Annotated in this window: 106 protein-coding genes and 2 tRNA genes (1 of these 108 running past the window's edge); 27 read left to right on the forward strand and 81 right to left on the reverse strand. The window is 46.4% G+C overall.

Annotation, left to right across the window (positions count from 1 at the left end; all coding sequences use genetic code 11):
* Window positions 1–156: 156 nt before the first annotated feature.
* The 15 genes from AC2CG4_RS15930 to flhA all read right to left on the reverse strand — a co-directional run bounded on the left by AC2CG4_RS15930 (window position 157) and on the right by flhA (window position 16,672).
* Window positions 157–543, reverse strand: coding sequence for a DUF2802 domain-containing protein (locus tag AC2CG4_RS15930; protein WP_484487212.1), 387 nt, complete (start codon window positions 541–543; stop codon window positions 157–159).
* 60 nt (window positions 544–603) lie between these two features.
* The gene (locus tag AC2CG4_RS15935) at window positions 604–1,089 is read right to left on the reverse strand and encodes a chemotaxis protein CheW (RefSeq protein ID WP_484487213.1); all 486 of its coding nucleotides are present in this window, start codon (window positions 1,087–1,089) and stop codon (window positions 604–606) included.
* Window positions 1,090–1,181: 92 nt separating this feature from the next.
* Window positions 1,182–2,210 carry a chemotaxis protein CheW gene (locus tag AC2CG4_RS15940; RefSeq protein ID WP_484487214.1) on the reverse strand — a complete coding sequence of 343 codons (1,029 nt, stop codon included), beginning with the start codon at window positions 2,208–2,210 and terminating at the stop codon, window positions 1,182–1,184.
* A complete protein-coding gene (locus AC2CG4_RS15945; protein ID WP_484487357.1) occupies window positions 2,207–3,043 on the reverse strand; it encodes a ParA family protein in 837 nt (278 codons plus the stop codon). The genes AC2CG4_RS15940 and AC2CG4_RS15945 overlap by 4 nt, the downstream gene beginning before the upstream one ends.
* A 309-nt stretch (window positions 3,044–3,352) precedes the next feature.
* Window positions 3,353–4,267 carry a hypothetical protein gene (locus tag AC2CG4_RS15950; protein WP_484487215.1) on the reverse strand — a complete coding sequence of 305 codons (915 nt, stop codon included), beginning with the start codon at window positions 4,265–4,267 and terminating at the stop codon, window positions 3,353–3,355.
* A 42-nt stretch (window positions 4,268–4,309) separates the two neighbouring features.
* Entirely contained in the window at window positions 4,310–5,179 is an 870-nt protein-coding gene (gene motD / locus AC2CG4_RS15955; protein WP_484487216.1) for a flagellar motor protein MotD, read from the reverse strand.
* 49 nt (window positions 5,180–5,228) lie between these two features.
* Window positions 5,229–5,975, reverse strand: coding sequence for a flagellar motor protein (locus AC2CG4_RS15960; protein ID WP_484487217.1), 747 nt, complete (start codon window positions 5,973–5,975; stop codon window positions 5,229–5,231).
* Entirely contained in the window at window positions 5,975–7,099 is a 1,125-nt protein-coding gene (locus AC2CG4_RS15965; RefSeq protein ID WP_484487218.1) for a protein-glutamate methylesterase/protein-glutamine glutaminase, read from the reverse strand. The genes AC2CG4_RS15960 and AC2CG4_RS15965 overlap by 1 nt, the downstream gene beginning before the upstream one ends.
* Window positions 7,100–7,185: 86 nt before the next feature.
* Window positions 7,186–9,507 carry a chemotaxis protein CheA gene (locus AC2CG4_RS15970; RefSeq protein WP_484487219.1) on the reverse strand — a complete coding sequence of 774 codons (2,322 nt, stop codon included), beginning with the start codon at window positions 9,505–9,507 and terminating at the stop codon, window positions 7,186–7,188.
* A 45-nt stretch (window positions 9,508–9,552) separates the two neighbouring features.
* Window positions 9,553–10,356, reverse strand: a complete 804-nt coding sequence (locus AC2CG4_RS15975) for a protein phosphatase CheZ (protein WP_484487220.1) — start codon at window positions 10,354–10,356, stop codon at window positions 9,553–9,555.
* A 35-nt stretch (window positions 10,357–10,391) separates the two neighbouring features.
* On the reverse strand, window positions 10,392–10,775 hold the full coding sequence (cheY, locus tag AC2CG4_RS15980; RefSeq protein WP_039914554.1) for a chemotaxis response regulator CheY: 384 nt from the start codon (window positions 10,773–10,775) through the stop codon (window positions 10,392–10,394).
* 200 nt (window positions 10,776–10,975) lie between these two features.
* Window positions 10,976–11,719: an RNA polymerase sigma factor FliA gene (locus AC2CG4_RS15985; RefSeq protein ID WP_484487221.1), complete on the reverse strand. Its 744-nt coding sequence runs from the start codon at window positions 11,717–11,719 to the stop codon at window positions 10,976–10,978.
* 95 nt (window positions 11,720–11,814) lie between these two features.
* Window positions 11,815–12,639 carry a MinD/ParA family protein gene (locus tag AC2CG4_RS15990; protein ID WP_484487222.1) on the reverse strand — a complete coding sequence of 275 codons (825 nt, stop codon included), beginning with the start codon at window positions 12,637–12,639 and terminating at the stop codon, window positions 11,815–11,817.
* 198 nt (window positions 12,640–12,837) lie between these two features.
* On the reverse strand, window positions 12,838–14,433 hold the full coding sequence (gene flhF / locus AC2CG4_RS15995) for a flagellar biosynthesis GTPase FlhF (protein WP_484487223.1): 1,596 nt from the start codon (window positions 14,431–14,433) through the stop codon (window positions 12,838–12,840).
* A 22-nt stretch (window positions 14,434–14,455) separates the two neighbouring features.
* A complete protein-coding gene (flhA, locus tag AC2CG4_RS16000; protein WP_484487224.1) occupies window positions 14,456–16,672 on the reverse strand; it encodes a flagellar biosynthesis protein FlhA in 2,217 nt (738 codons plus the stop codon).
* 154 nt (window positions 16,673–16,826) lie between these two features.
* Between flhA and AC2CG4_RS16005 the strand changes: the two genes are divergently transcribed.
* Both AC2CG4_RS16005 and AC2CG4_RS16010 read left to right on the forward strand, forming a co-directional pair.
* Window positions 16,827–17,075: a type II toxin-antitoxin system CcdA family antitoxin gene (locus AC2CG4_RS16005; protein ID WP_484487225.1), complete on the forward strand. Its 249-nt coding sequence runs from the start codon at window positions 16,827–16,829 to the stop codon at window positions 17,073–17,075.
* Window positions 17,072–17,386, forward strand: coding sequence for a CcdB family protein (locus AC2CG4_RS16010; RefSeq protein WP_484487226.1), 315 nt, complete (start codon window positions 17,072–17,074; stop codon window positions 17,384–17,386). Before AC2CG4_RS16005 ends, AC2CG4_RS16010 begins: the two co-directional genes overlap by 4 nt.
* Window positions 17,387–17,399: 13 nt before the next feature.
* Here AC2CG4_RS16010 and flhB read toward each other — a convergent pair whose 3' ends face one another.
* The 18 genes from flhB to fliE form a co-directional block, all read right to left on the reverse strand.
* A complete protein-coding gene (gene flhB, locus AC2CG4_RS16015; protein ID WP_484487227.1) occupies window positions 17,400–18,554 on the reverse strand; it encodes a flagellar biosynthesis protein FlhB in 1,155 nt (384 codons plus the stop codon).
* A gap of 9 nt (window positions 18,555–18,563) precedes the next feature.
* Complete coding sequence (gene fliR / locus AC2CG4_RS16020; protein ID WP_484487228.1) at window positions 18,564–19,349, reverse strand: flagellar biosynthetic protein FliR; 786 nt, start codon at window positions 19,347–19,349, stop codon at window positions 18,564–18,566.
* Between the two features lie 28 nt (window positions 19,350–19,377).
* The gene (gene fliQ, locus AC2CG4_RS16025; RefSeq protein WP_484487358.1) at window positions 19,378–19,647 is read right to left on the reverse strand and encodes a flagellar biosynthesis protein FliQ; all 270 of its coding nucleotides are present in this window, start codon (window positions 19,645–19,647) and stop codon (window positions 19,378–19,380) included.
* A 13-nt stretch (window positions 19,648–19,660) separates the two neighbouring features.
* Complete coding sequence (fliP, locus tag AC2CG4_RS16030; protein ID WP_484487229.1) at window positions 19,661–20,521, reverse strand: flagellar type III secretion system pore protein FliP; 861 nt, start codon at window positions 20,519–20,521, stop codon at window positions 19,661–19,663.
* 8 nt (window positions 20,522–20,529) lie between these two features.
* Window positions 20,530–21,195 (reverse strand): flagellar biosynthetic protein FliO, encoded by a 666-nt coding sequence (fliO, locus tag AC2CG4_RS16035; protein ID WP_484487230.1) that lies wholly within the window; start codon window positions 21,193–21,195, stop codon window positions 20,530–20,532.
* Between the two features lie 9 nt (window positions 21,196–21,204).
* Window positions 21,205–21,609: a flagellar motor switch protein FliN gene (fliN, locus tag AC2CG4_RS16040; RefSeq protein ID WP_484487231.1), complete on the reverse strand. Its 405-nt coding sequence runs from the start codon at window positions 21,607–21,609 to the stop codon at window positions 21,205–21,207.
* 28 nt (window positions 21,610–21,637) lie between these two features.
* Entirely contained in the window at window positions 21,638–22,675 is a 1,038-nt protein-coding gene (gene fliM / locus AC2CG4_RS16045; RefSeq protein ID WP_484487232.1) for a flagellar motor switch protein FliM, read from the reverse strand.
* A 9-nt stretch (window positions 22,676–22,684) separates the two neighbouring features.
* Window positions 22,685–23,242, reverse strand: a complete 558-nt coding sequence (locus AC2CG4_RS16050; protein WP_484487233.1) for a flagellar basal body-associated FliL family protein — start codon at window positions 23,240–23,242, stop codon at window positions 22,685–22,687.
* A gap of 226 nt (window positions 23,243–23,468) precedes the next feature.
* The gene (locus AC2CG4_RS16055; protein WP_484487234.1) at window positions 23,469–24,989 is read right to left on the reverse strand and encodes a flagellar hook-length control protein FliK; all 1,521 of its coding nucleotides are present in this window, start codon (window positions 24,987–24,989) and stop codon (window positions 23,469–23,471) included.
* 135 nt (window positions 24,990–25,124) lie between these two features.
* Window positions 25,125–25,457, reverse strand: a complete 333-nt coding sequence (locus AC2CG4_RS16060) for an Hpt domain-containing protein (RefSeq protein ID WP_484487235.1) — start codon at window positions 25,455–25,457, stop codon at window positions 25,125–25,127.
* A gap of 52 nt (window positions 25,458–25,509) precedes the next feature.
* Complete coding sequence (locus AC2CG4_RS16065; RefSeq protein WP_484487236.1) at window positions 25,510–27,219, reverse strand: ATP-binding SpoIIE family protein phosphatase; 1,710 nt, start codon at window positions 27,217–27,219, stop codon at window positions 25,510–25,512.
* A gap of 50 nt (window positions 27,220–27,269) precedes the next feature.
* The gene (locus AC2CG4_RS16070; protein WP_484487237.1) at window positions 27,270–27,575 is read right to left on the reverse strand and encodes an STAS domain-containing protein; all 306 of its coding nucleotides are present in this window, start codon (window positions 27,573–27,575) and stop codon (window positions 27,270–27,272) included.
* Between the two features lie 187 nt (window positions 27,576–27,762).
* Window positions 27,763–28,218 (reverse strand): flagellar export protein FliJ, encoded by a 456-nt coding sequence (gene fliJ / locus AC2CG4_RS16075; RefSeq protein ID WP_484487238.1) that lies wholly within the window; start codon window positions 28,216–28,218, stop codon window positions 27,763–27,765.
* Window positions 28,219–28,243: 25 nt separating this feature from the next.
* Complete coding sequence (gene fliI, locus AC2CG4_RS16080; protein ID WP_484487239.1) at window positions 28,244–29,629, reverse strand: flagellar protein export ATPase FliI; 1,386 nt, start codon at window positions 29,627–29,629, stop codon at window positions 28,244–28,246.
* A gap of 2 nt (window positions 29,630–29,631) precedes the next feature.
* Window positions 29,632–30,561 carry a flagellar assembly protein FliH gene (locus tag AC2CG4_RS16085; RefSeq protein WP_484487240.1) on the reverse strand — a complete coding sequence of 310 codons (930 nt, stop codon included), beginning with the start codon at window positions 30,559–30,561 and terminating at the stop codon, window positions 29,632–29,634.
* A gap of 57 nt (window positions 30,562–30,618) precedes the next feature.
* Entirely contained in the window at window positions 30,619–31,650 is a 1,032-nt protein-coding gene (gene fliG, locus AC2CG4_RS16090) for a flagellar motor switch protein FliG (RefSeq protein WP_484487241.1), read from the reverse strand.
* Window positions 31,643–33,343 (reverse strand): flagellar basal-body MS-ring/collar protein FliF, encoded by a 1,701-nt coding sequence (gene fliF / locus AC2CG4_RS16095; protein ID WP_484487242.1) that lies wholly within the window; start codon window positions 33,341–33,343, stop codon window positions 31,643–31,645. Before fliF ends, fliG begins: the two co-directional genes overlap by 8 nt.
* 66 nt (window positions 33,344–33,409) lie before the next feature.
* Window positions 33,410–33,784: a flagellar hook-basal body complex protein FliE gene (gene fliE, locus AC2CG4_RS16100; RefSeq protein ID WP_484487243.1), complete on the reverse strand. Its 375-nt coding sequence runs from the start codon at window positions 33,782–33,784 to the stop codon at window positions 33,410–33,412.
* A 226-nt stretch (window positions 33,785–34,010) separates the two neighbouring features.
* On the opposite strand from fliE, the gene AC2CG4_RS16105 reads away from it, so the two are divergent.
* The 9 genes from AC2CG4_RS16105 to AC2CG4_RS16145 all read left to right on the forward strand — a co-directional run bounded on the left by AC2CG4_RS16105 (window position 34,011) and on the right by AC2CG4_RS16145 (window position 39,207).
* Window positions 34,011–34,211: a PA3496 family putative envelope integrity protein gene (locus tag AC2CG4_RS16105; protein ID WP_484487244.1), complete on the forward strand. Its 201-nt coding sequence runs from the start codon at window positions 34,011–34,013 to the stop codon at window positions 34,209–34,211.
* Between the two features lie 224 nt (window positions 34,212–34,435).
* A complete protein-coding gene (gene folD, locus AC2CG4_RS16110; protein WP_484487245.1) occupies window positions 34,436–35,281 on the forward strand; it encodes a bifunctional methylenetetrahydrofolate dehydrogenase/methenyltetrahydrofolate cyclohydrolase FolD in 846 nt (281 codons plus the stop codon).
* An 88-nt stretch (window positions 35,282–35,369) separates the two neighbouring features.
* Window positions 35,370–35,690, forward strand: coding sequence for a hypothetical protein (locus tag AC2CG4_RS16115; protein ID WP_484487246.1), 321 nt, complete (start codon window positions 35,370–35,372; stop codon window positions 35,688–35,690).
* 102 nt (window positions 35,691–35,792) lie between these two features.
* Complete coding sequence (gene truC, locus AC2CG4_RS16120) at window positions 35,793–36,554, forward strand: tRNA pseudouridine(65) synthase TruC (protein WP_484487247.1); 762 nt, start codon at window positions 35,793–35,795, stop codon at window positions 36,552–36,554.
* Window positions 36,554–37,249, forward strand: coding sequence for a 16S rRNA pseudouridine(516) synthase RsuA (rsuA, locus tag AC2CG4_RS16125; RefSeq protein ID WP_484487248.1), 696 nt, complete (start codon window positions 36,554–36,556; stop codon window positions 37,247–37,249). The genes truC and rsuA overlap by 1 nt, the downstream gene beginning before the upstream one ends.
* Window positions 37,246–38,313, forward strand: a complete 1,068-nt coding sequence (locus AC2CG4_RS16130) for a class I SAM-dependent methyltransferase (protein WP_484487249.1) — start codon at window positions 37,246–37,248, stop codon at window positions 38,311–38,313. Before rsuA ends, AC2CG4_RS16130 begins: the two co-directional genes overlap by 4 nt.
* 203 nt (window positions 38,314–38,516) lie before the next feature.
* Window positions 38,517–38,592 (forward strand) — tRNA-Asn (locus AC2CG4_RS16135).
* A gap of 93 nt (window positions 38,593–38,685) precedes the next feature.
* Window positions 38,686–38,967, forward strand: coding sequence for a pyrimidine/purine nucleoside phosphorylase (gene ppnP / locus AC2CG4_RS16140; RefSeq protein WP_062067075.1), 282 nt, complete (start codon window positions 38,686–38,688; stop codon window positions 38,965–38,967).
* Between the two features lie 164 nt (window positions 38,968–39,131).
* Window positions 39,132–39,207: transfer RNA gene (locus AC2CG4_RS16145), tRNA-Asn, on the forward strand.
* A 69-nt stretch (window positions 39,208–39,276) separates the two neighbouring features.
* On the opposite strand, the gene AC2CG4_RS16150 is transcribed toward AC2CG4_RS16145, so the two are convergent.
* Window positions 39,277–40,791: an alpha/beta fold hydrolase gene (locus tag AC2CG4_RS16150; RefSeq protein WP_484487250.1), complete on the reverse strand. Its 1,515-nt coding sequence runs from the start codon at window positions 40,789–40,791 to the stop codon at window positions 39,277–39,279.
* Entirely contained in the window at window positions 40,791–41,507 is a 717-nt protein-coding gene (locus tag AC2CG4_RS16155; protein WP_484487251.1) for a TIGR01621 family pseudouridine synthase, read from the reverse strand. Before AC2CG4_RS16155 ends, AC2CG4_RS16150 begins: the two co-directional genes overlap by 1 nt.
* A 377-nt stretch (window positions 41,508–41,884) precedes the next feature.
* On the opposite strand from AC2CG4_RS16155, the gene AC2CG4_RS16160 reads away from it, so the two are divergent.
* The 7 genes from AC2CG4_RS16160 (at window position 41,885) to rhlE (ending at window position 50,576) form a co-directional block, all read left to right on the forward strand.
* Window positions 41,885–42,505: an acyltransferase gene (locus AC2CG4_RS16160; protein WP_484487252.1), complete on the forward strand. Its 621-nt coding sequence runs from the start codon at window positions 41,885–41,887 to the stop codon at window positions 42,503–42,505.
* A gap of 71 nt (window positions 42,506–42,576) precedes the next feature.
* Window positions 42,577–43,599, forward strand: coding sequence for an extracellular solute-binding protein (locus tag AC2CG4_RS16165; protein WP_484487253.1), 1,023 nt, complete (start codon window positions 42,577–42,579; stop codon window positions 43,597–43,599).
* The gene (locus tag AC2CG4_RS16170) at window positions 43,599–45,350 is read left to right on the forward strand and encodes a diguanylate cyclase domain-containing protein (protein ID WP_484487254.1); all 1,752 of its coding nucleotides are present in this window, start codon (window positions 43,599–43,601) and stop codon (window positions 45,348–45,350) included. The genes AC2CG4_RS16165 and AC2CG4_RS16170 overlap by 1 nt, the downstream gene beginning before the upstream one ends.
* A 14-nt stretch (window positions 45,351–45,364) precedes the next feature.
* Window positions 45,365–46,906, forward strand: a complete 1,542-nt coding sequence (locus AC2CG4_RS16175; protein WP_484487255.1) for an FMN-binding glutamate synthase family protein — start codon at window positions 45,365–45,367, stop codon at window positions 46,904–46,906.
* A gap of 35 nt (window positions 46,907–46,941) precedes the next feature.
* A complete protein-coding gene (locus AC2CG4_RS16180; protein ID WP_484487256.1) occupies window positions 46,942–47,514 on the forward strand; it encodes a DUF3806 domain-containing protein in 573 nt (190 codons plus the stop codon).
* A gap of 207 nt (window positions 47,515–47,721) precedes the next feature.
* A complete protein-coding gene (locus AC2CG4_RS16185; protein WP_484487257.1) occupies window positions 47,722–48,957 on the forward strand; it encodes a multidrug effflux MFS transporter in 1,236 nt (411 codons plus the stop codon).
* A gap of 224 nt (window positions 48,958–49,181) precedes the next feature.
* Entirely contained in the window at window positions 49,182–50,576 is a 1,395-nt protein-coding gene (rhlE, locus tag AC2CG4_RS16190; RefSeq protein WP_484487258.1) for an ATP-dependent RNA helicase RhlE, read from the forward strand.
* A gap of 123 nt (window positions 50,577–50,699) precedes the next feature.
* Here rhlE and AC2CG4_RS16195 read toward each other — a convergent pair whose 3' ends face one another.
* From AC2CG4_RS16195 to AC2CG4_RS16215, 5 genes are all read right to left on the reverse strand, one after another.
* Window positions 50,700–54,230: a ThuA domain-containing protein gene (locus AC2CG4_RS16195; protein ID WP_484487259.1), complete on the reverse strand. Its 3,531-nt coding sequence runs from the start codon at window positions 54,228–54,230 to the stop codon at window positions 50,700–50,702.
* 110 nt (window positions 54,231–54,340) lie between these two features.
* On the reverse strand, window positions 54,341–56,536 hold the full coding sequence (locus AC2CG4_RS16200; RefSeq protein ID WP_484487260.1) for a response regulator: 2,196 nt from the start codon (window positions 56,534–56,536) through the stop codon (window positions 54,341–54,343).
* A 48-nt stretch (window positions 56,537–56,584) separates the two neighbouring features.
* Complete coding sequence (locus tag AC2CG4_RS16205; RefSeq protein ID WP_484487261.1) at window positions 56,585–56,782, reverse strand: DUF2788 domain-containing protein; 198 nt, start codon at window positions 56,780–56,782, stop codon at window positions 56,585–56,587.
* A gap of 124 nt (window positions 56,783–56,906) precedes the next feature.
* The gene (locus tag AC2CG4_RS16210; RefSeq protein WP_484487359.1) at window positions 56,907–57,848 is read right to left on the reverse strand and encodes an electron transfer flavoprotein subunit alpha/FixB family protein; all 942 of its coding nucleotides are present in this window, start codon (window positions 57,846–57,848) and stop codon (window positions 56,907–56,909) included.
* 14 nt (window positions 57,849–57,862) lie between these two features.
* Window positions 57,863–58,612, reverse strand: a complete 750-nt coding sequence (locus AC2CG4_RS16215; RefSeq protein WP_484487262.1) for an electron transfer flavoprotein subunit beta/FixA family protein — start codon at window positions 58,610–58,612, stop codon at window positions 57,863–57,865.
* Between the two features lie 249 nt (window positions 58,613–58,861).
* Between AC2CG4_RS16215 and AC2CG4_RS16220 the strand changes: the two genes are divergently transcribed.
* The 4 genes from AC2CG4_RS16220 to AC2CG4_RS16235 all read left to right on the forward strand — a co-directional run bounded on the left by AC2CG4_RS16220 (window position 58,862) and on the right by AC2CG4_RS16235 (window position 61,292).
* Entirely contained in the window at window positions 58,862–59,602 is a 741-nt protein-coding gene (locus tag AC2CG4_RS16220; protein ID WP_484487263.1) for a hypothetical protein, read from the forward strand.
* Window positions 59,603–59,705: 103 nt separating this feature from the next.
* The gene (locus AC2CG4_RS16225) at window positions 59,706–60,329 is read left to right on the forward strand and encodes an HvfX family Cu-binding RiPP maturation protein (RefSeq protein ID WP_484487264.1); all 624 of its coding nucleotides are present in this window, start codon (window positions 59,706–59,708) and stop codon (window positions 60,327–60,329) included.
* A gap of 91 nt (window positions 60,330–60,420) precedes the next feature.
* Complete coding sequence (locus AC2CG4_RS16230) at window positions 60,421–61,038, forward strand: RNA polymerase sigma factor (protein ID WP_484487265.1); 618 nt, start codon at window positions 60,421–60,423, stop codon at window positions 61,036–61,038.
* Window positions 61,032–61,292: a zf-HC2 domain-containing protein gene (locus AC2CG4_RS16235; RefSeq protein ID WP_484487266.1), complete on the forward strand. Its 261-nt coding sequence runs from the start codon at window positions 61,032–61,034 to the stop codon at window positions 61,290–61,292. Before AC2CG4_RS16230 ends, AC2CG4_RS16235 begins: the two co-directional genes overlap by 7 nt.
* 20 nt (window positions 61,293–61,312) lie before the next feature.
* On the opposite strand, the gene AC2CG4_RS16240 is transcribed toward AC2CG4_RS16235, so the two are convergent.
* The 20 genes from AC2CG4_RS16240 to AC2CG4_RS16335 all read right to left on the reverse strand — a co-directional run bounded on the left by AC2CG4_RS16240 (window position 61,313) and on the right by AC2CG4_RS16335 (window position 89,094).
* On the reverse strand, window positions 61,313–62,005 hold the full coding sequence (locus tag AC2CG4_RS16240) for an acylneuraminate cytidylyltransferase family protein (protein ID WP_484487267.1): 693 nt from the start codon (window positions 62,003–62,005) through the stop codon (window positions 61,313–61,315).
* Between the two features lie 154 nt (window positions 62,006–62,159).
* A complete protein-coding gene (fliD, locus tag AC2CG4_RS16245) occupies window positions 62,160–64,226 on the reverse strand; it encodes a flagellar filament capping protein FliD (protein WP_484487268.1) in 2,067 nt (688 codons plus the stop codon).
* A 170-nt stretch (window positions 64,227–64,396) separates the two neighbouring features.
* A complete protein-coding gene (locus tag AC2CG4_RS16250) occupies window positions 64,397–67,048 on the reverse strand; it encodes a CHASE domain-containing protein (protein WP_484487360.1) in 2,652 nt (883 codons plus the stop codon).
* A 121-nt stretch (window positions 67,049–67,169) separates the two neighbouring features.
* Entirely contained in the window at window positions 67,170–69,239 is a 2,070-nt protein-coding gene (locus AC2CG4_RS16255; RefSeq protein ID WP_484487269.1) for a flagellin N-terminal helical domain-containing protein, read from the reverse strand.
* Window positions 69,240–69,664: 425 nt separating this feature from the next.
* Complete coding sequence (locus tag AC2CG4_RS16260; RefSeq protein ID WP_484487270.1) at window positions 69,665–70,054, reverse strand: flagellar protein FlaG; 390 nt, start codon at window positions 70,052–70,054, stop codon at window positions 69,665–69,667.
* A gap of 68 nt (window positions 70,055–70,122) precedes the next feature.
* On the reverse strand, window positions 70,123–72,192 hold the full coding sequence (locus AC2CG4_RS16265) for a flagellin N-terminal helical domain-containing protein (RefSeq protein WP_484487271.1): 2,070 nt from the start codon (window positions 72,190–72,192) through the stop codon (window positions 70,123–70,125).
* Window positions 72,193–72,407: 215 nt separating this feature from the next.
* Window positions 72,408–72,734, reverse strand: coding sequence for a flagellar protein FliT (locus AC2CG4_RS16270; RefSeq protein WP_484487272.1), 327 nt, complete (start codon window positions 72,732–72,734; stop codon window positions 72,408–72,410).
* A 148-nt stretch (window positions 72,735–72,882) separates the two neighbouring features.
* Complete coding sequence (gene flgL / locus AC2CG4_RS16275) at window positions 72,883–74,790, reverse strand: flagellar hook-associated protein FlgL (protein WP_484487273.1); 1,908 nt, start codon at window positions 74,788–74,790, stop codon at window positions 72,883–72,885.
* A 204-nt stretch (window positions 74,791–74,994) separates the two neighbouring features.
* Window positions 74,995–77,793: a flagellar hook-associated protein FlgK gene (flgK, locus tag AC2CG4_RS16280; RefSeq protein ID WP_484487274.1), complete on the reverse strand. Its 2,799-nt coding sequence runs from the start codon at window positions 77,791–77,793 to the stop codon at window positions 74,995–74,997.
* A gap of 4 nt (window positions 77,794–77,797) precedes the next feature.
* Window positions 77,798–78,988, reverse strand: coding sequence for a flagellar assembly peptidoglycan hydrolase FlgJ (gene flgJ, locus AC2CG4_RS16285; protein WP_484487275.1), 1,191 nt, complete (start codon window positions 78,986–78,988; stop codon window positions 77,798–77,800).
* A complete protein-coding gene (locus tag AC2CG4_RS16290) occupies window positions 78,989–80,092 on the reverse strand; it encodes a flagellar basal body P-ring protein FlgI (RefSeq protein WP_484487276.1) in 1,104 nt (367 codons plus the stop codon).
* Between the two features lie 23 nt (window positions 80,093–80,115).
* On the reverse strand, window positions 80,116–80,808 hold the full coding sequence (gene flgH / locus AC2CG4_RS16295) for a flagellar basal body L-ring protein FlgH (protein WP_484487361.1): 693 nt from the start codon (window positions 80,806–80,808) through the stop codon (window positions 80,116–80,118).
* 26 nt (window positions 80,809–80,834) lie between these two features.
* Complete coding sequence (flgG, locus tag AC2CG4_RS16300) at window positions 80,835–81,620, reverse strand: flagellar basal-body rod protein FlgG (RefSeq protein ID WP_484487277.1); 786 nt, start codon at window positions 81,618–81,620, stop codon at window positions 80,835–80,837.
* A gap of 61 nt (window positions 81,621–81,681) precedes the next feature.
* Window positions 81,682–82,425, reverse strand: coding sequence for a flagellar basal-body rod protein FlgF (flgF, locus tag AC2CG4_RS16305; RefSeq protein ID WP_484487278.1), 744 nt, complete (start codon window positions 82,423–82,425; stop codon window positions 81,682–81,684).
* A 270-nt stretch (window positions 82,426–82,695) separates the two neighbouring features.
* Entirely contained in the window at window positions 82,696–85,164 is a 2,469-nt protein-coding gene (locus tag AC2CG4_RS16310) for a flagellar hook-basal body complex protein (RefSeq protein ID WP_484487279.1), read from the reverse strand.
* A 57-nt stretch (window positions 85,165–85,221) separates the two neighbouring features.
* Window positions 85,222–85,926, reverse strand: a complete 705-nt coding sequence (locus tag AC2CG4_RS16315) for a flagellar hook assembly protein FlgD (protein ID WP_484487280.1) — start codon at window positions 85,924–85,926, stop codon at window positions 85,222–85,224.
* A 19-nt stretch (window positions 85,927–85,945) separates the two neighbouring features.
* Window positions 85,946–86,395 (reverse strand): flagellar basal body rod protein FlgC, encoded by a 450-nt coding sequence (gene flgC, locus AC2CG4_RS16320; RefSeq protein ID WP_484487281.1) that lies wholly within the window; start codon window positions 86,393–86,395, stop codon window positions 85,946–85,948.
* A gap of 57 nt (window positions 86,396–86,452) precedes the next feature.
* The gene (gene flgB / locus AC2CG4_RS16325) at window positions 86,453–86,854 is read right to left on the reverse strand and encodes a flagellar basal body rod protein FlgB (protein ID WP_484487282.1); all 402 of its coding nucleotides are present in this window, start codon (window positions 86,852–86,854) and stop codon (window positions 86,453–86,455) included.
* A 353-nt stretch (window positions 86,855–87,207) separates the two neighbouring features.
* Complete coding sequence (locus AC2CG4_RS16330) at window positions 87,208–88,083, reverse strand: CheR family methyltransferase (RefSeq protein ID WP_484487283.1); 876 nt, start codon at window positions 88,081–88,083, stop codon at window positions 87,208–87,210.
* A gap of 54 nt (window positions 88,084–88,137) precedes the next feature.
* Entirely contained in the window at window positions 88,138–89,094 is a 957-nt protein-coding gene (locus AC2CG4_RS16335) for a chemotaxis protein CheV (protein ID WP_484487284.1), read from the reverse strand.
* 163 nt (window positions 89,095–89,257) lie between these two features.
* Between AC2CG4_RS16335 and flgA the strand changes: the two genes are divergently transcribed.
* The 4 genes from flgA to AC2CG4_RS16355 all read left to right on the forward strand — a co-directional run bounded on the left by flgA (window position 89,258) and on the right by AC2CG4_RS16355 (window position 92,357).
* A complete protein-coding gene (gene flgA / locus AC2CG4_RS16340) occupies window positions 89,258–90,073 on the forward strand; it encodes a flagellar basal body P-ring formation chaperone FlgA (protein WP_484487285.1) in 816 nt (271 codons plus the stop codon).
* Between the two features lie 203 nt (window positions 90,074–90,276).
* Entirely contained in the window at window positions 90,277–90,594 is a 318-nt protein-coding gene (gene flgM / locus AC2CG4_RS16345) for a flagellar biosynthesis anti-sigma factor FlgM (RefSeq protein WP_484487286.1), read from the forward strand.
* 86 nt (window positions 90,595–90,680) lie between these two features.
* Window positions 90,681–91,157, forward strand: coding sequence for a flagella synthesis protein FlgN (locus tag AC2CG4_RS16350; RefSeq protein ID WP_484487287.1), 477 nt, complete (start codon window positions 90,681–90,683; stop codon window positions 91,155–91,157).
* Between the two features lie 186 nt (window positions 91,158–91,343).
* Window positions 91,344–92,357, forward strand: coding sequence for an MraY family glycosyltransferase (locus AC2CG4_RS16355; protein ID WP_484487288.1), 1,014 nt, complete (start codon window positions 91,344–91,346; stop codon window positions 92,355–92,357).
* On the opposite strand, the gene AC2CG4_RS16360 is transcribed toward AC2CG4_RS16355, so the two are convergent.
* The 11 genes from AC2CG4_RS16360 to ffh form a co-directional block, all read right to left on the reverse strand.
* Entirely contained in the window at window positions 92,343–94,232 is a 1,890-nt protein-coding gene (locus AC2CG4_RS16360) for a polysaccharide biosynthesis protein (protein WP_484487289.1), read from the reverse strand. The genes AC2CG4_RS16355 and AC2CG4_RS16360 overlap by 15 nt on opposite strands.
* Before the next feature lie 127 nt (window positions 94,233–94,359).
* Window positions 94,360–94,653 (reverse strand): integration host factor subunit beta, encoded by a 294-nt coding sequence (gene ihfB, locus AC2CG4_RS16365; protein ID WP_394986637.1) that lies wholly within the window; start codon window positions 94,651–94,653, stop codon window positions 94,360–94,362.
* Between the two features lie 126 nt (window positions 94,654–94,779).
* Window positions 94,780–96,459 (reverse strand): 30S ribosomal protein S1, encoded by a 1,680-nt coding sequence (gene rpsA, locus AC2CG4_RS16370; protein WP_062060538.1) that lies wholly within the window; start codon window positions 96,457–96,459, stop codon window positions 94,780–94,782.
* 334 nt (window positions 96,460–96,793) lie between these two features.
* Entirely contained in the window at window positions 96,794–98,131 is a 1,338-nt protein-coding gene (locus tag AC2CG4_RS16375; RefSeq protein ID WP_484487290.1) for a UDP-glucose dehydrogenase family protein, read from the reverse strand.
* A gap of 24 nt (window positions 98,132–98,155) precedes the next feature.
* Window positions 98,156–99,568 (reverse strand): mannose-1-phosphate guanylyltransferase/mannose-6-phosphate isomerase, encoded by a 1,413-nt coding sequence (locus AC2CG4_RS16380; protein ID WP_484487291.1) that lies wholly within the window; start codon window positions 99,566–99,568, stop codon window positions 98,156–98,158.
* A 104-nt stretch (window positions 99,569–99,672) separates the two neighbouring features.
* Entirely contained in the window at window positions 99,673–100,566 is an 894-nt protein-coding gene (gene galU / locus AC2CG4_RS16385; protein ID WP_484487292.1) for a UTP--glucose-1-phosphate uridylyltransferase GalU, read from the reverse strand.
* A 26-nt stretch (window positions 100,567–100,592) separates the two neighbouring features.
* Window positions 100,593–101,945 (reverse strand): phosphohexomutase domain-containing protein, encoded by a 1,353-nt coding sequence (locus tag AC2CG4_RS16390; RefSeq protein ID WP_484487293.1) that lies wholly within the window; start codon window positions 101,943–101,945, stop codon window positions 100,593–100,595.
* A 121-nt stretch (window positions 101,946–102,066) separates the two neighbouring features.
* Window positions 102,067–102,747, reverse strand: coding sequence for a (d)CMP kinase (gene cmk, locus AC2CG4_RS16395; RefSeq protein WP_484487294.1), 681 nt, complete (start codon window positions 102,745–102,747; stop codon window positions 102,067–102,069).
* 40 nt (window positions 102,748–102,787) lie between these two features.
* Window positions 102,788–103,489: an orotidine-5'-phosphate decarboxylase gene (pyrF, locus tag AC2CG4_RS16400; RefSeq protein ID WP_484487295.1), complete on the reverse strand. Its 702-nt coding sequence runs from the start codon at window positions 103,487–103,489 to the stop codon at window positions 102,788–102,790.
* A gap of 111 nt (window positions 103,490–103,600) precedes the next feature.
* Complete coding sequence (locus tag AC2CG4_RS16405) at window positions 103,601–103,918, reverse strand: ComEA family DNA-binding protein (protein WP_484487296.1); 318 nt, start codon at window positions 103,916–103,918, stop codon at window positions 103,601–103,603.
* Between the two features lie 214 nt (window positions 103,919–104,132).
* On the reverse strand, window positions 104,133–105,521 hold the full coding sequence (gene ffh, locus AC2CG4_RS16410; protein WP_484487297.1) for a signal recognition particle protein: 1,389 nt from the start codon (window positions 105,519–105,521) through the stop codon (window positions 104,133–104,135).
* A 256-nt stretch (window positions 105,522–105,777) separates the two neighbouring features.
* Between ffh and AC2CG4_RS16415 the strand changes: the two genes are divergently transcribed.
* The gene (locus AC2CG4_RS16415; RefSeq protein WP_484487298.1) at window positions 105,778–106,578 is read left to right on the forward strand and encodes a cytochrome C assembly family protein; all 801 of its coding nucleotides are present in this window, start codon (window positions 105,778–105,780) and stop codon (window positions 106,576–106,578) included.
* Window positions 106,579–106,597: 19 nt separating this feature from the next.
* Here AC2CG4_RS16415 and AC2CG4_RS16420 read toward each other — a convergent pair whose 3' ends face one another.
* From AC2CG4_RS16420 to fabG, 10 genes are all read right to left on the reverse strand, one after another.
* A complete protein-coding gene (locus AC2CG4_RS16420; RefSeq protein WP_484487299.1) occupies window positions 106,598–106,888 on the reverse strand; it encodes a hypothetical protein in 291 nt (96 codons plus the stop codon).
* A 32-nt stretch (window positions 106,889–106,920) separates the two neighbouring features.
* Complete coding sequence (locus AC2CG4_RS16425) at window positions 106,921–107,766, reverse strand: HAD family hydrolase (protein ID WP_484487300.1); 846 nt, start codon at window positions 107,764–107,766, stop codon at window positions 106,921–106,923.
* Window positions 107,767–107,770: 4 nt separating this feature from the next.
* Window positions 107,771–107,971 (reverse strand): hypothetical protein, encoded by a 201-nt coding sequence (locus tag AC2CG4_RS16430; protein ID WP_484487301.1) that lies wholly within the window; start codon window positions 107,969–107,971, stop codon window positions 107,771–107,773.
* A 10-nt stretch (window positions 107,972–107,981) separates the two neighbouring features.
* Window positions 107,982–109,382, reverse strand: coding sequence for a cysteine--tRNA ligase (cysS, locus tag AC2CG4_RS16435; RefSeq protein ID WP_484487302.1), 1,401 nt, complete (start codon window positions 109,380–109,382; stop codon window positions 107,982–107,984).
* Between the two features lies 1 nt (window position 109,383).
* On the reverse strand, window positions 109,384–111,105 hold the full coding sequence (locus AC2CG4_RS16440; RefSeq protein WP_484487303.1) for a glutamine--tRNA ligase/YqeY domain fusion protein: 1,722 nt from the start codon (window positions 111,103–111,105) through the stop codon (window positions 109,384–109,386).
* Window positions 111,106–111,225: 120 nt separating this feature from the next.
* Complete coding sequence (gene mltG / locus AC2CG4_RS16445; protein WP_484487304.1) at window positions 111,226–112,290, reverse strand: endolytic transglycosylase MltG; 1,065 nt, start codon at window positions 112,288–112,290, stop codon at window positions 111,226–111,228.
* A gap of 13 nt (window positions 112,291–112,303) precedes the next feature.
* Window positions 112,304–113,176, reverse strand: coding sequence for an aminodeoxychorismate lyase (pabC, locus tag AC2CG4_RS16450; protein ID WP_484487305.1), 873 nt, complete (start codon window positions 113,174–113,176; stop codon window positions 112,304–112,306).
* 72 nt (window positions 113,177–113,248) lie between these two features.
* Window positions 113,249–114,490 (reverse strand): beta-ketoacyl-ACP synthase II, encoded by a 1,242-nt coding sequence (gene fabF, locus AC2CG4_RS16455; protein WP_484487306.1) that lies wholly within the window; start codon window positions 114,488–114,490, stop codon window positions 113,249–113,251.
* A gap of 189 nt (window positions 114,491–114,679) precedes the next feature.
* On the reverse strand, window positions 114,680–114,916 hold the full coding sequence (acpP, locus tag AC2CG4_RS16460) for an acyl carrier protein (protein WP_007640684.1): 237 nt from the start codon (window positions 114,914–114,916) through the stop codon (window positions 114,680–114,682).
* A gap of 193 nt (window positions 114,917–115,109) precedes the next feature.
* Window positions 115,110–115,343, reverse strand: the 3' end of a protein-coding gene (fabG, locus tag AC2CG4_RS16465) for a 3-oxoacyl-ACP reductase FabG (protein ID WP_484487362.1). 510 nt of this gene lie beyond the right edge of the window; 234 of the gene's 744 nt are visible here — the last part of the coding sequence; its start codon lies off the right edge, out of view; its stop codon occupies window positions 115,110–115,112.

The following is a 115,343-nucleotide window of genomic DNA, read 5'->3' on the forward strand; positions in this document are numbered from 1 at the left end:
GTGTGTGTTGGCGCGGAGCGGGTGCTTTGAGCATGGCAGTCATCGCAAAATAATGTGCTGCCATTAAATAAAAACCCCCAGCGTTTGGCTAGGGGTTTGTCAGCGGTCTGAGATCTTGTGATCTCCTTTTTTACCTGGTGCTGGTAAATCCACTACTCAGTGACTGGATTTTTGCATCATCTCCAAGAGTGATGCCTCGGCGCGGGACAAGCCACAGCGACGTGCAACCTCATCACAATCCATTCCCATTTTAAACATTTGCGCCGCTTGTGAATAAGGCTGAAATTCGTCGTCATTGTAGTAATCAATTTTTTCAGGCTGTTTGGTCAAATTAGCCTGCAAACGTTTTTCCATGGCCAACAATCGTTGTCCCATACCCACTGAGCCACTGCTAGACGCAGCAACCTCACGCATTAATTTCTGAATCAGCTTTTCGTTGGCATCCGCCTGACGACGCACATGCTTAAGACTCAGCACCGCGATCACCAATGCAATCACACTGATCGCTGCGGATACAGCCAGTCCCATCTCCAACACTGTCATGAATATTTCTCTGCGCCTGATTCCGTCATTTGCGATCAGTTTGTATGGTTGCTCTAATAGCTATACATCCTCCAACTCTGACCACTCTTCATTCGTTAACAACTTATTGAGATCAATCAAAATTAACAACTCATTGTTTTTATGGCATACACCTTGAATAAACTTGGCACTCTCTTCATTGCCTACGTTAGGTGCAATCTCCATTTCTGATTGGCGAAGATAAACTACCTCTGCCACACTATCCACCAAAATACCAATTACATGACGATCAGTTTCAATAATCACGATGCGGGTATTATCGGTAATCTCGCCACTGGATAGATTGAAACGATGGCGGGTATCAATCACCGTCACCACGTTACCCCGCAGATTAATGATCCCCAATACATAGGATGGCGCGCCAGGCACCGGCGCTATTTCAGAGTAGCGCAGCACTTCCTGCACCTGCATCACGTTGATACCGTAGGTTTCTCCATCCAGACGAAAGGTTACCCACTGCAATACGGGATCATCACTACTTTTATTTTTTGCTGCATCAGTTGCCATTATCTAATTCCTCTAAAACCGCACCACAGGGCGGTAAATCACATAAATGTCGTTATAACTATAGCCGAGGACTTTTCCTATGCCACTTTTGTTTAAGGTGCAAAATTTTTGTCTGCCTCAATCAATATTTGGCCAATACGGGGAATATCCAAAAGCGCACACATGTGATCTTTAACCGTACCCGCAAGCCAAGGGCGTTTACTGCGATCACTACGCCACTTTACATCTTCCGGCATAAGCGTAATGGGCTGATTGACAGAGTCGACTGCTAGCCCCCAAGGAACGCCATTAATCGACATTACATACTTAGCGGTTTCCAAAAACCTGGGGTCATAGCGTTCTGGCATGACAAATTTAGCGGTATTCACCGTGCGGATTTTACCGGCTGCCGTTGGCTGAAACCCCATAAACCAGTCGGCCTGACCAAACAAGGGAGTCAACTCATCAGTTAGCGGTTGGATTTGCCCCAGTGATATCAAAGGTACCGCAAGTGTTAAACCTGACACCTTAAAAAGCAGCACATCAAAACGAGACTGCGCCCACTGCGGGCGACCATTTTCCAGCCATTCAAGACCTTCAATCTGGAAGTGCGCCGTTTGCGGTACATCCTCATGCTGAAGTTGTTCTGCAACAGTCGGCACCTCGAGGTTCACATCGACCGGTAATGGCTCACTAACCAATGTTTCAACATCCCATTCTTGAATTTCTGCGGGATTGTTTACGAATAGCGTTTTGGTTTCAGTTGATACCTGTGTCGCCACTGGTGCATCAACCAATAACTGCGTTCTTGCTGACTGCAGTAGCTTTTCGAGCTTGCGCTTCTGCTCAAGCGATTGAATAGGCTCAGGTTCAGCAAAAGAGGCCATCGTTTTGGGAGCTAATTTGCTTGTTTGCTCTGCACGTAAAACTGGCTTTTTAGGTTTTTCCTCAAGGTTTTTTTTGGTCGGTAAAACAACCACACGTGCACTGCCAGCACCAGCAGCAACAGGCATTGGTCGCTCATCAATTGCATTGAACGCCTGCTCGAGCAAGTCTTCTCCACCCAGCAGATCATCAAAGTAATTACTCAAACTATCATCAGGCGGCTTGATGTTGTCCCCTGAGTCTTTTTGCTTAGTCACGAGCCCATACCTGTTTTATTAGCAACCACAACGGGCGGGTTATCTGGTTTTAATTCATCGCCACGAATCGCTTTTTCCAGCCAATGCCATAACGACAGATAAGCGTCAGCACCGCGACTGGTGGGGTCAAAGATATGTGGCGGCACACCGGCCTTGCTCGCATCGCGAAAGCGGGTATCAATGGGGATATGTCCAGGCCAAGCCTGTTCGGGATAGGTATTGCGAATAGTACGCAAGCTAGTCACGGATGCTTGGGTGCGACGATCAAACATAACGGGGACAATCGTATAGGCCAGCGCTTTTTTGCGTGAACGCGACATCATCCTGAGCGTATTAACCATACGCTCCAAGCCTTTGAGCGCAAGAAATTCAGTTTGTACGGGAATCACCAAATACTGACAGGCAGCCAGTGCATTAATCATCAAAACCCCTAACAAGGGCGGAGTATCTATCAGCACATAATCGTAATCATCAGCAATATGCGCTAACACCCGACTTAACACCAACCCCATTCCATCCTGCCCTATGGCTTGACGCTCCAAGGTAGCCAAGGCTGTTGCCGATGGAAGAATATGCAAATTGGGATAATCGGTCGCAATAATTAGTCGTTGTATTGAATCCCGCGAAAGTTCTTTGCGCTCTTGAAATAGGGTGTAACTACTCAGTTGTTGGGTGTCAGGATCCTGACGAAAATAGGTGGACAGAGAACCATGAGGATCAATATCAAGCAATAAAACCCGCTTCCCGGACGAGGCAATTAACCCACCAAGAGACACGCTGGTTGTGGTTTTACCAACCCCACCTTTTTGATTTGCTATTGCCAAAACACGCACGTTTAAACCCTCACTGGCGTCAAACATCAGACATTTCTGTCACTAATTCATGCAAAGCAAGCTCCATGCCCACTCAACTAAAAACAGGATTATCTATTTACCGAGTGCCGATTGACAGCCAATCAAGGTGATTATTTTTCAATCAGGGGATATTAATTATTGCCTAGCGCTAAGGAACGTCAAGCTATCGGCATTTATTCAAGATTATTTAGTAGAAGTGTAAAGCTGAAAATGACCAGCGGGTTACACAGGACAGGATTAATCGCACGCAGCAATCATAGACTAGTAGGAGAATGGCTCAAACAGACACTATTGTGCCGTTAATCCACTGAAACTAAAGTTCGTAAGCGGTATAACCCTGCGATCTGCCCGCTTTATCATTGCTTCAGCCCAAGTGAAGTTTTCGAACTTCGCAAACAAAGCGTCAAAACTACCATCCTCCTGAGCGATTCTAAGCCCAACAACAAGACGCTCAGCAAGCTGGCTATTTGATTTATTTACGTAAAAATATACCGGGTTGTCATACCGAAGCAATAGCTCGCGCTCCAGCGCTATGCCGTTGGCAGCATAACGACTAATTTCAGGTAAAACCTGATGTGCGCCACGCGAATAGTAATCAAACCGTTTGGAGGCTAGCATTTTGAACAAATTAAAATAGCTCATGCTCAGCACCAAAGGTAAGCTGTTTTCCTCCATGACAACTCTATCCGGCCAATGCGAGCCGATTCCTCCGCGTAAACGACGCAAGTCTTCAATGGTTTTAACTTGAGAAAAACGTGCCTGATCACCAGTACGAATCAAAAAAACACGATGGTCACTCAAATTTTTTAACAGCCGAAATTTAATGGGCAATAATTGTTTTGGCGCATTGGCATTGTGCGGCATCCAGGTTATGTCAATCCGCCCAAGCTCTATTTCGCGCAGCAGTCGATTGGTGATTGGCATTACCGGTACAAAGTTAATTTGATACGGGCCATGTGTTTCTGCAGTTTTAGCCAGAACCAATTCCAATAACTTACTAAAGTAATAGTCGTCGTGATCTGGAGTAAGGTGCTTTTCACATGAAATCACCACCGTCATTAACGGCTTTATTTGATCGGCATAAGAATGTTTAGGCGCTACAACAAAGAGGCACAGACAACAAACAAACGCACCAACGAATTCAGGCACTATTTTTGGCGTAAAAGACCCCATCGCACCATTTATTTTCTGTGTAATAACCATAATGCTACCAAGCTCAATTTATGTTGACTGGCGGTTTGCAGGTTAATTTGACTGGGATGCACTGGATACTGGAGGTGAAACTACAGGCTGTGACACATTGATTTTAGGACGCTCCATTTTGCGCTTCGCTACCATGATGGTAACGCGACGGTTCTGCGCCCGACCCTGCTCCGTATCATTCGCAGCCACAGGTTGATATTCACCATAACCCACTGCAGATAAACGCTCTGGCGCGACGCCTTTAGAAGAGAGATATTTCACAATTGCGCTGGCACGCGCCGTGGAAAGCTCCCAATTCGTAGGATACTTAACACTGTTAATGGGAATATTGTCGGTAAACCCTTCAACTTGCACAGGGTTGGAATAATTTTTTAGAATCTCCGCAATCTCATCGAAAATCTTTTGTGCCTGACTACTGGTATCTGCACTACCCGATGAAAACAAAATACTGTCTTTCAGCTCAATTTGCAGCCAAAGCTCGTTACTAGAAATTTGAATCAATTGATCGTCAATCAACTGCTCAAATTTTCCGGCAACCAAATCAGATATTTGGGTTAGTTCGTCACTGCTATTAAGTGAACTATCAGGGCCTTGATTTTCAATCTCTGTTGACGCGATAGAAGACTGGTCATCACTCACCGGATCTATCGCGGTTTGCCCCATATCAATCGGAGTAATAATCGCTGTCGATGGCGACACATTATCTTGTGGCTCTGCGTTATTCCGGGCGTTAGTTGGTTGATTAAATGCCTCAATAAAGGTGTCGGACAGAACGCGATATTTACTGTCATTAACTTGCGAAATGGAGTACATCACCACAAAAAATGCAAACAATAGAGTAATAAAGTCGGCATAAGAAATCAGCCAACGCTCTTGATTAACATGAACCTCTTGTCGCCTACGACGAACCATAAAGACACTACTAGTGATTGTGATAAAAGTTAGATGGAAAAGGATTAATTTAATGTGGATGCAAGTATCCGTTTAATTTCATCTCAATTGAACGAGGATTTTCGCCATCAGCAATAGCGATAATGCCTTCGATTATCAACTCACGATACTGAGAGTTTTCATTGACACACATACGCAATTTATTGGAGATAGGAATGAACACCAAATTGGCCAAGGCGACACCATAAATAGTCGCAACAAATGCAACGGCAATCCCAGGCCCAAGAGTGGCTGGATCGGCCAAATTGTTCATTACATGGATCAACCCCATTACCGCACCAATAATACCGATAGTAGGCGCGTAGCCTCCCATGCACTCATAAAATTTAATTGCATCAAAGTCGCGCTGCTCATCGACAATTAAATCAGTTTCCAAAATGCGACGAATCACCTCAGGCTCGTTGCCATCTACCAGCAATTGCAGCCCTTTTTTAGCAAACTTATCTTTCTCACGCTCCGAAATTGTTTCCAGCCCTAACAAACCATCTTTACGCGCCGCTGCCGCCCAGCGAACAATATTGGCAACGCCTTGCTTAAACGGTACGTAAGGCGGTTTAAATACCCAGCCCACTATTTTTAATGCGCGCCGTAAACTATGTTTAGATGTCTGCAACATAGCAGCACCCAATGTGCCTCCAAAAACAATAAACGCAGCAGGGCCATTAGCCAACGTAGCCAAACCACCGCCTTCCAAAAAATTCCCACCTAAAATGGCAGCAAAAGCAATAATAACTCCAAAGATGCTCAGTAAATCCATTACATAACCTCTCGCACCAAGTGCGGACCAATATCCTTTAAACTGAGCACTTTATCTGTCAGACCGGCACGTGCTACCGCCATGGGCATTCCATATATCACGCAACTCGCCTCATCCTGTGACCAGAGCGCTGAACCAGCCTCTTTTAGCAAACGAGCACCATTGCAGCCATCCGAACCCATGCCGGTCAGCACTATACCCAGCACTTTATCGGCATAGATATTCGCAGCCGAGCCAAAGGTAATGTCCAATGAAGGTTTGTAAGTAACTCGCTCATCATCCGGCAAGACACGCACCGAACCGCCATTGCGTTTATCGAGCATTAGTTGTTTGCCGCCCGGAGCAAGCAGTGCCAATCCTGGCTGCAATTGATCTCCATCAACCGCCTCACGCACACGAATATTACATTGTTTATTTAACCGCTCAGCAAAAGCTTTGGTGAAGTTTTCAGGCATATGCTGCACTAATACAATTGGCAAAGGAAAATTAGCTGGCAGGGTAATGAGCACTTCCGCTAATGCCACTGGCCCTCCAGTTGATGCACCAATCACCAACAATTTGGGTGGTTTTTTTAATCGAGAATTATCCGAGCCTGGCTTTTTTGCAGAATCCTCTTGCACAACACCTACAGGTGAACGCGCAGGTAGTGGTGCGACGGGAGCGGGCGAACGCAAGTTCGGAGAAGAAGTGATCGATGATGGCTCTGTCGCCGGTGAAACTCGTCCGGCAACACCGGCCAGAGTAATTAAACGCTCGTGCAGCTTTTTCTTGAGCGATGCCGAGCTACGGGATACTTCAGCAAAATCTTTGGGGATAAAATCCAACGCACCTGCAGCCAAGGCATCCAAAGTTACTTTAGCTCCCTCATAGGTGAGCGAGGAAAACATCAAGATAGGTACTTTACGGCTCGCCATAATCAGCTTGATCGCAGTAACACCATCCATCACTGGCATTTCAAAATCCATGGTGATGATGTCAGGCTTAAGCTGCTCTGCCTTTTCTACTGCTTCGCGACCATTACTGGCAAAACCAATAACTTTTAAATCCGGGTGCTCATTAATAATATCCTTCAGGCGATGCTGAAAGAAATTTGAATCATCTACTACCAACACCCGGACAGGCATCTAACTCACTCCGCAGAAATAACTGCTTTGGAAAATAAAATGGCTTGAATAACCCGACGAAAAAATTAGTTTCAGCTCAACGGCCACTAACTGTGCCCCCAACTGGTCGAGCCTTTAGCATAACGACGTAACAAACTGGGAATATCCAAAATTAAAGCGATGGTGCCATCACCGGTTATTGTTGCTCCCGCCATGCCCGGAGTGCCTTGTAACATTTTTCCAAGTGGTTTGATCACGACTTCTTCTTGACCAATAAGTTGATCAACAACAAAACCAACTCGCCGAGTCCCTACGGTTACAATTACTACATGCGCGTTATCCGGACGGTCACCATAAGCATTTTTAACCAGCCAATCCTTCATGTAAAACAGTGGGATAGCTTGATCGCGAATGGCGATGCAGTCCTGACCATCCACTATATGGCTCTTATTAAGATCCATATGAAAAATTTCATTTACGCTCACAAGTGGAAACGCAAATGTTTGCTGCCCCAACATAAACATTAATGTCGGCATAATCGCCAAGGTCAGCGGCACCTTGATAATAAAACGCGTGCCCTTACCTAATTCCGATTTAATTTCAACTGTGCCGTTTAACTGGGTAATTTTGGTTTTCACCACATCCATACCCACGCCGCGACCAGACACATCAGAAATTTCTTTTTTGGTAGAAAAACCCGGCGCAAAAATTAAATTATAGGCCTCGGTATCCGACAAACGATTCGCCGCGTCTTCATCAAACAAACCTTTTTCAACAGCAATATTGCGCAACCTAACAGGATCCATACCGGCGCCATCATCACTGATAGACAACAAAATATGATCACCTTCCTGCTCCGCCGAAAGCACCACCTGCCCCATTCTGGCCTTTCCGGCAGCTTCGCGCACATCAGGAAATTCAATGCCGTGATCCACTGAGTTACGCACCAAATGCACCAGCGGATCGGCAAGCGCCTCCACCAAGTTTTTATCCAAATCAGTTTCTTCGCCGACCAACTCCAAATTAATTTCTTTTTTCAAGCTACGCGCCAAATCGCGTACTACACGAGGAAAGCGACCAAAAACTTTTTTGATGGGCTGCATGCGGGTTTTCATTACCGACGTTTGTAAATCAGCAGTGACCACATCGAGATTAGCAACCGCTTTTACCAATGCTTCATTGGTAGAGCTATTACCTAAACGCACCAAGCGGTTGCGCACCAAAACCAGTTCGCCCACCATATTCATGATGTCGTCGAGGCGCTGGGTATCGACTCGCACCGTTGTCTCAACTTGCGGCGCTTCTTTCTCACTGACAGGTAAAGATGATGCAGCAGGTGCAGCGACAGCTTTAGCTGGCTCAACTTTTTTAACTGGCTCGACTTTTTTAGGTATCACTGGCGCTGATGCAGGCTTGGCTTCAATAGGCGCAGCTTTAACCGCTGCTGCTGCTTTTGCGGCGGGCGCTTGGGTAGCAGGAGTTACTGACGCAGGCGCACTGACTCCCGGCCCCTTTCCCTTGCCATGGAGCTGATCGAGCAGAGCGTCAAACTCATCGTCACTGATTAAATCGCTTCCTGAGGATGTAACAATAGGAGCAGATATTGGTGTAGTTACAGCCGGAGAGGACGCTTGGGTAACTGAACCAAGGCTGGGTCCCTTTCCTTTTCCGTGCAATTGATCAAGTAGCGCTTCAAACTCATCTTCTGATATTTCATCATTCGACGAACCGGCAACAATTGGGGCAACTGCCGGGGCAGAAATTGCCAAACCAGGCGCACCGCCTTTGCCGTGCAATTGATCCAGCAAAGCGTCGAACTCGTCCTCAGTAATTTCATCATTACCGGACGCACTAACCGGGGCGGGAGAAGAAGTGGGCGTAGCAGATACGGAAGCAGTCGCCGCCGATTGCCCTGCTATCGCATCGAGCAATTGTTCAAATTCTGCGTCGGTAATATCACCGTTAGGTGTTTCAGTAACAGGAGCACTCGCGAGGATAATTTCTTCGTCCGCAATACCTTCAGCTGCCTCATTTAAATCGGCACATGAAACCAAACGCTCCAGTGAAGCAATTAATGCATCATCAACAGGTGGCAATTCTTCGCGTTGGGAAACCAATTCAAATTGTTGGTTCACCATATCCAACGCTTCTAATACAACGTCCATCAATTCAGAGGTTACGGCGCGTTTTCCGTTACGCAAAATATCAAACAAGTTTTCAGTTAAATGACAGCATTCAACCATAGGAGTCAGCGCTAAAAAGCCTGCGCCACCTTTTACGGTATGAAAACCGCGAAAGATTGCATTGAGCAGGTCTTTATCTTCAGGGCGCTGCTCCAAGTCAACCAATTGCTGGCCAAGGCGCTCGAGAATCTCTCCCGCCTCTACCAGAAAATCCTGGAGAATATCCTCGTCATCACCAAAACTCATTCAACGTTCCTCGCGTGACCCGCAGATCTGCAAACTTAAAATAATTTAAAAACCAAGGCTCGACAGTAGATCATCGACATCATCTTGCCCGGTAACAACATCTGCACGCTCTTTATTGATTTGTGGGCCTTCAGCTTCGGTTTTACGCTTGTGCATAATTTGCATATCGTGTTCTGCGGTTTCACTGTCATTAGAAAGACCAGTAATTTCTTCAACTTGGCCAGCAATTCTTACCAAACTGACTAAATCTTTTTCGACATCATTTATCAAGCCGATTACGCGTTTTAATACTTGCCCGGTTAAATCCTGGAAGCCTTGCTCAAGCACAATATCTTGTAAATTTTTACTTAACTGTTCAGTACCAGTTACCATCTGACCTAAAAAACTATCCATACGCTCATAGAGTTGGCGGAATTCATCTGGCCCCATTTCGCGCCGTTTAAGCCGCGCCCACTCGGTGCGTAGACAATTAGCTTCCTGCCCAAGATCCATCGCAATAGGCGCAGCCTCATCGACCATATCCATGGTTTTCTCGGCCGCCTTTTGCGTGAGCTCGATAACATAATTCAGGCGATTAGAGGCATCGTGAATATCCGAATTGGCAATCTTTGGCGGCTCTTTGCTTAGATCAGCATCCACGTTGAAGTTGACAATCGCATTGTGCAATCCGCGTGTTAAGCGCCCTACCGATTGAAAAATATGCCGATCACGCGCTTGGGTGATGCTATGAATCAACACCGATGCATCTTCAAATTGATTGGCTTGCAATTTTTCAGTGAGCAACTTAGCGCATTCTTTCAATTCGACCACAAATTCGTCATTGAAGGATGTTTGAAGTTCAGATGCCATAACTACGCCTTATTTATTATTTGATCGACTTTTAGTTAACCTACACGATCAAAAATTTTCTCGATTTTTTCCTTGAGGGCTTGCGCAGTAAATGGTTTAACAACATAACCATTTACTCCGGCTTGCGCCGCCTCAATAATCTGATCGCGCTTGGCTTCCGCGGTCACCATTAACACGGGCAAGGTACGTAGTTTTTCGTCGGCACGAACCGCTTTCAGCAGATCGATACCGGTCATACCTGGCATGTTCCAGTCAGTGACCAGAAACTGAAAGTCGCCACTCTTAAGCATTGGCAACGCAGTAACACCATCATCCGCTTCATGGGTATTGGAAAAACCCAAGTCCCGCAGCAAGTTTTTAATAATCCGTCGCATTGTTGAAAAGTCATCAACAATTAAGATTTTCATATTCTTATCCAACGCAACCTCCACTCACCCTGACGGGATTTTCATTTAATCATAGTCTAGTAGGAGTTGAAGGTTCGGCCAGTTCCGGCGCCCAAATCTTCAACTTTTAATTCGAATCATAGTCCAAATTGCTGAAAATACAGAGTTTTTAGTGATTTCACAGCATTCACCCAACACTTTTTAGCCAAGTCGACTGATAATTGGTCACTCCCTTAATCTGATTGCCAACCAACTAGTTTATGGCGCAAGCGCGCTGCCGCTTGACTATGGATCTGACTCACTCGGGATTCACTCACTCCCAGAACCATTCCAATTTCTTTCAGGTTCAACTCCTGATCGTAATAAAGTGCCAAGACCATACGCTCGCGTTCCGGCAATAACATTATGGCTTTCATCAATGCCTGTTTTAGACCTTCGCGCTGAATTCCATCGAGCGGGCTGGCAAACGCACTGCTGTGCTCAGATGCGTCTATATTGCTATCTTCTTCGCCAAAGGTTTCTTCATAACTAAACAAGCGGCTGCCATTGGAATCTTGCAGCATTTCAAAATATTCGTTGAGTTCAACCCCTAATTCAGCCGCAACATCACTGTCACTTGCATCGCGCCCGGTGCGCGCTTCAACGGCTGCTACGGCTTGGGAAATACGGCGCGCATTGCGATGAACCGACCGAGGCACCCAGTCACCACGGCGCATTTCATCAACGATTGCACCACGAATACGAATACCGGCATAGGTTTCAAAACTCGCTCCGCGCGAGCCATCGTATTTTTGAGAGGCTTCGATAAGGCCGATCATGCCGGCCTGAATCAGATCGTCTACCTGTACACTGGCCGGCATCCGCATCATCATGTGATAGGCGATACGCTTAACCAAAGGCGCGTAGTCTTCCACGTTAATCTGAACATCAAGTAAGGTTTTTTTATCGTACATGGCTAAACCATTGACTGCGGCCATTGAGCACCTTCTTATCAGCAACAACCCGACGTTTTACCAACAGCCTTGCGGCACAACTTGTTCCATTCATTGCTTGTTCTGCGCAGCACTGTGAACTAACGCGCATTCGCGGCCTGCAGTAAACGCTCAACAAAAAACTCTAGCCGCCCGCTGGGCGAATTGGGTAACGGCCACTTATCTACAACTTGTGCGAGCCCGCGAATCGCGACCGAGGCTTTGGAAGTGGGTGCAAACTCCAGCAGCGACTTTTGCTTTTGTACCGCTTTTCGTACATTTTCATCGAACGGCACCTGTCCAACAAATTGCAATGCCACATCTAAAAAGCGCTCACACACCATATTTAGTTTGTTAAACATGTTGATGCCTTCCTGTGGTGTACGCGTCATATTGGCGACGACCCGGAAGCGTTGCATTCCATACTCTTTATTGAGCAATTTAATTAACGCATAGGAATCCGTAATCGATGAAGGTTCGTCACAAACAACGATAATGACTTCATTGGCCGCGCGAACAAAACTCACCACGGTATCGGAGATACCGGCAGCAGTATCAATCACTAAAATATCGACTTGATCAGAAAGCTCATTGAACGCGTTGATCAGCCCGGCATGTTCAGCGGCACTTAACTCCGCCATCCGCTGCACACCAGAAGAGGCGGGAACAATCTTCATACCGGCGGGGCCAGTTACCAACACATCTGCCAAACTGTGAGTGCCTGCAAGCACATCGGCCAGCGTATGGGTTGCTCTAATACCCAACAGCACATCAACATTCGCTAACCCCAAGTCGGCATCCAACAACACTACCCTGCGGCGCAATTCTGCCAGCGCAATGCTGAGATTAACGGATATATTGCTCTTACCCACTCCGCCCTTGCCGCCGGACACAGCGATCACTTGTACTGGTCGCATTTGGCTCATTTACACATAACTCCAAACCTATTCTTCGAGCTTGTACCTGGCGCTTGTCAGTCTTATTTACAAGACTTTTTTATAACTTGGCCGCGGGTACACCAATGGTGATCTGAGTATAGATAGAGATTGGCAATTCATCCGACTAATTTCAGTTTCACCGACAAATTACCTTGGTTATAACTGTTACTGTTTAACCTTCACTGTTTACGAGACTGCCGATGCTGGATTAGATTTGAGCAAGGCGACCGCTTTCGATACCAGTTGATGCGCGCGTGCCACCTCCAGGTTTTTGGGAATATCCTGACCATCGGTTGTGTAAGCAATCGACAACCGGTTTTGAATAGCGACCCCCAAGGCTTCGCCAATACTCGCGGTTTCATCCAGCTTGGTGAGAATACAACCCTGCAGACGCGCGGCACCGTAGGCGTGAACCGACGCTTTCAGCATTTGCATCTGACTATTGCAGGACATGACCAAATAAGTTTTTACCAGTTGCTGATCAGCCAGCGCTTTAAGTTGGGCTTTTAGATGCGGATCGCCGTGGCGGAAACCCGCAGTATCGATCAAGACCAGTGAACAATGACGCAAACAGCGCAGTACCGAATCCAGTGGGTTCGCTTCATCCACCACACGCACCGGCACACGCAAAATACGCGCAAGTGAGCGCAGCTGATCATGTGCCGCAATTCGGTAGGTATCCGTAGTAATCAGAGCCACTTTGTCAGCGCCGTGTTGCAATACATAACGCGCGGCCAGCTTGCCAATGGTGGTGGTTTTGCCTACACCGGTAGGGCCGACAAATGCAAACACCCCGCCCTGCTCGACTATATCGCGACCGTTAATCGGTAATTGATGCGCAAGATTTGCCAGCGCATCTGGCCAGGCATCACTCAATGTTTTGGTTTTTGTACAAGCGCCAATCACAGCACTGATCACATCTTTTGGTAAGTTCAAACGCTCAAGACGACGCGCAACACTGGCTAACACAGGAGAATTAATCGGTGCTGACTGTTGGCCGGTTAAACGATCCAATTGCTGCTCTAACAAAAAGCGCATATCGGCAATCTCGGCCTGCAAATCAGTGAGCTGCGATGAGGATTCAACGCTGTCATCGATATTCACATCAGCCTTAAATGACTCTTGCAAACGCCCTTCTTTAAGCAAAGTCTCGCGAAACGAGATAGCTTCTTTACTAAGTGCTGGCGCGGGCGTTGAAACCGGTGCAGAAGCCGCATCAACCAAAGGGTATTTTTCAGCAGCACTCATGCCCACCATAGGTCTTTGCGCAGGTGTCGGGGTATTGCGTGGGATACCCGCATTAACAACGGTATTTTTGCCTACCAGAAATTCTTTGGCGGACTCTTCGGCTTTGCGTGCAGCCAGCATACGCAAACGTGCCCTTTCTATATCCTCCGCTAATTGCGCACCGCTCTTACCGGCATTTGGATGGGCGGCACCCCGCTGGGCGGCACCCCGCTGGGCGGCACCCCGCTGGGCTGCATCCCACTGATCAGCAACTTGCGTTATAGCCGGTGCCGCTTTGCGTGACGGGCTGGTGCCCAGCGCGCGCGGAGATATATCACCATCACTCAATAAAGGTTCACTGAGCGAAAAGGTCGATTCAGCAAATGGGCGATTCTGCAGTTGTTTGAGCTCGTAATCGGACCCCATAGTAGTCAACAATTCCACCCCTTCCGGGATGCGATTGCTCGAGAGAATAATGGCATCTGGCCCCAGCTCCTGGCGAACCAATTCCAACGCACGGCGCATATCAGCAGCTACGAAACGTTTGACTTGCATATTCAACTCCTACCCATCAGGGCTACTTTTTATCAGCGCCGACACTCGCATCGATACTGATCTGTTTGTTTTCCGGTACTTCGGTATAAGCCAGTACACGCATATCGGGGACACTGTGGCGAACAAAGCGCGACAGCATTGGCCGGAGCGGTGCAGCAACCAGCAAAACCAGTGGCTTGCCTGACAACTCTTGCTGCTGTGCCGCACTGATCAATGATTGCTGCAGCCGATCCGCCAGGCCAGGCTCGATAAACGCGCTGTCATCGGCGCCAGCTTTTTGTGCCTGTTGTACGGTATTTAGCAACAATTGTTCCAATGTAGGTTCAAGGGTGATAACAGGCAGGTTTCTCTCGTTTCCAATGATGTTTTGGACAATTTGACGGCACAGAGCCACCCGTGCCAAGGCAGTAAGAGCGGCGGGATCTTGACTCTTTGCCCCTGAGCCCGCCAAGGCCTCGGCGATGGAGCGGATATCGCGAATAGGCACTCGTTCGCGCAGCAAGTTTTGCAACACCTTGAGCAGTACGTTGATGCTCAAGGTATTGGGCACCAACTCTTCAACTAATTTGGGGGATGATTTAGCCAGCATATCCAACAGCTTTTGCACGTCTTCGTGGCCGAGTAACTCAAAGGTGTGTTGCTGCAGAATTTGGTTGAGGTGTGTCGCCACCACGGTGCTCGGATCCACGACGGTGTAACCCAAGGTCTGCGCCTGCTCGCGCTGATTGGGGCTGATCCAGACAGCATCGAGGCCAAATGCCGGATCTTTGGTTTTGATGCCTTCGAGCGTACCGAACACCTGCCCGGGGTTGATAGCCAGCTCCCGGTCCGGATAGACATCAGCCTCCGCCATGGACACACCCATCAAACTCAAGCGATAACCAGTGGGGTTCAAATCTAAATTGTCGCGAATATGTACCGATGGAATTAAAAAGCCCATCTCCTGCGACAGTTTTTTGCGCACACCTTTAATGCGACCCAACAGCTCGCCACCCTGATTTTTATCGACCATCGGGATCAGGCGATAACCCACTTCCAGCCCGATCACATCCACCGGCTGCACATCATCCCAACCAAGTTCGGGCGATTCCGGCGTACCTTGTGGCAAAGCAGGCGCCGAGCGTTGCGGCGCAATGCTGGCGCCACCGCCCGAAGGTTGAGGCTCACTGGCGGCGCGGCTACCCGCGGGAATAAAGCTATTATCTTCAACAACCGCGGGCTGTTGCTTACGCCAATGAATGTAGTAAGCCAGACCTGCACACAATAAGCCCAACCCCAAGAAGGCAACATGGGGCATACCGGGAACAGAGCCCATAATGATCAACATGATGGCGGCAACAGCCAATGCTTTAGGCGAGGTAAACATTTGTCCCACGACTTGTTTACCCATATCTTCCGAAGTGTTAACACGGGTCACCAAAATGGCAGAAGCAACCGATAACAATAGACCGGGGATCTGAGCGACCAGGCCATCACCAATCGTCAGAATGGTGTACTTTTCAAACGCATCGCCAAACGTCAGATCGTGCTGCATCATGCCGATGGAAAAACCACCAATAATATTGATAAACATAATCATGATGCCCGCGACTGCATCGCCGCGCACAAACTTACTCGCACCGTCCATTGCGCCGTAAAAATCTGCTTCGGAGGACACCTCTTTACGACGCTCCCGCGCCTGATCCTGATCGATCAATCCCGCATTTAAATCGGCATCAATTGCCATTTGTTTGCCGGGCATCGCATCCAAGGTAAAACGCGCGCTCACTTCCGATATACGGCCAGCACCTTTGGTGATTACCACGAAGTTGATGATCATCAAAATGATAAACACCACAATACCCACGGCCAGATTGCCGCCGATTACCACATTGCCAAAGGCCTCGATTACCTTACCGGCAGCATCCCCACCCTCATGACCTTCAAGCAATACCACTCGTGTAGACGCCACGTTCAAACCCAGGCGCAGCAAGGTTGCGATCAACAAAATCGTAGGGAAAGCGGCAAAATCCAGCGGGCGCATGGCATAAACCGACACCAACAGCACAACGAGAGAAAGCGCGATATTGAAGGTAAAAAACATATCGAGCAGCAACGGCGGGATTGGCAAAATAATCATCGCCAACAGCATGATCAATAATATTGGAATGCCCAGATTGCCACGCCCCATTCCCTGTAGGGAACTTAGCGCAGCTTTGCCGTTAATATTATTGAGCTGGTTAAACGTTGGTAAGGCCATAAGCACGGATTCTTGACGGTTGGATCATTTCTCCGTGATATCGCAAGAAACATACCGATTTAAGCAATCCGCTGAGGATAATTAACAAGCGTTTATTATTTGACCTATTGATGAGATGCGCATACGATATGCGCATCGCTAAAGGGCATTAATTATGAAAAGTATTTACGACACCAGCGCACCCAAAAAACCCACAAATGTGAGCATTAACAGCGAGTTACTGCGCAAAGCTAAAGAATTTGAGATCAACCTGTCCGCCACCCTGGAACAGGCGCTCGCAGAGAAAGTGAGGCAAAAACAGCAGGAGTTATGGTTGTCAGCCAATAAAAGTGCGATAGATGACTACAATCAATACGCCGAGCAAAACACCAGCCTAAGCGATTCACTGCGGAGTTTCTCATGAGCCAATTCCGCGCCTATAAAAATCACAATCCTGACAACCCTCACCTACCCTATTTGCTTGATGTGCAAAATGACCTGCTGGAAGGTCTGGATACCCGCATGGTGATACCGTTAATTCGCGAGTCCAGCTTTAAAGGAAGTGGCATAACCACATTAACACCCAGAATAAATTTGCACGGCGAAGCACTACTGCTGCTCACCCCACAAATGGCCAGCATCAGCAAACATTTACTGACTGACGAAGCCGCCAATCTCGTCGACTTTCGCTATGAAATTTTGGCGGCGATTAATTTATTGATTGAGGGATTTTAGGCAGAGTTGTATCTCAATCCTGCTTACCGCTAGCATCGTAACGAAGATCGCGCGGTACGTTGATGTTGCGTGGGTAACTTGGTTTTTCGCCTTTGCCTTTGCGGAAGTTACGCAACTGAAACACATAAGCCAGTATCTGCGCCACAGCCAGATAAAGGCCGGATGGGATTTCTTGATCCACCTCAGTGGTATAAAAAATCGCACGGGCGAGCACCGGCGATTGAATGATTTCGATTTTATGGGCATTTGCAATTTCACGAATTTTTAGCGCCGTATGATCGCCACCCTTGGCAATCAAAATCGGTGTATCCATTGCTTCCGGATCATATTTCAATGCTACCGAAAAGTGTTCCGGGTTGGTGATAATGACATCGGCCTGCGGCACGTTAGACATCATTCGGCGCTGCGCCATCTCCCGTTGCAACTGGCGAATACGCCCTTTCACTTCCGGTTTACCATCGGTATCTTTGGATTCGTCTTTTTGGTCTTGCCGCGACATTTTTAACTTTTTGTTGTATTCATAAATTTGCAGCGGAACATCAATGACGGCGATTAAAATCGTCGTCGCCGACAGTGCAATCGTGGCAAAAATAGAAATTTCCAGCGAGTGAATAATCGAATTGCCAATGCTTTCATCCACCAAGCGAAACATATCCTGCGCATAGAATTTTAATAGCCAGATGGTCGCGCCTAAAATCACCAGCACTTTACCCAAGGCTTTCAACAATTCAATTAAGGATTTAACCGAAAACATGCGCTTAATGCCGGCGATTGGATCCATGCGACTCAGTTTTGGTTGCATGGCTTTACCGCTGTAATTCCAACCGCCCAAAGCGATTGGCCCAACAATGGAGGCAATTAATAACACCGCCATCAAAGGCGCAATACTGATAAGGCCGTCGTAAATTGCACTGGCCAAATGGGCAAGCATGGCGTTGGGATCAAAAATAGTGGTGCGATTAAGAATAAAGTTTTCGCGGGTGAGACCAATTAATTTTCCGCCCATAAAATCGGCCGAAAAATAGATACCCAATGCCGCCAACATTAATACAGCGGTAGTGGTTAAATCACGGGATCGGGGAATCTGGCCTTCTTCGCGCGCTTTTTCAATTTTTCGCGCACTGGCCTCTTCCGTTTTTTCCTGACTGCTGTCGTCTTCTTCAGCCATTGCAGCAACCTAGGGTGTCAATGCCAAAGTGCGCAGCACACCAATACCTTCTTCCATAATTTCAAAATACACTGGCAGGAAGTTAGCAAAAGTGAACCACATAAGAATAAAACCAAATATTAGCGTGATGGGAAAACCCACGGTAAACACATTCATTTGCGGAGCTGAACGACTCATCACCCCGAATGACATATTAACAATCAACAATGAAGTAAATAACGGCAAGGTAATTAACAAACCAGCACTGAACAACCAAGAGCCCATATCAACAATCGTCATAAAATGGGCGCTGTTCATCCCTGCCCCCCCAATAGGAAAGGTAGTAAAACTATCGATCATCAACTGTAAAACAACCAAGTGACCATTGCTGCTTAAAAATAATAAGGTCGATAACAGCAGGTAGAATTGCGACAAAATTGTCACACTCACGCCACTAGATGGATCATTCATGGCGGCAAAACCCAAACCCATTTTCATCGCCATAAATTGCCCAGCCAATACAAACACATGCAAAACCACTTGCATTGCAAAACCCAACGCTAGGCCAATCAGCACCTCTTGAACAACCATCATAAAACCCTGTGCCGATAAAAATGAAACCACAGGCGCAGGCGGCAATACCGGAACAATGATGATGGCAGTAAACAAAGTGAGAATAATACGAACGCGTGCAGGGACGGTGCGGGCCCCAATCACTGGCACCGCAAAATAGAACGCGCTGATCCGCAACAAAGGCCAGAGATATTGGCCAATAAATTGCGAGAGCTGCTCTTCACTGATGATTAGTTCTTGCATGGCACCCGCTACCCGATGAGGCTCTACTTTACCCAATAAGCGATGGGACGCTCGAATACAATCGATCAAACAAATCCATAAACTTGGTAATCAGCCAAGGGCCCGCCATCATCAGGGTAATCAGCGTCACTATAAGGCGCGGCAAAAAACTCAATGTTTGTTCGTTAATCTGGGTCGCTGCTTGAAACATACTCACAACCAACCCCACAATTAACCCAGGGCCAATAATCACTAGCAGCATCATAATTACCAAAAAAAACGCTTCGGCAAATAAGTCCATCACGACTTCAGGTGTCATCATATAGCCTCCGTCATATTCCGTAGCTGGCGGCGAGCGTGCCCACAATCATCGCCCAACCATCGACCAGAACAAACAGCATAATTTTGAACGGCAAAGAAATAATCAGCGGCGACAACATCATCATACCCATAGCCATCAGCACGCTGGAGACGACAATATCGATCACCAAAAAGGGAATAAAAATAATGAAGCCAATTTGGAATGCTGTTTTTAATTCACTGATGATAAAGGCGGGAACCAAAATACTGAAAGGCGTTTCTTCTGGCTCAGCAATAGGAGGATGTTTGGCAATGCCGACAAACAAGGCAATATCGGACTCGCGCGTTTGCGCCAACATAAACGCATGAAATGGTGCCGCTGTTTTTGCCAAAGCCTCTTGCGCACCAATCTGCTGATTGATATAGGGTTGCAATGCATCTTCATTTACCTTGTTTAACACCGGCTGCATAATAAACAAGGTTAAAAATAGCGCGAGGCCAATCAGAATTTGGTTTGATGGCGACTGTTGTAAACCCAGTGCCTGACGCAAAATAGAAAAGACAATAATAATTCGCGTAAACGATGTCATCATCATTAACAGTGCTGGCAAAAACGTCAGCGCCGTCATAATCGCGAGGATTTGCAGGGTTACCGTATATTCCTGGGTGCCATCAGCATTGGTTTTAACCGTCATGGCTGGCAGCCCAGGAATCGCAGGTAAAGCGCCCAAATTGGAGGGGGTGGTTTGCGCGAGAGGTAAACTATTCGCGGCATTATCAACTACTGGTGGAGTTGTGCTTTGCGCAGAAACAAAACCCGCACACAATAACAGCACCAGCGTTACGATAACTCGAAAATAACCCCACTTTTTTTCTACCGCAATTTTCAACATGGCGTTTCCTAAGGCGCAGAGTTATTGTTGTTATGATCTGCTGCAGATGATGGCGGTGTTTTTTGTTGCAAGATTGCCATTAACTTGCGGCTAAAATCCGACTGGGAGTCCGCTTTAGTATCCAGCGCAATAGGCGTTTCAAACACATGTAAAGTATTTATATTTGTGGATGTAATGCCCAACAGCAATTGCTGCCCACCCGCATCAATTAATACGATTCGCTCGCGCGTGCCCAATGGCATAGCCGATATCACTTTAATATGCGAATTTGCCGAAAATGTTCCCTGACTGAAACGTTTTACAAACCAGGAAATCGCAAAAATCAAACCGATAATACCTAATAGCGCCAGCGTTACATTCAATAGATGACGGCCACTGCCAATAGGTGCAACATTGGTTTGTGCCGATTGATTGTGTGTCTGGAGGTTGGCTGGTGTAACAGATTTGCTAACGGAGTGAACCTTCGTTTGCTCACTCGCGGGGACAACTTGTGAATCTGTTGTTGCACTGACAGTTGCAACTACTGCAGGTTGTTCGGCCGCGACAGCAGGTTCAACCTCACCTGTCACTGAGGCTTCTTGAGCATAGGCAGGCAAAACCAATAGCAACAACAGCCCTAGCCTTTTAACTACAAGCAATGACACAAAAAGATGTTGCACAGTGACAAGATTCATTCGGTATTCCTAACGCAACTTTTTAATGCGCTCTGCAGGGCTAATAACATCCGTCATACGAATACCAAATTTTTCATTCACCACAACTACTTCACCGTGCGCGATTAAAGTACCGTTGACCAATACATCGAGCGGCTCTCCCGCAAGACGATCCAGTTCAATCACCGAGCCCTGATTAAGCTGCAATAAATTGCGGATAGTAATTGATGTGCGCCCTACTTCCATTGAAATCGAAACGGGAATATCCAGAATCACATCCAAATCAGGGCTACCCGGCGCTTGTTTCGATACTTCGCTTTTTAATTCATCAAATGAAACTGTATTGGCCATGGTTTCATCAACATCCGCTTGCTCAGCCATAGCAGCAGCCCAATCATCAGCCATTGAGTCTTGATCAACATCATCATCAGCCATTTTATTCACCCTTAGTTGCAGTCACGCATCACTCTTTAGTTTTAGTTTCAGTGGCGCCGCGCGCTTTAGCAATTTCACCTTTGGTACCGGTAATATTGTAAGCGCTGCTGCGATCAATAAACTCTCTAATTTTCAAACTCAAAAAACCATTGGATTGCCCCAACTGAGTTCTAAACATAGGAACGCCATTCGCAGTCAGGACATGGTAATCAGGAAATTCAATGGGAATAATATCGCCCGCTTTTAACTCGACAATATCGCGCAAGGTAATATCGCGCCGAACAATATCGCACTCCAAATCCACACTTGCTGAAAGAACATCCTCGCGCAGTGCTTTTTCCCAGCGCTCGTCGTGTTCGTCGCTATCACTTTGCAAACCTGCGTCGAGTACTTCGCGAATCGGCTCAATCATCGAATAAGGTACAGTGATGTGCATTTCACCGCCGCCGCCATCCAACTCTATGTGAAAAGTACTTACCACTACCACTTCGCTGGGGCTAACAATATTTGCTAACGACGGATTCACTTCTGAATGCACATACTCAAAATTGATAGGAAAAACCGCTTTCCACGCTTCGGTTAAATCAATAAACGCTTGATTCAACACCATCTGTACTACACGCAATTCAGTAGGTGTAAATTCGCGACCTTCAATTTTTGCATGGCGACCATCGCCACCAAAAAAATTATCGACTAACTTAAACACCAGGCGCGCATCAAGAATAATCAGTGCCGTCCCACGCAAAGGGCGAAACTTAACCATATTCAAACTGGTGGGTACATAAAGTGTGTGAACATATTCGCCAAATTTTTGAATTTGCACTCCGCCGACTGACACATCAGCCGTTCTGCGCAACAGGTTAAACATACTGATGCGGGTATAGCGGGCAAAACGTTCATTAATCATTTCGAGCGTAGGCATTCGCCCACGCACAATACGATCCTGACTGGTGAGATCATATGCTCTTACCGTACCGGGCTCATTGTCGCCCTCGGTATCTATGTCACCATCATCAACGCCATGAAGGAGCGCATCGATTTCGTCTTGCGAGAGTAAATCTTGCACAGTGGTTCCTTATTGCATTACAAAGGTGGTAAACAATACTTGTTCGACGTTCGCCGATGAAACCTTATCCGCCTTACCGCTAGCAGCGAGTGCCGCTTGTTCTTTTTGCAGTTGGCTGCGAATAATCTCCAATGCTTCTTCGCGCAATATTTCTTTACCTTCATTAGTTTGTAATTCATCAAAACTTTTCGCGCTAAACAACATGACCAAACCGTTACGTATGGCAGGCATATGTAACGTCAGCAGCTCCTGTAACAGCGGATCACGAAACAGCAATGTAATAGACGCTTGCAAATAGCGCTGACGGCCATTCACATTAAAGTTAATCGTAAATTTAGGGGTCATCTCATAATAAATAGCAGGTGCCAGTGTTGAGGGGGCATGCTTTGTTGCTGCAACTGCTTCGCCTGCTGGTGGTGCAGGTGATAAGACCTTTAACGCCACTACAGTACCGCCAATAGAGATGATGATCAGCGCCACCGCAATGCCAATCATTAAAAACAGTTTCTTTTTAGAACCTGACTCCGTACTGCCTGCGTCTGCTTTTGCTTTTGGGGCTGCCGCCATGTCAAAACTCCGTCACTTTCAAGGACTAAAATGGGTTGAGCAATACCTATGCCAGTATTGCCCTTGAAAGCTTAGCAGCGGATTAGGGGTTTGCGAGCAAGAGCACACAAAGGGAGATAAGAATGAGCAAAAAAATTGTTATGCAAAACAAAGATGTAAAGAAGCTGATCAATATGATCAGCTTCTTTACAAAAAGACAGGCATAAACAAGAGAAACAAATGAAAGTTATGCGTAATGATCGACCAAGCGCATTGATATCGCCTGGCTAACAGCGACCTGTGTTAGCTCTTCATCATCCTCAATTCCGGAATTTTGCTGTTTGCTTGATTCCTCCTGCTCCCGCTTAGAAAAAGATTTGTCCGAGACATCGACATTAACCAGATTTAATCCCTGCTCGGAAAACATTTCACGCAAGCGGCTTAATTGCTGATCCAATGCTTCGCGCACGGCAGGATGCGGACTACTGAAGGTAACGCTGGCTTGATCCTGATTCACGCTTACCTTCACTTGCATTGGGCCAAGTTCCGGTGGATCCAAACGAATTTCGGCCGCACTGACGTTTTGTGCGGCAAGCCATAACACCTTATCGCCCACGGCTTGGCTCCATTGCGGGCTGCCCACCGTTACCGGCACACCGGTTTGAACAATAAATGCACGGGCGGCAGGTGATTGCGCTTCGGTTAAACGTGCCATCGCTTCTACTGCAGCACTAATGATTGCGGGTTTTACATCGACGGCGGGAGCCGTTTTATCCAAAGTCGCTGCCGCCATAGTGGTTTCGGCCAGCTTATTTAATGCTGCTTTGGAGTTCAGTAATGCAAAATCCGGGTTGTCTCCTGTTTCTGCATCTAGCAAAACATCTGCATCTGAATTGGGAGCAAGATCTATTTCAGCATTTGCTCCGCCCTGCGATGCACCTGTAGCTATTCCAGCCAGAGCGGATTGCGCATCAACTCCCGCAGTAGCAACTCCTGTAGTAGCAGCACCTCCTGCAACTAACTGGGTTTTCGAAACAAATTGAAGACCAACCAATACGGCTTGCTCGCCATTAACTGCCGCATCGCCCTCTATTTCGATGGGCTGCAAGGGCGTATTAATCGCCACAAGACTCGGATCTATGACCGACATATCCTCAGGTGATACAGATGGATCAATCTCATCTTCATTGGCAGGCGCTTCTACTACTACGGGCTGGATAGAAACTTGACCAAGCAGGTTTGCAGATGTATCAAGCTGACCATCCACTTCAGTTGAATCTGTAGCAGCTAGCGTTAAGTCATCCAGCGCACTATCTGCCTTTACAACCGCAATCTTATCTGGATCCATCACCCGCAGTTCATTTCCCATAGGCGCTTGATCATTTAGCTCAGCAGATTGTTCCTCGCTTATTTTTTTTCCCCGCGCTGCATTCACATCATTTCCTTGTACAGACTGATCAGTTACATCGGTTGATCGCTGATTATCTTTGGAAGTATTTGATGGAGTCTCTAACCGGCCGACCTCTTTCTGCGAATCCTGCCGAGCTGGCGGTTTAACAATCGGTCGGGAAGCACCAGTGGGCTCTGCAGCAGGGCTTTCTTTGCGCGCCACAGGTTTACGAGCGGCAATTTCTGGCCGCACCTGTTCCAGTGCCTGATGAAATTTTTCAGTCGATTCCACACGCGCCTTAGCCGTCGTACTTTTAGTCGCCGCCGGATTAGCACTGGTTAAACCCAGTAAACTATTTAAAAAATTACTATTGCTCATCTGCTGCTCCTGCGCTTGATCACGGCAAGGCTTTGCCGCTTGATCAGACAACTATTCGGTTCAGGAGATACTTTGCAAAGCAGGTGCCAATTTAGACAATCGGCGCTGTAGAGGAGCGATAGACGCTAAGGTGAATTATGAATAAGAGCGCAGCAAACTCAGAACTTGTGCGAACTCTTGTTCGATGGAGTCAAGATCGACAGCCAATCCGTCGAGACTATTTTCAAACGCTTTTTTCTCCAGCACGGCGCAGAGTGCCGATAATTGCAGCGCGCCAACATTACTACTACTTCCTTTGAAACTATGTGCTGCACGGCGAATAAGGTCGGCATCTGACCCCTGGATAACCTTACGCAGAGTAGTGATTCGGTCAGTGGAATCCTGCACGAAGGTATCAATCAGCAACGTAAAATCATCCTCCATGACTTGTTTCAGGGTGTTTAACGTTTCGTAGTCCAGATGTTCCATGGCGGGCTTCTCATTGTTGGGAATGAAGAGTCACAGCTGATTCAATTCATCGTCAATCATCATTAACCCATGAAAAATCGACTTCGACGATATTACCGCATCCAAAATAGGTAACAGTACCACAAAGTTTCTCCACCAGCGCAATACCACGCCCGCTATAACCGAAAGATGAAAGATTATCGGTTGCGCGCTGTTGATGATCAAAACCCGTACCGCTATCCTCAATACGGACTTTTAACAAACCGCCATTTTCGTTGGTTTTGTGAGAGATACGGATACGTACAAAGCCTTCCGTCACCTGATTAATACGCTGTTCGCGCAACTTATAATAGTCGGAAAACCCTTCCGGTGTTTTTTTCAGCTCAGAGTCCAGTTTTAATACACCGTGCTCCAAGGCATTGGTGTACAACTCAGCAAGAATGGTATAGAGCGTACTGCTAAAAGCGCGCAAGCTGGGCACTTCCATCAATACATTTAATAACATGGGCAATGGATCAAATACTTTAAAACTCGTAGGTTTTACTTCAAACCCCATGACCCATTCAATTTCCGAGTTGGCAAACTTATGACTTGCTTCCTGCGCAAAGCTATTCACTCGCGCAGGTTCATCCATGCGAATTTCCAACAATGATAAATCGTCATCTTTTTCACCATTGCCAACAAACTGTTGCACACTCTCAATAATTTCATTAAATAAATGCTCGGGGTTTTGGTTGCGACCAAACACTTCTTTCAGTCGCTCTTCACCAAACATATCCCCCTCTGCATTGCGCGCCTCATGAATACCGTCAGACCAAACAAAAATTCGATCTTCTTCTTGGAGCTCATAGTATTCACAATTATCTTTAAAGGCGCGACTTGACAAGACCCCCAATGGTAGGTGAGTTGATTTAACCGGAGTAATATTACTCTCTCGATGATGATAGATAAAACAATCTGGCAATCCACCGTTCCAAATCTTTAAGCGCTTTTTACGGAAATTAATATCCATCATGGTGGCACAACAAAAAATCCCCACCGGTAAAATATTTTTTAATTTTCCATTTATTTCGCGCAGGATATCGGTCATGGAAAAACCTTTTTGCACCATGCCATAAAAGGTCGATGCCAGCGGCATAGCGCCGATCGCAGCGGGCAAACCGTGGCCGGTAAAATCACCAAGCAATACCATCATACTGCCATTGGGTCGCATGGCCGCAACCAGCACATCGCCATTAAAAACAGCGAGTGATGATAAAAAATAACGCACATTACTAGCACTCAAACAGCCGCTGTGTGCGACATTATCAAACACGTGCTTGGCAACTGTTTGCTCCTGGAGCAGACGGGTGTTGTACTGCACGATTTGATTGCGCTGCGTAAGCATAGTGCTATGCATTTCACGCATACGATTGAAGGACTTTATTTTGGCTTGCAGAATAATGCGATTGTAAGGTTTGGAAAGAAAGTCATCGCCCCCCGCATCCAAACATTGCACGAGTGATTCGGTATCAGAAAGAGAAGTGAGAAAAATAATAGGGACTAGTTCATCGCCCGCAAGCTCTTTGATTTTTCGCGCGGCACCAAAACCATCGAGCTCGGGCATCAATGCATCCAGCAAAACAATATCGGGTTTCTCAGCAGAGTAAACCTGAATCGCCTCGAGCCCATTGCAAGCTGAAACTACATGATGGCCTTCTTTGCGAACAATGCTTTCAAGAATGAGCCTGTCGGTGTCTGTATCATCGGCAACTAGAATCTTTAAACGACGCACATCATTCATAAAATTGCTTCCATACATCACTCAACATGCCGCAGAGCATGCTCGGCCACCTATTGAATGTCGAACAGTTGCTCAAAATTAGAAATCAATAAAATCTTTTTCACATCCGGTGCACAATTCACAATTTGAATGTTGGACTGCTCCCCTCCCGCGTAATCACGCAATAGCAACAACATACCCAAAGCTGAACTGTCTAAATAAGACGTGCCCTGTAGATCAACACGGTAATGAGTGGGTGCCTGAGCAAGCTTTTCATATGCACCGCGAAATTCTTGGTGGGAGCTAAAATCGAAGCGGCCCTGAATATAAATAGTGACTTGATTGCCGTCAGGGGAAACTGTTGACGTGATCGCCATGTCTTACCTCATCAAAAAACGCTAAACATTACTGATGCCAGTCCATCCAGGATAGCCCTCGCCCCAGCACAACCTAAGGATAGCCTATAAAATTATAGTTGCTGGAGACTTCATGCAATATAGTATGCAAGCAACAAAATCATCCCGAAAACCCATTTATCTGACTTTTTGTGCCTCTTATGCGCCTTTATATTGCGTTGTCTGACTGACGCTGTAATTGCTGAGAGCTTAATTCATCCATCTCTTTCTGCAAACGTTTATCGAGCAGAAGATTATCTTCACGCTGCAATCGAGCAATTAAATCCTCAATGGATTTACGCTTTTGGTACTTTAATCGCCACTGTTGTTGCAGCGACTCAAACAACACTTTATAGCGCTCAACCTTGTTTGCCTGCTCATTGCAGGCTGCATTAACCCGATTAATAAAACTGCTGTAATTGATTAGTTCATGAGCAAGAACCCCCTCCCGCAGCGCGCCTTGGGCAGTTAAATACTGATCGGCATAATCGCGTAACTCGGCCAATTGTCGCTCTTCTTGTGCGAGCTGATCGCGGAATTGACTGAGTTTTTTAGCCGCCTCATCTTCCTGGCGAAATGCCAGCGACAAGACAACCTGCATTCGTTTGGCGCGGGATTCAGCCATGTTTCACACTCGCTGCATAGATGATTTAGCGTTGCCGATGCTGTTGTGCCAGTGGGCTATTGGCTTTGGTATTGGCAGGAGGTTTGAGGAGCACTTTAAGATTAGCAATGGATTCCGGCAGCCGTACACCTTGCTTGATCCCCTGTTGGATAAACGCGCGCAAATGAGGGAACCGCTCAATCGCAGCATCTGTTTCCGGGTCAGCACCTGCGGTGTAGGCACCAATGGCGATCAAATCGCGGTTCTGTTGATAACGCGCGAGCAATTGTTTAAAGCGCTGCATCATTTTCAAGTGTTCATCATCAACGATGTTTTGCATCGCCCGGCTGATGGACGCCTCTACATCAATAGCGGGATAAATCCCCTCCTCCGCCAACCGCCGCGATAGCACCACATGGCCGTCAAGAATCGCCCGCGCCGAATCGGCAATCGGGTCTTGCAAATCATCGCCTTCAGTTAACACGGTATAAAAGGCAGTAATTGAACCTTCACCTTCCGCCGCATTACCGGCTCGCTCCACCAATTGCGGAATTTTGGCAAACACCGAAGGTGGATAACCTTTGGTCGCCGGGGGTTCGCCAATAGCCAGCGCAATTTCCCGCTGCGCTTGGGCAAACCGGGTGAGCGAATCCATCAGCAACAATACGTTTAAACCCTGATCGCGATAATACTCGGCGATACGGCTACATAATTGCGATGCGCGCAAACGCATCAAAGGCGCATCATCTGCCGGTGATGCAACCACTACAGCGCGGCGCAAACCTTCTTCACCGAGAATATGGTCGATAAATTCTTTTACCTCGCGGCCCCGCTCACCCACCAACCCCACCACCACCACATCGGCAGTGGTAAAGCGGGTCATCATGCCGAGCAATACACTTTTACCCACACCAGAACCGGCCATCAAGCCCAAGCGTTGGCCGCGCCCAACGGTAATCAAAGCATTAATCGCGCGCACACCCACATCCAGCGGTTCACTGATAGGGTGACGTTGTAGCGGGTTAATTTCCTGCGGAGTGAAATCGAGAAACTCATCGCCTATGAGGGGGCCTTTGCCATCGAGCGGCTGGCCTATGCCGTTAACCACCCTACCCAACAGCTGCGGGCCAACCCGCATGCCCATTTGGGTGGCGACGGGAATAACCCGTGCGCCCGGTTGCAAACCTTCAACACGTTTGATCGGCATTAAAAATACTTTGTCGCCTGAAAATCCGACCACTTCGGCTTCTATGCGGCGATTGTCGCTATTGATAATTTCACATTGGCGACCGACAGAAACATTCAAACCTACCGCTTCCAACGTCAGTCCGACTGAGCGAGTAATGCGCCCTTCGGCCTGTGGTTCAACCGGTACCAGTTTTCGTGGCGCGTAGGAGCGCAGACGGGAGCTTATGGATTGGCGCTCCGACATGATTAGCGCTCATCCTGTTGATCAGAATTCATATCAGAAATTTTTTCACTGCTTACAGTATTCTCTGCCGCAGAACTTTCTGCTTTCTCATTTCCAAGCTCACTATCAGCAGACAGGCTGCCTTGCGTAAATGAATCCTCATCTTCGTCATCATCGCTGTCGCCACCGGCCAACTGCTTGGAAATAAATTGCTCCAGCACCGTTTGCAAACGCGACGACACGGAAAAATCCACCCGGCTTTCCGGTGTTTCAATACGGCAGCCGCCCGGCAATAACTCAGCATCACCAAAAAAACTCCACGCCAATTGCTGCTCTTCCGCATAGGTTTCCACCGCAGCCAAATCATCGGGATTTAAACAAACACGAATATTTTTATTGCCGATGGGCAAGGCATCGACGGCATCTTTCACCAAGCTGACAATGTGTGATGAATCGGTCAGTAACTCGCGCTGCACGACACTTTGGGTAAGGGTACAAATCACATCTAACAACAGATGTTCTACGTCAGTATCCTGTTCATTGATGGGATCTAGCAGTGCATTGGCAAGGCTCTGAAAGCGCTGCTGTTCAGCAACTAACTGTGCGCGCATTTCCATTAAACCCTGTTGGCGACCCGCCTCATAACCTTCGCTGTTGCCCTTGGCAAAACCGGCTTTGTGCCCCTGTTCAAATCCATCTTTTTCAGCGGTATCAAAAATAGCCTGCATCTCCTCTGCTGTCATGCCCATCTGTGGCACCGCTTCCGGTTCAGGCATCTCAACGGTTTCGATGGTTTCTTTTTCGCGGCGCAATAATCGCTCGCGTCTTTCGCGCGCCTCCTTTTCTACTGACGACAAAATTTTGCCGTGTTCAGTGATTGGAGGAATCACCCAAGTCGTGGCACTCTCAACCGCTTCTGCGGGAATACGATTTTGCAAATTGTTATCCGACATGGATGCACTATCTCAATTGACGCCAGGGCCCATTAACACGGGGAATGCAATTAACCATTAAACCATCTGGTCGCCGCTACCGCCCAACATAATTTCGCCCGCATCGGCCATACGGCGCGCCGTAATAAGAATTTCTTTTTGCGCCGCCTCCACATCTGCCAAGCGCATTGGCGGTTTGGTTTCCAAGTCGTCGCGCAACAGTTCGGCTGCACGCTTCGACATGTTTTTGAAGATTTTTTCTTTGAGTTCGTCGTCCGCTCCTTTGAGCGCGACGACTAATACATCGGAAGAGACTTCGCGCAGCAGCGCTTGAATACCGCGGTCGTCCACCTCTTTGAGATTCTCGAACACAAACATCAAATCCTGAATTTGATTGCCCATATCCTCGTCGATTTCTTTGATACCTTCCATCAGTTCGGCTTCGATAGAACCATCCAAATTGTTCATAATTTCCGCCGCCACTTTGTAACCACCCATGGCTTTGGTTTGCGATGCCGCATTGCCGGAGAACTGTTTTTCCAGAATATCGTTTAATTCCTGCAGCGCGCTGGGCTGTACTGTATCGAGCGATGCAACCCGCATCATAATATCCAGGCGAACCTTTTCCGGAAAATAGGTCAGAATCTCGGCGGATTGGTCCGAATCGAGGTAGGCGATAACAATCGCCTGAATTTGCGGGTGTTCGTTGCGGATGATATCGGCGATTGAACGCGCCTCCATCCACTTGAGTGTATCCAAACCGGTAGTGTTACCGCCGATCAAAATGCGGTCGATCAGGCTGTTAGCTTTATCTTCACCCAATGCCGTCACCAACATTTTGCGAATATAGTTGTCCGCACCCACTCCAAGCCCGGTCAGGGTTCTAACTTCATCTAAAAAGTTGCCCAATACCGCCTGCACTTCTGACTGCTGAATATTTTGCAGCTGGGTCATTGCCGCACCAATGCGCTGAACTTCTTTTGGCCCCATGTGCTTCAAAATTTCCGCTGCGTCAGCCTCACCAAGCGACATTAGTAAAATAGCCGCTTGATCTACATAACGCATTTTGAACTTAGGTTTATCGACAGCTTTATCGTTGGCATCAGTCATCGCGATTTATCCACTTCTTCACTACCTGGGCCACGCGGCCCGGGTCATCGGCAATCAAACCTTTAATTGCATTAAGTTGTTCTTCATAACCCTGATCAGGGCTGGGCAACATCAGCGCATGACCACCGGTCAAGGTCACGGTCTCATCAGACATACCATCCAAACCACCAGCACCTGCAGCTTCCAAAGCCGCCAATTGCCTCGCCTCTTCTTGTTCCGCGAGCGCACCACCCTGCTTGGACAGGCTTTTAAACATAGGGCGCAACAGACCAAATACGATCAATAAAATCACCAGTACACTGGCGAGATATTTGATGTTTGGCATGATCCATTGCTCCCACCAAGGAACATCCAGCCCCAGTGTAGGATCTTCTACCCGATTGGCAAACGCAGAGTTCAATACATTGACACTATCGCCACGCACCGCACTAAAACCCACTGCATCACGTACCAGTATAGACAACCGCTCCAATTCGTTTTCAGTCCAAGGCACTAGCGTTTCTGTACCATCGGCATTTTTGACTAGTTTATCGTCCACCACTACGGCGACGGTCAGACGCTTAAGGGTTCCCTGTTGATGCTTGGTATAACTAATGGTGCGATCCAGTTCATAGTTACGGGTTGCCTGCTCGCGATTGTTAGTTGGTTGCGCGGGGGCAATAGGCTGACCCGTAGCAGGGTCAATTTGTTCAGGTGCTGCTGCTGCCCCCGGCGGCTGATTGGTTAAGGCACCAGGGATACCGGCGGCAACATCACCCGCACGGCGGCTTTCATTAAGTGTTTGCTCCGAGCGAATTGCAGGCAAATCAGGATTAAACGTTTCCGCAGCTTGCTCTACCGCAGTGAAATCTACATCGGCACTCACTTCGGCGCGGAATTTACCGCCACCCACTACCGGCTCCAGAATACCGTTGATGCGTTTTATGATGCTGTTTTCAACATCTTTGGAGTATTGATGTTGTTTCGCGGCCATCAATAAATCAGCGCTATCCTCACCTGTCGATATCAAATTGCCGTGCTGATCTACCACCGTTACATCAGCCATTTTCATTCCAGGCACAGATGAGGCTACTAAATTCATAATCGCTTTCACCTGCGCTGGCTCCACACTCCGCCCGGCAAACACTTCTACAAAAACGGAAGCAGTGGGATTTGCGGCATCGCGCACAAATACGGTTTTTTTCGGAATCGCCAAATGCACGCGAGCATTGCGAATACTGGTAATGCTGGTAATCGTGCGCGCAAGTTCGCCCTCAATACTGCGCTGATAACGGGTGTTTTCTACAAATTGACTAGTGCCTAGCGGCTGCTCTTTATCCATTAATTCGAAGCCCTGAGTCGGGCTTGACGGCAAACCAAACTCGGCGAGTTTCAACCGCGCCATGTGCACATCTTCACTCGCCACTAAAATGGCGCCGCTGTTTTGATCAACCTTAAAATTGATACGATTTTGCTCCAGCACATCCACCACATTGGCCGCATCCAGATTGTCCATGCGGCCATAGAGCGGGCGGTAATCTTCACCCTGCATCCACATCACAATGGCAAAACCAATCGCCACACTGGCAGCCAGCGTGATCATCAAACCAACTTGACGCAACAAATTAAGGTTGCTTAAGCCTTCCAAAAAATCGCCGCCAAGTTTTGACTGCGCAGGTGAGTTTTCGGATTCAGGGGCGGCACTGGTAGCCATAATCTCAACACCTTAAACAAATTTAAAACGTGCATGACAGGGTGCAAACAGCAGGAGAAACCAACACTAAATTGGCATATTCATCACATCGCGATAGGCATCTACTAATTTATTACGCACCTGCACCATTGCCTGAAATGACACAGACGCTTTCTGCGAGGCGATCATCACATCGGTAATATCCACACCGGCCACACCGCGCTCATAAGCATCCGCCATAGAGCTGGATGTCTTCTGCACTTCATTCACTTTATTCACCGCCTGCGTCATTAAATCGCCGAAACTCGGTGCTTTTGTAGCCCCCTCAACCGGCACAGCGCCGAGGTTGCGCATACCGTTAGGCGTATCACCCACACCTTGCGGGCGCTGAAACACTTGGGTTTGCGCCTTCAAACTACGCATATCGCCCAATAAGCGGTTGATATCTACGCGATCAGTCATGATGAGCCCCTCTTCACTTACGCAATTCACAGTGACAATTATTTGGCATTAATGCCGCCAAACCGTCTTTGCAGGAGAAATTGCACAAAACAGGCCAACCTTTGCCGCATGGCAAACACTTGCCCAAGCTGCCTGCGCGTTAATCAATTTGTCGCGTTTTTTTAATCTAATTGTCACTCACCTGGCCTAGCATCAAGCCAGCTTCCAACCTATCAAGGAGTTTTTCATGAACAACATGAACGCGCTGAGTGAACAGGAACTGATCGACAATGCCATGGCCAGTTTTATCGCCGACGTAGTCGTATCAAAATCTAAAAAACAACAGCTGCGCCGCAACATGGAATGCCGCCGCAAGCTGGAAGAAAAAAAGGAAGAAAGAAAGTTGCGGCGGGAAACCTGTGAATATGAGTTTGAGTATTTACATTAACCTTACGTCGCGGGCTTCCAAGCGAGCCTTGGAAGCCAAGCCAAAGCCCAGTAAAACAGATCGCTAATCCTTAATTTACCGTGCAGAACAAGTATTCCCTCCCTCTATCACCAACTCATAATCCCCCAATCAAGAAATTCCCTTGGCGCCCCTCCCTCACTGTGGGAAAATGCGCGACCTCAGACTTATACCCTTCTCATTTACTACACAGGTAATTAGCGCCCATGTCCGCACTTGTATTGGATGGCAAAGCCCTTGCCGAAAAAACTGAACAGGAACTCTCTGCTCGTATCGCCGCGCTAAAGGCGCGCAGCAATGGCCAAACGCCTATTTTGGCCACCATTCTGGTGGGCGATGACCCGGCTTCTGCAACCTACGTAAAAATGAAAGGCAATGCTTGCACCCGTATCGGGATGGAATCATTAAAAGTGGAGATGCCTTCATCTACCACCACCGAGCAATTGCTCGCCAAAATTCAGGAATTGAACAACAACCCGAATGTGCACGGCATTTTGTTGCAGCATCCGGTTCCACACCAAATTGATGAGCGCCTGTGTTTTGATGCAATCAGCGCCGAAAAAGATGTAGACGGCGTAACCTGTTTAGGTTTTGGCCGTATGAGCATGGGCGAAGAAGCCTATGGCTGCGCAACACCAAAGGGCATTATGCGCTTGCTGGAAGCGTACGGAATTGAACTCGCTGGCAAACATGCCGTTGTAGTAGGCCGCAGCCCAATTTTAGGTAAACCAATGGCGCTGATGCTGCTCAATGCCAATGCGACTGTAACTATCTGCCATTCGCGCACCCAAAATTTACCGGCATTAATTAAACAGGCCGATATTTTGGTCGGCGCGGTGGGCAAACCGGAATTTATTAAAGCCGAGTGGATTAAAGATGGCGCTGTAGTGGTTGATGCTGGTTATCACCCTGGCGGTGTAGGCGATATTGAATTGAAACCACTGGTCGATCGCGTTGCTGCATACACACCGGTTCCCGGCGGTGTTGGCCCAATGACGATCAATACCCTGATCTACCAAACCGTAGATTCAGGCGAAAAGAAAATCGGTTAATGCTTTAGCTGTCACCGTTTGTGTCGTTGTAAGCGTTGTTGGTTGTAGGGTTTGTATCGCTATTTAACTTTTAAGGAGTAAAGATCAAATGCGTAAATTTATTTTTTTAGGTAGCTTGTTGGCAGTGAGCATGTCTGCCACAGCAAATGATGCTATTAAATACAGTTGCACTTTGAACAATGCAGCGCGCGTTATTGAGGTTGTTTATGCCTCATCCGATAGACCCGTGCCCTGTTCGGTTAGTTACACCAAAGATGGCACAAGCCAAACGCTGTGGAACTATGAAAACACGGAAGGCCAGTGCGAAGCCAAAGCAGCAGAATTTGCCGAAAAGCAAAACAGCTGGGGTTTCAACTGCAGCGACAAAGCAAGCAGCGAGACAACTGAAGCGACAGCAAGCGCACAATAGTTTTTAGAGTTTTACGCTTCACACACAAAAGCAGGCACTCGCCTGCTTTTGTTTTTATAGTCCAGATAATTACCAAGCAAAACCAACCTACAAGCCAATGCAATGACTGACATACTGCCGATCATTTACCGCGATGAATATCTGGTTGCCATCAATAAACCGGGCGGTTTATTAGTGCATCGCAGCGAAATTGATCGCCACGAAACCCGCTTTGCGGTGCAGTTATTGCGCGATCAAATCGGCCAAATGGTTTACCCCATTCATCGCTTGGATAAACCCACTTCTGGCGTTTTAGTGTTTGCCCTCTCGTCAGAAATCGCGCGGCAACTCGGAGATATTTTTTCTCGCCACGCCGTGACCAAAACCTATGTCGCATTAGTGCGCGGCTTCGCGCCAGAGCAAGGTATTATTGATCATCCACTCGTTGAGGAGTTGGATAAATACACCGACAAAAAAGCGCGCGCAAACAAACCAGCGCAAGAGGCCATTACCGAATTCAACAGGCTAGCGCAGATCGAATTTCCATTCAGTATCGATAAGTATCCCTGCACCCGCTATTCACTGGTGCAATGCAAACCCAAGACCGGGCGCAAGCATCAAATTCGCCGCCATTTAAAACATATTAGCCACCCGATTATTGGCGATGCAAAACACGGCAAAGGCAATCACAACCGTTTTTTTCAAGAAAAATTTACCTGCTCAGGCCTAATGTTGGCATCAACCAACATGGAGTTTGTTCATCCGGTTACGCAAGAAATACTTTCACTGACTGCACCACTTGCAGCACAATTCACCCAGATTATTCACCAATTTGGCTGGGCAGATGCTCTACCCGCCGATTGGCTTACCGCTAAGGATTATTAATGCGTCTCGACAAATTTCTCAGCCAGAATAGCGACTCATCGCGCTCACTGATCCAACAGGCAATCAAAGCCGGTAGAGTCTGCGTGAATAATGTGACCGCCAAAAAAGGCGATCAAAGATTACAGGGCGATGAAGTTATTACGCTCGATGGAAATATCGTAGAAGCATTTAAAACGCGCTACCTCATGCTGCATAAACCAGCGGGTTATGTGTGCGCCAATAGCGACAGTGACTACCCAGTGGTGGTGGATTTAATTCGCCTGCCGCGCTGGCAAGAATTACAAATTGTGGGGCGACTGGATATAGATACCACGGGATTGGTGCTACTGACCGATGATGGCCAATGGAATCATCGCATCACCTCGCCGCGCCATGAGTGCAATAAAATCTATCGCGTTACTACCGCCAACCCCATCAGCGCTGAAACTGCTGAACTTTTTGCCGCAGGGGTGCAACTACACGGCGAAAAAGCAGCCACTCGCCCGGCACACTTGGAATTAATTTCCAGCCATGAAGCACGCTTAACCATTCATGAAGGTAAATACCACCAAGTTAAACGCATGTTTGCTGCTGCGGGAAATTTGGTGGTAGCGCTCCATCGCGAAAGTATCGGTAACATTCAATTAGATCCTGCATTAGCGCCTGGTGAATATCGCCCCCTAACGCAAGCAGAAATTATGAGCGTAACGCCATGAACGATTTACCTTTAAATTGGATCACTCAGGTGCTAACCAATACGCGCGCCGAAAGCGATGCACGTTTTCTCTGGTGTACCGATGAAAATGCACTCAATACCCTGCCTGCTGCATTGCATCAAGAACAATTATTAGTGCTCACCAATCGTTGGGATGTTGCCGAGCAAGCCAAAACGCGCGGCTTCACCACCGAATTCAATGATTTTGATTGCAGTGCAATTACGGACAACAGTCTCGATAAAATTTTCTATCGCATATCCAAAGAAAAACCCATAGTTCATCACCTGCTCAATCAAGCTTGGCGCTGCCTGAAGCCAGGCGGGGAATTATTATTGGCCGGCTATAAAAATGAAGGCACTAAAACTTATATCGAAAAAGTCGCCAAGCTGATGGGCTGCGGAAAAAATAGCGAAAAAAATGGCCCCGTTTATTCCGCCATACTGAGCAAGTACACCGACTATGATTCAACCCAATTGTTGGATGATAGCGATTACCGGCAGCCGCGGGCGATTGCACAGAATGCAGATCTATCCCTATTAAGCAAGCCCGGCTTATTCGGCTGGAATAAGGTAGATGCAGGCAGCGCATTGCTGATCGAACAACTCCAACACTTATCGCCACCAGCAACACCCTTTACCTGCTGTGTGGATCTAGGCTGTGGTTATGGCTATCTCACTATGGCGGCGGCCAAGCTCGATATCTGCCAAAACATCTCGCACTGGGTGTTGACTGACAACAACGCAGCCGCCCTGCAATTAGCGCAGCAAAACCTATTAAACAATCAGTTAACCGGCGAAGTGATTGCTGCCGATGCAGGCAAAGGCATCCGTACTAAAGCCGATCTCCTGCTGTGTAACCCGCCCTTTCATCAAGGGTTTGGCATAGATGGCGATCTGACCGACAAGTTTCTGCACAGCGCCAAACACCTCTTGGCACCGCACGGAGTGGCACTTTTTGTGGTGAACCAATTTATCCCACTGGAGCGCAAAGCAGCGCCCTTGTTCAGTCAAATCAAACTGGTGCTTGATAATGGCAGCTTCAAAGTTATCCAATTAGGGCTTTAAACTCGCAGGTCAGAATACAGCCAACACAAACCAGCTGACCGGCTTATTTTGCACACGGTGAATACAGCTTGCAGAATTAATAAACAGCATTGAATTTGTTGAGGTTTTTTTACCGGAAAAGTTACTCAAAAGGGCTAAAAGCGGTTGACCTACCAAAACCTCACCTATATTATGCGCACCACTTCCACAGAGGAAGTCACCGATCCGCCTTAGCTCAGTCGGTAGAGCAAATGACTGTTAATCATTGGGTCGCTGGTTCGAGTCCAGCAGGCGGAGCCAAATTTAAGTAAAAAGGTCGCATTTATGCGGCCTTTTTTATGCCTGTATTTTTTATCGGCTTGCATTCACTACCCACCTTGAACGGAGAACCCTATGTTTACAGTTAACGAATACTTTGGTGGCGCAGTTAAATCCATCGCATTCCAAACCGAAACCCTGCCAGCGACCATCGGTGTAATGGCCAAGGGCGATTACGAATTCGGCACCAGCCAGAAAGAATATATGACCGTTGTTAGCGGTAGCCTGACCGTTGTACTGCCAGGCAGCGATAAAGCAGAAACCTTTGCTGCTGGCCAAACCTTTATTGTTGAAGCTAATCAACGCTTCAAAGTATCTGCAGATGTTGAAACTTCCTACTTGTGCAAATACGAGTAAGTCGATTCTTAGCCGCAGATTAAAAAAAGGCGCTTCGGCGTCTTTTTTGTTTTTGTCTTAGAGGAAAAAGTGAGGCAAAACACAATATTCGTTATTAAAACGGTTGACCGTTATTTTTTGTCTCTATATCATGCGCGCCTCTTCTGCGATATGAAGAGCACAATTCCGCCTTAGCTCAGTCGGTAGAGCAAACGACTGTTAATCGTTGGGTCGCTGGTTCGAGTCCAGCAGGCGGAGCCAAATTTAAAAGAAAAAGGCCGCACTGAGTGCGGCCTTTTTCTTTTTCCGAGAATCAAAATCCAGCCGCGATTACTCATCCCCCTCCTCTGCACAAGCTGTGAATATCACATTGGGTTGATCGAAAAAATCATCGAGACGCTCCAACAAACAAGTATCACTCCCCAATACCGAATGGGCGATTTTTTCTCGCACGCGCAATTGGCTATGCGGCCATTGCTGATGCATTGCTCGCGCCCAGCTCACCGGTGTAATTGGGTCCAATGCTCCCGCAAGCATTAAGGTTGGTATTTGCGGTGATACACGCACCAATGGCGATTCACTGGGCAAATGATGACAGAGCTGATACCGCCACTGATCGCGGGTATAGGCTTGCAATAAGGGATACTTAATTAAAGCCGCCATATAATCAGCCTCTGCCAGCACCGGATTATCCGCACAATCCACTGCAGTAAAGGTCAAACTATTAAAGTCAGCGGTCATGCTGTGGTTAATATAAGGTTCAATTAAAGGTTTTAGTAAATATGCATCGCGCATATTGACTGCTCTCATTGCATCGATAATCACCGGCCAATCACTCGGGGTATAAACAGCGGAAAAACTGGCCGATAAAAAACGATGATCATTCACCACAAAATTAACCGGCGCCTCACCATCCCAACGTTTGACGGTAATAGTCATTGGATGTGTTTGTAACTTGTGCAGTGTTTGCATAAACAATTCGGCCAACGTAGCTGTGGATGCATCTAATTCCTTAATACATTCTAGTTGCGCACTACAACCGTTAAAAAACTGTTTCATCCCATCGTCCAATACCTTTGGCCAGGTTTGTACGCCACCAAAACCAGCGGGATAAACAGAATCCAGCACCATCGATTTTAATTTAGCTGTTTGCGGGGCCAGCTGTTCTTGCCGGGCGATTTCCAGCGCTAGCCGCGTACCGTAGGAAACGCCGAGGATATTCCACTGCTGATAATCAAGTTGCGCCATGAGCGCGCGAATATCCTGCGCGGATTTTTGCGTGCTGAAATTGCGGTAATCCAATTGTGGATTTATTTGTGCAGCAGTAGAAAAACACTGCGCTGCCACCTGATATCCTTGGGATAATTCATCTTCCAGCGCACTGTTTTGTCGCAGCAACTGTTGATTAAATTGATTGTATTCACTGCACACCATCGCTGGTTGACTGCGGCCAGTGCCGCGTGTATCGATTAAAATCAAATCGCGTTTTGTGTTGCTATAACGCAGCCAATTCAACCAATTTTTTATTCCATCGCTATGCAAACGTGCACTCGCACCCGGCCCGCCTTGCAGATACACAATGGGATCAGCGCGGCGCTGTTCGGCATCGTTGTGCAAAATCACCACTGATAAACGAAATTTGGCTGGCGTTTGCAATTCACCGCAGCTAATTGTTGCAGTCCAATCAGCATCAAACCAACAGCTTTTTTTGATAAATTTATATTCATCATTAGCGACTGATTTTTCTGCTGTGGCAAATAAGGGAAAACAATAGATCGCCAGTGCCGCCAATAACGCCAATAACGCCAACACACTGGTTACGCCAAGGCTGATTAACAATCGCATCAGGTTTGACCGCCTTGACGTACAGTAGACGACAGCTGTGGCCAGAGCAACAACCAGGGCTCTCGCCACTCCTGCAGTGCAGCAGAAAACATATCATCGCTAAATAATTCACCTTCACGTGGCAGCTCGGTAAACCGATACTGTTTTTCACCCAATGAAAAGGCGAGGCTGTACGCGTGCAAATAACAGCGATCGCAAGCTGCACTTTGAGTCGCATCACCATAGAGCGAATCCCCCCTAATAGGTGCACCGATACTTTTTAACGCAACGCGAATTTGATGTGTTTTGCCGGTGTGAGGTTTCACCATAAATAAACGCCGCCCAGCACTAATACTTTTGCTAAAAAATTGGGTGACGGCAGGATTTTCTTGTGTGTTGAGCAATTTCCACGCACCGCGCCGTGCGGGTGCCATATCGCCTTTTATTAAGCCTTGTTTTTTATTCGGTTTTTTTTCACTGATCGCAAGATAATATTTTTGCACCCTGCGCTGACTAAAGGCATCACACAGCTGCCGATTTATGTCCGGTGTTTTAGCCATGACCAATAAACCTGATGTCACCTTATCAAGGCGATGCACGGGAAACAGCTCCGTGAAACTCTCTTTTTGTTTCACTGTTTCGAACAAACCTAATTCACCGGATTCGCTGTGGAAATTGATGCCCGGTTTTTTATAAATCACCACAAATTCCGGATTATTTTCAACAATGTCATACATAAAAAGTGGCTCAATTAACGATGCAACGCAGGGTAACAGCCGGAGATTATTTCAGCTATAAGATTATTTTGGCTATAAAAAGCCACGACTTGTTACTTATCAAACTAATGAATGGCTAGCGACAAAAGTGAGCCTGACTATAATCAATTCAGGTGTCCGCTTCGGTTGTCGTAATGACGGGTTTTCCCTAAGAGCGCTTATCTCAGTGCTCCATGTTTTGAGTTGTGCCCAGCTTTTTGCTTAGGCAAAAGCGCCAGAGGCCAAGCAAACAAACCAATCACCAACAGCCGGCGGACACCTTTTTTATTCCCTCATTTCCTGTTTGTCGCCCTGCCCTCTATAATTCCGCGCTCTTTCTGCCTGCTGCAATCACTGTTATGAATGACACCACTGAACGCTATCGCCAACAACATAAGCTACGCTTGAGCTATATGCCCTGGCTTTATGCGAACCTGAAGCCCAACCATCGCAGCTGGGCGCAAGCCTGGCAAGAAGAATGGCAAGCCTATTTGATGGCAATGGAAACCATCGAGATCGGCAACAACTGTTTTATCGCCCCAGAAGCCAAATTATTTGCTGAACCCGGCCGAGCCATCGTCATTGGTGATAACTCTTATATCGCGGCCGATTGCGTATTACATGGCCCGATCACACTGGGCCGCTCTGTGTCGATTAATCACCATGTGAGCCTCGATGGCGGCCGCAAAGGCATTTATATCGGCGATAACACACGTATCGCAGCCTATAGCTATGCCTACGCGTTTAATCACGGCATGGATGAGCAAATGCTAATCAAGGATCAACCGGTCAGCTCGCAAGGTATTCAAATAGGCAAGGATGTGTGGATTGGCGCTAACACAGGTATAGTGGATGGCGTGATTATTGGTGACCATGCGGTGATCGGTATGGGCAGTGTAGTGACCAAACCCGTAGCCGATCACACCAAAGCAGCCGGCAACCCCGCCCGCGTAGTTGGCAGCCGCATAGCCGGTAAGTGAGCATCGGGTGGTGCAGAGCAGCGCCGCCTAGATGAACTAGAATCAAATGACTTCAGGATATTAGGTTCGGCATGCACTATTACTTTCGCTATTTCACTCTTCTGCTAAGCCTGATGTTGACGCCCTCAGTCAGCGCCATGCAAGTGTTGAAAGTGTTGGCGTGGGATGGATATGCCGACGCCGATTTAATCCAAGAGTTCGAGCAACGCCATCAAACAAAGGTAGCATTAACGCTTGTCTACTCCGATGACGAGCTCTGGAGTAAAGTCACCGAAGCCACCAACGGTGACTACGACATAATTGCGGTCAATACTGCCGAGTTGCAGCGATATATCCAAAAAGGTCTGGTACGAGCGATTGATACAGAAAAAATTTCCAACCTGGCACTGCAACTTCCGCGTTTTCAACAGCGAAAAGCCATTCCCGGGTTGATTAAAAATGAACAGACCTTTGCGATTCCCTATACCTATTCTGAAATGGGGCTTATTTACAACCGCAAATTAATCGAGCGCCCGCCCGAAAGTATCAATGCATTATGGGAGTCAGCTTACGCAGGCAAAGTGCTGGCATTTAATACCAGCAATCACAATTTTACTCTGGCCGCACTCGGGTTGGGCATGGAAAATCCATTCAATCAATCGCCCGAACAATTACAACAATCTGCGCGTCGTCTGGTCGAATTGCGCCGCAACTTGTTGACCTTTTATTCATCGCCACAAGAAGCGGTTAAATTATTCAAGACCCATGAAATAGCACTGATTTACGCGAACTACGGCAGCCAACAGTTAAAGGCCCTACTGGATGCTGGCGCAGATGTAGGTTACGCAATGCCAAAAGATGGCACCCTCGCATGGCTAGACTGTTGGGCCGTAGGTGAACATGCAGGGCCGCTTGCGGAACAGTGGATTAATTTTATGTTGGAAGAAAAACCCAGCCGCCGCTTAACCAATACGCAGGGGCTAGCAAATACCACACAGGAATCAGTCACACACAACGCAGAAAAAATCATCTGGCTTGAGCCTGTTGAAAACGCAGATGCACGTGTCAGTTTATGGGAGCAAATTATTTCCGGCGATGTCATGGAGCGGTTTTAATGATGGGATCAAGGATTGTCATTAAACTCACCATCTTAATTGGGTTGCTTAGTATTTTGAGTGCCGGAATCAGCGTATATTTCACTTACACCCATAGCAGAACACTGCTCATTCAATCCGCCAAAGATAAATTAGCCACTGCAACAGCAGTACTGGCTAATCGTTACTCGTTTTTTATTAGCGATATCGCAAAAGATTTATTATTTATTGCACAACTTCCGGCAATTGAAGAAATTGCTACCAGTAAATCACCGCAGGCCTCACAACAACGCAAACGATTGGCTTATGCATTATCCGGTTTTCTTCGCTCACATGAAGAATACAATCAAGTGCGGTTAATTGGCGCGCAAGATTTTGGCCGAGAATTAGTGCGTGTGGATAAAGCGCACAACAATGTCCACGTTGTTGATGGCATAGCGTTACAAGAAAAGGCCCATTTCTCCTATGTTTACAACACCCTGCAACTCAAACCGGGTGAAATATTTGTATCGCGAATTCGTCTAAATAAAGAGCGCGGATTACTGGATGGTTACGGTAAGCCCAGTGTCATTGTCGCCACTCCGATTTACACCGCCAACAACACCGTGTTTGGCATTATTGTCATTAATGTCGATCTCGGAAAAATGTTTGAATTGATTAAAACTGATATTCCCGACGGGATTGATGTGATCGCCACCAATTCAACTGGCGACTATATTTTGCATCCTGACGCTAAAAAAACTTTTGGTTTTGACAAAGATATACGCACCCTAATACAAGATGACATTGCTATTACGCAACACATCTTTTCCGGTGAATATTCCAGTCTGGTGAGTGAAATTCCAGACTTGCACTCAGCTGATAAACGCGCGGTCATCTCCCTCACCAAGGTTCCTTTTGCTACTCAATCAGAAGAGAAATATATAGTCCTGGGCTTAATCAGCAACCTTGATTCTGTATTAAACGACAGCCGTCAGTTAGGGATTACCAGCCTAGAAATTTCGCTTATATTCGGCATAGTATTTGTTCTACTATCGCTTATTCTTGCACGAAAAATCACCACACCCCTGCAGCGTATGGCAACCACTTTTGCACGTTTTAAACAGGGCGACCCAGTACCCGAACTGAGTCTTAATCGCAATGATGAGCTCGGCCTACTCGCGCGGAACTTTTCGATTATGGCGAAAAAATTAAACGCACAACTTCTAGAACTGAATACCCAACGCCAGTATTTACACAAAGTCGCACACCACGATTCTCTGACCGGATTACCTAATCGCATCTTGCTGGAAGACCGTATTGAACAAGCATTAATTAGCGCACGACGCGACAAAGCTGAAATCGCCGTTATGCTGGTGGACCTAGACGAATTCAAACCGGTTAACGACAAGTATGGTCACGATATTGGCGATAAGCTTTTGCAGGAGTGTGCGGCGCGCATGTTAACCTGCATTCGTGAGACAGATACAGTCGCACGCTACGGCGGCGATGAATTTATGATTATCATTTCTGCACGGGATTTAATGCTGCGTGGCTTAAGTGCTCGTCATGTCAGCCGACAAGTCGCGGACAAAATTCGCACAGCGCTCAGCCAACCCTTTAAAATTGAAAAATTTTCCCTGACCATTTCCTGCAGCATAGGTATCGCGCTCTACCCACAAGAGGGAGAAGACAAAAACACGCTGATCAAACATGCAGACTTGGCCATGTACTACGCAAAATCGGCTGGGCGAAATAACGTTAAACTTTATACTGATCTTCAAATCGACTAGGAACAGATAAGACTATGATTGATGCACACTGGGCGCTTAAGGTACTGACCTGGCTTGAAGTGAGTTTTATTTTATTAGTTGGCGGCATACTTTTAGCGATAGTTATTATGTATATCACTGACATTAGCCAAAACACACATACTATTCGCAAAAACTATCCGGTTATCGGGCGGTTTCGCTATTTTTTTGAACATCTCGGTGAGTTTTTCCGTCAGTATTTTTTTGCCAATGACCGCGAAGAAATGCCCTTCAATCGCGCTGACCGCGCCTGGGTTTACCGCGCAGCTAAAGATGTAGATAGCAATATTGGTTTTGGCTCCACACTCAACTCAAATGAACCGGGCACACTGATTTTCTTAAACTCACCCTTTCCTATTATGGAAAGCGATGCGCTTATGCCCTCACCTGTCACGCTCGGGCCTTTTTGCAAAACGCCCTACACTACCCATTCCATTTTCAATATTTCGGCGATGAGTTACGGTGCTATTTCCAGCCCCGCAATCAAAGCCTTATCGCGAGGCGCAGCCAAAGCGGGCTGTTGGTTAAACACCGGTGAAGGAGGCTTATCGCCATACCATCTTGACGGCAATTGCGATTTGGTATTTCAAATTGGTACAGCAAAATACGGCGTGCGGGATTTAGAAGGCAATTTGAGTGATGCGAAATTAATTGAACTCGCCGCAAAACCACAAATCAAAATGTTTGAAATAAAACTGAGCCAAGGTGCCAAACCCGGCAAAGGGGGCATATTGCCCGCTGAAAAAGTATCTGCCGAAGTGGCATTGATTCGCGGAATTGCTGAAGGTGTCGCATCGATTAGCCCCAATGGTCACACAGATATTCGCTCGGTCAATGACCTGCTGAAAATGATCAACCATATCCGCAATGTCACCGGCAAACCCGTTGGGTTTAAAGCCGTACTCGGCGAGAGGAATTGGTTAATTGATCTGATCAACGAAATTCGTGTGCAAGGTATTGAAGCTGCACCAGACTTTATTACACTCGATAGCGCCGACGGCGGCAGCGGTGCGGCGCCACAACCTTTAATGGATCATGTAGGTTTACCAATTAAAGAAAGCCTGCCTTGGGTAACAGCGCTGTTGACGGAAGCGGGCCTGAAGGAACGAATTAAAATTATCGTTGCAGGTAAACTCGTCACCCCGCATATGGTTGCATGGGCGCTCGCCAGCGGTGCTGATTTTGTTAACAGCGCGCGTGGTTTTATGTTCGCGTTGGGTTGCATTCAGGCAATGCAATGCCATAAAAATACTTGCCCTACCGGCATCACCACTCATAATCGCAAATTACAAAAAGGCTTGGACCCAACTAATAAGGCGGAACGTGTTGCCGCCTACCAATACAACATCACCAAAAGTGTGGCAATCATTGCGCACTCTTGCGGCGCAGCAGAACCGCGTCAATTACGAAGCGAGCACATTCATATAGTTAACACCAATGGCTTCTCGGTACCGCTGGATGCGATCAACCCGCAACCATTGATTTTTACAGCTGCGAACTCACATCTCTCTGGCAGCGAATCCCTGACAAAAAATTAATTTTGTAATTAATCCTATAAAGTTGCGAGGAAAAAATGTATTACCTTAAACCACTCATTTGCTTGATACTCACTTATGCCATTACCGCCCATGCACAATCCCCACTGAATGTTGTATCCAAGCCCACAGCGGCTGCACCACAAAAAGAAGCAGTGATTAGTGAATTGGGTTGGATGGATAAGAGTAAAATGGACAAGGAGCTCACCGCACTGAGTGAGCTGACCCAAACCAAACTCGGCACGCCCATTCGCACTGACCTTAGCGATTTAGCCACAATGCAAAGACTAATCGACAAAGAGCTAGTTGCACAAAATGATTACAGCACACAGCAGGCAATGGGCGTGGCGCTGGGAAATTTAATTCTGGCCGATTTCCCTAATACATTTGAGTGGAAAGTCTATGAAGATGAGGTTGGCCGCAGCCGTGCACTGTGCGTTAAAAAAACCAGCGAGTGCCTGTTCCCGATAACTATGCTATCGCGCCGTATGGAAGTTGGCAGCAAACCGGATGTCAAAACGATCCACAACGATGCAATTTTGCTGATGGAAAAGCACCTCCCAAAACTGCCATACGATGGCGGCATTATGTACAGACTTAAGCGCAACTAATCGCATCACTCTCCCGATACTGTCACATCAAGGGCGCTCGTCCTTGATGTAATAAAAATTGAGCTTCCTGTCGATTTCATGACATTTGATTCGACTAACCACAGCAATTGCGATCATGCTAACTCCTTAACACTTACTGACATCTATCGGTTATGCCATTAGGTATAGTTCATCTTGTATTAGTTTAATTATCACGGAAGCTCATGTATGTCTGACTACTCAACTCACCCAACGGCATCGCGCATTTCAACCCAAGAATTCACGCTCTTGGTTGCTTTATTAATGTCGATCGTCGCCATGTCGATAGATGCACTGCTCCCGGCCTTGGGATTTATTAGTCGCGATATCCCCCTCGCCCACAGCAATCAAGCTCAGTACATTATCAGCGCATTATTTCTGGGGATGGCGCTTGGCCAATTAGTCTGCGGCCCTTTGTCAGATGCAACCGGGCGCAAAAAAATTCTCTATGCCGGAATCCTGTTATTTTTTTGCGGCAGCGTAATGTGTTTCTTTGCACAAGACATGAACACCCTGCTTATCGGGCGTTTTATTCAAGGCTTGGGGGTCGCTGGGCCTTATGTGTCAGCCATATCAATTGTGCGCGATAAATATGCAGGCAATGAGATGGCGCGCATCATGTCGCTGGTGATGATGATTTTTATTATGGTGCCCGCCCTCGCCCCCAGTATTGGCCAAGCGGTTTTGTTGGTGAGTTCATGGCGCTATATTTTTGTACTTTATATTGTGTATGCACTCATCATTGGCGTGTGGATTTTTTTGCGGCTGGAAGAAACCCTGCCCCAACAGTATCGCATCCCCTTTAGTACCCGCGGGTTTATCGATGGTTTTAAGGAAGTGATCAGCAATTACACCACCATGTGTTACACCCTGTGCATGGGTTTATTTTTTGGCAGTTTTCTCGGTTACCTCAATTCGTCACAACAAATTTTTCAGGATCTATTTCAGACCGGAAAATTATTCACACTCTATTTTGGTGTATTGGCCTTGGTGTTTGGAGTTGCTTCACTCGTCAATGCGCGTTTTGTCCAAAAATGGGGAATGGATTATTTATGTACCCGCGCGGTATTGGGCATCATCATTAGCTCCGCTATTTTTCTCGCACTGCAGATGATACTACCCGCCAATCTCTGGCTATTTATGATCTACGCCTCAGTACTGTTTTTCTGTTTTGGCTTGGTGTTTGGCAATGTCAACGCTATGGCGATGGAACCAATGGGGCATGTCGCAGGAATTGCATCTGCCATTATCGGTGCAACATCATCGATTATGTCGATGCTGATCGGCACTGGAATTGGCCAAATGTATAACGGCACTTTAATACCGGTCACCAGTGGCTTTTTAGTGCTGGCGACTTTGGCCTTGGTGATTTTGCAGCTGGCACGTAACAAAAAAGTACAACCAAACGAACCGCTAATGGATTAAATAGCATGAACCAGACCTTTCGCCATATGCAGAAAGGTCTGCTTTTGGCGCACTGACCAAACAAAAAGTCACTGGCATATTGCCCAGCAACTGCGTAGTATGCGCCCCGACACCCTTAAGGTCAGTGTCGCCCTCCTCTGTTGTCGAACACCCCAGTGTGTTTGCACATCTCAGCTCGCCAGACCTTGCCCGCCACGCGGGAGGCCGAGCAACAGGAAAACATTATGTCATTTGAAACTCTCGGTCTTCGGGCCGATATTCTGCGTGCTATTGCCGATCAGGGCTACAGCACCCCTACTCCTATTCAGTTACAAGCTATCCCTGCCGTTTTAAAAGGCGGTGATATTCTTGCTGGTGCGCAAACAGGAACCGGTAAAACAGCCGGTTTCACTCTGCCGCTGCTAGAAAAATTGAGTGCAGCACCCGCCACTCAAGCGGGCGGCCGTCGCCCGGTGCGCGCACTTATTTTGACTCCAACTCGTGAACTTGCTGCACAAGTATTTGAAAGCGTGCGCGATTACGGCAAATACCTGCCGTTGCGCTCAACCGTTGTTTTCGGTGGTGTGAGTATCAATCCGCAAATGATGAAATTACGCGGCGGTGTCGACATTCTCGTCGCTACGCCAGGTCGTCTGCTCGATTTAGTTAATCAAAACGCCGTGAGTCTACGTCAAGTTGAAGTGCTGGTTTTGGATGAAGCCGACCGCATGTTGGACATGGGCTTTATTCACGACATCAAAAAAGTTTTGGCCCTGCTGCCAAAACAACGCCAGAACCTGCTGTTCTCGGCTACTTTTTCCGATGAAATTAAAGCGCTCGCCGATAAGTTATTAGACCAGCCAACGTTGATTGAGGTAGCGCGCCGCAATACTGCGTCCGAGCGTGTGACCCAACGAGTTCATCCGGTTGATCGCAATCGCAAGCGCGAACTTTTATCGCATCTGATTAATCAGGGCGATTGGCAACAGGTGTTAATTTTTACCCGCACCAAACATGGCGCGAATAAATTAACCGAACAATTACAAGACGATGGCATCAGCGCTGCTGCGATTCACGGCAATAAAAGCCAAGGCGCGCGCACCAAAGCGCTGGAAGATTTTAAACGCGGAGCGATTCGCGCATTGGTTGCAACCGATATTGCCGCGCGCGGAATTGATATCGACCAATTGCCACACGTGGTCAATTATGAATTGCCCAACGTACCGGAAGACTATGTGCATCGCATAGGCCGTACCGGTCGCGCTGACTCAGAAGGCATTGCGGTTTCACTAGTCTGCATTGATGAGATTAAATTCTTGCGCGATATCGAAAAACTGATCAAACGCGATATCGAAAAAGAAGTCATCGCCGGTTATGAACCCGATCCCAATGTAAAACCTGAACCCATTGTGTTGGGTCGCCGTATGACTATTGGTGCTGGTGCCGGCAAAAATGGCGGCGGCAGATCTGCTGCCAAAAAACCAACTTTAGGGCAAAAACCTAAAAACGGTAATGGCAAAAGCCAACAGAAAGACGGCGCGCCACGCAAACCTCACACAGGGGCAAAACCTCAGGGCAATGGCAATCGCGCAAACGCGGGTAAACCACAACAGGCGCGTCGCCCTCAGGCTGCAAGTTGATTATTCGCTAGTACAAGCCTGAAACAAAAAACCCGCTGTGAAGCGGGTTTTTTGTACCTCTATTTGATAAATAATTAATGCAGACAGCAGCAGAACCTCAACGACGCAGCAGATTGTTCAACGCTATTTTTTCTCAAAGCTTATATCCTGCAAACGCAACTCTGCTGCTGATTTTTGATCTGCCTTAACCTGTAAATACAAATTGCCAAAACCACTAGACGCAGTTAATGGAAACTCTTTGCGAATATAGGTTTTCAATTCGGATGATGACAGCACACCAGAAGCAAGCAAATCACCTTCTGTATTATCGCGACGAACTTCAAATAACCAATTAGTTGATTCTTTAAAAAAAAGTGCGCCTATTTTTAATGACTGGACCGAAGTTAAGTCGTAACGACCAATTGCAAAACCTGCCCATTCACCATCAGCAATGAACTTGATCATTCTAATTTCCCGGAATGCATCGGCTGTAGCACCTTTACTGGCCGTTACCGGATTAAACACACTGTCAAAATCAAAACGGTGAGGAACCAATTTAAATTCCTTAGCCGTTTGAAGTGGCGGCATGTTATTAGCGCCTTTATCAAGATAACTGGCAGTAAAAATATAAGCTTCGCCTTTCGCCACAAACGGCTGATCTGCGCTTATAGCTGCAGTATTTTTCTGATGAGACTGCAACTGAACCTCGCCATTCAGCGCAAGCTGTTCGGATGAATCACTATCCGTCAATGACAGCACATAAGTTGCCAGCGCGGTACGATCCGCCTCACTTAAACCAGAGAAAGCTGGCATATTCATCTCACCCCACACGCCAGCCCCACCGTTGCCAAGTTTATTCACTAAATATTGAACAGCGTTGGAATCCTTTTGATATTTTTTCGCCACATCTTTAAATGCCGGCCCTACCATTTTTTCATCTAATTTGTGGCAACCCAAACAATTGTTCGCATCTGCTAAATTTTTTCCTTGATCAATCAAACTAATAACTTGATGTCCCTGACCTGATTGCTGCTCCGCTGCGGCATATGCGAAGGTGATGCGTGGATTCGAATTTTCAATTCCGGCAATGACACCATCCTCTTTATCCTTAATAATAAATTCATACTGGAGTTTTTGTGTGTCCGGCCAATAGAAAGATTGATTTTGTATTGAAGCCAACTCAATAACCGGTGGTTCATTACCTATATCGAGTTTTTTATTGACGGTTGCTTTGGCACCATTCGTATCGCTAACCGTTAACTCCAGTGTGTATTCACCCGCCTTCTCTAACGACAGGGTAATCTCAGCTGCATCCCCCAAACGCTGCTCTACACAGGCGGCTTCTGCACATTGCACTTTCCATGCATACGTCATTTTATCGCCATCCAAATCTATTGATTGTTTGGCTGAGGCTCGAATTTGCGCGGGAAGGCCCGACTGGCTTTTATCCAGCGTAATGTCTGCTACTGGCGGGCGATTGCCAGCCCCCACATATTCTATCCGCGCAAGACGCGCATCTGGATTTCCAGTAAACCAGGACATGCCGTATTCCAATACATATAAAGTACCGTCCGGAGAAAAACGCGAATCAATCGGCAGCGCATAATTAATGTGCGGCGCAAACGGTTCTATCTTTTTAATACGGCCCTGTGCATCAAAGCTCACCACTTTTACCCAGGCGCGCATAAAATCGAGAATAAATAGTGAGTTGTCGTAATACGCGGGATAACGATTAACAGATTCGGGATAATCGCCTGAATGATAAACATCGGCAACTAAGGCTGTGCGACCGCCAGTACCCAGTTCAGGAAATACATCGGAAGTGCCATATGGATAGGCGATAAAAGCGGGCTGCGCTGGTGGTAGTTGTTTGGCGCCGGTGTTGTTCGGCGAATTATTAATGGGGCTTTGTGGATTTACCCATTCACCCGTTTTTTGAGTAATGTAATCATATTTTTTATAGGGCTTATTTTGCCCAATCACCAACGGCCAACCAAAGTTACCAGCAGCAGTTACCCGATTGATTTCATCGTAACCACGGGAGCCTTTTTCATCTGAATCGTTACTGGCATCCGGGCCGACATCGCCATAAAACAAGGTACTGGTTTTATGGTCGTAAGTAATGCTGTAGGGGTTACGTGCGCCCATCACATAAATTTCCGGGCGTCCTTGTGCTGGATCTGTAAATAAATTACCTGCAGGAACATCATAACCACCGTCTTTTTTTGGAATGATACGCAGTACTTTACCGCGTAAATCCTGTGTATTACCGGGCGCGCGCAAACCGTCATTCTTTTTCATATCCGGGCGAAAATCTACAGGTGCGTAACCATCCTGATCGTGAGGATTGGTATTATCACCAGTGGAAAAAAACAATTCCCCATTGCTGCCAAACTGCAGATCACCACCGGTATGACAGCAATTATTATCGATTGGATATTGCAGAATTTTTTCTTCAGTAGCGGCATCAACTTGATTATTGCGCCATAAAAAACGTGACAAACGTTGGCCAACATTTCCTGCATCATCTTTTACTGTGAATGCTGCATAGACTGTATGATTTGTTGCAAAGTCCGGATCCACAGCCACACCCACCAGACCCCACTCCTGAAACTTATCATAAGCAACAGATAGTGCCCCCGCATCACTTAGCTCATTACTTTTGTAATCCACGCGCTGAAATTTTCCTGGGCGCAAGGCGATCAACGCATCACCATTAGGAAAGAAAGCCAGCTTAACTGGCTCATCCAAATTCTCAGCCACGGTTTTTTTCACAAAACGATTTGGCTCCGGGCGTGATTTACTGTAATCCAAACGCGGCTTAAAACCCGTGCGATGATTCAGACCTACCGCATAGGTCAAACCACCCATTAGATGCTGTAATAAGTCCGGATTTGAAAAAGATTCGCTAGAGTGCCCCATGCCAGTGTAAAAAGCGCGGCCACCATCGTAATCGTGATACCAAGAGATGGGATGATCATGACCATGCTCGCCCCCCTGATAAGTCGACTCATCCACTGTGGCGACCACATTGATAAACTCATACATGTCGCGATAGTTATACCACTCATCCGCCACACTGATAGAGCCAGCTAATGATGCAGTCGATGCGTGGTGTTGATCGACAAAGTTAACCGTCGCTTGTTGCACATTACTGGGCGAATTGGGATGGTTTTTAAATACTGCTCCCACTAAATTGCGATACCAAAACCAGTCGCCTTCCCATTCAGTGTCTGCTGCAGCATGAATACCGACAAAACCACCACCAGCCTGAATATAGCGCTCCATTGCCAACTCCTGATTTTCATCGAGCACATTGAGCGTGGTATTCAAAAAAACAATAGCGTTAAATTGGCTTAACTCAGCGTCCGTAAACAGACTCGCGTCTTCACTCGCCACTACGGTGAATTGATGTTCTTCCGCTAATTTTTGGAAAGCGGCAATTCCCGCCGGAATAGAATCATGCCGCCACCCTGCTGTTTTGCTAAACACCAAAATTGTTGCACCACTAAGAGTTTGCTGCTGCGCTGGTAGATAAGCAGACGCCTGATTTGAAGCGGGTTGCTTTGCACTGGAGCCTGCACTTTTCCCACAACTTGCAAGACTGACAGAAAAAATAATCAAACCAACAATACGGATGCACCAACGGGTGATATTGAGCCGAGATCTGTTCATTGCCAAACCTTTAATTCGCTGAAAATACAAATGCCGCTGAGTGTATCAGCGGCATTTCAGGTGTGCTCTCAGGTTTACGATTGTAAACGCTTCTTTTCGCGCCAATCCTATCAAGTTTGGGACTTCTCCAGCCAACGCTGTAGCCGAGCGTCCAAGTCATCGTAGCGAATAGGTTTGCTAATATGATCATCCATACCTACTGACATATAGAGATCATGATCTGCATCAGTTTGTGCCGAGGTGACCGCAACAATTGGCAAGCGACGCACGCTGTGAGTCATACGCTCGTAGTCGCGAATTTTACCGGTGGCCACAAGGCTATCCTGCTCCTTCATATCGTAGTCCATCAGCACCAGATCAAAACGCTCTCGCTCTACAATCTCAACCGCCTCCAATCCATTTTGTACAACCTGCACATAGCAGCCGAGCTTTTTCAGCATAGCGCTAATCACCATTTGATCTACCCGATGATCTTCTACCAAAAGCACTTTAGGCACTATGGCCGCGCCCAAGTGTTCTTTTTCAGAAGTTTTGCGCTCGTCTTCAAGATTTACGTTCAATAATTTTTGCACGGCGGCATCGTGTAAGCGGCGGCGCATAATCGGTTTTTCAATAATACAAACCTGCGGATTATTACGCAGATGCAATTTCATTTCAGGGCTGTCACTCTGCAGTATACCCATCGCGAGAATTTGTTTTACGCCGGCAATTTCAGGGTGTGCTGTGATTTCATGAGACAGCGCCAAACCGTTCATACTATTCAGCCGGGTAAAGATAAACACCAAGTCAAACGGTGTTCCATTGGCAGCTTGTTCGCGCAACTTTGATATAGTCTGCTCCTGCCCCGCCACAATCGTTGTTGCCATACCCCATGCATTCATTTCGTCGGCCAAGGCATTGGCATTGTGCTCAGGCAAATCCACCAACAACGCACGTTTTCCACGCAGTTTTTGTTCGGAACCAAAACGACGCTCCTCATGGGAAACCACTTGTAACGCGATATTGATAAAAATACGATTGCCGCGATTTTTGTTTTCCCGCAAATGAATACTGCCGCCCATACACGCAGCCAGCCCTTTACAAATAGCAAGGCCAATTCCTTTTTGATTACTCTCGCGCGCTTCAGCATCGTTTTCGCCAGCGACATTTTTTTCGCCATCGCTGATAATGACCTGCAACTCACCAAAATCGTCCTGCTCTTGATGAAAGCGCGCTTCAACATACACATGCTCAATACGGCTAGCCTTGAGAGTGTGATTAAGCAAAGTCGCAAGAATTTGATTCAAGCGAGTCACATCACCTTTCACTCGCAATGGCATATTGGGGTCAAAACTGTAGTAGAGCTCAATACCTTGTTGATGAGCATCGAGGGTAAAATCTTGTACAAATTTTTCTAACACCCGGCGCAAATCAAATTCAACATCGTCAAGCACCAGCGTCTTGGTAGTGATCTTGGAGAAGTCCACCACATTATTCACCAGATCAATTTGCCTGCCCGTTGCCTTATTCGCGGTGGTCAGCAGTTCGCGATGATGCTCTGAAAGCTGGCTGTCATCAATCAATGAAAGTGTACTCATTACATCGCTAATGGATGAGCGAATCTCCTGCCCGAGATTAACCAAAAACTCATTTTTTAATTCAATCTGCGCTTGCGATGTACGCTTTTCATTTTCCAAACCCTGAGCGCGCTCGCGCAACGCATAATGCGCTTCCAAACGCTCCCAGTACGCGAGTGATGTCACCTTGCCTTGATGGCTCAGCATCATATAAAACACCACCATAATACTGCCGTACAACACGCCTTCGGCATTACCTAAAAACATTGCAGTAAGCGCGGCCGGAATTTGACCAATGGCCAAATACAAACTGAGAAAGTGGCGATACGGTGCAAACACATTGGCGACACTGGAATAAAACACGACGGAATAGAGCCACATCACGAGCGTTTCATCCCGCATGCCCTGCACCCAAGTAAGGGTGACTAAAATAACGCTCCACCACGCTGCCCCCAGGCAGGATGCAAAAAAGTACTGGTTGCGCCAACGAGTGGGCGCACGAGCGTAAAGTGCATCGAAACGAAATAAATAATAGCTGCGCACCAAAGTCACCAGCAGCAACCCCGTAACCAGCACTATAGCTAGATTGTGTTCTTTTTCCTGAAAATCACCGAATGCAAGGCAGAGCACAAAAACAATAAAATTAAGAACTAAACCGCGCCGACTGTACTTGGCAACACGCGCGTCGGTTTCACGCATGATGGCGCGATCTTTTTGAACCTTGGTGGTGGGGACAAAAAAATGAAACATGGTTAACCCAGAGTTATGACAATGAGAATCAGAGCTATGCCCTTAAGGCTAGCTGAGGATGTGTACAAATACTTCTTTAATCACAAATACCACAATCGCAAAGCCCAATACCCCAAACAAAACGAAGGAACCAAATCGACCGGCTTTGGATTTTTTTGCGAGATCCCACACAATAAAAAACATAAAGATAATCAACCCGCCGCCACAGAGATACATAGCCCAGGTTTCAAATTGTTCGAGATCCATGGTCGTTTAAGCCCAATACAAAAAATAAGAAGGATGAATGGGGCGGCATTGTAGCGAAAAAAACAAAAAGCCGCTGTAGTAGCGGCTTTGAGGAAGGGAAATCAAGCGATTGGTTACAATCTTTTTACAGCAACTCGATTAGCTCGGGCACAGCCTCAAACAAATCAGCCACCAAACCATAATCTGCCGCCTGAAAGATAGGTGCATCTGCGTCTTTATTGATAGCCACCACTACCTTCGAATCGCGCATTCCCGCCAAATGCTGCACTGCCCCCGATAACCCTACCGCAATATACAACTCAGGAGCCACCACTTTGCCGGTTTGCCCTACTTGCATATCATTGGGGACGAAACCTGCATCCACCGCGGCACGTGACGCCCCTACTGCAGCGCCAAGTTTGTCAGCCAATTGATAGAGCAACTGAAAATTCTCGCCCGCTTGCATGCCGCGGCCACCCGACACTACCACACGCGCCGAGGTCAGCTCAGGCCGCTCACTTTGCACCTGTTGCTGACTAATAAAACGGCTAATGGTTTGTGATGGCGGAGGCGTGATAGCAACCACCTCCGCACTGCTTTCTCCTAGTGCCACTTCACCAAAAGCACTGGCACGAACACTAAGGAGATTAATCGACTGCTCTGTACGCAGATGTGCAATTGCACTACCTGCATACACCGGGCGCTTGAATTCATTGGCAGATTCAATTGCAACCACATCGGTAACAGGTTGCACATCCATCAGTGCCGCTATGCGCGGCAATAAATTCTTGCCAAAGGTTGTTGCGCCTACACAGACATAAGCATAATCCTGGGCCAGGTGCGCCAGCCAAGGCGCAAGTGTTTCCGGTAGTTGATGCTCACAGCGATCATCATCGGCAAGCAATACTTGGCGTATACCCGGTACACGCGCAGCCATTGCAGCAGCAGCGGCGCAATCTTTACCGGCGACCAGTAGATCCACCTCTAATGAAACAAATTCGCCCAAACGCGCCAAAGCCCCCATCACCTTCAGATTGATTAAACTGAAGCCATTAGCATCCAGCTCAACCAATACCAGTGCACTCACCTTATTTGATGTGTTCATAGCACTTTGGCCTCCTGCCGCAATTTATCCACCAATTCAGCAACACTGTTAACCCTGACCCCCTGTTGGCGCGCTTTGGGAGCATCGACGGATATAGTTTGCAAGCGTGGCTGCAAACCCAACCCCAACTCAGCCAAAGGGATAGTAACCAGTGGCTTTTGGCGCGCCTTCATAATATTGGGCATGGTTGGGTAGCGCGGCTGATTCAGACGCAAATCTGTGGTGATAACCGCTGGGAGTTTTAGTGCAAGGGTTTGCAAACCGCCATCCAGCTCGCGGGTTACCCAAACCTCATCGCTTTTGCACTCAATATGCGAGGCAAAAGTACCCTGCGGATAACCACAGAGCGCCGCCAACATCTGCCCGGTTTGATTGTGGTCACCGTCAATAGATTGTTTGCCCAGCATTACTAGTTGTGGCTGCTCTTGTTGCACTAAGGCATGCAGCACTCTGGCAATAGCTAACGGCTCAAAAAGGGATTCGGTGGTAATGTGCAGGGCGCGATCTGCCCCCAGAGCGAGTGCGCTGCGCAACTGATCTTGCACGGCCTGAGGTCCAATACTGACTACCACTACCTCGCTGGCCAGCCCCTGCTCCTTTAAGCGAATGGCCTCTTCAACAGCGATTTCACAAAAGGGATTCATCGACATTTTGGCACTGGCGATATCCATACCACTACCGTCAGCCAAGGGGCGCACGCGAACACCAGGGTCCACAACACGTTTAATTGCCACTAAAATTTTCACAGCGTTTTCCTTGCGGGTCCAAAGTCAAAAGGTTGTGTTCTCTATTTTTATTGATTGCCAAACATCCGCAACCCCGCTATTCAATCATATTCACCCAATAGCCTCCATAAAAATGGGGTTATTTTTATCTCATGAGTCACCAGGACACATCATTTTTAATCTAATCGTGCTCACCTTATGTACGGCATGAAGCACATTGCGTACACTGCCGATCTGCATAAACCAGCCCCCTAATTTATCGGATTATCCATGCGTACTACCAAACTTATCTCTATCGCATTTATGTGTATTTTTCTGTCTGCTTGCGTTTCGTCGCTGCTGATTGGCAACCAACTGCAAAGTAAACTGATGTGGTCCTTTTTAAAACCGCTAGTGGGGTTTGACCCCAATGAGGTGGATCTATTTGAAACACCCATGGTGAAAAACCGGATGACGTCATTGCTGGGCGATAAGTACGAACCCACCATGAAATTATTGCGCACCGCCCAGACAATCCAACAGGAAGGTGCATTGTTCTATGTTGCTTCGCGTTACGCACCACCACAAGTACAGGAAATTACCGACAAAGCCGCCATGGTATGGAATGCCGACACCAACCAAATGGCCGTCATGCTAATTAAAGATGGCACACCGGAAATTATTTCGGAACAAATCGAAGGCGCAAAACAAGCCATCACCCCTGTTCTGCCAAAAGAATTGCAAAACGCTTACGACCAAGCCAAAGCTGCAAAAAGCGCATTGAATGAAAAACAAAAAGCACTAATGAATGTACAAAAAATTGTCGAGAACCCAGTGGGTGCGGTAGCAGATAAGGTCAATGAAAAAATTGATAGCAGCATCGCCAACACCACTCAAAAAGCCAAACAGCAAGCAACAGAAAATGTGCAACAAGTCTTGCCTGTCACTCCCGTTATAGATCAGGAACAACTGGACTTTGATGCGGCAATGAAAAAGGAAGCTGCTGAGCTCAAAAAGAAGAAAACCCAGTAACTCATTTTCTCTAATATCGATCGTTTTTATCGATACTTGACCTTTTGTAACAAATCGAACGCTGAGGCATCTATAGGCTATCACTCGCTATGGATGCTTTTTTATGCTCAACACATCAACACTTTGCGGCTTTTACCAGACCTTCATCCAAGGATTAGTAAACTGTAGCTCGAATATTGCCGGCCTCGCTTTACGCCTTTATTTAGCGCCGATTTTTTGGATGGCAGGCATGAATAAGTTCAACGCATTCGATAGCACCGTTACATGGTTCGGCAACACTGAATGGGGGCTAGGCCTTCCTCTGCCTTGGCTTATGGCATTCTTGGCCACAGCCACTGAACTTGTCGGTGCAGTATTGCTCGTGCTGGGGTTATTCACCCGCCTGATTGGTATTCCCCTGATTATTACCATGCTGGTCGCTATTTTTGCTGTGCATTGGGACAACGGCTGGCAAGCTATTGCCGATGCCAGCGCACCTTTTGCAAATGAGCAAGTACTGGCGGCAACAGACAAACTCGCGCGAGCGCGTGACATTCTGCAAACCCACGGCAACTATGAATGGCTCACTGGCAGCGGGAAATTTGTCATCCTCAACAACGGCATTGAGTTTGCGGCAACCTATTTGATTATGCTGTTGGCACTGATTGGATTAGGCGGCGGAAAATATCACAGCCTGGATTTTTGGCTGCGTAAAAAACTCGAGCAAAAAACTACGCTGAAAAATTAATCTACGGTACACAGCTATTATTGCGAGTGTTAAGCTTGTGCGATTACCGCCAATTAATGTGTGCGGCTCGCCCAAATCCAACACGAGTAACATGATGATAGATAATGAGCGCGAGCTGATTGCGCAACTAATGAAGGGGGATGATTATGCATTTCGCCGACTTATTGCCCAGTATCACTCCCTTATGCTGAGCATCGCACGCGCCATTGCGGGTGATACTTTTGCCGACGATGTCGTGCAGGAAGCCTGGGTTTCGGCATACCGCAACATCGTCAACTTCGAGCAGCGTTCATCGCTAAAAACGTGGCTGTTAACAATCGTAAGCAACCAGGCAAAAGCGCGCTTGCGCAAAGAGTCCCGTCAGGTCTCCTTGGATCAATTGGATGGTGAAACCCCAGGCAGTTACCTTGACGGCACCCATTTCAAAAAAAATGGCCATTGGCAACAACCGGTACCGCGCTGGAATAATGAATCACCTGAGTCGCTATTAGAAGAGCAGCAATTACAGCATTGTATTAATCGCACACTTGAGCTTCTGCCGCCTGCACAAAAGGCTGCATTTATTTTGCGCGATATTGAACAGCAATCCTTTGAAGATATTTGCAACATTCTTTCGGTTACCGCAGCCAATGTAAGAGTACTAGTACACCGCGCCCGCCTCACTCTTATGCAGGTAATTGATCGTTATCAGGAGACTGGCTCATGTTAAGTTGCAAACAAGTTGCTGCCGTTGCCAGCGATTACCTGGATAACAATAGCCTCGACAACAACACTCCGCTCAAATGGCAAGTCCGCTTGCACTTACTGATGTGTGCAAACTGCCGTCGTTTTGTCCGTCACTTAAAAATTACCCAGCAAGTTGGCGCGGGCATGGTAAAAGCATCCTCAGTTGAAGATGCAGATATTGTCTGGAACAAACTGCAAGCTCACATCAAAGCAGAAACTCAATCAAACCGGAGCTAAACCCACTCCTGCTCGACTAACTATTTGCTTTCAACTAAGTGTGCTAACCGCTGTTTCGCCAGCAATAGATCTGCTGGAGTGTCCACATCCAAACTATCATGCTCAGACATCAAATAGGGAATTTCATGGGTGCGTGGAATTTTCTCTTCTCGCAAAAAATCATCCACTTTAAAAATAGTAATTGCGTTATTGGGCATGTAAAGCGATGGCAAATCCTGACGGCGTAAATACGACGAATGCGCGCCCGCCAACGGCTGTAGAAATTCACCGCCGCCAACATAAGCTTTCATCAATTGATTATTAATTTCACGCACACTGATCAAGCTATGGCAGGTAGGAAAATCATGGAACTCTGCAAGCGCTTCGCGAATATGCGTCGCAGTGCGCAAAGGTGATGTAGGCAGCAATAAAATAATAATATCTTTGCCTGTCAGCTTTAATCGATGAATAAATTCTGCAACGACTGGATCAACCGGCGTTTCATCCCGCGCCAAATGAGGATCACGTTTTAATCTCTCGGCGCCATAGTAATGAGCTACCGATAAGATCTGATCATCATCAGAAGACACATAAGTTACATCAATAACACCGGAGTCTTGCGCTGCTTTTATTGTATAAGCCAGCAGAGGATGATCCCCTACCGCCACGATATTTTTTTGCAGAATGCCTTTTGATCCACCGCGAGCAGGTACAAGTGCAAATACATTTGACATAACCCCTCCAGTATTCGACAAGTGTCAGCAATCACTAGGGTATAGCAAAGTAATGATGAAAGGTCACGAAATGAACAACAATTAATCCGAAAGTCTACTGCTAGCAAAGCGGAAAATGCTCATCCCCATCACATTGAATGAGGATAAACTCAAATTAATTATTTTGTGAGGTGAATGGTAACCGATCTAAAATGCCATCCAGAAAATCGCCGGTAGAATTAAGACTACGCACGATAGATTCCATCGCTTGAAACTGCGCCATCAACCTAGCCCGATAAGCCTCACTGCGACGAGCCAAATCTTCTTCCGCTTTGCTGACATTCTTAATATCTTTGGTGATATTCGTTTCACGCTCTTTGATCGTACCTGATGACTTTAAGAACTCGTTGATCAAGTTTGTCATGGTACCCGAAAAACCACGCGAAAAAGTAATGCTGCCAGACGTGGTGCCCGGCTGAACGATCATACTTAGACCTTCAGCTTTACTGCCAATCGCAGGTAAAAGTATATTGCCGTAACCAAATGCAGCAACGCCGCCTACTGTGCCACCAACATCGGTACCCGTGGTTCCTGAGCGCTGCGTGATACCCAATTCACCCATATCGTCGCCAACAACAGCAAAACCAACCTTGCTTGAGCTACCGTAGACGTCAGAGGTAAATACCAACTTATTGTCTGCAAAACTTACCGCTACTGTCGACCTTACCGCTTTTAAATTAGCATCAAGATTAATCAAACTTTGAAAGTCAGCCGCTAACTCGGCACCAGAGGAATAAGTTTTTCCATCAGGCAAACTAATGGATGCGGTATTCACACCATTTAAAGAAAAGGTGAAGCTGTAATCTTTGCTAGAGGTACTAAAAGGGAACGCAATAACATCATCATTGGTTAATTTCCCTTTGCTAGGCTGTTGCGTGATGACAACATCATAAGTGCCTGGCTGGCTTTTGGCAGAGAATTTATTCACGTCAATATTGACGGTGGATGACGAGGTTTTAGGTACAAAGATATCACGCACACTATCAAAGTGTTTATCGATAGCGGCACGAAAATCAAGATTTTCCTGATCTTTTTTGTTCTCGATAATCTCTAAAGAGCCATCTAATTTGGTGCGTATACCCATGCTCGATAGCGCATTAAAATCACTACTCAAACCCGGTACAGACGATGACAAAATATTGCGCAAACTCTGCGTAACACTTTTAGCCAACGGATCGCGCTGCAAACTACCGTAATCATCCAATTCCGTATCGAACCCTACCAGTTTTTCTATTTCCGTTTTGAATGTGTTGTAGGCTGTTACAAAATCGCGAATAGTTTGCTCTGCGGTCGCTTTATCATGATTGATCGTGACATTGATCGTTTCTGTCAGCGAGCTGGCAAAAAGGTCGAACTCCAAGCCTCCAACAACGTCCTTAATTTGGTTGGATTCACGGCTAACCAACAAACCGTTTACGCGTACCTGCGCATCACGCCCTTCTTGCTGTTGCGTCAGATTGCGGGTGGCTTCATTAAAATTAAACCCGGCCAATCCTAACGAGGCAGGGTCTTCTGTTGCGGTGATTTCAATTTCATTTTTGGCGCCAGATTTTGCCGTCAACAATAATTTATAGCCCCCACCATCGCTAATAATACTGGCCGTCACCCCTAGATTGCCTTTATTGATGGCATCGCGAAGCCCAGTAAGAGAGTTATTCGAATCATCAATAGTAATAGTGCCGCCAGCAGTTTTGCTTGAGTCAACGGTAAAGCTTGTTACATCCGGGCTCCATTCTCCCAAGCGTATAGTCAAAGTGCCCTTGCCTATGGGGGCGGTCATAGAGGTAAAAGTGCCTGAGCTTAGCGATTGCGGCTGCGCAATTTGCTCCACTTTTAATTGATAACTACCCGCCACGGCGGTGGCATCCAACTTGGTAATAGCCAGCAAGCTAGTGTCTGGAATGGAGAGAGATTTGGCATTAAAAGTATCCGCACTGCCTAGCGTTGCGGCAGCTGTTTCGAGTTTTGCGAGCGAGCTGCGCAAACGCCCAAAATCCGATATTTGAGTCTCTAGCAGTGTTTTTTTGGTAGTGAGGCGCTGTGATTGAACAGCATTGTTGGCTTGTGTCAGTTGATCGGCCAATTTATTGGTATCGATGCCCGAACCAGTTCCCAATGCACTGATAATGCTGGAGCCTGTCGCACCATTGCTGTTAGTTGTACTTGATGTACCGTTCACCATTGATACCTCCACACCAAAAATTACCGCTGGCTATCTTTAATTACATAAGGTTAGCGGCAAGCAATGGGTAAAGTTTAGCCGGTTTTGCCGCTTTTTCGAGGTTTATTCCTCTTCCATTGGTTATGAGCACAAACTACGCCAATTGCTTGTTTTTGTTATTAATAATTAATCTAGTCCGCGCCTCCTTTACTCACTAATGGCAGGATGAAATAGAACGTACTACCTTTACCTAACGTTGAACGGTAATCAATTGAGCCACCCATTCGCTCTACGATAATTTTTGAAATGCTTAACCCCAGCCCAGTACCGTCACGACTGCGGGTATCGGACGAGTCGCTTTGGGCAAATTTTTGAAAAATACGCGATCGGAATTCATCTGCAATCCCCTGACCTTCATCACTCACCGCTACTGTAAGGCCTTCCGCATCATTAGTGAGCTGTACTCGCACTACGCCATCAAGAAAAGAAAACTTCACCGCATTGGACAGCAGGTTAGCCATCACTTGCAAAAAGCGATGCGGGTCAACGGCAGCAAGACAGTGCATAGACTGCTCATCCGGAACATCCAACTGTAATTGCACGCCATAACGCGCGGCATACCCCTGATTTTGTTCAATGGATTGTTGCAACAACGGATAGACTTCGCACTGCTCCAGTGCCAGTGTTAAATGGCCAAACTCTAACTTTTCAATGTCCAAAATATCATTCACTAAACGCCCTAACCGATCTGCATTATTACTGGCAATCGTTAATAACTCATGCAGTTTAGCTTCACCCAATTTTCCGCTCAGCGCGATGCTCAATGCCCCCTTAATAGATGTTAACGGGGTGCGTAACTCATGGCTCACCGTAGCAACAAACTCATTTTTTAACCGCTCCACTTTGCGCCTCACAGAGGCGTCATGAATAATAAACGTGAAGAATTTTCGTTCGTGAAGCGCAACTGGGCTAATACTCAACTCAATTTCCAGATCACTACCATCACTACAACGACCCAGCCCATCACTTAATACTGTTGCCGTATTATCATCCCCCGTCAGGTTTAATCCCTGCTGCATAGATGGCACTAAATCGCCGATGTGTAATTGTAAAAACTGCGCGATAGGATATTTAAAAAGCTGTGCCGCTGCTGGATTGGCATTTTGAATAAACCCTTGCTCATCCACAACCAAAATAGACTCCACGGCATTATCCAAAATAGCGGCCAATTCTTTGGTGCGCTGCTCAACCAAGTTAGTAATGTGCTGGGTGCGCCCACTGATCAACAACAAAAAGCCACCTAGCAAACTGCAAAATAACAAGCCGCCAGCCAATACAAACCAAGACTGTAAACTGACGTTGTCTGTCAGATATTTTTCTGTGGGAGTAACAGTAATTAATAATTGCCGCCCACCTAGAGTCATCACCTGACTTAACGCCAGACTTTGCGCATAAGCGGGAACTTTAAATTCCTGTGTGTGGTAAAAATCCCGAGAATCGCTTGGATCTGTAGTATCAGTAATCGTTAATTGATAATCACCTGACGAATAGGGCTTGAGTACGATTGCCAATAAGTCCTTTATACGTACAACAGCGGTAACATAGCCTTTCAGGTGAGATTTTCGTGAACTGGGGCTCAGGGTGAGCGAGAGTGCGTCGTATACAGGCTGATAAATTATTACACCACTGGATAGACTTTTATCTTGCAACAGTTGCACAGGTCTGGTCATAGCAAACTGCCCCGACTCATGGGCACGCTCAAGCGCCTCAAGTCGAACAGGATCAGATGCCACATCAAACCCTAGAAGAACCGAGTTTTCTTGCCAGGGGTATACATAAGAAACCACGACATACTCATCGCGGTGTAAAGCTGGCACAAACTGACCGGCTGAATCTCTCTCTTTAATAAAAAAATCCGTACCTAGATCCCGACGTTTTTGCACCTCAAACTGCTCACGCTGGGCATCCTTAATACGTTGACTCCAGAAAAATCCAGTAATTCCATAGTGCCCGATCGTCACATGTTCTACGTAAATTGAAAACTCTTCGCGCGTCACCTGATCCGACGCAATAAAAAAAGAGCGCAATATCCCCAGCGTATTTACTACCGACGAAAAACCAGTACCAACCGAACCAATAAGCAAGCCAGCCTGTTGCTGAAAATGATCATTTAACTTTCTATTTTCGTTATTGCTGGATACAACAAACACAGCAACAACAATTAGACTGCTCACTACAATTGGAACACCTACGGTAAGGCGCCGCGCTCGCCAAAAGTGGCGCGGTTCAGCAAAGCAAACACACACCAACGGCGCCGCAATCAAAACACCAATTGCATCACCTATCCACCAAGTCCACCAACTGTAAAAAGCTTGTTTGGCCGGAATCACATCGTTCGCAAACAATGCCATAACACCAACAGTGGCACTAATACTGGTAGCTACAGGCCCACCCAAAATAAAAAATGCAAAAATACTGCGCTCATCGGTCAAGCTATTAGGAAACCCAATATAACGACGAATCAACCAAGTCCCCGCGGCACTCGCAAGAACACTGCCACAAGCAATTTCCGCGGCGAGCAACACTACGGGTAACGCGAGGATTGGTGCAGGGCTAACCGAAATATTGAGTAGCAATGAACCGAAGAAGACGCCAATTGCCATGGAATAACCCCAAATCAATAACGCCCCTAGCGCTATCCCCATTGGGAGAAATAAACCAGAAACAAAACCGGGCGGAATTGCTAGCAACAGTGACAGGCGCCCGGCGAGGAAATACGCGAGCGCGAGAAAAACAATACGCAACACCCAAGGTGTTGCAGGCATACGCCAAATTTTTACCATCAAAAAAATCTCATTTTTAGCTGCCTTAAGCCTAGTCGAGTCCTCTCCATGTGGCACAAAAAAACAATAAAAAAACCGCCCAAAGCAAGCTGAGGGCGGTTTATTAACGGCGGTGACGCTACTATCGGAGCAATTGCAATACCTGTTCAGGCCGCGCATTGGACTGAGCCAGCATCGCTTGAGCTGCCTGTTGCAGAACTTGCGCCCTGCTCAATGCGGCCGTTTCTGCGGCAAAGTCAGCATCCACAATTCGCGAGCGAGATGCAGAGGTTTTCTCGGATACGTTCGCCAGGTTAGACATGGTGAAGTCCAAGCGGTTGTTAATTGCACCCAATTGCGAGCGAGCATCGTTAATCGTTGTTAGTGCATTGTCGATAACACCTAAGGCTTTTTGGGCCCCAGCCGCCGTATCAATACTGATTGAAGCGATGGCAGTGCCAAATGCTCCTTCTGCGGTGACATTTGATTCTAAAATCCCCAAAGTATCAGGATCAGCATTAGGCCCCAATTTGATACTGATGGGTGCTCCATTGGTACTACTGAGCTTGATGCCGCCGTTGACAGTGTTGCCATCCGCCACTGCAGCAGGAACTGGATTATTCACAAAATCCGAGTGAGCCAATAAAGCTCCACCCAATGCAGTCGCCACTGAGCCTGCCGCGCCATCCCTAAAGGTTAGTGAGGACGTTGCACCTTCCAAGACTACTCGAGTCCCCAACAAACTCGCAGAAACACCGGTTGCATCAGTATTCGCGTTAAACAAGGCTACAACATCAGAAATTGTGCGGGTTGCCGACGCTGCCCCCAAGTCAATGGTTACACCGTTTAAATCAAAAGGGCCAGCCAATGTCGATAAGGTGGCAGCGGCAAAGTCCAATGTTGCCGACGAAAACGCTGCTGCTGTAACGCCCGTATCACTTTGCGCTGCATTAATCGCTGCCACTTTCCCAGCCAAAGAATCAGTATTTTTGTTGGAGATAGCCACACCATTGATGGTGAGATCACCTACATTCCAAGGTACAGCTGGCGTAGCCATACCAATACCTTCAATGTTGCCGGAGCTAGTGTTTTCCCGGAAACCCAAAGCGTTCAATTGTGCGAGAGTTCCGGTTGAACCACGAGTAATAGTGATCGGATCGCCGTGCTCTGACTCCAGCACCAATCGGCCAGCATAGGTTCCGGCAATACCACCACCGGCTGCGTTAGCAGGCACACTACCATCCGTAATAGCGAAGCTCGCCACATTAATACCAGCAATACTCAACTTGCTGTTCTCGCCCACTATTGCATTAAGCAGGCCACCACTTTCGGTGTTAATTTTTTCAGCCAGTTGCTCCAAGTTTTGCGTATTGGTTACCTGAACGGTTGTGACAGTGCCATCCAATTTAGTAATCGCAATTTCAAATACTTGGCCGTTCTCTAAGACACCTGTACCCGCCCCAGTTGCAGTTGCTTGGGCGTAGGTGGAAGCATCGACACCCAGAACATTTTTATTGATCAAATCGATCAATTTATCCATGGTTTGCGCAGGAACCGCTGGTGGACCAACAATTGCAAAACCTTGGTAACTTTCCAGTGATTTGGCAATGGACTGACCGTTAATCAAGATGTCGTTTTCATTGATCGCCAATGTAGAGAGATCAATTTCACCGCCCAACATATCCACACCGACAAAGCCCATACCGAGGGTTTTGGCATCCATCGCCGGGATTTTCATGGTGATGGTTTGGCCGGCGTCAGAACCAACTTGTAAGTTCACCTTGCCTAAAGAACCATCCAATAATTTCTGGCCATTAAACGAGGTGGATGTTGCGATACGATCCAATTCCTGAATCAGCTGTTGTACTTCTGCATCCAATGTTTTGCGGTCAGCATCAGAATAAATACCGTTCGCAGATTGAATAGACAGTTCGCGCATACGCTGCAGAATATTCGTTGATTCCTGCAAAGCACCTTCTGCAGTTTGAATCAGCGATACCCCATCGTTAGCGTTTCTGATTGCTTGATCCAAGCCGCGAATCTGCGACGTCATGCGGTTGGAAATCGCTAAACCTGCGGCATCATCTTTAGCAGAGTTAATGCGTTGCCCGGAAGACAAACGCTCACTTGCACGATCAAGCGCGTTTCCTGAGTTCATCAATTGACGCTGTGAATTCAAGGAAGCGACATTGGTGTTAATGACTAAAGGCATAATGTATCTCCTAATGATTGTTCCTGTTCACAGTGCGTTTTCTGTGACAAGCCGACTGATGAAGCTCAGGGACATTAACAATCTAAATTGCATGGTCTGTGAGAACTTCGTGGCAAGACTTGTAAGAAATAATTAACCAACAGGATTTCTATACGGGTCGCCTAAACCGGTTTTTGCACAGACTGTGCCAAGATAATTTCAGGAGCTTTTTTAAACGGAACAAAAAGTGGCGAGATACATTTAAAAGCGGAAATAAAAATGTAGGTAACTCTGTAAAAAATTACCTCCAATAATGATTAGAAAAATAGGCTTGTATTTGAAAAACTGAAATTAAAAAACAAAAAAAGAGAGTCGTTTTCACGACTCTCTTTTCGGTTAAAAAGGCATCAAATAAAAACCGGCAACTAATTGTTTTTAAATGACTTTTACGCCTTAGCGCTAAACAGTAACCCAGATGATTCCACACTCATTTTTTGCGCTAACCGCAAGAAGGTTTCATCGGGAATCTGACGAATAACTTCTTGTGTTGCACGATCCAAAACCTTAACCACCGTCTCGCCAGAATCAGGGTCATAAGAGAAGTTTAAATCGCGTTGCGTAGACTGAATATATTCATTCATTTGCGCAACGGCGGCCTGTACTCGCTCTTCTATCGCCTTGGAATTGACGGGTTCTTGTGGTTGTGGTTTTGCCGCTACAGCGGCAAGCGGCAAATCATTGCCGGTTTTTTGACCTTTTGCACTGCCCGCTTGTGGCGAAGCCGACACGGGTGAAACCTGTGTCGGACTCGCAGTGACTTTAGTGAATTCATTCATACCCAAATCCTCACTAAGAATCCCTCTGCGTATTCCTGATCAACCGGATTACGCAGAGGAATCAGTCATTATCTCAACAGAGACAGTACTTGTTGTGGACGAGCATTTGACTGAGCCAACATCGCCGATGCCGCTTGTTGCAATACTTGTGAACGGCTCAAGTTTGCGGTTTCTGCGGCGAAGTCAGCATCGGTAATACGTGAACGCGCTGATGATGTCTTCTCAGAGATGTTCGCCAGGTTGGAGATGGTGAAGTCCAGACGGTTGTTGATAGCACCCAGATCCGAACGTACATCACTGATGGTAGTCAATGCGTTATCGATTACTTTAATGGCCTTTTGTGCGTTAGCCGCGGTATCGATGCTGATTGAGGAGATAGCCGCACCGAATGAACCGCCTGCACTAACATTAGAGTCAATCAAGCCAGTTTTTGTTGTCGCGCCCGTATCCTTTACATCCACTTGGATGGGGTTGCCGTTGTTGCTTGTCAGCTTAATACCACCACCGACTACGTCGCCATCACCAACATCATTAGCCGCCAGGGTTCCAGATGACAATTGAACTACGTTGGTACCATCAGTTAACGCTGTCTCGGTTGCAGTTGCAGTACCTGCAGCATCTGGACCGAAGGATATCTGAGCCACATTACCTTCAAGTAAAATTCTTGTTCCTGAAACTGTAGCGGTAATGCCTGTCTTATCAGTCTGCGCATTAAATTCAGCAGCAACAGCCGCCAATGAAGCCGGCGCCCCAGTAATAGTGACATCCTGGCCATTTAAACCAAAAGTACCACCTGTCAACGTACCCAAAGCCACAGACCCAAAATCCAGAACGGCAGAGCTGAACGCTGTGGCAGTAACACCGGTTTGATCTGTTACTGAATTGATAGCCTTAAGTTTGTCAGCCAAGCCCGCAGTGGCACTCGAACCTACATCAACGCCATTGATCTTAAGGTCGCCTGAAACTAATGCACCTGCACCTACAGAATAGCCTTCAACAGTACCGGCCTTATCGTTTTCCCGGAAGCCCAAGAAGTCCAGTTGCGCTAATGTTCCAATAGAACCGCGAGTAACGGTAACAGGATCACCATTATCTGCCTTCAATACAATTCGAGCATTTGCAGCGGTAGTAATACCAGTACCCAAGGCTGTTGCAGCATCTGTTACTGTAATTGACGAAACATTTTCTGCAGAAATAGACAACTTACCATCATCACCAATGGTCGCAGAAAATTTACCACCACTCTCTGCATTCATTTTATCGACTAATTCAGCCAGACTACTGGTTCCATTGGTGCCGCCACCAACATCAATCGCAGTGGTGGTTCCATCAAGATTGGCCAGTGTAACGACAACTTTCTCAGCAGAGGTCAGAACACCATCTCCGGCATCGGTAGCGCTAGCTACCGCATAAGTAGATGCTGTTACTCCATTAACATTTTTATTAATGTGATCAAGAAGTGCTTGATCACTATTAATTGCACCGGCACCGGCACCATCAAAAGTATCGGTGCCTTTAATAATTGACTGACCGTTAATCAACACGCTGCCTTCACGCAACACTGCTGTACCGGTAAGAGAGTTGATAGCGGATGCACCGCCCATCAAATCCACACTAGTTGAACCCATACCCAGGGTTTTAGCGTCCATCGCTGGCACTTTCAGTGAGATGGTTTGGTTAGCGCTTGAACCCACTTGTAAATCAATTTTGCCCAACTTGCCATCTAACAGGTTTTGGCCGTTGAAAGAGGTGGTTTTAGCGATACGATCCAATTCTGATACAAGTTGCTTTACCTCAGCATTCAAAGTCTGACGGTCGCTAGCGGTGTAAATACCGTTCGCAGACTGTACCGACAGTTCACGCATACGTTGCAAGATATTGGTGGATTCTGACAGCGCACCTTCTGCTGTTTGAATAAGAGACACGCCGTCGTTGGCGTTACGAATTGCTTGGTCAAGACCACGCACTTGAGAAGTCATGCGGTTTGCAATTGCTAGACCAGCAGCATCATCTTTTGCTGAGTTGATACGCGCACCTGACGACAAGCGCTCAGTTGCGCGGTCAAGCGAATTGCCTGAACTCATCAACTGACGTTGAGCATTCAGAGAGGCGACGTTTGTGTTAATTACTAAAGCCATGATGAATCTCCAGGATTAATGTCTGTTTGCAGTCTGGCTGCTTTAACAAGTCGGTTGATGAAGTCTGAGAACAACGGACTAATCAGCACTTCTAAACAGGTTATCGACACATTCCGGAGTAGCTTTAGAAATTTTTTATTGCAGAACCCAATTATTTGCAGGAGTAAAAGACAAAAAACATGCAAAACAGTTATAAAACAACGCAGCTCGTCAAATTACTGACCGTAGGCATCGATAGCCTTTACCGTGCGATTATTTTGACGCAATTCTGACGCGGCATTTTCCCGGTGAGACTCGGCAAGTGCCGCAAGGGTCTTGTTAATAGTCTGGATCTCCTGAATCACATCAGCCGCCATCGCTTCTAAATCGGCCTGCGCCAACGATTCCAAATACTCTTGGTCATTAAGCGAAAGCAACCCTTGTTGACGCTGCTGAACCAATGTTTCAAAAGACTCCCAATCTCCCGCTTGGGCAAGGGATAACAATGCTTGGGACTGACTGAGTGCGCGGGTAAGTGGATCTAACAGGGAATCAATATCCATAAATACAGCTCTTCATAGTGAGTCAACAGCAGACTAACGCCATATCTCAAGATTAGCAAAAGATAATGAATCAGCCGAAGAGATTTCAAGTCCCCTCGGCATTCAATAGAAAAAGATGCGTGAAAAACTATAAATAACTGAATAGAAACTATAAATAACTAAACAAGGTCAGCTGGCTGACTTTGGCAAAGCTTTGCTGGGAAGCATTTAAAATAAGCGACTGCATCGATAGGCGAATCGTCGCTTCAGCAACATCGAGGCTTTCCAGATTGGACAGCGTGGTCTGGGTAAATAGAATAATATCCAGATTTAATGAGGCCGAACTCTCCAACGTATTCAGGCGTGCGCCCACCTCTCCCTGCACCGCAACCAGATTGGTTACTACATTAGTTAGATTAGTTAGAGTTTTAGCAACCAGCTTACCCAGCTCTTCTTTACTCTCGGGCGTATCGACGACACGTTTCATCGCATCACTAAATCGCGAAAGCGTGGTGAGTAACGCCTGCTTATCGGACGACTCGATAAAAAAACTATCACCAGGCTGAACTAATACACCACGTGTGGATTTACTGCCCTCACCTTGCGTGCCAAATCCCATCACGCCATCTAGAAAGGTATTGCCGCCTTTAATAGTGATAGTGGAATTGTTGTTAGAAATAATACCCTTATCCGTTACCGATAGCCCTAAGCGCGCCAATTGTCCCGCATTAGCCGGGTCGTTAAAGGCAGCGGCCAACTCAGTCTGATTGGTAATATTTTGGTTAAACGTCAACGTTTCGGTTTTTCCATTAACCACTAATTGAAAACTGGCTGGCGCGGTAGAAAAATCGTGTGGAGTGACAGCAGCAGGCGCAACCGGGAAAGGCATGTTCACAGAGCGAGTACCATTAGCGCCCATGATGACCGAGGCGCTGGTGCCGACACCATCACTCAACGTGATATTGAGTCCTTTTGGGTTTGAGAAGCCGGTTGCATCAACAATAACACTGAGTTTTACCAGCTTTGCCGCATTTCCCGTAGGCAGTGAAGGAGGAATTGCAGCACCATTATTTAGCGCAGCAACAAACCCGGCGGTATCGCCAGCCGCAACACCGGCAGGAAAAGTAAATTCCTCGGTTTTTCCAGCAACACTAATACGCAATGTATCGCCCGGGTTAATTGCGGCTGCGGGCGTAGCCACAGCAAAAGGGATACTGCTAGCAATAGCCGACTCACCTGGGTGAGGATTACCTAGAATTTTAAAGCGCGCACCGGCAACCTCAATATCCTCTCCCGCGACATAAGGCTGATTCACTAATAGTTGCTTTCCCGAGGCGCGCTCACTCACCGTAAAGTTCACGTTAGAACCTGACTTGGTAAAGGTCACCACCAAATCATTGGGGTACAGCTTATCGAATTCCTGTTGGTCAAATACTTGGCCTACTGAAATCAGTGCAGGAGGAACAGCTTTGTTACTAGGACTAGCGGACGTGGTAAACGTATTGTGGCCACTGGGGATATCAACAAATAGTTTTTTTCCTGAATCGCTAACCGCCACACTTACCGATGCAGACGCTTGCAAACGCAACTGCCCCTCATCGCCAAGGTAGGAATAATTACCGCCTCCATCACTCACAAAAGGCTTTGTATCACTTTGATAACCAGCAAAAATATACTGACCGGATGCGTTGCGCGTATTCTGCAAATTAACTAATTCTGCAATACGTGTATCTACTTCCGCCGCGAGAGATAAATAGTTCTCTCTGGTCATAACCGCAGTATTACCAGCAGATACCGCAATCGTGCGCATCTTCTGCACCAAATCAACAATCGATTGCAGATTGGTCTCTTCTAAATCCAGACTATTGTCGGCCACATCAACATTTTTTTTGTATTGTTCAGTGCGTGCCAACTCCTGATTTAATTGCAATATCGTCGTTGCCGCAACGGGATCATCTGCCGGTGAAAGCACGCGTTTACCGGTTGATAATTGCTCTTGAGTTTTCGCAAGCGCGGTTTGCGCTTGGCTAATTCCCAAGGTGGCGATATTGTAAATTTGTGAAGTAGCGATACGCATTGTTTACTCCCGCTCTAACGGTATTTTTTGCAAGGCGGCAAAAGTTTGCCCACACCAATACTCATACCGTAGTAATGCACAAAGCACTCCAACTTTTCATAACACCAAATAAATTCATACCTCCGGACAGGCGCCGGAGGCAACAAAAAGGTTTACGGGGCTTATGGGATGAGGCGAATACGCCGTACGCATTAACGAAAATAGCTAAAGAGAATTGAGCAAGGTATCAAACAATTCACGCGCAACCGAAATAACCTGCGCGTTAGCCTGATAGAGCTGTTGAAATTTAATTAAATTAGCCGCTTCTTCATCCAGGTTCACACCAGAGATCTGATCGCGCATGGTTTGACTTTGTTCCAATAAACTTTTACTAGCCTCGGTATTGATTTTTGAAAGGCTACTTTTAGTTCCCACTTCTTCAACCAGCTTTCCATAACCATCACCAAAACTCATGGTGCCACCTTGCATTGTCGATTGGGTTTCCAGTGCGACCATCAACAATGCATTACGGTTATCATTTTTACCATTGGTATTAAAGCCTATAGTGAACGTATCCCCTGCTTTAGGTTGCCCGTTAATAGCGGCCTGATAACCAACAAAAGAAGATTGCGCAAACGTCGCCAAACTACTGTCACCAAAGAGCGGGCTATGAGTAGGCGAGGTTTGCAGACTAATGCCGTCGGCCATGGTGATATCAATCCGGCCACCCACAGTAATTGCGCTTTGCTCCCCACCTCCGGCATCCATACCCATCAAGCGTACATTCGGGTTGCCGTTGCTGTCGTTCACATCAATTGAATTAGTCGCGCCGTTTGATGCTTTTAAACGAATATCAATGTTGACACCGGAAGATGCCACAATACGCAACTCCGGCGCGCCCGTAACAGGATTACTTCCGCTTTGCGCATAAAAACCCAAGGTTTTTAAATTGGAATTTGAATTAATACGATTAGCCAAATAGGTGTTGAAACCGGCCTCATCCAGATTCGGGTCAGGCACATCAAAACCAAATGCGGTATTAGCGGGATTATATTCCAACAAGTTTTCACCATTCACAGATAACTGTAATGGAGGCGCATAGGTGGTGGAATCAAAATTAATATCGGTGATCGTTGCCGTTGTTACGGCATTAGCCGTAACACCAGGCAGCGCACTGATCTGCGCCGCTGTCTGCATCGCAGACGCACCCGATACGGTGGTAATGGTTCGATTGGTGATCGACCCAGTATCTGGATTTTTAAACGTGAAATTTAGTTGCTCTGCTAAATAACCATTTGCTTGCGGCAAGCTTGCAGCCGTCATCGCCAGACCGGAAGGCACAGAGAAAGGGTCGATAGTTTGTACAACGCGCCCTTCTGGTAACCCAACCCGTTCTCCTTTTCCGGTCACCCGTGTCTCGCCCATATCTGTCGTAAAGATATTGTTATTGGCACCGGGAATAAACGTTTGGTCTCGCATCGCTGGGACTAAATCTTTAGGATTAGCCGGATCGCTGTTGTCCAAAACTTCATAGGTTGTTTCAGAGGTAAAGCGAATTAGAATCGGCGGCGATAATGTTTTTGGATTTGCAAACGCCGGCAAGCGATTGCCGTTTTTATCCACCAAGCTTAATACTTCGCCCGCACTGATAAGACCGCTACCTGAATTACTGGAGCTGCCCGCTGTACGTATAGGCGATGCAAATGCAATATCTTCCGGGCGTTTAATTTCCGATTGGATATCGCGCGAGCCATTTTTAGTAGGCTGAATGGTAAAACTATCGCCCCCCTGAAATGAACCGCTTGTTAAATTAACACTGACACCATCGAATGAAATTTTTGCTGGGTAAGCCCCCGACAAAGTACCCTGCTCTACAACGGTTTTATCAGACAGCCGCGTCACCAGATAATTACTGGAACCAGGCACAATTTCAAAACGATAATCACTGGTGGTCAATTTATTAGTGTCATCAATAGTGACGGAGATTACACGATCATAAGGCTGCGCATTAGAACCATGCACTACGCGATTAGCCGCCAGTACCGGGGAGTTGATATCACCAAACATCCGTTGACCGTAATCGCCATCAAGGTCAATACCCTCTTGCTGCTGGGTATTAAACTGATCAGCCATAGTCAGAGCGATGCGCCCCAAGTCATTCATCGATGGTTGTAATACTTCATTGCGAAAATGCAATAATCCCCCAATCTGCCCACCCGATATTTGCGCGGTGACATCAGCATTAGAATTATTGCCTGTTAGCTGAATCTTCCCATCATTAGTAACACTGAACACACTGGCTTTAGCACCAATAACCAAAGGCTGACCATTACCAATAAAAACATTAACATCGCCATCACCTTGATTAACAACTTGCAGCGATACCAATTCAGATAGCTTACGCAAAGTTTCATCGCGTTTATCCAGCAAGTCATTCGGAGCATTACCGCTGCCCGATGCACGCAATTCACCAATCGATTGATTAAGTGATGCAATAGAGCTGGCCAATGAATTCATTTGTGCGGTAACAGTTCTCACCTCACCATTAACCGAACTCTCAATATCGGTTAAACGCTGATGTAAATTATTAAATCGAACACTCAGACTCTCCGCTTCAGTCACAATAAGTTGCCGACCCGGGGTGGAGGCTGGATCGTTCGCGCCATTTTGCATAGAGGCAAAAAATGTTTGTAATGCCCCCGCCAAACCGGTACTGACATCTGCAAATAACTTATCGACCTTGCCAATATTCGTGTTGAATTTATTCAGTTGATTGTACGTTGACGTATCCAAACGCAATTGCGCAGTAGCAAATTCACTTACCACCCGCTCGATAGACGCGGTTGTAACACCCGAACCAATAAAACCTGCACCACCGATATTTTGTTCAGGGCGGGTAACGTAATTAACTTCCTGACGTGAATAGCCTGCGGTATTAGCGTTGGAAATATTGTGCCCCGCCGTGCGCAGTGCATTTTGACTTGCCTGCAGCCCAGAGACAGCGTTAGAGAGGAGACCTGACATAGGATTACTCCACTAATTGACGGCGTGCAGCCGTCGCTAAAGAGAGAATGGATTGCGCCGTAGACTTCACCTCATCAAATGGATTTAACGCATTCAATGATTTAATCGCATCATTATTTAATAGCTGTTTAATTTTTTTGGCGTATTCAGGGTCAGTCGCATAACCGGCGGATTGCAAAGCTTCTGCGTAGGCAGCCGAATCTGCGCCTTTTTGCAGAACCTGCTCGTAACGCGAACTATTTTTCATCAAGCGGACATAATCTGAAAAACTATCAGCATAATCGCTGTATTTGCGGAAATCTGCTTTTTCATTGACGGCAAGTCCATCGCGATACTCAAGCGTACTAACATTAACTTTTTCGCCTTGCCACTGGCTGCCGGTTTTGATATTAAACAGATTAAAACTATTCTCGCCCTGCTTATCATGAATCACATGTTTGCCCCAGCCAGTTTCCAACGCAACCTGAGCAATTAAAACATCGGGGTTAACGTTCAACTCAGCCGCCGCTTTTTCCGCATGAGGTTTTAACAGCATGACAAAATTTTCTTGGGTGCTACTAATGCTGGCCTTTTGGCCTGTACGCTGGCTAGCTGCCACGAACTTATTAGCAAGAACAGGTGGGATTCCGTAGTGCATGGGTGCCTGAACTTTTTTGTCTGATTCAGTTTCAGAAAAAACCGCTTGTAATTGGGAGTTATCGCTCATGCGAATAAAGTCATTGATCCAATCATCCAGAGCGTCTGCACTCGCAGCATTAATCTCACCAGAATTGGATTTTTTATACTCAACAACATGATCCAGCACACCGTTTATATCCTGCGCCGATGACCCTACCGAAGCAGACTCCAGCTTCATACCGGCCCCATGATTCTGTAGCATTTGTTTATAAAAATGATCAGCCAAACCAATTCCGCGGCCACTGGTCAAGTTAAGCACCATTTGTTGGTCAAGCATATCGCGATGAAAACGTGTTGTTTGGCTGTCAAAATAATTACCTTCACCAAACGCTTCATTTGCTTCGCGCATGGTTTTTAACATTTGTTGCACAAACATAGCTTCAAATTTTTTGGCAACTTCTTTTAATGCTTGCGGATCTTTATCGCGCCCCATTGCTTTAATCGAATTCAGCGAATTAGGATCAAGATAAGAATCCTGCACTGCAGACACTTTGGCACTCGCATCAATAGGCAACATTTAAATCACCACCAGCTCAGCTTTAAGAGCGCCTGATTGTTTTAAGGCTTCAAGAATCGCCATTAAATCGCTTGGCGAAGCGCCAACATTGTTAACCGACCGCACTATGTCATCCAGATTCGCGCCTGGAGCGAACTTAAACATAGGGTTAACTTCTTCATCGGCGCGCACATTACTACTCGGGACAACAACGGTTTGCCCACCCGCCAACGCATTGGGCTGGCTAACCGTTAAACTTTCAGCAACCGATACCGTCAGACTGCCATGGGTCACCGCTACAGGTGATACACGTACATTCTTTCCAACCACAATGGTGCCGGTACGCGAATTGATAATGACCTTGGCAACTTCTTCGCCCATAGTCACCTGGAGATTTTCTAACATAGAAATAAAGTCTACTCGCTGCGCTGGATTCGCAGGTGAGCTAACCATAATTGAGACTGCATCAATTGGGCGCGCTACATCTGGGCCCAATAAAGTGTTAATACTTTTTGCCAGTGCATTGGCAGTAGTGAAATCGGCGCGATGCAGATTGAATACAATCGGCTGACCTCCTGCAAAATTATTTTCCACCATACGCTCAACAATTGCGCCACTGGGAATACGCCCAGCACTGGGAATATTGACGGTGATTTTTGAACCGTCATTACCCGACGCACTTAAGCCGCCGACAACCAAATTGCCCTGGGCGATGGCGTAGACCTTGCCATCCAAACCTTTAAGCGGTGTCACCAACAAACTGCCGCCGCGTAAACTTTTTGCATTACTAATAGAGGATACAGTTACGTCAATTGTTTGACCCGGTTTGGCAAATGCAGGTAGCTCTGCTTGAATCATTACCGCAGCAACATTTTTCATTTGCATCCGCGCGCCTTCCGGGACGGTAATGCCAAACTGTTTCAACATGCTGTTGAACGATTGTGTAGTAAATGGTGATTGGGTTGTTTGATCCCCTGTACCATCCAACCCCACCACCAAACCATAACCCACTAATTGGTTGGCGCGCACACCGGCGACACTCGCGATATCTTTAATGCGTTCAGCCTGTGCTGCGGCACTACACAGCAACACAATCGCAACAATAATTACACTAATATTACGCATATAAAGAACCTCGTTAACTCAAATTACAATGGCCACAAATCGCTGTTAAAAAAACGCGACAACCACCCCATGGAAGTGGAGTCAGCCAACGCGCCTGTGCCGCTGTAAGAAATTTTTGCGTTTGCCAACCGGGTAGAAACGATCGTGTTATCCGGCGCAATGTCATCCGGGCGAATCATGCCACTGATACGAATAAATTCATCACCGCGATTTAAAGTGATCCACTTTTCACCGCGCACGATTAAATTTCCGTTCGGCAAAATTTCAGCAACTGTGACAGTGATATTGCCTTGTAAGCTGTTACTTTGATCAGCATCGGCACTGCCATCAAAGGTGCGATCTTGCTCCAGCGTGGTGGTTAACTCTCTACCTTTAAGGGTTGGGTTAGCGCCCAACAATGGACCGGCATTAAAGTTCACTCCACTTTTTTTACCCGTTGCGACGCCGGAAGACTTTCTCGATACAGTACGTTCACTCAATGTTACGGTGATAACGTCGCCGACAAAATGTGCTTTGCGATCATTAAATAAATTTAACCCGTAAGCATCTTGATACAAAGAGCCGTCAGTACGTTGCGGCACGGGCATGCTGGCCGCAATAGTGGGAGCATAAGCAGGATCATCCGGCTCCGGTTTTTTGTTGGTAAAACAACCGCTAAGACTGACGAGCATTAGCCATAATGCAATCAGTTTTAGCCAGCGTGAATTACACATCATTAAAGTAGGCATATTAAATCGCTCGATTAAAGATTCTGGGTAATAAACTGCAACATCTGATCGGCAGTGGATACCACTTTGGAATTCATTTCATAAGCGCGTTGGGTGGTAATCATATTCACCATTTCTTCGACTATATCGACATTGGAATTTTCCAGCATGCCCTGCTTAATAACACCCAAACCATTTTCACCGGGTGTACCCTGCACAGGATTTCCGCTCGCTACGGTCTCTACAAATAAATTGCCACCAATCGCCTGCAAGCCGGAATGGTTAATAAAATCTGCCAGCGTAATATCGCCAAGCTGTTGTGGATCTGGCTGACCGGGTGAATAAGCATTCACCGAACCATCTGTACCAATGGTGATTTTATTTGCGCCTTCGGGAACAATAATCGCGGGCTCTAATAAATAACCATCGGCATTCACTAACTGCCCTTCGCCATTGATTTGCAATTGCCCATTGCGGGTATACGCGATGGTGCCATCGGGTTGCAGCACTTGTAAAAAACCGTGCCCGTCAATTGCGACATCGAGTGACTGCTCAGTCACTTGCAAACTTCCTTGGGTAAATTCTTTTTGCGTTGCAACCACGCGTACACCGGCACCCAATTGCAAACCAGAAGGCAATTGGGTTTCTTGCGTTTGTTGTGCACCCGGCTGACGCTGGTTTTGATACAACAAATCTTCAAAAATGGCGCGGTCACGTTTAAAACCTACCGTGCTGGTATTCGCCAAATTATTGGAAATAGTAGTGAGTTGTCGATCTTGTGCCGACAAGCCGGTTTTACTGACGTAGAGGGAGGCGATCATAATGTGTTCCTCAAATTAGCTATCTATTGCTTTACTACAAGTGCAATGAAATTAATTGTGCTTAGGAGATTTGTAACAGCTGCGCTGAACTCGCTGAATTTTCTTCGGCTGTTTTCATCAGTTTTACTTGCATTTCATATTGGCGCGAAAGACTGAGAATTTGCGTAAATTCATCAATCGGATTGACGTTACTGCTTTCCAACATGCCGCTGCGCAAGGTCACTTCAACCGCGGGTAATGCAGCTAAACCATCACGCTGGCGAAACAAACCGTCATCACCTTTTTCAATCGCTTGCACATCGGGGTTCACTAATTTCAAACGCCCTACTTCCACCATTGCTTCCGGCCCTTGGCCTTGGCCAACAATAGAAATAGTGCCGTCTGCGCCCACTTGCACTTTTTCGTTTTCGGGAATGTTGATCGGCCCACCATCACCTAACACCACCAAGCCATTAGCTGTACGCAGAGTGCCGGCTGCATCTACCGCAAAATTACCGGCGCGGGTATAGGCCTCAGTGCCATCAACAGATTGCACGGCAAAAAAGCCGTCGCCTTGAATTGCGACATCAAGCGGATTATTGGTGGCAATCATTGCGCCCGAGGTGAAATCCGCACGTGGAGATTCCGTCATTGCGTAAGCGCGGGTTGGCTGACCATCGCCGTAATAAACCCCCATGCTGCGTGACTGTTCAAAGTCCGCACGAAAACCAGTGGTATTGACGTTGGCAAGGTTATTGGCGCGATTAGCCTGTGCCAGCATGTTGTGCTTGGCGCCGGTCATGGCGATAAAGAGCGCTTTGTCCACAAGAATGTCTCCAGTCGCTAGCGATAAAGTTTCCGCTAGTTTTTTGGCGGATTTGCCGTTACTGAAGGTTTTGCAAGAGCGATGCCAAGTAAATAGCTCGCGAAAGATAAGCAATAAGGTACTGATATTTATAAGGAATTTTGGTTAGCACGCGATAAAAACAGGATAAGTAAAAGCAGATAAATAAAGAAGCGGCAAACTGCTTCCGCTGTTTGCCGCTCGATTCTATGGATGCTGGTGGGTATCGCTGTGCGCCACCCACCTGACTTATTAACGAAGGTTCAAAATTGTCTGAGTCGTTGCATTGGCTGTTTCGATGGTTTTTGCGTTCGCTTGATAATTCCGCTGGGCAATAATCAGGTTCACCAACTGCTCGGATAGATCCACGTTGGACTCTTCAACCGCACCAGCGGTGATATTGCCTAACTGGGATGAACCTGGCGCGCCTACAATCGCCTCACCTGATTCAAAGGTTTGCGCCCACATAGTGTCGCCAGTTGGCTTCAAGCCATCCACGCTGGCAAAGTTTGCCAGTGCAACCTGCCCTAACACTTGCGCCTCTCCATTCGTAAAACGCGCAAACACAATACCGGTATTGCTGATGTCCAAACCTGCTAAACGACCTGTTGTATAACCATTTTGATCCAACTGCTCTACTGAAAACACACTACCAAACTGAGTACTACCAGTAAGATCGATCATGAAGTTGGAGCTAGCAGGCGGCTCTGCCACTGGAATAGTTCCCCCCTGCAACACATTCAGCGGGCCCAGTGCACCTAAAGGAGTTCCATCCTTACCCAGCGGCGTCCAGTTAGAAATAAGGATGGCATCAGTCATTGATGAGTTAATGGTTCCCTCGGGAGTGAAATGCACATCAAACGAGGCCATAGTGGGCAAAGTATTGTCTGGTGACGGTAAAGTAGGATCAGGATCACCCACATTTTGCCCATCGATCTGTACATACATTTTCCAATGATTGGCGGAGGTAGTTGGATCGGCCGGATCGTATGCTTGTTTTACAAAATACTGACGCATTGAATGAACATTACCCAAGCTGTCATATATCGGGGTGGTAGTGGCGTGATTAAAAGTTTTTTGATCGTTAGGATTGAATGCATTAATTGGCACTGGTGTAAAAAAAGTCGGGTCGCCAATCGCACCAAATAAAATGCCGCCGCTCACGGGAGTTGTGGGTTGGCTGCTTGTAATTGAGTAACCCTCTTGCATGGTTACAGTAATTTCACCACCCACGTTAATCGCACTACCCACCAATGCAGGAGTTGTAATTGTATCGATTTCTTGCAGCACCCCTTGGTTACCAATAATGCCCACCACATCGCCTGCGCTACCAAATGAAAACTCCAAATCACGTCCAGTGGCAGACACCACTTCAAGGTCACCGGTAAGTTCATTAACACTGGCAGTAATTCCAAACAATGTAGACTTGCTCAGCTTATTAATTTCCTTGGCAAGCTCCGTCATATCGACTGCAGTCGATGAAGTTAGCACCACACCATTTAAGGTAAACGTACCCGTATTATTATCAAAGGGCTTCGCAGCAACTGCTGGTGGACCAGGGTTAGCAGGTACCTCGCGTAACACAGTGGCAGTAGTGCGCGCCGTAGCACTGATACCAGCAAGTGAATTTAACTCAGATGCAGTTTGATCTGCACCAGCACCATATTTACTGATATAAGTAACCGGCGCAGCTTTATTAGGTCCCTGAATAACCAGAGTATGTGACGCGTAATCATTGGTTACCTTAGGTTGGCCAACGGTAATATCCGCAGGTGTTATCGCATCTATTGCGGTAGTTAAACCATTACTACCGCTTACGGTTGAAATATCTAACTGAGAAGCAACACCGGTCGCCAGATCACGCACCTTTAAACGGCCATCAGTATCTACATAAGCCTGAACATTCAGTGGCACAGCCTTGCTAAAGTTTTTATTATTAATTTCGTTAGCAATAGAGGTTAAATTATTATAAGTGCCCGGAGTGATGGTGATATCTACAGTCTGAGGCGTAGGATTTCCCGGTACAGTACGTGACAATTGCAGCACTGTAGCCGCTACCGCTGGAGGGCCAACAGAGGGTGTAGCAACTACTATAGGGGAACCCGCAGATGCAGTTGCCGTGGCCACATCAACTCTAGATGTTATTGGTACCTTTAACCCCAATTGCGCATTACTAATACCAGTGCCGTTGGTTGCAAAACGCTGACCCGTTGTCTCTAACACCAATTCATTAGAATTAACATTGTACGACGCAGCGACCGCCGTCGTTTGGCGTGGCTCTTGTGAACTTACATCCACCCGCAAATCACTCAAAATACCACTGACATTACCTTCGCTATCAGCTGAAAAGCCCTGCAACAAAGCACCAGTACCATTCACTATATAACCATTTTTATCCAGACCAAAAGTACCCGCACGGGTATATAAACGCTCTCCATTTTTTTCTACTACAAAAAAACCTTCGCCATTAACCGACAAGTCCAATTCATTTTGCGTAAATTTTAAATTCCCTTGGGTAAATTGCTGGCGAATATTTTGAATATTGACGCCACTTCCTGGAGTGTTCGAGCCGCCTCCCAACAGGGTACTGGTATACACATCGCCAAATTCAGCGCGCGACGATTTAAATCCGACTGTACTCGCATTGGCAATATTATTACCGGTTACTTGCAGATCGGTATTAGCTGCACGAATCCCGCTTAACGCTGTATTGAAAGACATATTACACCTCGACCATAACGATTAATGGCTAGAATTTTTTAATTACACCGACACTAATTAATTAAACTGTTTTACATTTTTTGCATCTACTGCACCAACACCTGCCAGATTCAAAATAAGCGCGCCATTTTCACCAATTGTCACGCTATTGACATTTGCACTCAGCGACGTATCAAGCGCTTCTGTTTTTCCATCCTGCATTGCAGTCACCGCAAAACGATACTTACCCGCAGCTGCCGCATCATCTCCCGCCTCCCAATCCAGCAATTCGCCATTCACTTCAATGTTCTGTCCGTCCCAACGAAAAACCGTTTCACCACTGGGCACCTTACCTACAGGAATAGTTTGTATTAATGCACCATTATCGTCATAAATACTGATTTTCATATCGCTGGTCGGGTAATTAAGATCAACACTGCCCGCAACTATTCCACCCGTAACCAACATACTGGTATCAGATTTAACCGTTACACTGCGTCCAACCAATGAAGAAGCTTGCAATGCATTGTTCGACATAAAACTATTAAAACTGGTATTTAAACGCTCCAGACCTTCCACAGAGCTAAACTGCGCCAGCTGTGCAACAAACTCACTGTTGTCTTGCGGGCTCAATGGATTTTGATTATTCATTTGCGTAATCATCAGCTCAAGAAATGCCGCTTGACCAAGCTCATTTGTATTTTTTTTCGTTTCTGTTTTTTTGGTAATGCTCAGGTTGTCAGTAACGCTGGAGGTATTACCGGTGCCACTTACAGTTGACATAACATTTCTCCCTCACCAATTACTGACCAAGAGTCAGCACGCGCTGAACCATTTGTTTAGCTGAATTCATTACTTCTACATTCATTTGAAATGAACGTGATGCCGCGATCATATTCGCCATTTCTTCAACCGGATTTACATTGGGGTAATAAACATAACCCTCATCATCCGCCTTTGGATGAGTTGGTTCATAACGGCGTTGAAGTGGCGCATCACTTTCAACAATACCTAATACTTTTACGCCGGCAGCAGCATCCAATTCGTTATTGCTGTACTCGCCTTCAACCGCTGCCTCACGCATAGCATTTTGATGCATAGCTGCAAACACTGGCTGACGGCTACGATACACTTCATTCACACTGGAGCTGGCCGATTGTGCGTTAGCCAGGTTGCTAGCAGTTGTATTTAGACGCAAACTTTGTGCGTTCATTCCTGTGCCAGCGATATCAAAAATATTTCCAAGTGCCATGATTAGATACCTACAAAAAACGATTGGAAGAAAACCCTACCAAAATACTTATCAGCTTTAGTCGCCACGAATAGCGGTTCGCAATCCAGTAAATTTACTGTTTAAAAACTGAAAACTTGCCTGGAATGCCAGCGCATTTTTCATGTATTCCGCATGTTCAATTTGGTCTTCTACAGTGTTGCCATCTATTGATGGCTGCTGCGGTGTGCGATACAACACATCACCGTTATCCATAGTGAAACCGCCACCATCAATGTGGCGGTTTTGGGTTGTCGCCAAATCAAAACCATTCGCTGCTTGCATTTTTTGATTCAATGCCTGTTTGAAATCCAAATCTTTCGCTTTGAAATTCGGGGTGTCGATGTTGGCGAGGTTATTAGCCAACACACTTGCACGCTCGGAGCGAAAGTGCAGCGCCGATTCATGAATACCGAGTGCTTTATCAAAAGAAATGGACATATTAAATTCGCCTTCAGTGATGACAGGTGGCAACCAATGTGGCTGTGACCTTTCGTTATCTACAACAAAGCAACGGTTGTGCCAACACCAAAAAAATGCCGTAACTAACTGATTTAAATAAATAAAAAAACAATGAAAGGTGAGCTCTATAAAAGCGGCAAGGGGGAAGCGGCAAAGATCTTCCGCTTGTACAAATCGCAACAGTTAAGCGGAAAGCAATAGCTGGACTCCCGCATGCGGGAGTGACGATAGATAAATAGAAGAAATATCAACTATTAAGGACAGAGCAGCATTTGGTGGGGATCACCCCCTTTTTTGAGGGGGGGGGGGATTAAAAGTCTGAGCGAGTAGGTTTAAATTGCCTTGTAGAGAATCCCTGGATCACAGCGCACCATCTCAAACAAATCACCAGCACCTGCCAAACCTTCAGATGAGCCGAGAAAAAGAATACCTTGAGGTTTCAATGAGGCGTGAATTTTTTGCAGAATCTGCCGTTTTAACTCGGCATTGAAATAAATCAACACATTGCGGCAAAAAACAATATCAAACTTGCCTAAGGCAGCATAGGAGTCCATTAAGTTAAGGGAACGAAAATCGATGCGCTCTTTAACAATACTTTTTACTCGCCAGACTGTGGGTGTAGGGTTATCAAAGTAACGCTCCAATCGCTCATCCGATAAACCTCGTAATACCGATAACTTGTCATACTCGCCGCGCTTGGCTTGCTCCAATACAGTCGATGATAAATCGGTCGCAACAATCTGGACTTGCCGCGCCAAATTACCCATTGCCTGCCGTTTATACTCCTCTACCATCATGCTAATCGAATAAGGCTCCTGCCCGGATGAGCAAGCCGCTGACCAAATACGAACTGGGCCAAACATGCGGTTATTTCCCGCCATTAATTGTGACAGCAGAGTATTTTTGAGGTGTTCGTAAGGATAGTTATCGCGAAACCAAAAGGTCTCATTCGTGGTCATGGAGTCCACAACCTGATCTTTTAGTTTGCGATTAGCCCCCTGCTTCAGCACTCGAACCAGCTCGCCAAAGGAGGAAATATTGTTTTCTTCCAATATGCGGCGAATACGGTTAGTGACTAAATACTGTTTATTATCACCCAGCGAAATACCGCAGGCATCTTCAAGAAATTGGCGGAATTGATCAAACTCGGCTTGGTCAATACTATCCCGACCGACCGGTTTGGCAAAAGGCGATTCTTTATTAATCATAGGTTCCCAATATAAAACAATTGCCGCTCTTTAGATCGCAGCAGCAATACAACGTCAGGCTTCATCCGGAGGCAACAAGCTCTCGCCCGTAATAGACAACACACGATCATTCACACGCTTGGCAAGCTCATCGGGATGGAATTTCGCAAGGAAATCGTCCGCCCCCACTTTCCTGACCATAGCCTCATTAAATACACCACTAAGGGATGTATGAAGGACGATATGCAGGTTTTTTAAATCAGGGTGATTGCGCACCTCAGCAGTGAAGGTATACCCATCCATTTCAGGCATTTCGATATCGCAAATAATCATGATCAATTCGGAGTAAGGGTTTTTACCCTCTTTAAGTAAATCATTTAAATATCTGAACCCTTCTGCTCCATCTTTTTTAATCGTGGTTTTTATCCCCATTCCTTCTACCACCCGCTGAATTTGTTTGCGCGCAATAGTAGAGTCATCAATGATCAATATATGTTTTTGGATTACGCGGTCAGCAATGCCATCCTCAATCACTCCGGCGGTCACCTCTTCACGTGCAGGCGACACTTCAGCAAGAATCTTCTCAACATCAATAATCTCAACCAGCTGCCCGTCAACCTGAGTAACTGCAGTGAGATAATGCTCCCGACCGGCTCCTTTAGGCGGCGGATGTATGTCACCCCAATTCATATTGACGATACGCTCAACTGAGCGCACTAAAAACCCCTGAGCCGTACGATTGTATTCTGTGATGATTACAAAGCAGCTTTCGATATCCGGTAGCTCACGACGCCCAATAGCGAGATTCATATCCATAATCGGCAATGTGCCACCTCGGATATGCGCAACCCCACGTACAACCGAACTGCGCCCTGGAATTGCATTTAGCTGCGGGCATTGCAGTACCTCTTTTACTTTAAAGACGTTGATGCCATACAACTGTTGACCGCCAAGCCGAAACAATAGGAGCTCCAGACGGTTTTGCCCAACCAGCTGTGTACGCTGATTGACACTATCCATTACACCAGCCATGCAATTACCTCATTGATTCTCAAAATTCTGGCCTAGTTCATCAGCAAATCCGCCTCCGACATGCGGCACAGTATTTGCTTTGATACTTAGTAAATCAGCTTAGCGGCAAAAAAGTGTCAGACTTTAGTCATTCGTCAACCAAACTGACACTCAGTTCTTACCCTTGAGGATAGGACAAAATATGGAACTTCCTAGTATTTATAAAACTTTCTTGAGGAATATTTTGCGCCACATGCAAAGCGAAAGGTCTATGAATAAAAAGCAGCCATTGCGAATCCCGCTCACAATCTCACTTAAGTCGGGGGTGTTTTTTTTGCTATGTGCCCTCGCACCATTCACCTCAGCTAAAGTTTATCCTTTAAATGATCTAAAACAGGATATCGCCAATTTTTTGGCTGCAGAATACAAAAAAACACCTCACGAGCGAATAGAGATCAATGTCAGCAATTTAGATAGCAGACTCAGGCTTGCTCACTGTGCTAACCCCATCGAGTTCATCAATCAAGATCAAACCGGCCTGGGCGGCAATATTAGCGTCAAAGCACACTGTGATGCAGGCAAAGCATGGTCTATTCACATTCCCGCACAAGTAACGATTTACCGTGAAATTACCATTGCAGGGCGCGATATAATGCGCGGCGAAGTTATCAACAACGCACATCTCACATCCAGTCTGGTCAATGTCAGCAATATTCGGCAAGCGTTTTTACCCGATGCAAAGCTAGTTATAGGCAAAGAAGCCAAACGCAATATAGGCAAGGGAGAACCTTTTAGAACAACTCTTCTGGATGCTCCAACTGCCGTTAAGCGCGGAGAACTAGTAAGGCTGGAATCACTCGCAGGTAGCATTAAAGTCAGCAGCTCAGGTACAGCCATGGCCAATGGCCGTGTTGGTCAGAAAATTCGGGTGCGTAATATCTCATCAGAACGAATTGTCAGCGGGATTGTGATTAATCAAGGGCTAGTACAAACCCTTTGAGTTGTGAAAGTTTTTAAATTTTTACTAAAGTTACGCGGCGGCTAGCCGATACACCTGCTAAGGACTCTCAAAATACGCTGAATCGCCAATGAGGCATACAAATGCACAAATGAGAGCCACCACTGTCACGACATAGCAACCGCGACATTTTTATAGTTAATCGCCTCTGGAGCCAATAACTCCAAGGTAAACAGGGGAATAAAATGAACTTTAATACCAACAACACTCTGGATACTGCTGGCACTAAAAGCGCCCGCAGCAAGCCTGCCACGCCAAACGCGCTCGAGACAAAAGCTCCAGCAGCCGATGCCGCACCGATAAGTAAAGGCGCCAGCGATCAGGTGGTATTGAGCCAAGAGGCTCAAACACTGGGGCGCTTACAAGCCAAAATTAACAACTCCCCTGACGTCGATCTCGAGAAGGTGGCTGAAATCAGACGCGCAATAGCAGAAGGCCGCTTTGAAATTAACCCTGATCGCATCGCAGAAAATATGCTTAATCAGAACGATCTACTTGGATAGAAGCTAAATTAAGAATTAAAACCCTCTTCCCCGGAGCTTTTTAATTCGCGCCATTTATGTTTATCACTAAAAATGAAGAGGTTGCTATGTCTCTCAATCCTACACATCTACGCGAGATGATCGCGCAGGACTCAACTGCACTTTTACAACTCAAGCAATTGCTTGCCTATGAGCGCGAACAATTAGAGCAGCGCAAGCAAGATGAACTACCGCGAATTATTGAGCAGAAAACCGCGCTACTTGATCAACTCAACCATAGCGCCAAACAACGCCAGCAGATCCTCACCGCACTCAACCTACCTACCAATGCCCAAGGCTGGAACACGTTACTCCAACGTAACATTACCACCCAGCCGCTAGTAGAGGACTGGGCATTACTAGTAAACGAATTTGAAGACTGCCAAAAAATGAATGATATTAATGGCAAAATGATTGCAAGATCCCAGCAAACTTTAAGTCACTTACTAGGCCTTTTGAAAGGCAAAATACCCGCACCCTCACTCTACACAGCGCAAGGCACCAAAACCCAAGCCACGTCATCCTACACAGTAGCTAAAGCCTAAATCACTCAACCCCCAAAAGGACAGCCGTCGCTGCCCTTTTGCTCTTTATCAAAAGCACTTTGGTTTTTACAGGAAAAATCCATACAATACTCGCGACCGACGCGCAACGCACTGCTACTTGCCGCAAGCTAAACATCTATCCACAACGGATACTCAATCTTCCTATCACGAAAAAGGACACCCCAGTTGAGCAAATGGCTGATTCTGTGCGCCCTTCCCCTACTTACCTCACTAATACTATCGCGATTAATTATTCGTTATTTCGGAAGACATCTACTAGATAGACCCAATAATCGCAGCTCCCATCAAATACCCACACCAAGAGGCGGAGGCATAGCCCTGGCGCTGGGAGTAGTCATTTCGGTATTGACAGGATGGAGCTTCGGGCATATCAACAACGCTCCACTTTACTGGTTACTAATCCCTTCCGGGCTAATAGCAATTCTTGGGATTTGCGATGACTTATTCAATTTAAAGATCGGCACACGCCTTGCCATGCAATTTTTGCTTTCTAGTGTAGGATTGTTTTTTATTGGGAGTCAGAGCGAGCTTTCACAATCCACTCAGGTGTTAATTGCAGGCCCTATACTTTTATTTATTGTATGGATGACAAACCTATACAATTTTATGGACGGGATTAACGGATTAGCAGCACTTCAGGCACTCAGTGTTTGTATGTGCATGACTTTTATCTATTGGATACTCTCCACCAATACAAACATCATTTATTTGCTAATAATTATCGCCGCAAGCTCACTTGGATTTTTATTTTGGAACTTTCCCATTGCAAAACTTTTTATGGGAGACTCAGGTAGTCTTTTCTTAGGCTTAAGCTTTGGCCTCCTAACCATTGAAAGCATGAATGAAGGCACTCACCTTGCTATAGCATGGTTAATTATGCTGGGCGTATTTATTGTTGATGCCAGCTACACACTTTTTTATCGCTTGGCTACCAGACAAGCATTCCATCAGGCCCATAGAACACACGCTTATCAAAAAATTGCCATCAAATACAACTCGCATACCTATGCAACACTTGCAATAGTTACTATTAATTTAGTGTGGCTTTTCCCAATTGCTATCGCAGCCGCAGCCAAACAATTGAACTATATAGCTGCACTAATAATTGCTTATATACCGCTTCTATTGTTTGCCAGAAAATTTCACGCGGGTCGAATTGATCATTCACCCCACAAGTAATACTTTGTTCTCTTCGGGTAGCAGCCGTGCACCAATCGAATAACCGGTAGGAACCTCAAATAACAGGGTTTTAATCAGGTCACAATTATTTGACTCGCAAGCAATGGCCAAGCGCGCCAAAAACAATTCCATTTCCTGCCAGGAAATAAACTGCTCCATGGCCCGAAATATTCTGCTGTGCTCTGTTGACTCCACATTATCGCCGATTAGAAGCTCTTCAAATAATTTTTCACCAGGGCGCAAACCGGTGTAGCTAATTGCAATATCACCATCACGGTGATGCTCATCACGAACAGTCAGCCCTGAAAGACTAATCATGCGCGCTGCCAAGTCGACAATTTTTACCGGCTCCCCCATATCAAGCACAAAAACATCTCCGCCATGACCCATCGCACCCGCCTGTATCACCAACTGCGCAGCTTCACGAATCGTCATAAAATATCGAATAATATCAGGATGAGTTACAGTAACTGGGCCGCCCTCTTTTATTTGTTTACGAAAAAGAGGAACTACCGAACCAGATGAGTCCAACACATTACCGAATCGCACCATAACAAAACGAGTTAACGGCTGTTTTTGCGCAAGACTTTGCAGAATCAATTCTGCCAAGCGTTTTGACGCCCCCATAAGATTCGTTGGGCGCACAGCTTTATCAGTGGAAATTAACACAAACAATTCAACGTCAGCTTTTATAGCGGCCTCAGCACAGAATCGTGTTCCAAATACATTATTTTTCATCCCCTCCACACAATTACTTTCCATCAAAGGGACATGTTTATACGCCGCGGCATGGTATACGGTTTGAACACCATACTGCCTCATAATCGAATCTAGTAGCAAAGCGTTTTGAACAGAACCAAGCAATGCCACTACATCAACCTGATCGATATTTTTTGCCGACAACTCTTGTTCAATACTGTAAAGACTAAATTCGTTGTGATCGATTAATATTAACTTTTGCGGCTTAAGCTCAATAATTTGCCGGCATAGTTCGCCACCAATAGACCCCCCCGCCCCTGTCACCAAAACAACCTTACCCGATACCGAGGCCTCCATTAAATGCAGTATAGGCTGGACACTATCGCGACCAAGCAAGTCATCCACCTCAACATCACGAATATTCTCGATCCTTGCTTTGCCAGACAAAATATCGGAAAACTCAGGAATTGTTTGAACGTTAACGTGGTATTTTTCAAGCTTTTTAATGATCTCCAGCCTAGTACTATGCGAGGCTCGCCCCAGTGCAAGCAGCACTTTATTTGCCCCAGTAGATGCAACCAGCTTAGGAATGGTTTTAGGCGAATATATTTTTATATTTGAGAGTACTGTTCCATGCAAAAACTTATTATCATCAACAAACGCAGCTACACGGTACCCTGTATCCTGTAGCGCCTGTAACAATTGATAACCCGTTCTACCAGCCCCATAAACAATTACAGGAACAGCATTCTTTGCAGGTAAAGCGCCCACCATCAAAATGACATGCCGCACCAGCAGCCTCGGCCCACCAATAAGTAAAATCATCAACGCTATATAAATAAAAGGAACCGAACGAGGAATTTTTGAGTAAGTCATAAAGCCAGAAATGGCCAATGTTGCGCCTGACAAAAAAACACAAATAACGATGGTCACTATTGCAGGTTGAGTCATGTATCGCAAAATGGCTCGATACATCCCCATGCGAATAAAAATAAACAAACTGGAAACAATTGTTATCAGTAGCGCAGCCAATTCTTTTGAAGTAATTATTATGTCGAAAGTACCAAGGCGCAAACAAATTGAAATATATACACCCAGAGCAATAGCAAGCGCATCATAGGATAAAGAGATCAACCGCTTTGCAGGCCGGGATGCCTCAAATAATTTCGTCAACATAGATAGCAGCTCAGCGAAGCACAATACAGGCAGCAAAAAACAAGATAAAAAGAGGAGAGTGACGGAGAAAGGGAAGATACAAAAACGGGACCGCCCTGGCAAGCGACCTTAACAATAAGATATAGCGTTATAACTTTGTAATACTCTCATTCACGCGATCACGCATTTCCTTTCCCGGTTTAAAATGCGGCACATACTTTCCCTCTAGAACCACAGCATCACCAGTTTTAGGGTTTCTACCTGTACGAGGAGCACGATAGTGTAATGAAAAGCTGCCAAAACCACGAATCTCGATACGTTCGCCAGACGCAAGAATATCAGACATGTAATCCAACAAAAGCTTTACTGACATTTCAACATCTTTAATAGTTAGCTGGTTCTGCTTTTCAGTAATATATTCAATCAATTCTGACTTTGTCATAACCTGATCTCTGTTTATTAGAAACACTCAAGCATTAGAACTGAACAACTCAATACAAACTATTAAAAATTATAGCTAAGTAAAAATCGGTGACCAGATATACCAGTCACCGACTCGCAAGAAAGATTACTCTTTGCTTTGCATTTGCGCTTTAATCAGGTCACCCAAAGTGGTCGGAGAAGCTTGATCAGACTGCTTGCTAGAAAGCTCTTTCATAGCGGTCTTTTCTTCTTCTACATCTTTAGATTTCACTGACAGGCTGATGCTGCGGTTTTTGCGATCTACCGCAATAATCTTAGCTTCTACCTCATCACCTACTTTGAGCAGGTTGCGCGCATCTTCAACTTTCTCACGGCTCAACTCAGAAGCTTTCAAAGTAGCTTCTACGTCGTCAGCCAAGGTGATTACAGCTGCTTTAGCTTCAACTTCTTTAACGATACCTTTAACAACGGCACCCTTGTCATTTACAGAAACGTACTCTGAGAATGGATCGGTTTCAAGTTGCTTGATACCCAAAGAAATGCGCTCACGCTCTGGATCGATTGCCAATACAACAGTTTCCAGCTCATCGCCCTTCTTGTACTTACGCACAGCTTCTTCGCCAGCTTCGTGCCAAGAAATATCAGACAAGTGAACCAGACCGTCGATGCCGCCATCCAAACCGATGAAGATACCGAAGTCAGTGATAGACTTGATTTTGCCGCTGATCTTGTCACCTTTCGCGCAAGTACGAGCAAATGCATCCCATGGGTTTTCTTGGCATTGCTTCAAGCCCAAGGAGATGCGACGACGCTCTTCGTCGATATCCAACACCATAACTTCGATTTCGTCGCCCAATTGGACAACTTTTGAAGGATGAATGTTTTTGTTAGTCCAGTCCATTTCTGAAACGTGGATCAAACCTTCAACACCTTCTTCCAACTCTGCGAAGCAGCCGTAATCAGTCAAATTGGTTACTTTTGCTTTCACACGAGCGCCTTCTGGGTAACGCTTGGTGATTTGAATCCATGGATCTTCACCCAATTGCTTCAAGCCCAAGGATACGCGATTACGCTCACGGTCGAATTTCAATACTTTAACGTCAATTTCTTGACCAACTTCAACGATCTCACCAGGATGCTTAATACGCTTCCACGCCATATCAGTGATGTGCAGCAAGCCATCTACGCCGCCCAAATCAACGAATGCACCGTAGTCGGTAAGATTTTTGACGATACCTTTAACTGCTTGACCTTCTTGCAGGGTAGCCAGCAATTCATCGCGCTCAACAGAGTTAGCTTGTTCCAATACCGCACGACGAGAAACAACTACGTTGTTACGCTTTTGGTCTAACTTGATGACTTTAAATTCAAGCTCTTTACCTTCGAGATGAGTAGTTTCGCGCACAGGGCGAACATCTACCAATGAACCTGGAAGGAAGGCACGAATACCAGCAACGTCAACGGTGAAACCACCTTTAACCTTGCCATTAATAACACCTTTGATAACTTCTTCAGCAACATGAGCTGCTTCAAGAATTTTCCACGCTTCGGCACGCTTGGCCTTCTCACGTGACAATTTAGTCTCGCCGAAACCGTCTTCAACACTTTCCAGCGCTACTTGTACTTCGTCGCCGATTTGGAGAGTCAACTCACCCATTTCGTTGCGGAATTGCTCAGCAGGAATAACACCTTCCGATTTCAGGCCAGCGTGAACAGTCACCCAGTCCTTGTCGATGTCAATTACTACACCAGTAATAATGGTCCCAGGAACCATATCAACAGTTTTTAGGCTTTCTTCAAATAACGCAGCAAAACTTTCGTTCATACTCATGGTATTACCTATAAATTAGAGGCACCGACGTCAACAACACGCCTTACCTATTCCGCACGGCCAGTCACACGGGTCAGTTAAAGTAACGTGAAAACCCCCTCAGGCTGGGTTTGACAGCTTTCACTACTGCTAAAATGACATTTAGTGGTCAACTCAAAGAATGGAATATTAGCAGGTGCGCAAGGCTAGCAGAATGCCCTTTATATTTCAATAGCTTAGCTAAAGTTAGCGGCACACCAAAGCGACAAAATTGGCAGGTTTACAAGACACTCGGTGTTTTGCCTGGACACTTCAGACAAAACATAAAAAACGCAGCATTATCAGCGACTTACCGTACAACACTCAGGCCGCGACCAACAGCATAGTATTTAAAACCCAATGCCGCCAATCGATCTGGCTCATACAAATTCCGCCCATCAAAAATGACAGGGGCGCGCAAAGCCAACTTAAGCAACTCGAAGTTGGGGGCTCGAAAGTTTTTCCATTCTGTACAGATAATCAAAGCGTCTGCCTTTTCAAGCGCCGCCTCTTTAGTCCCGACAAGCTTAAGATCATCCCTCAAACCATAAATATGCTGTGTTTCTTCCATGGCGACGGGATCATAAGCCTGAACTTTTGCACCAGCAGCCCAGATAGCCTCCATTAAAACCCGACTAGGGGCTTCACGCATGTCATCGGTATTCGGCTTGAAGGATAAGCCCCATACAGCAAACACTTTGCCTTGAATGTCGCCATCAAAGTGACGATCAATATAGCCAAACAATTTATTTTTCTGAGCTTGATTTACCCTATCGACCGCCTCCATAAGGCCAGCCTGATAATCAACATTGCGCGCTATTTTAATTAGCGCCCTCACATCTTTGGGGAAACAGGATCCACCATAACCGCATCCAGGATAAATAAAGTGATACCCAATTCGCGGATCCGCACCTATACCATTCCGAACTTTCTCTATATCAGCACCTAATAACTCAGCCAAATTAGCCATCTCGTTAATAAAACTTATTTTGGTTGCCAACATCGCATTTGCAGCATATTTTGTCAGCTCCGCCGAGCGCACATCCATAAAAATCATTCGATCGTGACTGCGGTTAAATGGGGCATACAGCTCGCGTAATAACAACTCAGCCTTTTCACTATCGGTTCCAATTACAATTCGATCAGGCTTCATAAAATCATTGATTGCAGCCCCCTCTTTTAGAAACTCAGGATTAGAAACAACATCAAAAGGAACATTTTCACCGCGCGCTGCTAACTCGTCGGCAATCGCTTTGTTGACTATTTCTGCGGTACCTATAGGTACAGTAGATTTATTAACGACAACCTTATAATCCGTGATGCAGCGGCCAATTGTTTTAGCTACCGCAACAACATACTGTAGGTCTGCAGAACCATCCTCACCTGATGGCGTGCCTACTGCAATAAATTGCAATTCACCATGCTGTACAGCGCGATCCATATTTGTAGTGAAATTAAGCAAACCATTTAGCACAGCTTGCTTAACAACAGACTCGAGCCCCGGCTCGTAAATCGGAATTATCCCGGCACTCAAGTTATCCACTTTAGCTTGGTCAATATCAACACAAAGAACATCATGCCCAACATCCGCCAAGCAGGCACCAGTCACCAAACCAACATAACCAGTACCAAATACAGTGACTTTCATTAGAAACCTCTAACTTAAAATAACTTACGAGCGACCATAACTATCTTCATAACGAATAACATCGTCATCTTCAAGGTAAGGACCCGACTGAACCTCGACAATCTCCAAAGGTATCTTACCGGGGTTACTTAATCGATGCTTTGTGCCCACAGGAATATAGGTTGATTCATTCTCTGACAACAGAATGGTCTCCTCACCTTTTTGTACCAATGCAGTACCCTTCACAACAATCCAGTGTTCAGCGCGATGGTGATGAATCTGTAATGATAAACTTCCGCCAGGCTTCACACGAATACGATTCACCTGATAGCGATCACCACTATCTATTGCGTCATAGCATCCCCAAGGCCGATAAATTTCTCGATGCTGAAGATGCTCAGAGCGATTTTGTTTTTCGATATGAGTGATAATTGACTTTACTTGTTGCGCCTGCGATTTATCTGCAACCAATACAGCGTCTGGAGTGTTAATAATCATTAAATTATTTACCCCCAACGTGGCCACCAGCTTATCCTGTGAAAACACCAACGTGTTAGTTGAACCTATATCGATGCTGTCGCCAATCAAGCTATTGCCTGAGGCATCTTTGTCGGAGAGATCCCAAAATGATTTCCAGTCTCCTACATCACTCCAACCCGCATCGAGAGGTACACAAACTACATTTTTACTTTTTTCCATCAATGCGTAATCGATAGAAATATTAGGCGCTTGTGCAAAAGAATCTTTATCAACACGAATAAAGTCCAGATCCTGCACAGCCCAGATTTTAGCTTGCTCAGCAGCAACAATTACATCGGGACTTTGCTCCTGCAACTCGCGCAAAAAAACTTCCGTCTGAAATACGAACATACCGCTATTCCAGTAATAGCAGCCCTCAGCCAGATAATCTTCTGCGGTAGCCAAATCCGGCTTTTCTACAAACTCAGACACAGGAAAAAATGCATGATCATCAGAATCATTTTGCGTTTTTATGTAACCATAGCCGGTTTCGGGGCGTGTAGGCTGTACCCCGAAAGTAGCAAGGTGACCATCTTGAGCTGCACCAATAGCGTCCGCCACTGCAATTTGAAAAACCGCGACATCGCGAATCATATGATCGGCTGACAACACCAAAAGAATAGGATTGTCACCCAACGTTTGGGCATGAATAGCAGCTAGTGCTAGTGCCGGCGCAGTGTTACGAGCAATTGGCTCAAGAATTATCGATGATTCTTTCTGACCAATCTCATGCAGCTGCTCTGCCACCATAAACCGATGCTCCTCATTGCATACAACAATGGGTGGAGCTAGATTTTGCACGCCCTGCAAACGCAACAGTGTCTGCTGCAACATAGTCTTGTCGCCGAACAATTTCAGCAGTTGTTTTGGATAATGCTTGCGAGATAAAGGCCAAAGGCGCGTTCCCGAACCACCAGCAAGTATTACAGGAATGATCAATTAATTCTCCTTATACACAAAGGGTTGCACCTGAAGCGTCGAGCTGATTACTTCATCTGAGCTTAACCAACGCAGATTTGCAAACAACTCAGCCTGACCATTAATTAAATCTTGTAACGCTCTTTCATAAATGATGTAAATGCGCCACCGACCTCTGCATGACGCTCACCATAAATAACATTAGCCATCATATAACCGATTTTTGTTCCACAATCATGACTACGCCCCACTAATTGATAAGCTTCAACAGTTTCCTGCCCAAGAAGCGCATCCAAGGCGTCCGTCAATTGAATCTCACCACCAGCACCCGGCATGGTTTTCGCCAACAAATCCCATACTGTTTTAGACAAAACATAACGCCCAACAATCGCCATATTGGAAGGAGCCTCATCAATGGGTGGCTTTTCTACCATTGCTTTAATAGGCGCCGTTTTTCCTACCGGAATATCCACGCCGGAACAATCTACAACACCGTATTTATCAACTTGATGATGTGGCACCTGCTCGACAAGAATCTGACTATTGCCAGTTTCCTCAAAGCGCTTCGTCATTCCCGCCAAATTATCTTGTTTGAGATTGCATTCAGCATTATCAACAATCACATCAGGCAACAAAACCGCAAACGGTTCATCACCTACAACAGATTTAGCGCAAAGAATTGCATGCCCCAAACCTTTAGCCTCAGCTTGACGCACCGAAATTACCGTAAGACCTGGCGGTGTAATAGAGCGCACTTCGGCAAGTAATGAACGCTTCAGACGCGACTCGAGCTGTGCCTCCAACTCAAAACTGGTGTCAAAGTGATTTTCAATAGCATTTTTACTGGCATGAGTTACCAATACGATTTCTTTAATACCTGCCGCTGCCGCCTCTTCAATCACATATTGAATTAATGGTTTATCAACCACTGGCAGCATTTCTTTGGGAATTGCCTTGGTTGCAGGCAACATACGTGTTCCAAGACCTGCCACAGGAATAACTGCTTTTTTAACTTGCATGATAGTATCCTTTTAAATTTTTTATGTTAGCCGTTGAGTAAACTCAATACTTCAGCTGTTTTTTGCTCAACCAATACTTGATCATTACGACTCTCCACATTAAGTCGCACGACTGGCTCGGTATTAGACATGCGCAAATTAAATCTCCAGGTATCGAATTCAAGGCTGATTCCATCGGTCTTATCGATAATTTTTGCATCGGCAACATAGTGATTAAACACTTTATCAATTGCAGTTTTTGGATCTGCAACATGACTATTTATTTCGCCTGGCGAGGGGAACTTTGCAATCCTATCTTCGAGCATGCTCGATAGCGTCTGCTCTTTACGCCCTAACAACTCACTCACCAGCAACCAGGGAATCATTCCACTATCGCAGTAAAAAAAGTCGCGAAAATAATGATGCGCGCTCATCTCTCCACCATACACAGCGTCTTCTTCACGCATACGCTCTTTGATAAAAGCATGCCCGGTTTTGGACTGAATCGCTTGGCCTCCATTTTTTTGGGCAATATCGAGCGTATTCCACGTCAGCCGGGGGTCATGAATAATTTTTGCGCCTGCGTTTTTAAGTAAGAAAGCCTCCGCTAACAAACCGACAATATAATAACCTTCGGTAAATGCGCCGGTTTCATCAAACAAAAAACAACGATCAAAATCCCCATCCCACGCAATTCCCATATCTGCGCTATGCTCGATCACCGCTGCGGTAGTCGATGCACGATTTTCTACCAGCAGCGGATTGGGAATACCATTCGGGAAAGTGCCATCAGGTTCATGATTGATCTTAATAAATTCGAAAGGAAGGTATTTTTCGATAGCATCGATAACGTGCCCTGCCGCGCCATTACCTGCATTCACCACCAATCGCAATGGCTTTAGCTGAGTCACATCGACATAAGACAACAAGTGCTGAACATAAGCATCTAAAATACTCAGCTCGCGAATATTGCCGCGCGCTGAAAAATCCACTTGCGCGAAATTATTATCCTCCGCCAGCCGCTTTATATCATTCAACCCGGTATCGCCACTAATTGGCTTTGAGTTGGCGCGTACCAATTTCATTCCGTTGTAATCAATTGGATTATGGCTAGCTGTTATCTCAATACCACCATCAGTTTTCAAATAACTTGTTGCAAAATAAATCTCTTCTGTGCCCGCCATTCCTATATCGATAACGTCAACACCTTCATCACGTAAACCATTACTTAATGCATTCTTTAACGTCTTACTGGTCAAACGGACGTCGCCACCCACTACCACGCTTTTAGGTTTTAGAAACTGCGCATAAGCGCGGCCGATACGATAAACAATATCTTCATTGAGCTCATCACCCAGCTTTCCGCGAATATCATAGGCTTTAAAACAGGTTAAGTTCATATTCTAATCTCATCATAAATGGAGGCTACTTTCTGCAATGCTGCTGTGCTGAATATATTGTTATGGAGAGGATTGCATGCAAACTAACTGAATACCCTTACGGATATGGGTACCGCCTGCACTAAGATTTTAATGTAATAGCTGCTAACATTTTTGTAAAAACCTCATCAATTGACAAAGCAGTGCTATCAATTATCACCGCGTCGAGCGCTGGTTTAAGTGGAGATATGGAGCGATTAGAATCGCGCTCATCGCGCTCACGTATATCTTTTATCAACTCACTCATTTCAACAGTTTCGCCTTTTGCCCATAACTGCTTGTAACGTCGCTCCGCCCGAGCCTCCGCGCTGGCAGTCAAAAACAACTTAACCTGAGCATCTGGAAAGACTGTTGCTCCCATATCCCGTCCATCAGCAATCAACCCTGGTGCGACAGCAAACGCTCGCTGACGTTCAAGCAGTGCAGCCCTCACTTCTGAATAAGCAGCAATCCGTGATGCAGCCATACCAACTACTTCTTGGCGAATTGCACCCGCCACGTCTGCATCTTCCAGCAAAATCTGAGCCGACTCGCCATTTTCAAGGCTGAATCTCACATCCAGCCCTTCTGCCAACTTACTTATGGCTTGCTCGTCGCCCAGCTCAACACCTTTTTTTATCGCTGCCAGTGCAACCAGACGATAAAGCGCACCACTATCCAGCAGATGATAATTTAAATGTCGCGCCAACATTTGACTAAGAGTTCCCTTGCCGGAACCACTTGGACCATCGATAGTAATGACAATGGGAACAGAAACATTCATAGCAAACACCAAATTCCTTAATGACCACACACACCAAAAATTAGATCAGCGTTTTAATAATAGATTTGCAGGTTTCGGTAGGATCTACAGACTGGGTAATTGGCCGACCAATTACCAAATAACTGCTGCCAGCCATTATTGCAGCAGCGGGAGTTAACGTACGTCGCTGATCATCCGAGGGCGAGGTATCCAAGCGAATACCCGGGGTTACAAGACAAAATCCGTTGCCAAGTTTAGAGCGCATCAACGCAGCTTCTTGAGCGGAGCATACTACTCCGTCCAGACCGCAGCGCTGCGTAAGACTAGCCAGCCTCATAACTTGTTCTTCAGGACTGTTTGCAATACCTATGCCTGACAAATCTGTCGCATCCATGCTAGTAAGAACCGTAACAGCTATTAATAAGGGGACGTTGCCCGTACGACGCTCCAAAATTTCACGAGCTTCAACCATCATCCGCTCGCCGCCAGATGCGTGCACATTAACCATCCATACACCTAATTCAGCAGCAGCTTTAACCGCTTTACTGGTAGTGCTGGGAATATCGTGAAATTTAAGGTCGAGAAAAATCTCAAATCCCAGAGCCATCAATTGTTCGACAATCTTGGGGCCACATGCAGTAAATAGTTCTTTGCCTACTTTTAGACGACAATCTTGCGGAGATAATCGCTTTGCCATGGCTAGACATTGATCTGCATTATCAAAATCCATGGCGACAACAATGCGCGGACCCAGAGTGGACATTTCTTAACCTCATAAAAAAGAAGAGCCCGAGTCAATAGACTCGGGCCCTCATTAAAACAAAAATTCCCGCAAAATTCATTCGTTAACACCGGCTAGAGCGTTAACAATCACTTAAATGCGGATATTTTCTCGATTAGCAGCAAGCGTTGCCTCTCCGATACCCTTAACCTCCAATAACTGCTCTACTGTTTTGAAGTTACCATTCTCTTTACGCCACGCAACAATAGCTTCAGCCTTCTTTTCACCTATGCCTTTCAGCTTGGTCAATTCCTGCACATCTGCAGTATTAATATTAATACCCGCCTGAGGTGCAACCATTTCAGTCTTAGCTGTAGGTGATTTCACTGCTGGCGTATCAACTGCAAATGCCAAGGAAGAGGTGCCAAAAGACAAAATTATGATAGATAAAAAAGAAAGAATAAATTTCATTTGATGCTCCTTATGAGGTTATGAAAAATCGTACACTTTTCCGTGCACCCAACCAGAGTATTATATTTTGCAGTTGTCACCCAGCCGACAAATACCAAATCGACTGTGCGATATTTCTTACAAATTCGAGCCGAAAAAAAGCCCTAGTTCACACTAGGGCTTCGGGCCACAAAGAATTTATCTTTTGTGGTTTTTTCTTCCGCAATTTGCAAGCTTACTTGCGAAAGCCTGGCGGTAACGCGCCGCCAGGAGGCATGCCGCCCGGCATCATACCGCCGATACCGCGCATCATTTTTTGCATGCCGCCGCCTTTCATTTTGCCCATCATTTTTGCCATTTGTTTGTGTTGCTTTAACAAGCGGTTAAGGTCTTGGATTTGGGTGCCTGAGCCCGCTGTGATGCGGCGCTTGCGCGAACCACTCAAGTCATCCGGATTGCGGCGCTCTTCTGGAGTCATGGAGTTAATAATAGCTTCCATGGTTTTAAATTGTTTGCCCATGTTGGCGCTCTGCGCCATTTGCGCCACATTGCCAAGGCCCGGCAACTTATCCAGCATGGAGGTTAAACCACCCATGTTTTGCATTTGTAACAATTGATCGCGCAAATCTTCCAAATCAAATTTTTGACCTTTGGTCACTTTCTTGATCAGCTTTTCTGCTTTTTCTTTATCGACGGTGCGCTCAACCTGCTCGATTAACGACAGTACATCGCCCATACCCAAAATGCGCGAGGCAATACGGTCAGGATGGAAAGGCTCGAGTGCATCCACTTTCTCGCCCATACCCAAAAACTTGATGGGTTTACCCGTAATATGGCGCACAGAAAGTGCCGCACCGCCGCGCGCATCGCCGTCGGCTTTGGTAAGAATGACACCGGTTAATGGCAGTGCATCGTTAAATGCTTTAGCAGTATTGACCGCATCCTGACCGATCATGGCATCGATCACAAACAAGGTTTCAATCGGGTTGATCGCCGCGTGAATATCCTTGATTTCGGTCATCAAATCTTCATCGATATGCAAACGGCCAGCAGTATCGACAATCAATACATCAAAAAATTGCTTTCTGGCATGGTCGATAGCATTGCGTGCGATATCGAGTGGTTTTTGCTCACCGGTTGATGGGTAACACTCAACGCCCACTTCCGTCGCCAATGTTTGCAACTGCTGAATAGCTGCCGGACGATAAACGTCCGCACTCACGACCAATACTTTTTTCTTTTCACGCTCTTTTAAAAAACGCGCCAGTTTAGCCACCGACGTTGTTTTACCCGCACCTTGCAGTCCCGCCATTAACACTATGGCCGGTGGCTGTTGCGCCAGGTTCAGCGATTCATTCGCCTGCCCCATGGTGGCGATCAATTCGGCTTCAACAATCTTGATAAATTGCTGGACAGGATTCAATGCCTTGCTAATTTGTTGACCCAAGGCGCGGCTGCGCACCTGATCGATAAAAGCTTTAACAACTGGCAGCGCCACATCCGCTTCCAGTAATGCTTTTCGCACATCGCGCAACGCATCTTTAATATTGTCTTCACTGAGGCGCGCCTTACCGGTAATACTGCGCAGCGTGTGGGATAAACGGTCGGTTAGATTCTCAAACATAGCCTGTCTCAAACAAACGGTTGATTCGCGGCGGGTCAAACACGGTGGATTGCTCCAAGGTCAGCCCATAAAAAGTGGCGATAATTATACCCACAAAGCCAGTGCAATGGGTGCAATCTCACACAGAATACCTACTGGGGTCATAATCTTGTTAATAAGGATACTTCTCATCTACCCTTCTCTTTAAGGGTACCTTGTGACACACTTGCGGCCTTGGTTTAGCCCATGAAAACACCTACGGACCAGCCCTATCAGCATGATGACCCTAAGCGCCAACCTAATTGCCATTTTTATTTACACCGCTGCTGCTATTTATTTTGGCAGCCAATTTGCGCGCCAAAAATCCTTCCAACCTTCACAAATACTCGGCACTGCCGCACTGGGGCTGCTTGTACACGGCATAGGTGTTTATGGTATTAGCATGGATGGCAGCAGCTTGAACTTCAGCTTATTCTCTGCCTCGTCGCTCATTTTTTGGGTCATCAACGCGATTGTATTAGTTAGCAGCCTGAAAAAAGAATTACACAATTTATTCTTATTATTATTCCCACTGTCGGCGATTTCGGTTGTCGCATCCATCACCGCAACGAATCCCGAGTGGCAACACTCACTTAGCTACACCATTGCTGCACACGTTATTCTTTCTATTCTCGCCTATAGTTTGCTTACCATTGCCAGTTTGCAAGCCTTGATCTTGGCTTACCAAAACCACGCACTCAAAAACAAAAGCCGTATTGCGAATGCACGCCTGTTGCCGCCATTGCAGACAATGGAATCCCTTTTATTTGAACTACTCTGGGTTGGAGAAATATTACTTACACTGGCGATAATGTCAGGATTCTATTTCTTGGAAGATATGTTCGCGCAACACTTGGTACACAAAACGGTGTTTGCTTTGATTGCCTGGTTTATTTATGCCCTGCTGTTGTGGGGGCGCCACCAAATGGGTTGGCGCGGCAACAAAGCGATTCGCTGGGCACTAGCGGGCTTTATCTGTTTGATGCTCGCCTATTTTGGTAGCAAGCTCGTACTTGAAATTATTTTGAATCGCGCATAAAAAGTAAATGCAAACGCACTTACTTTTGCCCTTTTGATTCTGCTTCCGTTATTTCACTTTCATCTGCCGCGGCATGTTTATTGAACCGATCAATTGGCACCTCACTACGAACTCTCAATTTATGCAAGATCCAACCGCATAATGCTGCCACACCGATCAAACCGCCGAGCAACACCACAAGCGCCAGCAAATACCCGCCCAGCTCTTGCCAACTCAACCCCCAACCATTCACCAACAGTAAAATAAAACAGGCGCCGGCGATAAGATTCAGGCCAAGGCCGCGACTTTTAAGTAGTTTGCGAAGAATCATTCAATCTCTCGAAATTAATGTCTCAATAAAACCTATGCCGAAAATAATTGCTCTAGCGCGTAAGCAACACCCGCGTCATCCGCCGATTTAGTCACCCAATCGGCAACTGCTTTCACATTTTCATTGGCATTACCCATGGCCACCCCTATACCGGCCATTTGCAAGAAATCCATATCCGATTCCGCATCACCAAACGCAATTACCTGATGCGCCGCCAGTTGATGGTGATCCAGAAAAAAATCAAATGCGCGCTGTTTGGTTGCAGCGCCGGCGATAACACTGGCGAATTGCCAGTCTGGATAAGCCGCCAAATAAGCGCGCGCAAAAATCAATTGTGGAAACTGCTGTTCCAAGAGCGAAATTTTATCGCCCTGGGTGACACGATTTACACCCACCAATAATTTGGACACATTATTGTGCATCACTACCGATGTTAAATCGCTCAATTCAGGATTCACCCGCAAATGTGCCGCATGCACTCGGCTAATTTCCGTGTGTTGCGGCAAATAAAAACCAGTTGGGGTGTAGGCTTCTGCATACAAATCCAAGCGCTGTGCCGCCTGCACTACCGCCAAAGCATCAGCACTTGGCAGAGGCACTTCCAACAGCGTCTGTTGCGAACGAGGATCAAATAAATGCGCGCCGGTATAAAACATACCGGCATCATTAATCCCCAATTCATCCACCAAAAAACGCGCGGCAAAATAAGGGCGCCCCGAGGCAATAGCTGTTTTAATTCCTTTTGATTTGAGATGAGCAATTGCAGAATAAAGCTGAGGATGAATTTGGCCGCGAGAATCGAGCAACGTGCCATCAATATCAAAAAATGCCAGCCGGATATCAGCTGCCGCCGCTCGTAAACCTGCAGAGGGTTGCATGCCCCTAGCCAACCATTACTTGCACAAGTACATAGGTCAAAGCAAACACGCTAATCGCGATCAACTTTACCAGCAAACTTTTTTGAATAGCCGATAAAAACTGAAAACGAGAATGTTTGCTCACTAATAATTGCGACAACACATAGACAACTAAAAATCCGCCCGCCCAATAAAGTGCGTATTGATTAAATAATTCTACTTTCATTATCACTCACTCAGGTCGACTCGCGACGCCATTGGGTAGTGCCATCACGCGAGTCTTCCAGCACCACGCCGGCAGCGAGTAATTCTTTGCGAATTTCATCTGCACGGGCATATTGTTTGTCTTGTTTAGCTTGAATACGCTCGGCAATTAACTGCTCAACCGTTTCAGCTGCAATTTGATCTGAACCACCTGCCTGCAAAAACACTTCCGGATTTTCTTGTAACACACCCAGAATTAGCCCCAACGCTTTTAACTGACCAGCAAGATTTCTCGCCAGCTCAGGGTTACTTTTTGCATTATTTAATTCACGTACCAAATCAAACATACCTGCTAATGCCACGCGCGTATTAAAGTCATCATTCATGGCTTCAACAAAAGCCAAATAATAGGCGCTGGACTGCATTTCACTTAATGGTAAGGGTGCAACATCGGCATAATCACGCAAACCACCGTAAAAACGTTCGAGGCCACTGCGCGCCTCAATCAAGTTATCTTCCGCATAATTAATCGGGCTGCGATAGTGGCTGCTAATCAATAAAAAGCGCACCACTTCTGGGTGATATTTCTCCAACACATCGCGAATAGTGAAAAAATTGCCGAGCGATTTCGACATTTTTTCGCCATCAACGCGCACTGCACCAGCATGCATCCAATAGTTTACGTATTTGCAGCCGTTTGCCGCTTCGCTCTGTGCAATCTCATTTTCATGATGTGGGAATGGTAAATCAGGGCCGCCGCCATGAATATCAAAGGTTTCACCGCAGCAATTTTTGCTCATCGCTGAACATTCAATATGCCAGCCAGGACGACCATTACCCCAGGGGGATTTCCATGCAGGCTCACCTGTTTTGGCGGCTTTCCACAATACAAAATCACGTGGATCTTCTTTTACTTCGTCAACTTCGATGCGAGCACCGACCAATAATTCATCTACATTTTTATTGGTAAGTTTGCCGTAATCGGCAAAGCGCGTAACACGGTAATAAACATCGCCATTGGTTGCTGCATAAGCAAAACCTTTATCAATCAAGGTTTTGTTCATATCCACGATTTGATCGATATAAGCTGTTGCGCGCGGCTCAATGTCCGGACGGGCAATTCCCAAACGAGCTTCATCTTCATGCATATATTCGATAAAACGTTTGGTCAGCGCATCAAACTCCTCGCCATTTTCATTTGCGCGCTTGATAATTTTATCGTCGATATCGGTAATATTGCGCACATAACTCACATCCCAATTCTGACTGCGCAAAAATTTGGTAATGACATCAAACGCAACTAATACACGCGCATGCCCTATATGACAGTAGTCATACACGGTAATACCGCAGACATACATAGAAATTTTGCCCGGGTGAATCGGTTTAAAAGTTTCTTTTAGACGCGTGAGTGTGTTGTATATCTGCAGCATGTTATTCCTGATCTTCCGTTTTGCCGAAGCTGTCTTTTAAACTAATGGTGCGATTGAAAACCGGTTTTTCGGTTGTGCTGTATTTACTATCCAAGCAGAAGTAACCCTGCCGTTCAAATTGATAGCTATTCCCAACCGAAGCAGTAGCCAAACTAAGCTCCGCCTTACAACCTTGCAGAACTTCCAAGCTGTCAGGGTTGATACAATCGAGGAAGTTTTTACCGCCTGCATCAGGCGCTTCATCGAGAAATAAACGGTTATACAAACGCACTTCGCAATCAAGGTTTTGTGTAGCCGAAACCCAATGAATAACGCCCTTGGGTTTCACTCCATCTGCAGGATCTTTACCCAAGGTGCCCTCAACAATACGTGCTCGCACTTCAATAATATTGCCAGCAGCATCTTTAATCGCTTCATCCGCTTCGATCACGTAAGCACCGCGCAAACGCACACGCTTGCCGGTCACCAAACGCTTATATTTTTTATTCGCTTCTTCACGGAAATCTTCTTGTTCGATAAATACTGTTTGTGTAAACGGCAAGGTGCGATCACCCAAATCAGCACGATTGGGATGATTATGAACCGTTAAAGTTTCCACTTGATCGGCCGGATAATTAGTGAGCGTCACCTTCAAAGGTTTTAACACACACATGGCGCGCGGTGCGTTTTTATCCAGATCATCGCGCACACAAAATTCCAGCACACCCACATCGACGACGCCATCTGAACGGGTTACACCAATGCGCTCACAAAATTCGCGCAACGCTGCTGGAGTAAAACCGCGGCGACGCATACCGGAAATGGTGGGCATACGCGGATCATTCCAACCATCCACATGATGCTCGTCCACAAGTTGTTTAAGTTTGCGTTTACTGGTTACCGAATAATTAATATTTAAACGCGCAAATTCATATTGGCGCGGAATTGCAGGTACTGGCAGGTTTTGAATAAACCAATCGTATAGTGGTTTGTGATCTTCAAATTCCAGCGTACAAATCGAGTGAGTGATGCCTTCAATCGCATCACTTTGACCATGAGCGAAATCGTAAGAAGGATAAATACACCACTTGTCACCGGTTTGATGATGATGTGCTTTTTTAATGCGGTAGATAATCGGATCGCGCAAATTAATATTGGGCGATGACATATCAATTTTTGCGCGAAGAGAGCACGCGCCCTCTTCAAATTCACCTGCGCGCATTTTTTCAAACAGCGCAAGATTTTCTTCCACACTGCGCTCACGGAAGGGGCTATTTTTACCCGGCTCGACCAAAGTGCCGCGATACTCGCGCATTTGCTCTGCATTTAAATCACAGACAAATGCCAAGCCCTTATTAATTAGATCAATCGCCCAGGCATGCAGCTGATCAAAATAATCGGAGGTGTAGCGCACTGCGCCATCCCATTTAAACCCTAACCACTCTACATCTTGTTTAATGGCATTAACGAACTCTTCGTTTTCTTTTTCGGGGTTGGTATCGTCAAAACGCAAGTTACACGCGCCACCAAACTCATCTGCCATACCAAAATTCAAGCAGATAGATTTCGCATGACCAATGTGCAAATAGCCATTAGGTTCCGGTGGAAAACGGGTAACGATTTTTTTATGCAGCCCTTGCTCCAGATCTTTGCGGATAATCTGTTGAATAAAATGCAAAGGTTTGGTTTTTACTTCAGTGCTGCCAGTATCGGCAGCACTCATCGCTGAATGATTGTCGCTCATGGGATAAAAAATCCGTTAGGTGTGATCGTAAATCTGGGGTGAACTTGATGATGGCGCTATTGTACTGAGTCGAGGTCGCTTTTCATACCGAGAAAAATATGTACTGCGAGCAAAAAACACTCAATTAGCTGATGCTGGAGGTGGTGCCGCGCGATAATCGCTGCGCCGATTCAATTGATAGCGCCTGACCGCTTGATTGTGTGCCTCAAGACTATCAGAGAACTCACTGGTGCCATCGCCTTTCGCTACAAAATAAAGCGCCTTACCCGGTGCTGGATTAAGCGCAGCCTTAATCGAGGCAGCACTAGGCAGCGATATAGGTGTAGGAGGCAGCCCTTCTATCACGTAGGTGTTATAGGCAGTTGATTCCTGAAGATTTTTGCGCGTAATGCGCCCCTTGTAGTTATCGCCCATGCCATAAATAACCGTCGGATCAGTTTGTAATTTCATACCTTGCTGCAAACGACGCACAAACACGCCAGCGATCTGATCGCGCTCACTGTGATGCCCAGTTTCACGTTCGATGATAGAAGCCATAATCAAGGCTTCATAGGGGGTTTTGTAAGGTAGATTAGGGGCGCGCTTTTCCCACTCATCATCTAACAGCGACTGCATTTTGCGAAAGGCATTTTGTAGAATCTCTACATCCGCGGTGTTGCGACTAAAACTATAGGTGTCTGGAAAAATCCAACCCTCAAGTTCTTTTATGGGTAGCGCCAATAAAGCCAATTGCTCTGCGCTAGATTTGCCCGAAAGCTGGTGATCAATAGCATCCATTTTTTCCAAAGCGGCCAGCGCTTGCTTAAAAGTCCAGCCTTCAACAATCGTAACTTGATACAAAATCACATCGCCTTTCATTAGCTTTTGTAACAAACTTTTAGGGGTTGTACCCTGCGGAAAAAAATATTCTCCCGCATGCACTTTATTCGCGTTGTTAAAACGTGCATAAAGCCTCAGTAGACGCGGGTGATGCAATATTCCCGCACTGCCCAAATCATTCGCCAAAAACCCTAAAGATTGACCTTGTTTTAGCTCATAGGTATAGCCCGATTCATCGATTTGTAACGGCGTGTCTAACCAATTTTGCACATAAAACCATAGTGCCATAGCAGCTAAACATGCAGCCAAAAGAATACCTGCCGCTACGACAAATAACTTCAGCACCAAAGAGGATTTTTTACTCATAATAAATTCGTTGTTATTCGCCCATCAAACGCGCGAGTTGTTGCTGTAATGCTCGGGTGATTTGATCGTCAGTATAGCTTTGTTGGTTTACAACATTGCTTTGACGCTCATCAACCAAGGCGTTTACCGGCCAAATACCATAGACACTATTAGACAGAAACATCTCATCGGCTGCATGCAAAAAATTCAAATCCATATCCACAATATGACAAACCAATCCCAGTGCTGGCGCCAATTTTTCAAGAATTGTTTGCCGCATAATACCTGCAACACCTGCAGCAGATAAATCAGGCGTATACAACTGATTGTTTTTTACCGCGAACACATTGCTAACCGTTGCCTCAATCACCCTACCATGCGCATCAAGCAGCAGCCCCTCGGCATACTCATCGCGCCATTCGGCGCGCGCTAAAATATGTTCTAACCGATTTAAATGTTTCATTCCAGCCAACGCCGGAGCTTGCGCTAAACGTAAATCGCAAATACGCACATTCACGCCTTTGCGATACTGCTCGGTTTGCAACTCATCACCAGAAAAAACACCAATACAATAAGTTGGCGCAATCTGATCCGGCAAGCGATAACCTCGCCCACCAACACCGCGAGTTAGGGTAATTTTTACTACTGCAGAGGTAACATCGGCATCGTTAAGACAGCCCAGCATGGAGTCCAGATATTGATGCAATAAGCACTCATCCAGAGGAATTTGTAAGCGCGCAGCACTGCGCACTAAGCGCTCACGATGATAATCCCAAAGTGGAATAGTACCTTTGCTATAGCGACAGGTTTCAAACACGCCGTCGCCATAAGCAAAGCCGCGATCCAACGGCGAAATGGTCGCATCGAGAACACCGTTAACACTAAGAAGAGGGAAATTAATTGGCATAGATGGGAGTCTATACAAAAACGCCGGACTGTCTCCAGTCCGGCGTCATTTTTAACTCAAAATAAACGTTATTTAGAGCTTACGGAAAACCAAAGACCCGTTAGTACCACCAAAACCAAAGGAGTTGGACAGCACCGCTTCAATTTTACGCTCTTGCGCTGTGTGCGGCACTAGATTGAGATCTGCACAAGACTCTTCTGGATTATCCAAATTGATGGTGGGTGGCGCCACTTGATCGCGAATCGCGAGCACACTGAAGATTGCCTCAACTGCGCCCGCAGCACCCAGCAAGTGGCCGATCATGGATTTGGTTGAGCTTACGGCAACCTGAGCAGCAGCTGCCCCCATAACTGATTTAACCGCCTCACACTCAGCCTTATCGCCAGCTGGCGTAGACGTTCCGTGAGCATTGATGTAATGAATCAACTCAGGCGATATACCTGCATCGAGAATTGCATTGCGCATTGACGCCGCTGCACCTGAGCCATCTTCCGGCGGCGAGGTCATGTGGTAGGCATCGCCGCTCATCCCAAAACCAATCAGTTCGGCGTAAATTTTTGCACCGCGCTTTTTGGCATGTTCGTATTCTTCCAGCACCAATACACCGGCGCCATCACCCAACACAAAGCCATCGCGATCCTTATCCCAAGGGCGGCTCGCTGCTTGCGGATTATCATTGCGGGTTGACAGTGCACGCGCCGCCGCAAAACCGCCCAAGCCCAATGGTGTAGTGGCCATCTCGGCTCCACCCGCAACCATCACATCGGCATCGCCATACTGAATCATACGTGCAGCAAAACCAATGCTGTGCGTACCCGTGGTACAAGCAGTGGTAATGGCAATATTCGGGCCGCGCAAACCAAACATTATCGATAAGTTACCCGAAATCATATTGATAATGGCGCTAGGTACGAAAAATGGAGAGATACGACGCGGCCCTTTATGTTCAAGTGTCGACGACCCCTCTTCAATGGTTCCAATACCACCGATACCAGAACCAATCGAGACGCCAATCCGCCCTGCATTTTGCTCCGTAATTTCCAGCCCGGAATCGCGAATCGCTTGAATGCCAGCAACCATGCCGTATTGGATAAACGGATCCATTTTGCGCGCTTCTTTGCCGGGGAAATAATCATCCACCACCAAACCTTTCACCGACGCACTAAATTGCGTAGTAAAAGCCGATGCATCAAAGTGGGTAATTGTTGCCACACCACTTTTTCCATTGACAATGCCATGCCAAGTATCTGCAACGGTATTACCCAGTGAACTGATCATACCAAGACCAGTAACTACAACTCTTTTACGCGACACTATTGCGGTTCTCCTGCGAAAGACAATTAAGCGCAATCAAAACGCCCAATCACCTTGGTGATTCGTAAGAAATCGGAAAGTACGATTAAACCTGCCCTACGGCAAAAGAAAAAGCCGTACTATTTTGCAATAATACGGCTTTTCAAAAACAGGTATCAGCTGCCAGTCAAATCACAACAAGCAGGCGAATTATGCCAAGTTGGCATTGATGTAATCGATAGCTAATTGAACAGTGGTGATTTTCTCGGCTTCTTCATCCGGAATCTCAGTTTCGAATTCTTCTTCGAGAGCCATTACCAACTCTACGGTATCCAAAGAATCAGCGCCTAGATCTTCGACGAAAGAAGCTTCATTTTTAACTTCGTCTTCTTTCACACCCAGTTGCTCAGCAACGATCTTTTTTACGCGTTCTTCAATGCTACTCATGATGTTATGTAACTCCTAGTGGTTATATGTTCGAAACACCTGACGGCTCAAGCTAAAATTAGCTGGGCCAAGCGTTCCGGTCAAAATCGTCGCGCATTTTACATCGATTTTCGGGTTGTTGTAATGCCAACAGGCAAAATTCTTTAACTTTTAGAACATACCTCATAAAAATCAATGAGTTAGATTTAAAAAATTACGCCATATACATCCCGCCATTGACGTGAATTGTCTCTCCACTGATGTATGCACCCGCATCACTGGCAAGGAAAACCACAACCGAAGCAATCTCTTCAGGCGCACCAAGACGCCCCAGAGGAATGCGCGACAAAAGCTGTTGCTTTTGCTCTTCCGGCAAAACCTTGGTCATGTCGGTATCTATAAAACCTGGCGCAACCGTATTCACAGTAATATTGCGCGAACCAACTTC

Source organism: Cellvibrio sp. ATLC23, from assembly GCF_057196725.1.

Excerpts from the sequence above, each read along its gene's own strand:
- AC2CG4_RS15930 (WP_484487212.1), bottom strand. The coding sequence starts at position 543 with ATGACAGTGTTGGAGATGGGACTGGCTGTATCCGCAGCGATCAGTGTG.
- AC2CG4_RS15935 (WP_484487213.1), bottom strand. The coding sequence starts at position 1,089 with ATGGCAACTGATGCAGCAAAAAATAAAAGTAGTGATGATCCCGTATTG.
- AC2CG4_RS15950 (WP_484487215.1), bottom strand. The coding sequence starts at position 4,267 with ATGGTTATTACACAGAAAATAAATGGTGCGATGGGGTCTTTTACGCCA.
- motD (WP_484487216.1), bottom strand. The coding sequence starts at position 5,179 with ATGGTTCGTCGTAGGCGACAAGAGGTTCATGTTAATCAAGAGCGTTGG.
- AC2CG4_RS15960 (WP_484487217.1), bottom strand. The coding sequence starts at position 5,975 with ATGGATTTACTGAGCATCTTTGGAGTTATTATTGCTTTTGCTGCCATT.
- AC2CG4_RS15965 (WP_484487218.1), bottom strand. The coding sequence starts at position 7,099 with ATGCCTGTCCGGGTGTTGGTAGTAGATGATTCAAATTTCTTTCAGCAT.
- AC2CG4_RS15970 (WP_484487219.1), bottom strand. The coding sequence starts at position 9,507 with ATGAGTTTTGGTGATGACGAGGATATTCTCCAGGATTTTCTGGTAGAG.
- AC2CG4_RS15975 (WP_484487220.1), bottom strand. The coding sequence starts at position 10,356 with ATGGCATCTGAACTTCAAACATCCTTCAATGACGAATTTGTGGTCGAA.
- AC2CG4_RS15985 (WP_484487221.1), bottom strand. The coding sequence starts at position 11,719 with ATGGCCGCAGTCAATGGTTTAGCCATGTACGATAAAAAAACCTTACTT.
- AC2CG4_RS15990 (WP_484487222.1), bottom strand. The coding sequence starts at position 12,639 with ATGAGCCAAATGCGACCAGTACAAGTGATCGCTGTGTCCGGCGGCAAG.
- flhF (WP_484487223.1), bottom strand. The coding sequence starts at position 14,433 with ATGCAAGTCAAACGTTTCGTAGCTGCTGATATGCGCCGTGCGTTGGAA.
- flhA (WP_484487224.1), bottom strand. The coding sequence starts at position 16,672 with ATGGCCTTACCAACGTTTAACCAGCTCAATAATATTAACGGCAAAGCT.
- AC2CG4_RS16005 (WP_484487225.1), top strand. The coding sequence starts at position 16,827 with ATGAAAAGTATTTACGACACCAGCGCACCCAAAAAACCCACAAATGTG.
- AC2CG4_RS16010 (WP_484487226.1), top strand. The coding sequence starts at position 17,072 with ATGAGCCAATTCCGCGCCTATAAAAATCACAATCCTGACAACCCTCAC.
- flhB (WP_484487227.1), bottom strand. The coding sequence starts at position 18,554 with ATGGCTGAAGAAGACGACAGCAGTCAGGAAAAAACGGAAGAGGCCAGT.
- fliR (WP_484487228.1), bottom strand. The coding sequence starts at position 19,349 with ATGCAAGAACTAATCATCAGTGAAGAGCAGCTCTCGCAATTTATTGGC.
- fliQ (WP_484487358.1), bottom strand. The coding sequence starts at position 19,647 with ATGACACCTGAAGTCGTGATGGACTTATTTGCCGAAGCGTTTTTTTTG.
- fliP (WP_484487229.1), bottom strand. The coding sequence starts at position 20,521 with ATGTTGAAAATTGCGGTAGAAAAAAAGTGGGGTTATTTTCGAGTTATC.
- fliO (WP_484487230.1), bottom strand. The coding sequence starts at position 21,195 with ATGAATCTTGTCACTGTGCAACATCTTTTTGTGTCATTGCTTGTAGTT.
- fliN (WP_484487231.1), bottom strand. The coding sequence starts at position 21,609 with ATGGCTGATGATGATGTTGATCAAGACTCAATGGCTGATGATTGGGCT.
- AC2CG4_RS16050 (WP_484487233.1), bottom strand. The coding sequence starts at position 23,242 with ATGGCGGCAGCCCCAAAAGCAAAAGCAGACGCAGGCAGTACGGAGTCA.
- AC2CG4_RS16055 (WP_484487234.1), bottom strand. The coding sequence starts at position 24,989 with ATGAGCAATAGTAATTTTTTAAATAGTTTACTGGGTTTAACCAGTGCT.
- AC2CG4_RS16060 (WP_484487235.1), bottom strand. The coding sequence starts at position 25,457 with ATGGAACATCTGGACTACGAAACGTTAAACACCCTGAAACAAGTCATG.
- AC2CG4_RS16065 (WP_484487236.1), bottom strand. The coding sequence starts at position 27,219 with ATGAATGATGTGCGTCGTTTAAAGATTCTAGTTGCCGATGATACAGAC.
- AC2CG4_RS16070 (WP_484487237.1), bottom strand. The coding sequence starts at position 27,575 with ATGGCGATCACGTCAACAGTTTCCCCTGACGGCAATCAAGTCACTATT.
- fliJ (WP_484487238.1), bottom strand. The coding sequence starts at position 28,218 with ATGGCTGAATCCCGCGCCAAACGAATGCAGGTTGTCTTGTCGCTGGCA.
- fliI (WP_484487239.1), bottom strand. The coding sequence starts at position 29,629 with ATGTCGGAGCGCCAATCCATAAGCTCCCGTCTGCGCTCCTACGCGCCA.
- AC2CG4_RS16085 (WP_484487240.1), bottom strand. The coding sequence starts at position 30,561 with ATGTCGGATAACAATTTGCAAAATCGTATTCCCGCAGAAGCGGTTGAG.
- fliG (WP_484487241.1), bottom strand. The coding sequence starts at position 31,650 with ATGACTGATGCCAACGATAAAGCTGTCGATAAACCTAAGTTCAAAATG.
- fliF (WP_484487242.1), bottom strand. The coding sequence starts at position 33,343 with ATGGCTACCAGTGCCGCCCCTGAATCCGAAAACTCACCTGCGCAGTCA.
- fliE (WP_484487243.1), bottom strand. The coding sequence starts at position 33,784 with ATGACTGATCGCGTAGATATCAACCGCTTATTGGGCGATATGCGTAGT.
- AC2CG4_RS16105 (WP_484487244.1), top strand. The coding sequence starts at position 34,011 with ATGAACAACATGAACGCGCTGAGTGAACAGGAACTGATCGACAATGCC.
- folD (WP_484487245.1), top strand. The coding sequence starts at position 34,436 with ATGTCCGCACTTGTATTGGATGGCAAAGCCCTTGCCGAAAAAACTGAA.
- AC2CG4_RS16115 (WP_484487246.1), top strand. The coding sequence starts at position 35,370 with ATGCGTAAATTTATTTTTTTAGGTAGCTTGTTGGCAGTGAGCATGTCT.
- truC (WP_484487247.1), top strand. The coding sequence starts at position 35,793 with ATGACTGACATACTGCCGATCATTTACCGCGATGAATATCTGGTTGCC.
- rsuA (WP_484487248.1), top strand. The coding sequence starts at position 36,554 with ATGCGTCTCGACAAATTTCTCAGCCAGAATAGCGACTCATCGCGCTCA.
- AC2CG4_RS16130 (WP_484487249.1), top strand. The coding sequence starts at position 37,246 with ATGAACGATTTACCTTTAAATTGGATCACTCAGGTGCTAACCAATACG.
- ppnP (WP_062067075.1), top strand. The coding sequence starts at position 38,686 with ATGTTTACAGTTAACGAATACTTTGGTGGCGCAGTTAAATCCATCGCA.
- AC2CG4_RS16150 (WP_484487250.1), bottom strand. The coding sequence starts at position 40,791 with ATGCGATTGTTAATCAGCCTTGGCGTAACCAGTGTGTTGGCGTTATTG.
- AC2CG4_RS16155 (WP_484487251.1), bottom strand. The coding sequence starts at position 41,507 with ATGTATGACATTGTTGAAAATAATCCGGAATTTGTGGTGATTTATAAA.
- AC2CG4_RS16160 (WP_484487252.1), top strand. The coding sequence starts at position 41,885 with ATGAATGACACCACTGAACGCTATCGCCAACAACATAAGCTACGCTTG.
- AC2CG4_RS16165 (WP_484487253.1), top strand. The coding sequence starts at position 42,577 with ATGCACTATTACTTTCGCTATTTCACTCTTCTGCTAAGCCTGATGTTG.
- AC2CG4_RS16170 (WP_484487254.1), top strand. The coding sequence starts at position 43,599 with ATGATGGGATCAAGGATTGTCATTAAACTCACCATCTTAATTGGGTTG.
- AC2CG4_RS16175 (WP_484487255.1), top strand. The coding sequence starts at position 45,365 with ATGATTGATGCACACTGGGCGCTTAAGGTACTGACCTGGCTTGAAGTG.
- AC2CG4_RS16180 (WP_484487256.1), top strand. The coding sequence starts at position 46,942 with ATGTATTACCTTAAACCACTCATTTGCTTGATACTCACTTATGCCATT.
- AC2CG4_RS16185 (WP_484487257.1), top strand. The coding sequence starts at position 47,722 with ATGTCTGACTACTCAACTCACCCAACGGCATCGCGCATTTCAACCCAA.
- rhlE (WP_484487258.1), top strand. The coding sequence starts at position 49,182 with ATGTCATTTGAAACTCTCGGTCTTCGGGCCGATATTCTGCGTGCTATT.
- AC2CG4_RS16195 (WP_484487259.1), bottom strand. The coding sequence starts at position 54,230 with ATGAACAGATCTCGGCTCAATATCACCCGTTGGTGCATCCGTATTGTT.
- AC2CG4_RS16200 (WP_484487260.1), bottom strand. The coding sequence starts at position 56,536 with ATGTTTCATTTTTTTGTCCCCACCACCAAGGTTCAAAAAGATCGCGCC.
- AC2CG4_RS16205 (WP_484487261.1), bottom strand. The coding sequence starts at position 56,782 with ATGGATCTCGAACAATTTGAAACCTGGGCTATGTATCTCTGTGGCGGC.
- AC2CG4_RS16220 (WP_484487263.1), top strand. The coding sequence starts at position 58,862 with ATGCGTACTACCAAACTTATCTCTATCGCATTTATGTGTATTTTTCTG.
- AC2CG4_RS16225 (WP_484487264.1), top strand. The coding sequence starts at position 59,706 with ATGCTCAACACATCAACACTTTGCGGCTTTTACCAGACCTTCATCCAA.
- AC2CG4_RS16230 (WP_484487265.1), top strand. The coding sequence starts at position 60,421 with ATGATGATAGATAATGAGCGCGAGCTGATTGCGCAACTAATGAAGGGG.
- AC2CG4_RS16235 (WP_484487266.1), top strand. The coding sequence starts at position 61,032 with ATGTTAAGTTGCAAACAAGTTGCTGCCGTTGCCAGCGATTACCTGGAT.
- AC2CG4_RS16240 (WP_484487267.1), bottom strand. The coding sequence starts at position 62,005 with ATGTCAAATGTATTTGCACTTGTACCTGCTCGCGGTGGATCAAAAGGC.
- fliD (WP_484487268.1), bottom strand. The coding sequence starts at position 64,226 with ATGGTGAACGGTACATCAAGTACAACTAACAGCAATGGTGCGACAGGC.
- AC2CG4_RS16250 (WP_484487360.1), bottom strand. The coding sequence starts at position 67,048 with ATGGTAAAAATTTGGCGTATGCCTGCAACACCTTGGGTGTTGCGTATT.
- AC2CG4_RS16255 (WP_484487269.1), bottom strand. The coding sequence starts at position 69,239 with ATGCCTTTAGTCATTAACACCAATGTCGCTTCCTTGAATTCACAGCGT.
- AC2CG4_RS16260 (WP_484487270.1), bottom strand. The coding sequence starts at position 70,054 with ATGAATGAATTCACTAAAGTCACTGCGAGTCCGACACAGGTTTCACCC.
- AC2CG4_RS16265 (WP_484487271.1), bottom strand. The coding sequence starts at position 72,192 with ATGGCTTTAGTAATTAACACAAACGTCGCCTCTCTGAATGCTCAACGT.
- AC2CG4_RS16270 (WP_484487272.1), bottom strand. The coding sequence starts at position 72,734 with ATGGATATTGATTCCCTGTTAGATCCACTTACCCGCGCACTCAGTCAG.
- flgL (WP_484487273.1), bottom strand. The coding sequence starts at position 74,790 with ATGCGTATCGCTACTTCACAAATTTACAATATCGCCACCTTGGGAATT.
- flgK (WP_484487274.1), bottom strand. The coding sequence starts at position 77,793 with ATGTCAGGTCTCCTCTCTAACGCTGTCTCTGGGCTGCAGGCAAGTCAA.
- flgJ (WP_484487275.1), bottom strand. The coding sequence starts at position 78,988 with ATGTTGCCTATTGATGCGAGTGCCAAAGTGTCTGCAGTGCAGGATTCT.
- AC2CG4_RS16290 (WP_484487276.1), bottom strand. The coding sequence starts at position 80,092 with ATGCGTAATATTAGTGTAATTATTGTTGCGATTGTGTTGCTGTGTAGT.
- flgH (WP_484487361.1), bottom strand. The coding sequence starts at position 80,808 with ATGATGTGTAATTCACGCTGGCTAAAACTGATTGCATTATGGCTAATG.
- flgG (WP_484487277.1), bottom strand. The coding sequence starts at position 81,620 with ATGATCGCCTCCCTCTACGTCAGTAAAACCGGCTTGTCGGCACAAGAT.
- AC2CG4_RS16310 (WP_484487279.1), bottom strand. The coding sequence starts at position 85,164 with ATGTCTTTCAATACAGCGTTAAGCGGGATTCGTGCAGCTAATACCGAT.
- AC2CG4_RS16315 (WP_484487280.1), bottom strand. The coding sequence starts at position 85,926 with ATGTCAACTGTAAGTGGCACCGGTAATACCTCCAGCGTTACTGACAAC.
- flgC (WP_484487281.1), bottom strand. The coding sequence starts at position 86,395 with ATGGCACTTGGAAATATTTTTGATATCGCTGGCACAGGAATGAACGCA.
- flgB (WP_484487282.1), bottom strand. The coding sequence starts at position 86,854 with ATGTCCATTTCTTTTGATAAAGCACTCGGTATTCATGAATCGGCGCTG.
- AC2CG4_RS16330 (WP_484487283.1), bottom strand. The coding sequence starts at position 88,083 with ATGATTAATAAAGAATCGCCTTTTGCCAAACCGGTCGGTCGGGATAGT.
- AC2CG4_RS16335 (WP_484487284.1), bottom strand. The coding sequence starts at position 89,094 with ATGGCTGGTGTAATGGATAGTGTCAATCAGCGTACACAGCTGGTTGGG.
- flgM (WP_484487286.1), top strand. The coding sequence starts at position 90,277 with ATGAACTTTAATACCAACAACACTCTGGATACTGCTGGCACTAAAAGC.
- AC2CG4_RS16350 (WP_484487287.1), top strand. The coding sequence starts at position 90,681 with ATGTCTCTCAATCCTACACATCTACGCGAGATGATCGCGCAGGACTCA.
- AC2CG4_RS16360 (WP_484487289.1), bottom strand. The coding sequence starts at position 94,232 with ATGTTGACGAAATTATTTGAGGCATCCCGGCCTGCAAAGCGGTTGATC.
- ihfB (WP_394986637.1), bottom strand. The coding sequence starts at position 94,653 with ATGACAAAGTCAGAATTGATTGAATATATTACTGAAAAGCAGAACCAG.
- rpsA (WP_062060538.1), bottom strand. The coding sequence starts at position 96,459 with ATGAACGAAAGTTTTGCTGCGTTATTTGAAGAAAGCCTAAAAACTGTT.
- AC2CG4_RS16375 (WP_484487290.1), bottom strand. The coding sequence starts at position 98,131 with ATGAAAGTCACTGTATTTGGTACTGGTTATGTTGGTTTGGTGACTGGT.
- galU (WP_484487292.1), bottom strand. The coding sequence starts at position 100,566 with ATGCAAGTTAAAAAAGCAGTTATTCCTGTGGCAGGTCTTGGAACACGT.
- AC2CG4_RS16390 (WP_484487293.1), bottom strand. The coding sequence starts at position 101,945 with ATGAACTTAACCTGTTTTAAAGCCTATGATATTCGCGGAAAGCTGGGT.
- cmk (WP_484487294.1), bottom strand. The coding sequence starts at position 102,747 with ATGAATGTTTCTGTTCCCATTGTCATTACTATCGATGGTCCAAGTGGT.
- pyrF (WP_484487295.1), bottom strand. The coding sequence starts at position 103,489 with ATGTCCACTCTGGGTCCGCGCATTGTTGTCGCCATGGATTTTGATAAT.
- AC2CG4_RS16405 (WP_484487296.1), bottom strand. The coding sequence starts at position 103,918 with ATGAAATTTATTCTTTCTTTTTTATCTATCATAATTTTGTCTTTTGGC.
- ffh (WP_484487297.1), bottom strand. The coding sequence starts at position 105,521 with ATGTTTGAGAATCTAACCGACCGTTTATCCCACACGCTGCGCAGTATT.
- AC2CG4_RS16415 (WP_484487298.1), top strand. The coding sequence starts at position 105,778 with ATGATGACCCTAAGCGCCAACCTAATTGCCATTTTTATTTACACCGCT.
- AC2CG4_RS16420 (WP_484487299.1), bottom strand. The coding sequence starts at position 106,888 with ATGATTCTTCGCAAACTACTTAAAAGTCGCGGCCTTGGCCTGAATCTT.
- AC2CG4_RS16425 (WP_484487300.1), bottom strand. The coding sequence starts at position 107,766 with ATGCAACCCTCTGCAGGTTTACGAGCGGCGGCAGCTGATATCCGGCTG.
- AC2CG4_RS16430 (WP_484487301.1), bottom strand. The coding sequence starts at position 107,971 with ATGAAAGTAGAATTATTTAATCAATACGCACTTTATTGGGCGGGCGGA.
- cysS (WP_484487302.1), bottom strand. The coding sequence starts at position 109,382 with ATGCTGCAGATATACAACACACTCACGCGTCTAAAAGAAACTTTTAAA.
- AC2CG4_RS16440 (WP_484487303.1), bottom strand. The coding sequence starts at position 111,105 with ATGAGCGACAATCATTCAGCGATGAGTGCTGCCGATACTGGCAGCACT.
- mltG (WP_484487304.1), bottom strand. The coding sequence starts at position 112,290 with ATGAGTAAAAAATCCTCTTTGGTGCTGAAGTTATTTGTCGTAGCGGCA.
- pabC (WP_484487305.1), bottom strand. The coding sequence starts at position 113,176 with ATGCCAATTAATTTCCCTCTTCTTAGTGTTAACGGTGTTCTCGATGCG.
- acpP (WP_007640684.1), bottom strand. The coding sequence starts at position 114,916 with ATGAGTAGCATTGAAGAACGCGTAAAAAAGATCGTTGCTGAGCAACTG.